Annotated in this window: 108 protein-coding genes (1 of these 108 only partly in view); 53 read left to right on the forward strand and 55 right to left on the reverse strand. The window is 66.3% G+C overall.

Features of this window, described 5'->3' with window-relative positions:
- From VNQ78_RS20590 to VNQ78_RS20600, 3 genes are all read left to right on the forward strand, one after another.
- Positions 1-1,698 (forward strand): heme lyase CcmF/NrfE family subunit (locus VNQ78_RS20590; RefSeq protein ID WP_325693667.1); only part of this gene is annotated, 1,698 nt, incomplete at its 5' end.
- Between the two features lie 5 nt (positions 1,699-1,703).
- Positions 1,704-2,156: a cytochrome c-type biogenesis protein gene (locus VNQ78_RS20595; protein WP_325693670.1), complete on the forward strand. Its 453-nt coding sequence runs from the start codon at positions 1,704-1,706 to the stop codon at positions 2,154-2,156.
- Positions 2,157-2,225: 69 nt separating this feature from the next.
- Complete coding sequence (locus VNQ78_RS20600; protein ID WP_325693673.1) at positions 2,226-2,996, forward strand: enoyl-CoA hydratase-related protein; 771 nt, start codon at positions 2,226-2,228, stop codon at positions 2,994-2,996.
- 3 nt (positions 2,997-2,999) lie between these two features.
- Here VNQ78_RS20600 and VNQ78_RS20605 read toward each other — a convergent pair whose 3' ends face one another.
- The 3 genes from VNQ78_RS20605 to VNQ78_RS20615 form a co-directional block, all read right to left on the reverse strand.
- Positions 3,000-3,695: a DNA mismatch repair protein MutT gene (locus VNQ78_RS20605; RefSeq protein ID WP_325693675.1), complete on the reverse strand. Its 696-nt coding sequence runs from the start codon at positions 3,693-3,695 to the stop codon at positions 3,000-3,002.
- The gene (locus tag VNQ78_RS20610) at positions 3,692-4,126 is read right to left on the reverse strand and encodes a DUF983 domain-containing protein (protein ID WP_325693677.1); all 435 of its coding nucleotides are present in this window, start codon (positions 4,124-4,126) and stop codon (positions 3,692-3,694) included. The genes VNQ78_RS20605 and VNQ78_RS20610 overlap by 4 nt, the downstream gene beginning before the upstream one ends.
- Positions 4,127-4,203: 77 nt before the next feature.
- Positions 4,204-5,613 carry a diguanylate cyclase domain-containing protein gene (locus VNQ78_RS20615; protein ID WP_325693680.1) on the reverse strand — a complete coding sequence of 470 codons (1,410 nt, stop codon included), beginning with the start codon at positions 5,611-5,613 and terminating at the stop codon, positions 4,204-4,206.
- 99 nt (positions 5,614-5,712) lie between these two features.
- On the opposite strand from VNQ78_RS20615, the gene VNQ78_RS20620 reads away from it, so the two are divergent.
- Complete coding sequence (locus VNQ78_RS20620) at positions 5,713-5,982, forward strand: DUF3572 domain-containing protein (protein WP_325693683.1); 270 nt, start codon at positions 5,713-5,715, stop codon at positions 5,980-5,982.
- 15 nt (positions 5,983-5,997) lie between these two features.
- Here the strand turns inward: VNQ78_RS20620 and VNQ78_RS20625 are convergent, their stop codons facing one another.
- A complete protein-coding gene (locus tag VNQ78_RS20625; protein WP_325693686.1) occupies positions 5,998-7,359 on the reverse strand; it encodes an aminotransferase in 1,362 nt (453 codons plus the stop codon).
- 203 nt (positions 7,360-7,562) lie between these two features.
- Between VNQ78_RS20625 and VNQ78_RS20630 the strand changes: the two genes are divergently transcribed.
- Entirely contained in the window at positions 7,563-8,012 is a 450-nt protein-coding gene (locus VNQ78_RS20630) for a DUF2380 domain-containing protein (RefSeq protein ID WP_325693689.1), read from the forward strand.
- Here VNQ78_RS20630 and VNQ78_RS20635 read toward each other — a convergent pair.
- Positions 7,991-8,332 carry a TfoX/Sxy family protein gene (locus VNQ78_RS20635; RefSeq protein ID WP_325693692.1) on the reverse strand — a complete coding sequence of 114 codons (342 nt, stop codon included), beginning with the start codon at positions 8,330-8,332 and terminating at the stop codon, positions 7,991-7,993. The genes VNQ78_RS20630 and VNQ78_RS20635 overlap by 22 nt on opposite strands.
- A 67-nt stretch (positions 8,333-8,399) precedes the next feature.
- On the opposite strand from VNQ78_RS20635, the gene miaB reads away from it, so the two are divergent.
- The 4 genes from miaB to VNQ78_RS20655 all read left to right on the forward strand — a co-directional run bounded on the left by miaB (position 8,400) and on the right by VNQ78_RS20655 (position 11,256).
- The gene (gene miaB / locus VNQ78_RS20640; RefSeq protein WP_325693695.1) at positions 8,400-9,737 is read left to right on the forward strand and encodes a tRNA (N6-isopentenyl adenosine(37)-C2)-methylthiotransferase MiaB; all 1,338 of its coding nucleotides are present in this window, start codon (positions 8,400-8,402) and stop codon (positions 9,735-9,737) included.
- Positions 9,738-9,931: 194 nt separating this feature from the next.
- The gene (rplU, locus tag VNQ78_RS20645; protein ID WP_325693700.1) at positions 9,932-10,312 is read left to right on the forward strand and encodes a 50S ribosomal protein L21; all 381 of its coding nucleotides are present in this window, start codon (positions 9,932-9,934) and stop codon (positions 10,310-10,312) included.
- Between the two features lie 12 nt (positions 10,313-10,324).
- A complete protein-coding gene (gene rpmA, locus VNQ78_RS20650; RefSeq protein ID WP_325693702.1) occupies positions 10,325-10,597 on the forward strand; it encodes a 50S ribosomal protein L27 in 273 nt (90 codons plus the stop codon).
- A gap of 110 nt (positions 10,598-10,707) precedes the next feature.
- Positions 10,708-11,256, forward strand: a complete 549-nt coding sequence (locus VNQ78_RS20655; protein WP_325693705.1) for a GNAT family N-acetyltransferase — start codon at positions 10,708-10,710, stop codon at positions 11,254-11,256.
- Between the two features lie 57 nt (positions 11,257-11,313).
- Here the strand turns inward: VNQ78_RS20655 and VNQ78_RS20660 are convergent, their stop codons facing one another.
- Positions 11,314-11,832, reverse strand: coding sequence for a hypothetical protein (locus VNQ78_RS20660; protein ID WP_325693707.1), 519 nt, complete (start codon positions 11,830-11,832; stop codon positions 11,314-11,316).
- A gap of 134 nt (positions 11,833-11,966) precedes the next feature.
- Between VNQ78_RS20660 and VNQ78_RS20665 the strand changes: the two genes are divergently transcribed.
- On the forward strand, positions 11,967-12,374 hold the full coding sequence (locus VNQ78_RS20665) for a SufE family protein (RefSeq protein ID WP_325693984.1): 408 nt from the start codon (positions 11,967-11,969) through the stop codon (positions 12,372-12,374).
- 3 nt (positions 12,375-12,377) lie between these two features.
- On the opposite strand, the gene mnmA is transcribed toward VNQ78_RS20665, so the two are convergent.
- Entirely contained in the window at positions 12,378-13,547 is a 1,170-nt protein-coding gene (gene mnmA, locus VNQ78_RS20670) for a tRNA 2-thiouridine(34) synthase MnmA (protein ID WP_414694123.1), read from the reverse strand.
- A 169-nt stretch (positions 13,548-13,716) separates the two neighbouring features.
- On the opposite strand from mnmA, the gene VNQ78_RS20675 reads away from it, so the two are divergent.
- The 4 genes from VNQ78_RS20675 (at position 13,717) to recG (ending at position 19,400) form a co-directional block, all read left to right on the forward strand.
- Positions 13,717-13,992: a DUF1153 domain-containing protein gene (locus VNQ78_RS20675; protein WP_325693711.1), complete on the forward strand. Its 276-nt coding sequence runs from the start codon at positions 13,717-13,719 to the stop codon at positions 13,990-13,992.
- Positions 13,993-14,083: 91 nt separating this feature from the next.
- Positions 14,084-14,791, forward strand: a complete 708-nt coding sequence (gene ctrA / locus VNQ78_RS20680) for a response regulator transcription factor CtrA (RefSeq protein WP_325693713.1) — start codon at positions 14,084-14,086, stop codon at positions 14,789-14,791.
- 95 nt (positions 14,792-14,886) lie between these two features.
- The gene (gene ligA, locus VNQ78_RS20685; RefSeq protein ID WP_325693716.1) at positions 14,887-17,313 is read left to right on the forward strand and encodes an NAD-dependent DNA ligase LigA; all 2,427 of its coding nucleotides are present in this window, start codon (positions 14,887-14,889) and stop codon (positions 17,311-17,313) included.
- Entirely contained in the window at positions 17,289-19,400 is a 2,112-nt protein-coding gene (gene recG, locus VNQ78_RS20690) for an ATP-dependent DNA helicase RecG (RefSeq protein ID WP_325693718.1), read from the forward strand. The genes ligA and recG overlap by 25 nt, the downstream gene beginning before the upstream one ends.
- A gap of 328 nt (positions 19,401-19,728) precedes the next feature.
- On the opposite strand, the gene VNQ78_RS20695 is transcribed toward recG, so the two are convergent.
- A complete protein-coding gene (locus VNQ78_RS20695) occupies positions 19,729-20,187 on the reverse strand; it encodes an iron-sulfur cluster assembly scaffold protein (protein ID WP_325693721.1) in 459 nt (152 codons plus the stop codon).
- Between the two features lie 69 nt (positions 20,188-20,256).
- On the opposite strand from VNQ78_RS20695, the gene hisI reads away from it, so the two are divergent.
- Positions 20,257-20,622, forward strand: a complete 366-nt coding sequence (hisI, locus tag VNQ78_RS20700) for a phosphoribosyl-AMP cyclohydrolase (protein ID WP_325693724.1) — start codon at positions 20,257-20,259, stop codon at positions 20,620-20,622.
- Here hisI and gluQRS read toward each other — a convergent pair.
- The 3 genes from gluQRS to VNQ78_RS20715 form a co-directional block, all read right to left on the reverse strand.
- Positions 20,604-21,449: a tRNA glutamyl-Q(34) synthetase GluQRS gene (gene gluQRS / locus VNQ78_RS20705; protein WP_325693726.1), complete on the reverse strand. Its 846-nt coding sequence runs from the start codon at positions 21,447-21,449 to the stop codon at positions 20,604-20,606. The genes hisI and gluQRS overlap by 19 nt on opposite strands.
- Positions 21,446-22,786 (reverse strand): methylenetetrahydrofolate--tRNA-(uracil(54)-C(5))-methyltransferase (FADH(2)-oxidizing) TrmFO, encoded by a 1,341-nt coding sequence (trmFO, locus tag VNQ78_RS20710; protein ID WP_325693729.1) that lies wholly within the window; start codon positions 22,784-22,786, stop codon positions 21,446-21,448. Before trmFO ends, gluQRS begins: the two co-directional genes overlap by 4 nt.
- A 111-nt stretch (positions 22,787-22,897) precedes the next feature.
- On the reverse strand, positions 22,898-23,521 hold the full coding sequence (locus tag VNQ78_RS20715; protein WP_325693990.1) for a 50S ribosomal protein L25/general stress protein Ctc: 624 nt from the start codon (positions 23,519-23,521) through the stop codon (positions 22,898-22,900).
- A gap of 178 nt (positions 23,522-23,699) precedes the next feature.
- On the opposite strand from VNQ78_RS20715, the gene VNQ78_RS20720 reads away from it, so the two are divergent.
- Positions 23,700-24,728 (forward strand): acyltransferase family protein, encoded by a 1,029-nt coding sequence (locus VNQ78_RS20720; RefSeq protein ID WP_325693731.1) that lies wholly within the window; start codon positions 23,700-23,702, stop codon positions 24,726-24,728.
- On the opposite strand, the gene VNQ78_RS20725 is transcribed toward VNQ78_RS20720, so the two are convergent.
- Both VNQ78_RS20725 and VNQ78_RS20730 read right to left on the reverse strand, forming a co-directional pair.
- Complete coding sequence (locus VNQ78_RS20725; protein ID WP_325693734.1) at positions 24,719-25,882, reverse strand: alpha-hydroxy acid oxidase; 1,164 nt, start codon at positions 25,880-25,882, stop codon at positions 24,719-24,721. The genes VNQ78_RS20720 and VNQ78_RS20725 overlap by 10 nt on opposite strands.
- Positions 25,883-25,902: 20 nt before the next feature.
- On the reverse strand, positions 25,903-26,268 hold the full coding sequence (locus VNQ78_RS20730) for a hypothetical protein (RefSeq protein ID WP_325693737.1): 366 nt from the start codon (positions 26,266-26,268) through the stop codon (positions 25,903-25,905).
- Between the two features lie 98 nt (positions 26,269-26,366).
- Here VNQ78_RS20730 and VNQ78_RS20735 point away from each other — a divergent pair, with 98 nt between their 5' ends.
- The 10 genes from VNQ78_RS20735 to VNQ78_RS20780 all read left to right on the forward strand — a co-directional run bounded on the left by VNQ78_RS20735 (position 26,367) and on the right by VNQ78_RS20780 (position 37,024).
- Entirely contained in the window at positions 26,367-26,951 is a 585-nt protein-coding gene (locus tag VNQ78_RS20735; protein ID WP_325693740.1) for a TetR/AcrR family transcriptional regulator, read from the forward strand.
- 42 nt (positions 26,952-26,993) lie between these two features.
- Positions 26,994-28,928 (forward strand): DNA primase, encoded by a 1,935-nt coding sequence (gene dnaG / locus VNQ78_RS20740; RefSeq protein WP_325693742.1) that lies wholly within the window; start codon positions 26,994-26,996, stop codon positions 28,926-28,928.
- 163 nt (positions 28,929-29,091) lie between these two features.
- On the forward strand, positions 29,092-31,080 hold the full coding sequence (rpoD, locus tag VNQ78_RS20745) for an RNA polymerase sigma factor RpoD (RefSeq protein ID WP_325693744.1): 1,989 nt from the start codon (positions 29,092-29,094) through the stop codon (positions 31,078-31,080).
- Between the two features lie 2 nt (positions 31,081-31,082).
- Positions 31,083-31,499, forward strand: coding sequence for a BLUF domain-containing protein (locus VNQ78_RS20750; protein WP_325693747.1), 417 nt, complete (start codon positions 31,083-31,085; stop codon positions 31,497-31,499).
- 184 nt (positions 31,500-31,683) lie between these two features.
- Positions 31,684-33,132: a DNA recombination protein RmuC gene (gene rmuC / locus VNQ78_RS20755; protein ID WP_325693749.1), complete on the forward strand. Its 1,449-nt coding sequence runs from the start codon at positions 31,684-31,686 to the stop codon at positions 33,130-33,132.
- Positions 33,129-33,554, forward strand: coding sequence for a secondary thiamine-phosphate synthase enzyme YjbQ (locus VNQ78_RS20760; RefSeq protein ID WP_325693751.1), 426 nt, complete (start codon positions 33,129-33,131; stop codon positions 33,552-33,554). The genes rmuC and VNQ78_RS20760 overlap by 4 nt, the downstream gene beginning before the upstream one ends.
- Before the next feature lie 99 nt (positions 33,555-33,653).
- Positions 33,654-34,523: an ABC transporter permease gene (locus VNQ78_RS20765; protein ID WP_325693754.1), complete on the forward strand. Its 870-nt coding sequence runs from the start codon at positions 33,654-33,656 to the stop codon at positions 34,521-34,523.
- Positions 34,520-35,326 carry an ABC transporter permease gene (locus tag VNQ78_RS20770; protein WP_325693756.1) on the forward strand — a complete coding sequence of 269 codons (807 nt, stop codon included), beginning with the start codon at positions 34,520-34,522 and terminating at the stop codon, positions 35,324-35,326. The genes VNQ78_RS20765 and VNQ78_RS20770 overlap by 4 nt, the downstream gene beginning before the upstream one ends.
- A 56-nt stretch (positions 35,327-35,382) precedes the next feature.
- On the forward strand, positions 35,383-36,480 hold the full coding sequence (locus VNQ78_RS20775) for an ABC transporter ATP-binding protein (protein WP_325693993.1): 1,098 nt from the start codon (positions 35,383-35,385) through the stop codon (positions 36,478-36,480).
- A gap of 97 nt (positions 36,481-36,577) precedes the next feature.
- Complete coding sequence (locus tag VNQ78_RS20780; RefSeq protein ID WP_325693759.1) at positions 36,578-37,024, forward strand: pore-forming ESAT-6 family protein; 447 nt, start codon at positions 36,578-36,580, stop codon at positions 37,022-37,024.
- Positions 37,025-37,114: 90 nt separating this feature from the next.
- Here VNQ78_RS20780 and VNQ78_RS20785 read toward each other — a convergent pair whose 3' ends face one another.
- Positions 37,115-37,456 (reverse strand): MmcQ/YjbR family DNA-binding protein, encoded by a 342-nt coding sequence (locus tag VNQ78_RS20785; protein WP_325693763.1) that lies wholly within the window; start codon positions 37,454-37,456, stop codon positions 37,115-37,117.
- 182 nt (positions 37,457-37,638) lie between these two features.
- Between VNQ78_RS20785 and cysS the strand changes: the two genes are divergently transcribed.
- Genes cysS through VNQ78_RS20800 form a run of 3 tightly spaced genes read left to right on the forward strand, consistent with a single transcriptional unit; the run spans position 37,639 to position 41,440 of the window.
- Positions 37,639-39,063, forward strand: coding sequence for a cysteine--tRNA ligase (cysS, locus tag VNQ78_RS20790; RefSeq protein WP_325693765.1), 1,425 nt, complete (start codon positions 37,639-37,641; stop codon positions 39,061-39,063).
- A complete protein-coding gene (gene cimA, locus VNQ78_RS20795; RefSeq protein ID WP_325693768.1) occupies positions 39,060-40,679 on the forward strand; it encodes a citramalate synthase in 1,620 nt (539 codons plus the stop codon). The genes cysS and cimA overlap by 4 nt, the downstream gene beginning before the upstream one ends.
- On the forward strand, positions 40,676-41,440 hold the full coding sequence (locus tag VNQ78_RS20800; protein ID WP_325693771.1) for a squalene/phytoene synthase family protein: 765 nt from the start codon (positions 40,676-40,678) through the stop codon (positions 41,438-41,440). The genes cimA and VNQ78_RS20800 overlap by 4 nt, the downstream gene beginning before the upstream one ends.
- A gap of 48 nt (positions 41,441-41,488) precedes the next feature.
- Here VNQ78_RS20800 and eno read toward each other — a convergent pair whose 3' ends face one another.
- From eno to VNQ78_RS20820, 4 genes are all read right to left on the reverse strand, one after another.
- Positions 41,489-42,766 (reverse strand): phosphopyruvate hydratase, encoded by a 1,278-nt coding sequence (gene eno, locus VNQ78_RS20805; RefSeq protein WP_325693774.1) that lies wholly within the window; start codon positions 42,764-42,766, stop codon positions 41,489-41,491.
- Positions 42,767-42,829: 63 nt separating this feature from the next.
- Positions 42,830-43,588, reverse strand: coding sequence for an endonuclease/exonuclease/phosphatase family protein (locus VNQ78_RS20810; RefSeq protein WP_325693777.1), 759 nt, complete (start codon positions 43,586-43,588; stop codon positions 42,830-42,832).
- Between the two features lie 15 nt (positions 43,589-43,603).
- A complete protein-coding gene (locus tag VNQ78_RS20815) occupies positions 43,604-45,025 on the reverse strand; it encodes a protein adenylyltransferase SelO (RefSeq protein ID WP_325693780.1) in 1,422 nt (473 codons plus the stop codon).
- Between the two features lie 69 nt (positions 45,026-45,094).
- Positions 45,095-45,427 (reverse strand): SMR family transporter, encoded by a 333-nt coding sequence (locus VNQ78_RS20820; RefSeq protein ID WP_414694126.1) that lies wholly within the window; start codon positions 45,425-45,427, stop codon positions 45,095-45,097.
- Positions 45,428-45,577: 150 nt separating this feature from the next.
- Between VNQ78_RS20820 and obgE the strand changes: the two genes are divergently transcribed.
- On the forward strand, positions 45,578-46,609 hold the full coding sequence (gene obgE / locus VNQ78_RS20825; protein ID WP_325693786.1) for a GTPase ObgE: 1,032 nt from the start codon (positions 45,578-45,580) through the stop codon (positions 46,607-46,609).
- Positions 46,606-47,709, forward strand: a complete 1,104-nt coding sequence (proB, locus tag VNQ78_RS20830) for a glutamate 5-kinase (RefSeq protein WP_414694127.1) — start codon at positions 46,606-46,608, stop codon at positions 47,707-47,709. Before obgE ends, proB begins: the two co-directional genes overlap by 4 nt.
- A 131-nt stretch (positions 47,710-47,840) precedes the next feature.
- Here proB and VNQ78_RS20835 read toward each other — a convergent pair whose 3' ends face one another.
- Both VNQ78_RS20835 and pepN read right to left on the reverse strand, forming a co-directional pair.
- Positions 47,841-48,746, reverse strand: a complete 906-nt coding sequence (locus VNQ78_RS20835; protein ID WP_325693996.1) for a 1-acyl-sn-glycerol-3-phosphate acyltransferase — start codon at positions 48,744-48,746, stop codon at positions 47,841-47,843.
- Positions 48,747-48,798: 52 nt separating this feature from the next.
- Entirely contained in the window at positions 48,799-51,348 is a 2,550-nt protein-coding gene (gene pepN, locus VNQ78_RS20840) for an aminopeptidase N (protein ID WP_325693792.1), read from the reverse strand.
- Positions 51,349-51,506: 158 nt separating this feature from the next.
- On the opposite strand from pepN, the gene VNQ78_RS20845 reads away from it, so the two are divergent.
- The 4 genes from VNQ78_RS20845 to VNQ78_RS20860 all read left to right on the forward strand — a co-directional run bounded on the left by VNQ78_RS20845 (position 51,507) and on the right by VNQ78_RS20860 (position 57,699).
- Positions 51,507-52,151, forward strand: coding sequence for a hypothetical protein (locus VNQ78_RS20845; RefSeq protein ID WP_325693795.1), 645 nt, complete (start codon positions 51,507-51,509; stop codon positions 52,149-52,151).
- Positions 52,152-52,323: 172 nt separating this feature from the next.
- On the forward strand, positions 52,324-54,462 hold the full coding sequence (locus VNQ78_RS20850; protein WP_325693798.1) for a malate synthase G: 2,139 nt from the start codon (positions 52,324-52,326) through the stop codon (positions 54,460-54,462).
- A 212-nt stretch (positions 54,463-54,674) separates the two neighbouring features.
- Positions 54,675-56,249, forward strand: coding sequence for a Re/Si-specific NAD(P)(+) transhydrogenase subunit alpha (locus VNQ78_RS20855; RefSeq protein WP_325693800.1), 1,575 nt, complete (start codon positions 54,675-54,677; stop codon positions 56,247-56,249).
- Between the two features lie 10 nt (positions 56,250-56,259).
- Positions 56,260-57,699: an NAD(P)(+) transhydrogenase (Re/Si-specific) subunit beta gene (locus VNQ78_RS20860; RefSeq protein ID WP_325693803.1), complete on the forward strand. Its 1,440-nt coding sequence runs from the start codon at positions 56,260-56,262 to the stop codon at positions 57,697-57,699.
- Between the two features lie 477 nt (positions 57,700-58,176).
- Here the strand turns inward: VNQ78_RS20860 and VNQ78_RS20865 are convergent, their stop codons facing one another.
- Positions 58,177-58,686 carry a L,D-transpeptidase family protein gene (locus VNQ78_RS20865; RefSeq protein ID WP_325693806.1) on the reverse strand — a complete coding sequence of 170 codons (510 nt, stop codon included), beginning with the start codon at positions 58,684-58,686 and terminating at the stop codon, positions 58,177-58,179.
- Between the two features lie 153 nt (positions 58,687-58,839).
- On the opposite strand from VNQ78_RS20865, the gene VNQ78_RS20870 reads away from it, so the two are divergent.
- From VNQ78_RS20870 to VNQ78_RS20880, 3 genes are all read left to right on the forward strand, one after another.
- Positions 58,840-60,132 carry a DUF3422 domain-containing protein gene (locus tag VNQ78_RS20870; protein ID WP_325693808.1) on the forward strand — a complete coding sequence of 431 codons (1,293 nt, stop codon included), beginning with the start codon at positions 58,840-58,842 and terminating at the stop codon, positions 60,130-60,132.
- Between the two features lie 135 nt (positions 60,133-60,267).
- A complete protein-coding gene (locus tag VNQ78_RS20875; protein WP_325693811.1) occupies positions 60,268-60,612 on the forward strand; it encodes an arsenate reductase family protein in 345 nt (114 codons plus the stop codon).
- A gap of 142 nt (positions 60,613-60,754) precedes the next feature.
- Complete coding sequence (locus VNQ78_RS20880) at positions 60,755-61,597, forward strand: c-type cytochrome (protein WP_325693813.1); 843 nt, start codon at positions 60,755-60,757, stop codon at positions 61,595-61,597.
- 77 nt (positions 61,598-61,674) lie between these two features.
- On the opposite strand, the gene VNQ78_RS20885 is transcribed toward VNQ78_RS20880, so the two are convergent.
- The 6 genes from VNQ78_RS20885 to VNQ78_RS20910 all read right to left on the reverse strand — a co-directional run bounded on the left by VNQ78_RS20885 (position 61,675) and on the right by VNQ78_RS20910 (position 67,956).
- Complete coding sequence (locus tag VNQ78_RS20885; protein WP_325693815.1) at positions 61,675-62,661, reverse strand: ABC transporter substrate-binding protein; 987 nt, start codon at positions 62,659-62,661, stop codon at positions 61,675-61,677.
- 34 nt (positions 62,662-62,695) lie between these two features.
- Entirely contained in the window at positions 62,696-63,532 is an 837-nt protein-coding gene (locus VNQ78_RS20890) for an ABC transporter permease (RefSeq protein ID WP_325693817.1), read from the reverse strand.
- Complete coding sequence (locus tag VNQ78_RS20895) at positions 63,529-64,392, reverse strand: ABC transporter permease (protein ID WP_325693820.1); 864 nt, start codon at positions 64,390-64,392, stop codon at positions 63,529-63,531. The genes VNQ78_RS20890 and VNQ78_RS20895 overlap by 4 nt, the downstream gene beginning before the upstream one ends.
- Before the next feature lie 30 nt (positions 64,393-64,422).
- Entirely contained in the window at positions 64,423-65,196 is a 774-nt protein-coding gene (locus VNQ78_RS20900; RefSeq protein WP_325693823.1) for an ABC transporter ATP-binding protein, read from the reverse strand.
- A gap of 1 nt (position 65,197) precedes the next feature.
- The gene (hydA, locus tag VNQ78_RS20905) at positions 65,198-66,649 is read right to left on the reverse strand and encodes a dihydropyrimidinase (RefSeq protein ID WP_325693826.1); all 1,452 of its coding nucleotides are present in this window, start codon (positions 66,647-66,649) and stop codon (positions 65,198-65,200) included.
- 62 nt (positions 66,650-66,711) lie between these two features.
- Positions 66,712-67,956 (reverse strand): Zn-dependent hydrolase, encoded by a 1,245-nt coding sequence (locus VNQ78_RS20910; protein WP_414694128.1) that lies wholly within the window; start codon positions 67,954-67,956, stop codon positions 66,712-66,714.
- A 228-nt stretch (positions 67,957-68,184) separates the two neighbouring features.
- Between VNQ78_RS20910 and VNQ78_RS20915 the strand changes: the two genes are divergently transcribed.
- Positions 68,185-68,799, forward strand: coding sequence for a TetR family transcriptional regulator C-terminal domain-containing protein (locus tag VNQ78_RS20915; RefSeq protein WP_325693832.1), 615 nt, complete (start codon positions 68,185-68,187; stop codon positions 68,797-68,799).
- Between the two features lie 59 nt (positions 68,800-68,858).
- Here the strand turns inward: VNQ78_RS20915 and VNQ78_RS20920 are convergent, their stop codons facing one another.
- The 9 genes from VNQ78_RS20920 to purD form a co-directional block, all read right to left on the reverse strand.
- Positions 68,859-70,280, reverse strand: a complete 1,422-nt coding sequence (locus tag VNQ78_RS20920) for a mannose-1-phosphate guanylyltransferase/mannose-6-phosphate isomerase (RefSeq protein ID WP_325693834.1) — start codon at positions 70,278-70,280, stop codon at positions 68,859-68,861.
- Between the two features lie 83 nt (positions 70,281-70,363).
- A complete protein-coding gene (locus tag VNQ78_RS20925; protein ID WP_325693837.1) occupies positions 70,364-71,284 on the reverse strand; it encodes a glyoxylate/hydroxypyruvate reductase A in 921 nt (306 codons plus the stop codon).
- Positions 71,284-72,423 (reverse strand): rod shape-determining protein RodA, encoded by a 1,140-nt coding sequence (gene rodA / locus VNQ78_RS20930; protein WP_325693840.1) that lies wholly within the window; start codon positions 72,421-72,423, stop codon positions 71,284-71,286. The genes VNQ78_RS20925 and rodA overlap by 1 nt, the downstream gene beginning before the upstream one ends.
- Position 72,424: 1 nt before the next feature.
- On the reverse strand, positions 72,425-74,368 hold the full coding sequence (gene mrdA / locus VNQ78_RS20935) for a penicillin-binding protein 2 (protein WP_325693842.1): 1,944 nt from the start codon (positions 74,366-74,368) through the stop codon (positions 72,425-72,427).
- 4 nt (positions 74,369-74,372) lie between these two features.
- Positions 74,373-74,903: a rod shape-determining protein MreD gene (locus VNQ78_RS20940; RefSeq protein WP_325693845.1), complete on the reverse strand. Its 531-nt coding sequence runs from the start codon at positions 74,901-74,903 to the stop codon at positions 74,373-74,375.
- Positions 74,896-75,828, reverse strand: a complete 933-nt coding sequence (gene mreC / locus VNQ78_RS20945; RefSeq protein ID WP_325693847.1) for a rod shape-determining protein MreC — start codon at positions 75,826-75,828, stop codon at positions 74,896-74,898. The genes VNQ78_RS20940 and mreC overlap by 8 nt, the downstream gene beginning before the upstream one ends.
- Positions 75,829-75,841: 13 nt before the next feature.
- Positions 75,842-76,876, reverse strand: coding sequence for a rod shape-determining protein (locus tag VNQ78_RS20950; protein WP_325693848.1), 1,035 nt, complete (start codon positions 76,874-76,876; stop codon positions 75,842-75,844).
- Positions 76,877-77,155: 279 nt separating this feature from the next.
- Positions 77,156-78,718 carry a 2-isopropylmalate synthase gene (locus tag VNQ78_RS20955; RefSeq protein WP_325693850.1) on the reverse strand — a complete coding sequence of 521 codons (1,563 nt, stop codon included), beginning with the start codon at positions 78,716-78,718 and terminating at the stop codon, positions 77,156-77,158.
- A gap of 338 nt (positions 78,719-79,056) precedes the next feature.
- Complete coding sequence (gene purD / locus VNQ78_RS20960) at positions 79,057-80,319, reverse strand: phosphoribosylamine--glycine ligase (RefSeq protein ID WP_325693853.1); 1,263 nt, start codon at positions 80,317-80,319, stop codon at positions 79,057-79,059.
- Positions 80,320-80,425: 106 nt separating this feature from the next.
- Here purD and xseA point away from each other — a divergent pair, with 106 nt between their 5' ends.
- Positions 80,426-81,994, forward strand: a complete 1,569-nt coding sequence (gene xseA, locus VNQ78_RS20965) for an exodeoxyribonuclease VII large subunit (RefSeq protein ID WP_325693999.1) — start codon at positions 80,426-80,428, stop codon at positions 81,992-81,994.
- Positions 81,995-82,049: 55 nt separating this feature from the next.
- Here xseA and eda read toward each other — a convergent pair whose 3' ends face one another.
- From eda to VNQ78_RS20980, 3 genes are all read right to left on the reverse strand, one after another.
- Positions 82,050-82,691 carry a bifunctional 4-hydroxy-2-oxoglutarate aldolase/2-dehydro-3-deoxy-phosphogluconate aldolase gene (gene eda / locus VNQ78_RS20970; protein WP_325693856.1) on the reverse strand — a complete coding sequence of 214 codons (642 nt, stop codon included), beginning with the start codon at positions 82,689-82,691 and terminating at the stop codon, positions 82,050-82,052.
- 91 nt (positions 82,692-82,782) lie between these two features.
- Positions 82,783-83,379 carry a DUF1190 domain-containing protein gene (locus tag VNQ78_RS20975; protein ID WP_325693859.1) on the reverse strand — a complete coding sequence of 199 codons (597 nt, stop codon included), beginning with the start codon at positions 83,377-83,379 and terminating at the stop codon, positions 82,783-82,785.
- A 3-nt stretch (positions 83,380-83,382) separates the two neighbouring features.
- Positions 83,383-84,606, reverse strand: coding sequence for a glutathionylspermidine synthase family protein (locus tag VNQ78_RS20980; protein WP_325693862.1), 1,224 nt, complete (start codon positions 84,604-84,606; stop codon positions 83,383-83,385).
- Positions 84,607-84,789: 183 nt separating this feature from the next.
- Between VNQ78_RS20980 and VNQ78_RS20985 the strand changes: the two genes are divergently transcribed.
- From VNQ78_RS20985 to VNQ78_RS21005, 5 genes are read left to right on the forward strand one after another with little or no spacing between them, the layout of a single operon-like run.
- Positions 84,790-86,379: an ABC transporter substrate-binding protein gene (locus VNQ78_RS20985; RefSeq protein WP_325693865.1), complete on the forward strand. Its 1,590-nt coding sequence runs from the start codon at positions 84,790-84,792 to the stop codon at positions 86,377-86,379.
- A gap of 3 nt (positions 86,380-86,382) precedes the next feature.
- Positions 86,383-87,483: an ABC transporter permease gene (locus tag VNQ78_RS20990; protein ID WP_325693868.1), complete on the forward strand. Its 1,101-nt coding sequence runs from the start codon at positions 86,383-86,385 to the stop codon at positions 87,481-87,483.
- Positions 87,480-88,388, forward strand: coding sequence for a nickel transporter permease (nikC, locus tag VNQ78_RS20995; protein ID WP_325693870.1), 909 nt, complete (start codon positions 87,480-87,482; stop codon positions 88,386-88,388). The genes VNQ78_RS20990 and nikC overlap by 4 nt, the downstream gene beginning before the upstream one ends.
- Complete coding sequence (locus VNQ78_RS21000; protein WP_325693873.1) at positions 88,385-89,254, forward strand: ABC transporter ATP-binding protein; 870 nt, start codon at positions 88,385-88,387, stop codon at positions 89,252-89,254. The genes nikC and VNQ78_RS21000 overlap by 4 nt, the downstream gene beginning before the upstream one ends.
- Positions 89,255-89,302: 48 nt before the next feature.
- Entirely contained in the window at positions 89,303-90,061 is a 759-nt protein-coding gene (locus VNQ78_RS21005; protein WP_325693876.1) for an ABC transporter ATP-binding protein, read from the forward strand.
- Here the strand turns inward: VNQ78_RS21005 and VNQ78_RS21010 are convergent.
- The 5 genes from VNQ78_RS21010 to VNQ78_RS21030 all read right to left on the reverse strand — a co-directional run bounded on the left by VNQ78_RS21010 (position 90,058) and on the right by VNQ78_RS21030 (position 94,295).
- Positions 90,058-90,789: a VIT family protein gene (locus VNQ78_RS21010; protein ID WP_325693878.1), complete on the reverse strand. Its 732-nt coding sequence runs from the start codon at positions 90,787-90,789 to the stop codon at positions 90,058-90,060. The two genes, VNQ78_RS21005 and VNQ78_RS21010, sit on opposite strands and share 4 nt — an antisense overlap.
- 81 nt (positions 90,790-90,870) lie before the next feature.
- Entirely contained in the window at positions 90,871-91,698 is an 828-nt protein-coding gene (locus tag VNQ78_RS21015) for a metal ABC transporter permease (RefSeq protein WP_325693881.1), read from the reverse strand.
- The gene (locus tag VNQ78_RS21020; protein ID WP_325693884.1) at positions 91,698-92,561 is read right to left on the reverse strand and encodes a metal ABC transporter permease; all 864 of its coding nucleotides are present in this window, start codon (positions 92,559-92,561) and stop codon (positions 91,698-91,700) included. The genes VNQ78_RS21015 and VNQ78_RS21020 overlap by 1 nt, the downstream gene beginning before the upstream one ends.
- Entirely contained in the window at positions 92,558-93,415 is an 858-nt protein-coding gene (locus tag VNQ78_RS21025; protein ID WP_325693891.1) for a manganese/iron ABC transporter ATP-binding protein, read from the reverse strand. Before VNQ78_RS21025 ends, VNQ78_RS21020 begins: the two co-directional genes overlap by 4 nt.
- On the reverse strand, positions 93,408-94,295 hold the full coding sequence (locus tag VNQ78_RS21030; protein WP_325693894.1) for a metal ABC transporter substrate-binding protein: 888 nt from the start codon (positions 94,293-94,295) through the stop codon (positions 93,408-93,410). Before VNQ78_RS21030 ends, VNQ78_RS21025 begins: the two co-directional genes overlap by 8 nt.
- 87 nt (positions 94,296-94,382) lie before the next feature.
- Here VNQ78_RS21030 and VNQ78_RS21035 point away from each other — a divergent pair, with 87 nt between their 5' ends.
- Together VNQ78_RS21035 and VNQ78_RS21040 are read left to right on the forward strand one after the other, a co-directional pair.
- The gene (locus tag VNQ78_RS21035) at positions 94,383-94,805 is read left to right on the forward strand and encodes a Fur family transcriptional regulator (protein WP_325693898.1); all 423 of its coding nucleotides are present in this window, start codon (positions 94,383-94,385) and stop codon (positions 94,803-94,805) included.
- A complete protein-coding gene (locus tag VNQ78_RS21040; RefSeq protein ID WP_325693901.1) occupies positions 94,802-95,161 on the forward strand; it encodes a YigZ family protein in 360 nt (119 codons plus the stop codon). Before VNQ78_RS21035 ends, VNQ78_RS21040 begins: the two co-directional genes overlap by 4 nt.
- Here the strand turns inward: VNQ78_RS21040 and VNQ78_RS21045 are convergent.
- Positions 95,158-95,526, reverse strand: coding sequence for a DUF2237 domain-containing protein (locus tag VNQ78_RS21045; protein WP_325693904.1), 369 nt, complete (start codon positions 95,524-95,526; stop codon positions 95,158-95,160). The two genes, VNQ78_RS21040 and VNQ78_RS21045, sit on opposite strands and share 4 nt — an antisense overlap.
- Before the next feature lie 23 nt (positions 95,527-95,549).
- Complete coding sequence (pth, locus tag VNQ78_RS21050) at positions 95,550-96,248, reverse strand: aminoacyl-tRNA hydrolase (protein ID WP_325693910.1); 699 nt, start codon at positions 96,246-96,248, stop codon at positions 95,550-95,552.
- A 197-nt stretch (positions 96,249-96,445) separates the two neighbouring features.
- Here pth and VNQ78_RS21055 point away from each other — a divergent pair, with 197 nt between their 5' ends.
- From VNQ78_RS21055 to VNQ78_RS21075, 5 genes are all read left to right on the forward strand, one after another.
- The gene (locus VNQ78_RS21055; RefSeq protein WP_325693913.1) at positions 96,446-97,075 is read left to right on the forward strand and encodes an ATP-dependent Clp protease proteolytic subunit; all 630 of its coding nucleotides are present in this window, start codon (positions 96,446-96,448) and stop codon (positions 97,073-97,075) included.
- Between the two features lie 161 nt (positions 97,076-97,236).
- On the forward strand, positions 97,237-98,502 hold the full coding sequence (gene clpX / locus VNQ78_RS21060) for an ATP-dependent Clp protease ATP-binding subunit ClpX (protein WP_325693916.1): 1,266 nt from the start codon (positions 97,237-97,239) through the stop codon (positions 98,500-98,502).
- 199 nt (positions 98,503-98,701) lie between these two features.
- Complete coding sequence (locus tag VNQ78_RS21065) at positions 98,702-99,076, forward strand: NADH:ubiquinone oxidoreductase subunit NDUFA12 (protein ID WP_325693919.1); 375 nt, start codon at positions 98,702-98,704, stop codon at positions 99,074-99,076.
- 3 nt (positions 99,077-99,079) lie between these two features.
- A complete protein-coding gene (gene mlaD / locus VNQ78_RS21070; protein ID WP_325693921.1) occupies positions 99,080-99,556 on the forward strand; it encodes an outer membrane lipid asymmetry maintenance protein MlaD in 477 nt (158 codons plus the stop codon).
- Positions 99,553-100,059 (forward strand): DUF2155 domain-containing protein, encoded by a 507-nt coding sequence (locus VNQ78_RS21075; protein ID WP_325693924.1) that lies wholly within the window; start codon positions 99,553-99,555, stop codon positions 100,057-100,059. The genes mlaD and VNQ78_RS21075 overlap by 4 nt, the downstream gene beginning before the upstream one ends.
- On the opposite strand, the gene aat is transcribed toward VNQ78_RS21075, so the two are convergent.
- The 6 genes from aat to tkt all read right to left on the reverse strand — a co-directional run bounded on the left by aat (position 100,023) and on the right by tkt (position 106,612).
- On the reverse strand, positions 100,023-100,658 hold the full coding sequence (gene aat, locus VNQ78_RS21080) for a leucyl/phenylalanyl-tRNA--protein transferase (RefSeq protein ID WP_325693927.1): 636 nt from the start codon (positions 100,656-100,658) through the stop codon (positions 100,023-100,025). The genes VNQ78_RS21075 and aat overlap by 37 nt on opposite strands.
- A gap of 6 nt (positions 100,659-100,664) precedes the next feature.
- On the reverse strand, positions 100,665-102,020 hold the full coding sequence (gene accC, locus VNQ78_RS21085; RefSeq protein WP_325693930.1) for an acetyl-CoA carboxylase biotin carboxylase subunit: 1,356 nt from the start codon (positions 102,018-102,020) through the stop codon (positions 100,665-100,667).
- A gap of 7 nt (positions 102,021-102,027) precedes the next feature.
- Positions 102,028-102,549 (reverse strand): acetyl-CoA carboxylase biotin carboxyl carrier protein, encoded by a 522-nt coding sequence (gene accB, locus VNQ78_RS21090; protein ID WP_325693932.1) that lies wholly within the window; start codon positions 102,547-102,549, stop codon positions 102,028-102,030.
- 98 nt (positions 102,550-102,647) lie between these two features.
- On the reverse strand, positions 102,648-103,541 hold the full coding sequence (locus VNQ78_RS21095; protein ID WP_325693934.1) for a lysophospholipid acyltransferase family protein: 894 nt from the start codon (positions 103,539-103,541) through the stop codon (positions 102,648-102,650).
- A gap of 10 nt (positions 103,542-103,551) precedes the next feature.
- Positions 103,552-104,478 (reverse strand): DMT family transporter, encoded by a 927-nt coding sequence (locus tag VNQ78_RS21100; RefSeq protein ID WP_325693937.1) that lies wholly within the window; start codon positions 104,476-104,478, stop codon positions 103,552-103,554.
- Positions 104,479-104,593: 115 nt separating this feature from the next.
- Complete coding sequence (gene tkt / locus VNQ78_RS21105; protein ID WP_325693940.1) at positions 104,594-106,612, reverse strand: transketolase; 2,019 nt, start codon at positions 106,610-106,612, stop codon at positions 104,594-104,596.
- 337 nt (positions 106,613-106,949) lie between these two features.
- On the opposite strand from tkt, the gene VNQ78_RS21110 reads away from it, so the two are divergent.
- Positions 106,950-108,443, forward strand: coding sequence for a nucleobase:cation symporter-2 family protein (locus VNQ78_RS21110; protein ID WP_325693944.1), 1,494 nt, complete (start codon positions 106,950-106,952; stop codon positions 108,441-108,443).
- Here VNQ78_RS21110 and VNQ78_RS21115 read toward each other — a convergent pair.
- The 3 genes from VNQ78_RS21115 to VNQ78_RS21125 form a co-directional block, all read right to left on the reverse strand.
- Positions 108,437-109,753 carry an HlyC/CorC family transporter gene (locus VNQ78_RS21115; protein WP_325694002.1) on the reverse strand — a complete coding sequence of 439 codons (1,317 nt, stop codon included), beginning with the start codon at positions 109,751-109,753 and terminating at the stop codon, positions 108,437-108,439. The two genes, VNQ78_RS21110 and VNQ78_RS21115, sit on opposite strands and share 7 nt — an antisense overlap.
- A gap of 74 nt (positions 109,754-109,827) precedes the next feature.
- Positions 109,828-110,838, reverse strand: coding sequence for a tyrosine recombinase (locus VNQ78_RS21120; protein ID WP_325694004.1), 1,011 nt, complete (start codon positions 110,836-110,838; stop codon positions 109,828-109,830).
- A 7-nt stretch (positions 110,839-110,845) separates the two neighbouring features.
- Positions 110,846-111,060, reverse strand: the end of a protein-coding gene (locus tag VNQ78_RS21125; RefSeq protein WP_325693947.1) for a hypothetical protein. Its footprint extends 1,423 nt past the window's final position; the window shows 215 of its 1,638 coding nt (coding positions 1,424-1,638); its start codon lies beyond the right edge, outside the window; it ends in the stop codon at positions 110,846-110,848.

Genomic DNA, 111,060 nt, shown 5'->3' on the forward strand with positions numbered 1-111,060 from the left:
TGGGGCAATCACGAGGGGTCGATGCTGCTCTGGGTGCTGATCCTCGCGCTCTTCGGGGCGGCGGCGGCGGTGTTCGACGCCAATCTGCCGCCACGGCTTCGGGCGCGGGTTCTTGCAGTGCAGGGCGCGATCGGGGTCGCGTTCCTGGCCTTCATCCTTTTCACCTCGAACCCGTTCCTGCGACTTGAGAGCGCGCCCTTTGACGGGCGCGACCTGAACCCCTTGCTGCAGGATCCGGGCCTCGCCTTCCATCCGCCCTTCCTCTATCTCGGCTATGTCGGTCTCTCGATGGCCTTCAGCTTTGCCGTGGCGGCGCTGATCGAGGGCAGGGTCGATGCCGCCTGGGCGCGCTGGGTGCGGCCCTGGACGCTGGCGGCATGGGTCTTTCTGACCATCGGCATCGCGCTCGGTTCCTGGTGGGCCTATTACGAACTCGGCTGGGGCGGCTTCTGGTTCTGGGACCCGGTCGAGAACGCAAGCTTCATGCCCTGGCTGCTGGCGGGCGCGCTTCTGCATTCGGCGATCGTGGTCGAAAAACGCGAGGTGCTGAAAAGCTGGACCATCCTGCTTGCGATCATGTCCTTCGGCTTCTCGCTGATCGGGACGTTCATCGTCCGCTCGGGCATCATCACCTCGGTCCACAGCTTTGCCAACGACCCCGAGCGTGGGGTCTTTATCCTTGCCATCCTCGCGTTTTTCGTGGGCGGCGCGCTGACCCTCTATGCGGCGCGGGCGGGCGCGATGCAGGCCAAGGGCGCCTTCGCTCCGATCTCGCGCGAGGGGGCGCTGGTTCTCAACAACATCCTGCTGGCTGTCTCGGCCCTCGTCGTCTTTGTCGGCACCGTCTGGCCGCTGGTGGCCGAGATGCTTTGGGACCGCAAGCTGTCGGTCGGCCCGCCCTTCTTCGAAAAGGCCTTCACCCCCTTCATGATCGCGCTGGCCATCGTGCTGCCGCTGGGGGCGATGCTGCCGTGGAAACGGGGCAGGCTGGAAAAGATCCTGCCGTCGCTGCGCGGACCGCTGGTCTTTGCGCTGGCCGTGGCCACGCTGGTCTTTGCAGTCTCGACCGGGCATTCGGCGCTTGCCGTGATCGGGGCCGGGCTTGGCTCCTGGCTGGTCGGGGGCGCGATTGCCGACCTGTGGCTGCGGACCGGCAATTCGGGAATTTCGCGCCTCTGGCGCCTGCCGCGGGCGGATTGGGGCAAGGCGATTTCCCATGGCGGGCTTGGCGTCACGTTCATCGGGGTCAGCCTGCTGATGGCCTGGCAGGTCGAGGATATCCGCGTGGCCCAGGTCGGCCAAAGCTTCGACGTCGCGGGCTACCGGATCACGCTGGAGGCGGTCGAGGAGCGTCCCGGCGCCAATTATGACGCCACCGTCGCGACGATGCGCGTCGTGAAGGGCGGGCGCGAGGTCGCCGTGATGCATCCCGAAAAGCGGCTTTACCCGGTTCAGGGCACCCCGACCACCGAGGCCGCGATCCAGAACGGCCTGTTCCGCGACCTCTATCTGGTGATCGGCGATCCGCAGGCGGGTGGCGGCTGGGCGGTGCGCAGCTATGTGAAGCCCTTCGCAAGCTGGATCTGGCTGGGCGCGGCGCTGATGGCGCTTGGCGGGCTGGTCAGCCTCTCCGACCGCAGATACCGGGTCGCGGCGGGGGCCCGCAGTCCCGCGCCGATGGTCCGGCCGGCCGAGTGACGGGTATGCGCTATCTTCTCCTTTGCCTGATGCTGCTTGTCGCCGGTCCCGCTTTCGCGGTGCAGCCCGACGAGATCCTCTCTGACCCGGCGCTGGAGGCGAGGGCGCGCGAGATCTCGAAAGTGCTGCGCTGCCCGGTCTGCCAGGGTGAGACGATCGACGAATCGAACGCCCCGATCAGCCGCGACCTGCGGCTTTACCTGCGCGAACGGCTGGTCTCCGGGGATACCGACGACGCGGCGCTGGAGGCGGTGGTGGACAGGTTCGGCGAATATGTCCTGTTTGAGCCGCCGGCGCGGGGCATCAACTGGGTTCTCTACCTCGCCGGCCCGGTCATGGCGCTCATCGCGCTGCTGATCGGCTGGCGCTTCATCCGCGCGCGCGAGGGCGCGGAGACCGAGGCTGATGCCCTTGATCCCGAGGAGCTGGCGCGGCTCGACCGGTTGATGCGCGACTGACGCGAGGTCAGTGCTTTCTCCCCGCGCGGGCTAAGGTCAGGATGGCCGGCGAATGCCGAGGGAGGATCCATGGACCATCAGACCATCACCGTTTCGCATCACGAGAACATCACCCGGATCGTGCTGAACCGGCCGCAGGTGATGAACGCGCTGAACAGCACCATGCGCGCCGAGATCACCGCCGCGCTGAGGGATCTGCCCACCGACACGCGTTGCGCCGTGCTGACCGGGAACGGCAAGGCCTTCTGTTCGGGGCAGGATCTTTCGGATGCGACTGCGGGGCTGGATGTCGCCCGCATCCTGCGCGAGGAATATGAGCCGATGTTGCGGGCGATCACCGAGGCTCCGGTTCCGGTGATCGCGGCGGTGAACGGGATCGCCGCGGGGGCGGGGGCCAATCTGGCGCTTGCCGCGGATGTGGTGATCGCGGCCGAGAGCGCCAGTTTTGTGCAGGCCTTCAGCCGGATCGGCCTGATCCCCGATGCCGGGGGCAGCTTCATCATTCCGCGCAGCACCGGCACCGCGCGCGCCAAGGGGATGATGCTTTTCGCCGAGCCTGTCAGCGCGCGTCAGGCGGCGGATTGGGGCATGATCTGGGAGGCGGTCGAGGATGCCGGCTTCGAGGCGCAGGTGACCGCGCGCGCGACCGCTCTGGCCCAGGGTCCGACGCAATCCTACCTCGCGATCCGCGAGGCATTGGCGGAAACGGCGGTCAATGACATGGCCGCCCAGCTTGAGGTCGAGGCCCGGTTGCAGGCCCGCATGGCCGCGACCGAGGATTTTGCCGAAGGGGTCGCGGCCTTTCTGCAAAAGCGCCGGCCGGTGTTTCGGGGCCGCTGACGCTCAGGCGATGCGGGTGAAACGCGGCTCGCTGTCGCGATTGTCGAAGAAGGGGACGGCGGGGGGCGGTGCAAGCGGCCCTTTGCCGCGGGCGAGGGTTGCCACCTCTGCCAGCGCCACTTCGGTGATGAAGGGCAGGTCCAGCGCCCGCGCCTCGGTGATCGGAACCCAATGCAGATGCGAAAGCTCGTCGCAGGCCGCGCTGAAATCGCAGCGATCGCCATGGAGGCGGCTTGCGTCGAGCAGCAGGAAGCGCGCGTCAAAGCGCCGGGTCCGTCCGGGCGGCGTGATCGCGCGGAAGAAATAGATGAGCGCGCTGGGATCGGGGCTGAGCCCCGCGCCCGCATAATGCCCCCAACCCTCGGGCGCGGGGCCGGGCGTGCCGGTCAGGAGGCCGGTTTCCTCGGCCAGTTCGCGCAGGGCGGCGGCGGCGACGGCCTCTGGCGAGGCGGCGGGGGCATCCATCCGCGGTTCGGCCGCGAGGCGGCGCTGCTCTTGCGGGCCAAGTCCGGCCGCGAAGCGCACCGACGCATCGGCGGGATCGACGGCCCCGCCCGGAAAGACGTATTTCGAGGGCATGAAAGCGGCGGAGGAGCCGCGCTGCCCCATCAGGACCGATGGTCCGCCACGGCTTTCGCGATCAAGGACGATGATCGTCGCGGCATCGCGGATCGGCGGGGCGTCGGCCGTCGGCGTCATGCCTGCGGAAGCTCTGCGCGGGGCTTCGCCTCGGGCCGGCCGGGCGCACCCCCGAAGCCATGCATCCGCCGCGCCCATTGGAGGCCGACGAACCCGCCCTTGATGACCGGCAGCAGTGCCAGTGAGGCGACGATCGCGCCCAGTCCGAAGCCGATCAGCAACGCCATGGGCGAGGGCCGATAGGCCATGTAGACCGCCAGCAGCAATGGCGCGCCAAGATGCGAAACCAGCAGGATCGTCAGATAGGCCGGCCCGTCATCGGTGCGCTGATGCGACAGATCCTCGCTGCAATGGTCGCAATGGTCGCGCACGGTCAGGTAGCCGTCGAAAAGGGCCCCCTCGCCGCAAGCAGGGCAGCGGCGCATCGCGCCGCGCAGCATTGCGGGTTTCAGCGGCCGCTCGGCCGGGGTGGTTCTGGAAAGTCCGGACATTCACGCAATCCTCTCCCGATCCATCCTATCTAGGATGTGCGAGGCAGGATTAAAAGCGGTCGAAAGGTCGCACCACTTCATGCGGCGATGGCGGCGGGGGCGACGATGATCCGGTTCCGCCCGGTCGACTTGGCGGTCAGGAGGGCGCGGTCCGCCCGTGCGAGGAGCTGGCTCATCTCCGTTCCGGCCTGCCGCAGCCGCGCATCACAGCCGGCAATGCCGGCCGAGATCGTGACCGAGACCGCGCCGGTCATGCATTCCGGCGGCAGGTCGATCGCAGGGGCGGCGATGGCCCGTCGGATCCCCTCGGCATGGTTGCGGGCCGCATCGAGCGTGCAATCGGGCAGGGCGATCAGGAACTCCTCGCCGCCGATCCGGGCGACCAGTGCGCCGGGCGGCAGGCTCGCCGCCATCCGCCGCGCGACGGTGCGCAGCACCGCGTCGCCCGCGGCATGGCCATGCAGGTCGTTCACCTGCTTGAAGCGGTCGAGATCAAGCAGGATGACCGCGAGGTTCCCGCCGCTCCGGCCAGCCTCGGCCAGAAGCTCACTCAGGCGGGGCAGGGCATGGCGGCGGTTCGAGAGCCCAGTCAGCGGATCGGTCATCGCCCAGCGAAGGTTGAGCCGCGCCTCCTCGCGCTTGCGGTCGTCGGCCAGCTTGCGGTCAAGCTGGGCGCTGAGCCGCATCGCCGCCTCGATTGCGGCGGAGGGCTGGCCCAGATCCGCCGTCAGCACGTCGCCCGCGCCAAGGTCCAGCGCCATCGCGGTCAGATCCGCCCGCTCGGGTCGCAGGGCGACGACGAAGCCCGCATCGCGCGACATCGGACGCGAGCGCAGCTCCGACAGCAACCGCAGCCCGTCGCCGGATTGCTGGATGTCACCCGCGATCAGGTAGAGGTCCGGCACCCGCCCCCTTGCCGCATCCGAGAGTGCGCGATCGGGGTCGCTGACCGAAACCGCCATGTCCAGCCAGTCCTTCAGCGCATGGCGCCAGCCCAGTGCCGCGCCCGGCTGCTCGGCCACGAAGACGGCGCGCGGCCTGCCGGGACAGCGATATTCGGCCCCCGGCTCGGCAAAGCCGGGCGCGGCTTCGCGGCCCGGATCGCCACGTGAAAGCTGCCCCTCGCTGCGCATCAATCCGCGGATCCGGGCAAATAGCGTCAGATCGTCGTCGAACCCGTCGATCAGGGCCGAGGCCCCGGCCCGGAGGGCGGGGATGCGCTGCGCGTCCGTGACCTGCATCAGCACCGGAAGGTCGGCACCGCTGCGCTGGTTGCGCAGGGCGGCACAAAGCTCGGCCCCGTCCATGTCGAGAAGGCTTGCCCCGATCAGGACGATCTGCGGCTGGACAGTCGCGGCGATCCGCAGCGCCTCCCGCCCCGAGCCGGTTGCCGTCACCTCGTAGCACGCGGAGTTCAGCCGCGCTTTCATCCCGATCCGCGTCGCCGGCGCACCATCCGCGACAAGAATGCGTCCCGCTACGTTCATCTGGCTGCTTTACACCCCATTCCCTTCCGCGCATCTTGCCGCCGCAATGATTAAAAAACCGTTTCCATTCCTGATCGGAACGACAGAGGCGAGGGCAAGATGACCAGATCCGAAGCGCGCGACATCGCCGATGCCGGTTTCAGCCATATCGCGGCGGATGCGGAGCTGGTGGCAGCCTTCCTGGGGCAGGCCGGAACGGATGCGGCCGGGCTGCGCGCCATGGCCGCGCGGCCGGAATTCGCGCAATTCGTGCTGGATTTCCTGCTGGAACAGGATCAGCGCGTGCTGGATTTCGCCGCCTCGGCCGGTCTTCAGCCGCAGCGGGTGGTGATGGCGCGCGCGGTCCTTGGCGGGGGCGATCCCTGGTAGGATCGCCCGACCGGGTCAGGCGACCTCGGCAAAGACTTTGTCGAGGGCCTTTTCCAGCTTTTCGAACATCTCGTCCATCTGCCCCTCGGTCAGGATGAAGGGCGGGCAGAGGACAACGGACTGACCCAGCGGCCGGCAGATCAGCCCCAGATCGGTGCAGGTATTGGCGATCCGCTCGCTGACCGAAAGCGTGCTGTCGAAGGGCGTCTTGGTCGGCTTGTCCTTTACCGCCTCAAGCGCCCACATGAAGCCGATGCCGCGATATTCGCCGATATTGGGCTTCAGGGCGAGGCGTTGCAGCCCTTCCTCGAACCGGGGGGCGAGGTGGCGGACATTCTCGGCCAGCCCCTCGTTCATCACGACGTCGATCGCCTTCAGCGCGATCGCGCAACCGACGGGATGGCCCGAGGCGGTGAAGCCATGCGGAAACTCCTCGATCCGTTCGATCGCGTCCTGCATCCGGTCGGCGAGCGGTCCCGAGAGGATCACCGCGCCCATCGGGAAGAAACCCGCCGTCAGGTTCTTGGACGAGATGATGGCATCGGGCATGAAGTTGTAGGTCTCGCAGCCCCAGGTGTTCCCGGTGCGCCCGAAGCCGCAGATCACCTCGTCCGAAATCATCGGGATGTCGTGCTTTTTCAGGATCGGCAGGATCGCCTGGAAATACCCTTGGGCCGGAGGGATGACGCCGCCCGCGCCCATCACCGGCTCGGCGAAGAAACCGGCGATGGTGTCGGCCCCTTCGCGCGCGATCGTCTCCTCAAGCTCGCGGGCGAGGCGCTGGACGAATTGCTCCTCGCTCTCGCCTTCCTCGCCGAAACGCCAGTAATGCGGGCAGGTCAGGTGGATGAAACCCGGCAACGGCAGCCCGAAGACCGAGTTATAGGGCTTGCCGGTCATCGAGGCGGAAACGGCGGTCACGCCATGATAGGCGTTCCAGCGCGTCAGGATCTTGCGGCGTTCGGGCTTGCCCTCGGCGGCATGCAGGAACCACAGCATCTTGACCATGGTGTCATTCGCTTCGGAGCCCGAATTGGTATAGAACACCCGGCCCCGGTCGAAGGGCGAGACCTCGACCAGCTTTTCCGACAGCATGACCGTCTGGTCGGACATGCGCCCGAAGAAGGCGTGATAGCCGGGGAAGCGCTCGTATTGGGTCTTTGCTGCCTCGATCAGACCCTTGTGATCGAAGCCCGCGACCATGTTCCAGAGGCCCGAATTGGCGTCGAGATAGCGGCGGCCGTTCACGTCGATGATATAAGGCCCCTCGCCGCGGGTGATGACCACCGTTCCGCGCTGGTGGACCGATGGCATGTCCGTGAAACCGTAGAGCGAATATTCCTCGGCGCGGGCTTCCCAGCTTTGCAGTTGGTTCATGGCATCAGCCTCCGTATGCATGTCCGGGCAAGGCTAGCCGGGCGCCGTGAGGCATTCAATGGGGCAGGCCGCGCCTTCGGGCGGAGTGACGGGAGGAAAGCGGGGCGGCGTCGATCTGCCCGCGCTCTCCGACGTTTTTCCGAATTGTGCGGTCCCTGCGCCCGGCGCAGACTGGCCCTTGTCGCCATTGCGGGCCATCAGACATGCGATTGCTGATCCTTGTCCTTTGCCTCTGGCTGCCAGTCTCCACGCTGGCGGACCCGCTGATGATTCTGCCGGTCAAGCTGCTCGACACCTCGCATGAGGCCGAGGATCAGGCCGGCGACCATGCCCGCCGCCTCGACCTGCTGTCCGATGTGCTGAGCGAGGAACTCCCGGGCGTCACGCTCTCACGCGAGGAGGTCGCGGCGGCCTGCCCGCGCGAGACGACCGACTGCCTTCTCGGCCTCCTGAAGGAACGCGGGGCGGATCGGGGGCTTTTCATCGTCGTGCAAAAGGCCAGCACGCTGATCCTTCAGATCTTCGCCAGCGTCGTCAATGTCGACGAGGGGCGGATGGTGGTCCACAAGGAGCTGAACTTTCGCGGCGACAATGACGAGGCATGGCGCCGCGCTGGCCGCTTCCTTGCCCGTCAGCTGCGCCCGGCCGGCTGAGGCGAGATCAGCCCGATCTCGCGCAGCTCCGCCTCGATCCCCGAGAGCGCTGGCCCGCGCGTCTCGGCGACCAGCCCGTCGAATGTCTTGCGCAGGGCCGCCTTTTCCTCACCCCGGCAATCGTTCCATGGACGGCCCTGCAAGGCCATGTGCAGGACGTAATAGCCGATGAAATGCGGCCGCTCGCCATTCGCGATCAGGGCGCGATAGGCTTCATGCGCGCCGATCCGGCGCAGAGCGGCGGCCTCGGGGATGCCTGCCGCGATCAGCGCGCGGGCGGTGGCGGGGCCGATATTCGGGATCCCGGTCAGGTCGGTCATGCGCTGCCAGACTTTCCAAAGCTCATGCTTTCCTGTATCAGCGCGCGAACTCCAAGGACAGCACGGCATGACCGACCAAGCCAGCACCAACGCTCAGGCGGCGAAAAAGCTCTTCATCAAGACCTATGGCTGTCAGATGAACGTCTATGACAGCCAGCGCATGGCCGAGGCCATGGGTGCCGAGGGCTATGTCCTGACCGAAGACCAGTCGGAAGCCGACATGGTGCTGCTGAACACCTGCCATATCCGCGAGAAGGCGGCCGAGAAGCTTTACTCCGATCTTGGCCGGCTGAAGCCGCTGAAGGCCGAGCGGCCCGATCTGAAGATCGGCGTCGCGGGCTGTGTTGCGCAGGCCGAGGGCGAGGAGATCCAGCGCCGGATGCCGATCGTCGATCTGGTCGTCGGCCCGCAAGCCTATCACCGCCTGCCCGCCATGGCCCGCGCGGGCAGGGGCGTCGACACCGAATTCCCGGCCGAGGACAAGTTCGAGCATCTGCCGAAGCCCGCCGCGACCCGCCGCGCGCCCGCGGCCTTCCTGACGGTGCAGGAGGGCTGTGACAAGTTCTGCGCCTTCTGCGTCGTGCCCTATACCCGCGGGTCCGAGGTCAGCCGTCCCGTCGACCGCATCCTGCGCGAGGCGCGCGATCTGGTATCGCGCGGCGTGCGCGAGATCACGCTCTTGGGCCAGAACGTCAACGGCTGGCATGGGATGGGCGAAGGGGGCCGCGAATGGGGCTTTGGCCGCCTGATCCGCGCCATGGCCGAGATCGACGGGCTGGACCGCATCCGCTATACCACCAGCCACCCGAACGACATGGCCGATGACCTGATCGAGGCGCACCGGGCCGAGCCGAAGCTGATGCCCTATCTGCATCTGCCGGTGCAATCGGGGTCGAACCGCATCCTGAAGGCGATGAACCGCAAGCATACGGTCGACCAGTATCTGCGCCTGATCGACCGCATCCGCGATGCGCGGCCCGACATCATGCTGACCAGCGACTTCATCGTCGGCTTCCCCGGCGAGACGGATCAGGACCATGCCGATACGCTGGACCTTGTCCGGCGGGTGAATTTCGGCACTGCCTTCAGCTTCAAGTATTCCCCTCGCCCCGGCACCCCGGCTTATGACCGGCCCGAGATCGAGAGCGAGGTCGCCGATGCGCGGTTGCAGGAGCTTCAGGCGCTGCTTTCGGCCCAGCAGAAGGCCGCGCAGGAGGGCATGATCGGGCGCGAGCTTGGGGTTCTCTTCGAAAAGCCCGGCCGGCTCGAGGGCCAGATGGTTGGCAAGTCAGACTATCTTCACGCGGTCTTTGTCGAGGCGCCCGACGCCCGTGTCGGCGACCTCGTCCGGGTTCGGATCACGCGTAGCGCGCCGAATTCACTTGCGGGTGAGCTTCTGGCCTGACCGGCCTGCATTCCGATTGACTTTCCGCGGCGAATCCGCCATATGACCGCGACCGGCCGGGTATTTGCCCGTTGCCGGTGCGTTATTTTAATCTCACCCACAACCAAAGGGTGCGCTGTCCGAAGGCGGATCCCGGATCCCCAACACCTGCCTCGCAGGGGCCGCAGGACGCGGTAGAAGCAAGGAAAGACGGAATGTTCGCAGTTCTCAAGACGGGCGGCAAGCAGTACCGGGTTCAGGCCGGTGACGTGCTGCGCGTTGAAAAGCTGAACGCCGAAGCTGGCGACAAGATCCAGTTCAACGAAGTGCTGATGATCGGCTCGACCATCGGTGCGCCGCTGGTTGCTGGCGCTGCCGTGCAGGCCGAAGTCATCGACAACATCAAGGCTGACAAGGTCATCACCTATGTCAAGCGCCGCCGCAAGCACTCGTCCCAGCGCACCCGTGGCCACCGTCAGCAACTGACGCTGGTTCGCGTCACCGAGCTGCTGGAAAAAGGCGCGGACAAGTCCGACGTCAAAGTTGCTGTCGGTGCGCGTCTTGCACGCCGCCACGACGCCGAAACCGCCAACTGAGGAGACTGACCCATGGCACATAAGAAAGCAGGCGGTTCGTCCCGCAACGGTCGCGATTCGGCCGGTCGCCGTCTTGGCGTGAAACTCTATGGCGGTCAGCAAGCTGTGGCCGGCAACATCATCGTGCGTCAGCGCGGCACCACCTGGTGGGCCGGCGCCAATGTCGGCATGGGCCGTGACCACACGCTGTTCGCCCTGACCGACGGCCAGGTAACGTTCCGCAAGGGCCTCAAGGGCCGCACCTTCATTTCCGTGCTTCCGGCCAATCTCGAGGCTGCCGAATAAGCCGATTTTAACACTACGGTGCTAAAAAAGGGGATCGGCGAAAGCCGGTCCCCTTCGGTTTTCCATGGACCATGCACATATGTTTTCTGAGGACGAGGGAGGAAACTTTGATGAATGACCAGTTCGCGCCGGACCTGCACATGCAGGCCCAGATCGCGACCGAACGGTTTTTGTTGCGGCCGCTGAGGCGGTCGGATGCCGGGTTGATCGCGCATTACACCCAGGACCGCAGGGTCGCCGTGGGCACGCGCTCGATTCCCCATCCGCTGCCGCCGGGCGCATCCGAGGCCTATGTCAAGCGCGCCATGTCGCCCGAGCGGGACGAGGATGTCTGGGCCATCGACGGGTCCGAGAACAAGCTTGCCGAGCTTCTGGGCGTGGTCTCGCTGACCCGGATCGAGCCGGACCAGTCCGAACTGGGCTTCTGGATCGGGGCGGGCTTCTGGAATACCGGATTCGCGACCGAGGCCGTCGCGGCCCTTGTCGCCGCCAATCCCCACGGCTCGCGCACCCTGTTCGCCGAGGCGTTTCAGGACAATCCCGGCTCGGCCCGCGTGCTGACGAATTGCGGTTTCGAATATCTCGGCGATGCCGAGAGCTGGTCGGTCGCGCGCGATGCGCGGGTGCCGACCTGGACCTATCTTCGCAAGATGGCCTGACCGGGCCACGGAAAACGAAAGGGCACCTTCGGGTGCCCTTTTTCATTTCGTGAGGGGTTATTTGCGCAGCGTCACGCTGTTTCCGCCGCCGGTGATGATCACCTCATCAACCCCGGCAAGCGCCTCGTTCGAGATGGTCATGGCGGTGGTGATCGTGTCGCTTGTCGGATTGGCCGGGCTGCTTGCGGCGGCGGTGCCCTTGGCGGGCGGGTTTCCGACCAGACGCAGGCGCAGGGTTCCGGTCGCATCGGCCCGGACGCGGCCGCGCGGCATCGGCACCTCGGTCACGAGGGCGACGTTCCACCAGCCTTTCGTCGCCGGGATCGCGTCCACGACCAGCAGGCGGCCCTCATAGAGCGGCTCCCAGCGGGCCGCGGTGATATGGGCCAGACCCAGCCGCCCGTCGGTGGTGGTGGTCGGATAGCCGCCCTCCGGCTCGAGCGTGGTGGGCTGATTCGAGCCGCCGCCGAACCATCGGAACGGATTCCAGCTGCTGTCGCTGTCCCCGCCGAACCGTCCGCATCCCGCAAGCACCAGCATTGCGCAGCCGATATGTCCCAAGGTCCTGATCCGCATGTCGGCCGCCCCCGTTCTTGTCGTTTCCGTGGTGTGATAGGACAAAGCGCGAAGGCGCGAAAGCCTCTTTGACCTCTGCGCGCCATCGCGCTATGCCAAGGCCGCCCCGGGAGAACCGGATGGAAAGGACTGCCATGGCCACGCCCGCCTTTGAAGACATCGCCGAGACCTTCGATTTTCTCGATGACTGGGAGGAGCGCTATCGCCATGTCATCGAACTGGGCAAGGCGATGCCGCCGATGGACCCGGCGCTGCAAGTTCCCGCAACCAAGGTCGAGGGCTGTGCGAGCCAGGTCTGGATCATGCCCCGGATCGACGGCGGCAGGTTCGATTTCGATGGCGACAGCGATGCGCTGATCGTGCGCGGCCTGATCGCCATTCTGCACGCGCTTTATTCCGGCGTGCCCATGGGCGAAGTCACGGCCATCGACGCGCCGGCCGAATTGCGCCGCCTCGGGCTTGAGGAGCATCTTTCGGCGCAGCGGTCGAATGGTCTGCGCGCCATGGTTGAGCGTATCCGCCTGCTGGCCGCCGCTGGCTGAGGATCAGCCGCCGCGGCGGTGCGAGATCCAGCCGCCGCCCAGAACACGCGTGCCCTCGGTCGCATAAAAGACGCAGGCCTGACCGGGGCTGACGCCTTCCTCGGCATCGAGCAATTCGACTTCGGCCCGGTTCGGTCCGGTCGGGCGCAGGATCGCCGGGCGGGGCGGTCGGGTCGACCGGATGCGCGCGGTGATCGCGATTTCGCCCTCGAAGGGTTCGTCACCCAGCCAGTTCACCTCGGTCACCGGAACCACCTTGGTGGCGAGCGCCTGCTTCGGCCCGACGATGACGCGCCGCGCGTCGGGGTCTAGGCGCACGACGTAAAGCGGATCACCCAGCCCGCCGATGCCGAGGCCACGGCGCTGGCCGATGGTGTAATGGATCACGCCGCGATGGGTGCCCAGCACATTCCCGTCCATGTCCACGATCTCACCCGGATCGGCCGAGCCGGGGCGCAGCTTCTCGATCACGCTGGCATAATTGCCGTTCGGAACGAAGCAGATGTCCTGGCTGTCCGGCTTGTCGGCGACCGCGAGGCCGTATTCCGCGGCCAGCGCGCGGGTCTCGGCCTTGCTTTGCAGCCCGCCCAGCGGAAAGCGCAGGAAGTCGAGCTGTTCCTGCGTGGTCGAGAACAGGAAATAGCTTTGATCGCGGTTCGGGTCGGCCGCCATGTGCAGCTCCGGCCCCTTCGGACCATCGAAGCGGCGGATGTAATGCCCGGTCGCCATGCAATCGGCGTCCAGTTCGCGCGCAGTTTGCAGCAGGTCGCGGAACTTCACCCGCTCGTTGCAGCGGATGCAGGGTACCGGCGTCGCGCCGGCAAGATAGGCGTCGGCAAATTCCTCGATCACGGATTCGCGGAACTTGTTCTCGTAATCGAGGACGTAATGGGGAAAGCCCACGCGCTCGGCAACGCGCCGGGCGTCATGGATATCCTGACCCGCGCAGCAGGCGCCCTTCTTTGCCAGCGCCGCGCCATGGTCGTAAAGCTGCAGCGTCACGCCGATGACGTCATAGCCCTCGGCCGCGAGTTTCGCGGCGACGACCGAGCTGTCGACGCCCCCTGACATTGCGACGACCACGCGCGTCTCGGCCGGAGGTTTCGCAAAACCCAGCGAGTTCAATGGCATATCTGGCGCATCTGCGCGAAGGGCTTGGCTGCGGCTTGTCATGGATCATCCTTTGGCGCGTATTCGAAGGTGGGTCCGCGCCGGTATCGCAGGACATTTAGTGAAAATTGCCGCAATTCTCAAGGCCGGGAGGGGCGGAACCCGGCGCTGTTTCACGGTGATTTAAGGTTTTCCTGCGAGGACGGTGCTGCTCTGGACAGGAGTTTTGCAGATGTTCGTGAAGAAAACGCCCGGCCGGCGCACCGCCACCCTGCCGGATGGCAGCATCCTGACCCTCGCCGACCTGCCGCCCAGCAGGACGCGATGGGTTGCGCGGCGCAAGGCGGTGGTGGTGGCGGCAGTCCAGCACGGGCTGCTCAGCCGCGACGCTGCGCTCCGCCGTTATGACCTGACCGAGGAAGAGTTCGATTCCTGGCAGCAGGCGGTGTCGCGCCACGGGCACGATGCGTTGAAAATCACGCGGTTACAGAAATTTAAACAACTATAGGTTGTTTTATGGGGGAGACTTCCCTTGGTAACATGCTATTAACGTTTTCGTGAAAAAACCGCTCCAAACCGGATCGACCAGAGGCATTGAAATGCGCATTCTTCTTGTGGAAGACGACCAGCCCGTTGCTCGCAGCATCGAGTTGATGCTGACGCAGGCGAGCTACAACGTCTATCGCACCGACATGGGCGAAGAGGGTATCGATCTCGCCAAGCTCTACGACTACGATCTGATCCTGCTCGACCTCGACCTTCCCGACATGAACGGGATGGAGGTCTTGCGCCAGATCCGCATGTCGCGCGTCGATACGCCGATCCTAATCCTGACCGGTTCCGACGATACCGAGGTCAAGCTGCGCGGCTTCGGCTTCGGCGCCGACGATTACATGACGAAGCCGTTCATCCGGGACGAGCTGGTTGCACGCATCCAGGCCATCATCCGCCGCTCCAAGGGCCACAGCCAGTCGGTGATCCGCACCGGCGGGATGGTCGTGAACCTCGACGCCCGCTCGGTCGAGGTCGATGGCCGCCCGGTCAACCTGACCGGCAAGGAATACCAGATCCTCGAACTGCTCAGCCTGAGGAAGGGGACCACCCTCACCAAGGAGATGTTCCTGAACCACCTTTACGGCGGCCTTGACGAGCCGGAGTTGAAGATCATCGACGTTTTCGTCTGCAAGCTGCGCAAGAAGCTGGCCGCGGCGCTGAACGGCGAGAACCATATCGAGACCGTATGGGGGCGCGGCTATGTCCTGCGCGATCCCATCCGTGAGCGGCAGGAGGCGCTGCGCACGGCCTGAGACGGGCCGAGGCGCTGGACAAGAAGTCCGGCAAGAAGCTATCACTCTGGGCCTGAAGAAAAGCCCCTGTCGGGCTGGCGAAGGCGGAGGCGGCGATGGCCCGGGAAACGAAGGATCAGGCTGCGGACGAGACCCCGCCGGAGGTCGCAGCCGGGGTCGAAGGCCTTGATGAGACGACGGCGCGGGCCGAGGCCGCATCGCTGGCCGAAACCCTCCAGCGCGCGAACGAGGCCTATCACGCCGAGGACGCCCCCTTTATCAGCGACGCGGAATATGACGCGAAGAAGCGCCGTCTGGCCGCGATCGAGGAGCGTTTCCCGGCGCTCCGCACGCAGGACAGTCCGACGCGGCAGGTGGGGGCGGCGCCCGACCTGCGCTTTGCCAAGGCGGCCCATCGCCTGCCGATGCTGTCGCTGGAGAATGCCTTTGACGAGGCGGATGCGACGGCCTTCGTACAGCGTGTGCGGTCCTTCCTCAGCCTGCCCGCGAATGTGCCGCTGGAGGTCACTGCCGAGCCGAAGATCGACGGGCTTTCGCTGTCGCTGCGCTATGAGAACGGCGAACTCGTGCAGGCGGCGACGCGCGGCGATGGCGCGGTGGGCGAGAATGTGACCGCCAATGCCCGCACCATCTCGGACATACCGCATCGGCTGGCCGGGGCCGCTATTCCCGCCATCGTCGAGATTCGCGGCGAATGCTACATGTCGCATGACGATTTCGAGAAGCTGAACCAATCCGACAGCGGCCGGGTCTTTGCCAATCCGCGGAATGCTGCCGCCGGATCACTGCGCCAGCTTGACCCCTCGATCACCGCGGCACGGCCCCTGCGCTTCTTCGCCTATGCCTGGGGCGAGCTTTCCGAGCCGCTTGCCCAGACCCAGATGGGCGCGGTCGCGCGGATGGAGGGCTTCGGCTTTCGCACCAACCCGCATATGCGCCTTTGCCATTCCGTCGCCGAGATGATCGAGACTTGGGCCGGGATCGAGCAGATGCGCGCGACGCTGGGCTATGACATCGACGGCGTGGTCTACAAGGTGAACGACCTTGGCTATCAGGCGCGGCTCGGGATGCGTTCGACCACGCCTCGCTGGGCGATCGCGCATAAATTCCCGGCCGAACGCGCCTGGACCCGGCTGGAGGCCATCGACATTCAGGTTGGGCGGACCGGGGCGCTGAGCCCGGTCGCGCGGCTGCATCCGGTGACGGTCGGGGGCGTCGTCGTCTCGAACGCGACGCTGCACAATGAGGATTACATCGCCGGCCGCGGTGCCGACGGGCGCGAGATCCGGGGCGGCAAGGACATCCGCATTGGCGACTGGGTCGAGGTCTATCGCGCCGGTGACGTCATCCCGAAGGTCGCCGATGTCGATCTGGCCAAGCGCGAGCCGGGCGCCGTGCCCTATGCCTTCCCCGAGATCTGCCCGGAATGCGGCTCTCCAGCCGCGCGGGAGGAGGGCGATTCGGTCCGGCGCTGCACCGGCGGCCTGATCTGCCCCGCGCAGGCGGTCGAGAAGCTGCGCCATTTCGTCTCGCGCGCCGCCTTCGATATCGAGGGGCTGGGCGCCAAGCAGGTCGAGCTGTTCCACCGCCTGAACTGGATCGCTGAACCCTCCGACATCTTCACCCTCAGGGACCGCGACGCCTCCGGCCGCAAGATGCTGGCCGAGCGGGCAGAGGATTTCCTGCGCGACAAGGATCCCGAGGAAAGCCGCGAATTGCTGATTTCTCTCGGGGTCGATTCCATGAGCCTCGCGACGAATGGCGAGAGCCGGGCGTTCGAGAAGCTCTCGGCGACGCCCCTTGCCGAGGTGAAGGGCTGGGGCGCGACCAGCGCCAGCAATCTTTTCCAGGCGATCGAGGCCAAGCGGCGGATCGAGTTGCACCGGCTGATCTTCGCCCTCGGGATCCGCCACGCGGGCGAGGTGGCGGCCAATGACCTCGCCCGCCATTTCGGCAGTTGGGAGGCGCTGGCCGGGGCGCTGGACCGGTTGCGCCCCGCCGCATTGGCGCATCGCGCCGCCGATCTTGCCGCCGAGGACGAGCGCAAGGCCGCGAGCGCCGAGGGCCGCCGCGCCCGCATCAGCGAGGCGCGTGCCGCAGCGACCGCAGGGCTTGAGGTTCCGCCCGAGGCCGAGGCGGCATGGTCGCATCTGACCTCGGCCAATGGCATCGGCCCGGCGCTGGCCATTTCGCTTTCCGACGCCTTCGCCAATCCGCGCGAGCGCGGCGCAATCGACCGTTTGATCACCGCCCTCACCGACATTATCCCCCCCGAGGCACGGGCGACGGATAGCGAGATCACCGGCAAGACGCTGGTTTTCACCGGCACCCTTGAGAAGATGACCCGGGCCGAAGCCAAGGCGCGGGCCGAGGCGCTTGGCGCCCATGTCGCGGGCTCGGTCTCGGCCAAGACGGACCTGCTGATCGCGGGGCCGGGCGCGGGCTCCAAGGCGAAGAAGGCGGCGGATCTGGGCATCAAGGTCATCGACGAGGACGAATGGCTGCTGATCGCCAAGGGATAGGGGGGCGGCCCCCGGCGCTCTTCCCGCTTTTCGCCTCGCTCGAGACGCTGCCGGGCGTCGGCCCCCGCGCGGCCGAGGCTTTCGCGCAGTTGGGCGTGACGCGCCCGCGTGACCTGATCCTGACTTTGCCCCATTCCGGCATCCGCCGCCGCGCGATCGCGCATCTGGCCGAGGCGCATCCGCCCGAGATCGTGACGGTGACTGTCCGTGTCGAGCGACACCATCCGCCGGCGACAAAGGGGCGGCCGTGGCGGGTGCAATGCTCGGACGGGACTTCCGAGTTGCAACTCGTCTTCTTTCATCCGCGCCGCGACTGGATCGAGGGGCAGCTTCCAGTGGGCGCGCGCCGCCTCGTCTCGGGCAAGATCGAGCTTTTCGACGGCATGGCGCAGATGGTCCATCCCGACCTGATTGCACCCGAGGGGTCACCGCCGCCGCCGGATTTCGAGCCGGTCTATCCCCTCTCCGGCCGGCTGACGCAGGGCGTGGTGCAAAAGGCGGTGCGCGCCGCAATGACGCGCCTGCCCGAGGTGGCCGAGTGGATCGACCCGGCGCTGGTCGCGCGCGAGGGCTGGCCCGCCTGGGCCGAGGCGCTGGCGCGGGCCCATGCCCCCGCCGGGCCGGGTCAGCTTGCGCCCACCGATCCCGCGCGGGCGCGCCTCGCCTATGACGAACTTTTCGCGCATCAGATGACGCTTGCGCTGCTGCGCCGGGACCGGCGGCGGCTCGCGGGCCTTGTCACCCGTGCCGACGGGCATCTGCGCGACAAGGTTCTGGTCGGGCTGCCATGGCCGCCGACCGGGGCGCAGCGCCGCGCGGTCGAGGAGATTGCCGCCGACATGGCCGCGCCGCGCCGCATGAACCGGTTGCTTCAGGGCGATGTCGGGGCGGGCAAGACGCTGGTTGCGTTCCTGTCGCTGCTGGTCGCGGTCGAGGCGGGCGGGCAGGGCGTGCTGATGGCCCCGACCGAGATCCTCGCCCGCCAGCATTTCCGCGCGCTGGAGCCGCTGGCACGTCTCGCCGGCATCCGCCTCGAGGTTCTGACCGGGCGCGACAAGGGTGATGCCCGCAGCAATATCCTGACCGACCTCAGCGAGGGGCGGATCGACGTCCTGATCGGCACCCATGCGGTGATCCAGAAGACGGTCGAGTTCCGCGACCTCCGACTTGCCATCATCGACGAGCAGCACCGTTTTGGCGTCAACCAGCGGATGGAGCTTGTCGCGAAGGGCGGGCACCTGCCGCCCGACATGCTGGTGATGACCGCGACGCCGATCCCGCGCTCGCTGGCGCTGGCGCAGTTCGGCGACATGGACCTGTCGATCCTTGACGAAAAGCCCGCCGGGCGGCAGCCGATCCGCACCACGGTCATGGCCGATACGCGCCTGCCCGAAGTGCTGGACCACCTCTCCCGCGCGCTGGAGGGTGGGGCGCGCGCCTATTGGGTCTGCCCGCTGGTCGAGGAGAGCGAGGCCGTCGACCTGACCGCGGCCGAGGCGCGGTTCAAGGAATTGCGCGCCCGTTTCGGAGATCAGGTCCGTCTGGTCCACGGCCAGATGCCGCCCGAGGAGCGTGACGCGGCGATGGCGGATTTCGCCACCGGGCGCGCCGGTATCCTTGTCGCAACCACGGTGATCGAGGTCGGCGTGGACGTTCCCGAAGCGACGATCATGGTGATCGAACGCGCGGAAAGCTTTGGCCTCGCGCAGCTTCACCAGCTGAGGGGCCGGGTCGGGCGCGGCAGCAAGGCGTCGAGCTGCCTGCTGATCTATCACGAGCCGCTGTCGGAGACCGGGCGGCGGCGGCTCGGCATCCTGCGCGAGACCGAGGACGGTTTCCGCATCGCCGAGGAGGATCTGGTCATGCGCGGCGCGGGCGACGTGATCGGCACCGCGCAATCCGGGTTGCCGCGCTTTCGCATCGCCGATCTGGAACGTCAGGCCGGCCTGATGGCGCTGGCGCGGAAGGATGCGCAGGCTTTCCTTGAGCGCGACCCGGCGATGGAGAGCGAACGCGGGCGGGCGGTTCGGCTGCTGCTCTGGCTGATGGAGCAGGACCGCGCGATCCGCCTGATTGCGGCAGGCTGACCTCAGCCCGCCTCATGTTCCATTAATGTTCCTAAAAAGTTCTTTACTTTGTTCCGATTCGGTGAGAACAAATGTGAAACACACCGTGGAGAACTGACAATGACCCGCGAAACTCTCTCTGATCTTGTTGGTGTCGTCGCAATTTCGGTGACGGCCGTTCTGCTGTTTTCCCTGCCGGCGATCGTTCCGCCGGTCATGGTCGCCTGACCCTTCTGATTTTGTCCTGCCCCGCGCTGGCGGCACCTTCGCCTGGTCCTGCCGTGACCTGTCCCCGGTCTCTTATGCGCGCAACTGCCGGCCCCTTGTGGGTCGGCATTTTATTCGCCGGTCAGGCCGGCTGGTTTGTCGCGGATTCCGCCGAGGAATCCATCGCATCCAGCACGGCCTGCCAGGCGAGCAGGATGGAGGCGTGGCGGTTCGGGAATTCACGCGCCGGAAGCAGCGCCTCTAGCCCGTCGAACGGAGCGGTTGGGGGCGGGCCATCCGATTTCAGCATGGCGGTCAGCTCTGCGGTGGCCTTCGCGATTTCGTCGCGGCTGCGCCCGAGGACGGTGGCCCCCAGCACCGAGGCCGAGGCCTGACCCAGCGCGCAGGCCCGCACTTCTTGCGAAAAATCGGCGACCTTCCCGTCGCGCACGACCACATGCGCCGTCACCGACGATCCGCATTGCGGCGAGCGGCGATGTGCGCTGCCGGTCGGTTCGGCAAGCTTGCCGAGATGGGGGATATCCGACGCCAAGGCCAGGATTCGGCGCGAATAGAGCTGCATCAGATCGGTATCGGCCATGTCTCGCCTGGGCTTTCGCTTGGGTCGCGCCATGTCTAGATAGGTGCGACGCCGCCGAAAGGAAAGCCGATGTTCGACCCCGCCAGCCTGAAATATGACGCAAACGGGCTGATCCCCGCCATCGCGCAGGATTACCAGAGCGGCGAGGTGCTGATGATGGCCTGGATGAACGCCGAATCCGTCGCCCGCACGCTGGAGAGCGGCAAGGTCACCTACTGGTCGCGCTCGCGCCAGTCGTTCTGGGTCAAGGGCGAAAGCTCGGGCCATGTCCAGAAGCTGGCCGAGCTGCGCGTCGATTGCGACCGCGACTGCCTCCTCGTGCTGGTCGAGCAGACCGGCCCCGCCTGTCACACCAACCGGCGAAGCTGCTTTTACACTGCGCTGAGGGGCGGCGAGGAAGTGGTGATCATGGAGCCTCAGAACCCCAGCGACTGACGCAGTTCGGCGGCAGTCATGCCTTCCTCGCGATAGAGGCGCAGGGCGCGGGCGTCGTCGCGCTTGGCAAGGCGCTTGCCCGCCTCGTCGCGGATCAGGCGGTGATGGTGATAGCGCGGAGTGGGCAGGCCCAGCAGGCGCTGCAACAGGATGTGGATATGGGTCGAATCCAGCAGATCCTTGCCGCGCGTGACCAGCGTGATCCCCTGCGCCGCATCGTCCACCACCACCGAGAGGTGATAGGACGTGCCCATGCCGCGCCGCGCCAGCACCACGTCGCCGATCCCCGCGATGAAATCCTGCGCCGCGAGGCGATGGGGAGTGCCGGGCGTGATATTCTCGTCCCCGAAGGACGTTTCCGCCAGCCCGAGCCATTCGAAGGCGCGCGCCACGTTCAGGCGGATCGCGTCGCCCGGCGCGGCCTCGGCCATGCTCCGATGGCGACAGGTGCCGGGATAGACCGGCCCATCGGGACCGATCGGCACCTCGGCCCCCTCCTGCGGGGCGGAAAGCGCGGCGCGGATATCGGCCCGACCGCAGCGGCAGGGATAGATCAGCCCCAGCGCCGCAAGCCGGTCGAGCGCCTGCCGATAGGCGGGCAGGCGGTCGGACTGGCGCATGACCGGGTGCGGCCAGTCGAGGCCCAGCCAGTGCAGATCCTCGAAGATCAGGGCCTCATATTCGGGACGGCAGCGGCTCTGGTCGATATCCTCGATCCGCAGCAGGAACTGGCCGGGATCGGCCAGCCTGGCTGCGGTCAGGGCCGCGAAGGCATGGCCCAGATGCAGCGGGCCGGTGGGCGAGGGGGCGAACCGCGTGCGGTTCACGCCTGACCCGCGAGCCAGCCGCGAAAGTCCTCCTTGGCGCGGTCGGTATAGGCCGGATAGCGGTCCTTGCGGCCCTTTCGCCCGCCGCGCATTTCCTCGAGCGGGGGATAGAGGCCGAAATTCACGTTCATCGGCTGGAAGGTCTTGGCATCCGCCCCGCCGGTGATGTGGTTGACCAGCGCGCCCATCGAGGTGGTGACGGGCGGCGGCGGCAGGTCGCGACCCAGAGCCTCGGCCGCGGCAATGCGACCGGCGAGAAGGCCCATCGCGGCGCTTTCCACATAGCCCTCGACCCCCGTGACCTGCCCGGCAAAGCGCAGGTTCGGACGCGAGCGCAAGCGCAGCCGGTCGTCGATCAGGCGCGGCGAGTTCAGGAAGGTGTTCCGGTGGATGCCGCCCAGCCGCGCGAAGCTGGCGTTTTGCAGGCCGGGGATACGGCGGAAAACCTCGGTCTGGGCGCCGTATTTCATCTTGGTCTGGAAACCCACGATATTATAAAGCGTGCCCAGGGCGTTATCGCGGCGAAGCTGGACAACCGCATAGGGTTTCTCGGTCGGGTTATGGGCATTGGTCAGGCCCACCGGCTTCATCGGGCCATGGCGCAGCGTCTCGCGCCCGCGCTCGGCCATGACCTCGATCGGCAGGCAGCCGTCGAAATAGCCCGCCGTCTCGCCCTCGTGGAACTCGGTCTTGTCGGCGGCCAGAAGCGCGTCGATGAAGCCCTCGTAATCCTCGCGGGTCATCGGGCAGTTGATATAGGCGGTGCGCTCTTCCTCGGTCTCGCCCTTGTCGTAGCGGCTTTGCAGCCAGCAGACCGACATGTCGATGGTTTCGGCATGGACGATCGGGGCGATGGCATCGAAGAAGGCGAGCGCGCCTTCGCCGGTCGCGCCAAGGATCGACTGCCCCAGCGCGGCCGAGGTCAGCGGCCCGGTCGCGACGATCCAGCGGCCCGAGGTGGGAAGCTCGGTGATCTCGCCCGGCTCGAAGCTGACCAGCGGCTCGTCCCGCAGCGCCTGCGTCACCGCGGCCGAGAAGGCGTCGCGATCCACCGCCAGCGCGCCGCCCGCGGGCAGCCGGTGGCGGTCGGCCATGGCCATGATCAGGCCGCCGGCCGCGCGCATCTCCCAATGCAATTGCCCGACCGCGTTCATCTGGTCGTCATCGGAACGGAAGCTGTTCGAGCAGACCATCTCGGCGCAGTCGCCGGTGCGATGGGCGAAGGTTTCGACCGCCGGGCGCATCTCGTGCAGGATGGCGGGCACGCCGGCGCGCGCGATCTGCCATGCCGCTTCCGAGCCCGCGAGGCCCGCGCCGATGATGTGGACAGGTTCCATCTTTTACCCCTTCGCGTCAGGCGGGCGTCATAGCATTCCCGCCGGACAAGCAAAAGGGCGGCACCCGCTGGGGATGCCGCCCGATCTGTCGAACCCTTGGCCGGAAGGAAATCAGGCCTCGGTGGTTTCTTCTGCCGCGGCTTCCGCATTGTCTTCCGAACGCAGGCCCGAGGGCGCGGCGATGTTCGCGATGACGAAGTTGCGGTCGATCGTCGGCTTGACGCCTTTCGGCAGGACGATGTCGTTGATGTGGATGGTGTCACCGATCTGCTTGCCCGTCAGGTCGACGGTGATGTGATCGGGGATGTCCGCAGCGGTCACGACCAGCTCGACCTCGGGACGGACGACGACCAGGGTGCCGCCGCGCTTCAGGCCCGGAGCAGCTTCGTGGTTCTCGAAGGTCACGTGGATGAACAGGTTCACGCGGGTATTGCGGTGCAGGCGCATGAAGTCGATATGCGTCGGCAGGTCTTTCACCACGTCGCGCTGGACGCCGCGGCAGACGACGCGGACGTCATCCTGGCCTTCGACCTTCAGGTTCCACAGCGTGGACATGAAGCGACCTGCGCGCAGTTTGGTCAGCAGCGAGTTGAACTCGAGCTGGATCGGCGTCGGCTCTTTGCCGTCGCCATAAACGATGCCGGGCACCTTGCCTTCGCGGCGAGCTTGGCGGGCGGCCCCCTTGCCTGTCCCCGCGCGTGCCTCGGCCACCAGATCAGGGATCTCTTTGGCCATATTGGTATTCCTTACATATGAGTGTTCGCGGCCATCCTCCAAGGGTGCATGGCCGAAGCCGCGCCTATAGTTCAATCGTCTGGATTTTGGAAGCGAAAAAAGATAGCCGATCGGCGGGAAAACGCTTGTCCGCAATACCGCATAGGGAGCAGTCTTTTCCTGTTGTCCGGGGTTATTGATGTCGCAGCGTTCCATTTCAATAGATTATCTGAAATGCCTCCTCGCGATCGGAGTCGTGGTCGCCCATTCGCTGTTGATTCACATGGATTTGCGGGAATGGAGCTATCTGCTGGGGATGAGCGTGCTGCGCAGTCTGGTCCCCGCATTCTCGGTCGTTTCCGGTTTTTGCTTCTTCTTCACCCGCTCGCGCGGGAAGTCGCGGAAATGGCTGTCGGGGCTGGTGCTGGTCTATGCCTTCTGGACGCTGTTCTATGTGCCGATCTGGCTCAAGCCCTATTCGACCCTGCATGAGGTGCTGATTGCGGTGGTCTTTGGCACGATGCATCTGTGGTATATCGCCGGGCTGATCGTCGCGGCGGTGCTGATCATGGGCTTCCTGCGGCTAGGCGAGATCACGCGCAGCGGGCTTTGGCCGATGCTGCTGGCCGCGCTTGTCCTTTACCTGCTGGGGCAGGCCATGTCCTTCTGGGCCTTCTTCGCGCAATCCGACATGCCGCTGGAGTATCAGCGAAACGGGCTGACGGTCATCTTTCCCTTTGCCGCGATCGGCTATGCCCTCGCGGTCTGGGTGGCGCGGAACGGGCGTGACCGCCTGCCGCGGCTCGGGTTGCTCTGGCTTGCGGTGGCGGTTCTGTTCGGGGCGCGGCTGGTCGAGGCGATGATCGTCCTGCGCCTGCACGGCCTCAGCCTCAGCGTCCTGCCCGAGATGCCGCTCCTCGCCATTCTGGCGCCGGTCCTGCTGTTTCTGGCCTTCCTGCGGGCCGATCTGCCGGAGGTGAACGTCAACCTCAGCAATTGGTCCTCCAGCATCTATTTCCTGCATATCTTCGTCATCCTGTTCCTGCGTCATTTCTTCGGCATCGACGACGTGGTGATCTATGTGGCGGCCGGGGTCAGCCTGCCGGTCATCGCGCTGATGTGCTGGGATCGGATGAAGCCGGTCCTGTTCCGGCGGCTCGGCAGGCATGACCGCCCCGCGGCGGGGGGAGGGCCTGCGCGGCAGACCCTCCGGCCGGATCAGATATAGGGCTCGAGAAAGCCCTTCGGGATCATCAGGTTGTGGCGGCCCAGGTTCTTCACGTCGCGTTCGCCGCAAAGCGCCATCGTGATGTCGAGTTCCTTCTGGATGATCTCCAGCGCCTTGGTGACGCCCGCCTCGCCCATTGCGCCCAGCCCGTAGATGAAGGCGCGGCCGATATAGGTGCCATGCGCCCCCATGGCGAGGGCCTTCAGCACGTCCTGACCCGAGCGGATGCCGCTGTCGAGATGCACCTCGATCTTGTCGCCGACGGCTTCGAGGATGTCGGGCAGCATCCTTATCGAGCTTGCGGCCCCGTCAAGCTGGCGCCCGCCATGGTTGCTGACGATGATCGCATCCGCGCCGAAATCGGCGGCGATGCGGGCGTCGTCGGGATCATTGATGCCCTTCAGGATCAGCTTGCCGCCCCAGAGGTCGCGGATGCGCGCGATCTTCGTCCAGTCGAGCTGGGGGTCGAACTGCTCGGCCGTCCAGCTCATCAGCGAGGAGGTGTCGCCGACGCCCTTGGCATGGCCGACGATATTGCCGAAATACCGCCGCTTGGTCCTGAGCATCTCAAGCCCCCAGCCCAGCTTCATCGCGAGGTTCAGCATGACCGGCAGCGTCAGCTTGGGCGGGGCGGAAAGGCCGTTCTTCAGATCCTTGTGCCGCTGGCCGAGGATCTGGAGGTCGAGCGTCAGCACCAGCGCCGAACAATTGGCGCGCTTCGCCCGCTCGATGATCGCCTCGAGGAATTCCTGGTCGCGCATGACGTAAAGCTGGAACCAGAACGGATGCTGCGTCGCCTCGGCCACGTCCTCGATCGAGCAGATCGACATGGTCGAGAGGGTGAAGGGCACGCCGAATTTCTTGGCGGCCCGCGCGGCCTTGATCTCGCCATCGGCGCATTGCATCCCGGTCATGCCCACCGGGGCGAGGCCCACGGGCATCGCGACCTTCTGGCCGATCATGGTGCTTTCGGTGGTCCGGCCGGTCATGTCGACGGCGACCTTCTGCCTCAGCTTGATCTTGGCGAAATCCGTGCTGTTCTCGCGGAAGGTGCTTTCCGTATAGCTGCCGCTCTCGGCATAGTCATAGAACATCCGGGGCACCCGTCGACGGTAAATCGCCTTCAGATCGTCGATGCAGGTGATAACGGGCATTTGGCCTTCCTTCCTTGGTTTCAGTTGCCGGCAGGGGCGGGTGCCGGGGCGGGTTCATCGCAGGACGCGGCCCCATCCGGGCAGGCGTCGAGCGATTTGTTCGAGAGCGTGGCTGCCCGGCTGCGCAGCGCATCGGCCCGCGCGGCCAGGTCCGCGCCGGTCCCGGTGGGCGCAGGCGGGCCGGATCGAAGGCCGGCCGCCCGGCCCTCAAGGCCGTGGGCGACCGAATCGGGGCTTGCCGCCACCTCGGCCGCGTGCTGGGGCAGGCGCGGCTCGGCCAGAAGCTGGTCGGTGGGCAGCAGGGCGGGGTAATCCCCCATGCGGTCGTCGCAACCCGCCAGCGCCAGCAATGCCGCCAGCGCCAAACCGTTCCGTGTCACCGTCATCCAATCCCCCGTCCGAACGCGCGTCAGCATAGGCGCGAGGTGAAGTCCGGCACAAGATCCGCTCTTTCCGCCGTCTGCCGCCCGGCCTAGAAGTAGGCATGGCTCGCACGCATGGATCAAAGGCAGAAATTACCGGACCGCTGATCCGTGAGGCTGCGCGCAACCTGTTCGCGCGTCACGGCTATAGCGCCGTCTCGATGCGCCAGATCGCGGCCGAGGTCGGCGTGCAGGTCGGCACGATCTATGCCTATACCCCTGATAAGCAGGCGCTGCTGGCCGATCTTCTGCGCGGCCATATGGAGGATCTGCTGGCCGAATGGCAGGACGATCCGGCGCGACCGGCGCTGGAGCGGCTGAACGCCTTTCTGCGCTTCCACGTCGAGACCAGCATTGCCCGGCCCGAGGCGGTGTTCCTCTCCTATATGGAGCTGCGCAGCCTCAGCCCCGAAAATCGCCGCCAGATCGCCCTACTGCGCCGCCGCTACGAACAGGCGCTGGAGGCGATTCTTGCCGCGGGCGAGGCCGAGGGCGTGATGCATGTCCCTGACCTGCGGCTGACCACCATGGCGCTGATCGCCATGCTGACCGGCGTGACCAACTGGTATCGCGAAGGCGGCCGGCTTGATCAGGAGCGGGTGGTCGCCATCTATTGGGATCTGGTCCGTGGCGCGGTCGGCGCCTGATTTTCCTTTCCATCCGGTCCGCGCAATCAGATATAAGGCAGCATGAGTCTTCCGCCCCAATTCCTTGATGAGATCCGCGCCCGCGTGCCTTTGTCGCGCGTGATCGGCCGCAAGGTGGTGTGGGATCTGCGCCGCTCGAACCAGGCCAAGGGCGACTGGTGGGCGCCCTGTCCCTTCCACGGCGAAAAGACCGCATCCTTCCATGTCGATGATCAGAAGGGCTTCTATTACTGCTTCGGCTGCCACGCCAAGGGCGACGCGCTGACCTTCCTGCGCGAGGCCGAGGGGCTGGGCTTCATCGAGGCGGTCGAGATCCTCGCCTCCGAGGCCGGGCTCCAGATGCCCGAGCGCGACCCGAGGAGCGTCGAGCGCGCCGACCGGCGCACCGAACTGGTCGAGCTCATGGAACAGGCCGTGCGCTGGTTCCGGCTGCAACTCGGCTCCGGCCTTGCCGCGGATGCGCGGGACTATCTGGCGCGGCGCGGTCTGGACGGCGCGGCCTGCGAGCAGTTCGGCATCGGCTTCGCGCCGGATCAGCGGCAGGGGCTTTTCAATGCCCTGCGCTCGAAGGGGATCGCCGAGGCGCTCATCGTCGAGGCCGGGCTGGTCGCAAAGCCCGATGACGGCGGCGCGCCCTTTGACCGGTTCCGGGGGCGGATCATGTTCCCGATCCGCGACGGGCGCGGGCGCTGCATCGCCTTTGGCGGGCGGGCCATGGATCCGAATGCGCGGGCGAAATACCTCAACAGCCCCGAGACCGCGCTGTTTGACAAGGGGCGCAACCTCTACAATGTCGGCCCGGCGCGGGCGGCTGTCGCCAAGGGCAAGCCGCTGGTCGTGGCCGAGGGCTATATGGATGTCATCGCGCTGGTCCGCGCCGGTTTCGAGGGCGCCGTGGCCCCCTTGGGGACCGCGATCACCGAGGACCAGCTTCGCCTGATGTGGCGCATCTCGCCCGAGCCGGTGATCGCGCTGGATGGCGACAGCGCGGGGTTGCGCGCGGCCATGCGGCTGATCGACCTGGCCTTGCCGATGACCGCGCCGGGGCAGGCGCTGCGCTTTGCCTTCCTGCCGCAGGGGCAGGATCCCGACGACCTGATCCGGGGCAGGGGCGCGGCGGCGATGTCGGCGGTGCTGGACGAATCCCGGCCGCTGGTCGACCTGCTCTGGCGGCGCGAGACCGAGGGCAAGGTCTTTGACAGCCCCGAGCGCAAGGCCGCGCTGGACAAGGCCTTGGGCGATGCGGTGGCGCGGGTTCCCGACAAGGACACGCGCGAGCATTATTTCGCGGCGCTGAAACAGCTTAAATGGGAGCTTTTCGGCAATCGTCGCCGCGAACCCGCGACCCAGCCCATGGCTCCGCGCGCAGCCTGGCAGCCGAAGGGGATGCGCGGCGCGTTTCCGGGGCCGGTGGCGCCGGTCGCCTCGACCCGCGCCTCGCGGCTTTCGGCGCCCGATCTTGACGAACATGCGGCCGAGGGGATGATCGAGGCCATGGTCCTTGCCATCTGCGCGACCCATCCCGAGCTGATCGCCGCGGTCGAGCCGCGGCTCGAACGGCTTGAGCCGGCGGATGCGGACCGGGCGGCGCTGATCCATGATCTTCTTGCCGGCAGCCAGTCCCAGGCGGGCCAGCGCGCCCTTGAAAGCGTCATGGCCGAACCCCATGTCAGGGCCGCTCCGGCGATCCTGCGACCGCAGGAGGGTGATGCCGCGGGCGGGATTCTCGCGAACGCGCTCGACCGGATTGAGGCGCGGCGCTCTGCACGCGAAGAGATTGCCCGCGCCGAGGCCGAGATCGAGGGGATGGCCGATGAGGGCCTGACCTGGCGCGTCGCGCAATCGGCGCGTGCGCGGCAATTGGCCGATCACCCCTCGCTCGCCGATCTTTCGGATCTGGGCGAGGATCGCGAAGCGATGGCGGCGCAATTGCGTGCCGCGCTCGAGAATGAAATCTGGCGCAAACCGCGCCGCTGAGCCGATCCTTTCCTGCCGACCCCTCCGGGTCCGAATCAGGGTCGGCGAATCACTGATCCCGGTTCGGGCGGCAGGCTTTGATTCCTGCCCGGACTTCGATAGAACCGGCCGATAGCCGATCCCGATTCGCCGATTCGCGAATCACCGCTTCAAGGGAGCCAGCATGGCAGCTAACGACGACGACCAGAAGCCCGACACCAAGGACGACGATCACTCGCTGGACATGAGCCAGGCTGCGGTGAAGCGGATGATCGCCGAGGGGCGCGAACGCGGCTTCATCACCTATGACCAGCTCAACGCCGTCCTGCCGCCGGAACAAGTCAGTTCCGACCAGATCGAGGACGTGATGTCGATGCTGTCCGAAATGGACATCCGCGTCGTCGAGAACGATGAGGAATCCGACGACGGCGAGTCGGCGGGCGAGGTCGCGACGACCTCTTCCGGCTCGCGCGAGATCGCGGTCGCGACGACCGAGACCGAGAAGCTGGATCGGACCGACGACCCCGTGCGGATGTATCTGCGCGAGATGGGTTCGGTCGAGCTGCTGTCGCGCGAGGGCGAGATCGCCATCGCCAAGCGGATCGAGGCCGGGCGCAACACCATGATCGCGGGCCTTTGCGAAAGCCCACTGACCTTCAAGGCCATTACCATGTGGCGGCAGGAACTTCTGGACGAAGACATCCTGCTGCGCGACGTGATCGACCTCGAAACCACCTTCGGCCGCTCGATGGACGAGGAGGGCGAGGAAGAGGACGTGCTGGCCGAAGAGGCGCCGCGCGCCGAGGCCGGTAATGCGAACGGTCGCGATGATCAGGAACTCGACGCCGATGGCAACCCGATGCGGCGGTCCGAGGACGAGGAAGAGGACGAGGACGGCCAGAACCTGTCGCTCTCGGCCATGGAAGCCTCGCTGAAGCCCAGGGTGCTCGAGACGCTGGAGCTGATCGCCCAGGGTTACGAAGAACTGGCGCACATGCAGGACAACCGCATGTCGGCCACGCTGAACGAGGACGGCACCTTCTCGGCCGCCGATGAGATCGCCTATCAGCGCCTGCGCTCGCGCATCGTCGGGCTGGTGAACGAGCTTCACCTGCACAACAACCGGATCGAGGCGCTGGTCGACCAGATCTATGGCATCAACCGCCGTATCGTGACCATCGACTCGGGCATGGTGAAGCTGGCCGACGCGGCGCGCATCAACCGGCGCGAGTTCATCGACGCCTATCGCGGCTGCGAGCTTGACCCGACCTGGGTTGACCGGATGATGACCAACAAGGGGCGCGGCTGGCAGCACCTTTTCGAGAAATCGCGCAGCCAGGTCGAGAACCTGCGCAGCGACATGGCCATGGTCGGCCAGCATGTCGGCGTCGATATCGAAGAGTTCCGCCGCATCGTGAACCAGGTCCAGCGCGGCGAGAAAGAGGCGCGTCAGGCCAAGAAGGAAATGGTCGAGGCGAACCTGCGCCTCGTCATCTCGATTGCTAAAAAATACACGAACCGTGGCCTTCAATTCCTTGATCTTATTCAGGAAGGCAATATCGGCCTGATGAAGGCCGTGGACAAGTTCGAGTATCGGCGCGGCTACAAGTTCTCGACCTATGCGACCTGGTGGATCCGTCAGGCGATCACGCGCTCGATCGCTGATCAGGCCCGCACCATCCGTATCCCGGTCCACATGATCGAGACGATCAACAAGCTGGTGCGGACCGGGCGGCAGATGCTGCATGAGATCGGTCGCGAGCCGACGCCCGAGGAACTGGCCGAGAAACTCCAGATGCCGCTGGAGAAGGTCCGCAAGGTGATGAAGATCGCCAAGGAGCCGATCTCCCTCGAAACCCCGATCGGGGACGAGGAAGACAGCCAGCTTGGCGATTTCATCGAGGACAAGAACGCCGTCCTGCCGCTAGACAGCGCCATTCAGGAAAACCTGAAGGAGACGACGACCCGGGTTCTGGCCAGCCTTACCCCGCGCGAGGAGCGGGTTCTGCGGATGCGCTTCGGCATCGGCATGAACACCGATCACACGCTGGAAGAGGTCGGCCAGCAGTTCAGCGTCACGCGTGAACGGATCCGGCAGATCGAGGCGAAGGCGCTGCGCAAGCTCAAGCACCCGAGCCGGTCGCGGAAACTTCGGTCGTTCCTGGATCAGTAGGATTGGAGACGTCCTTTTTTCTCTATCGCAGCCGGACGGAGTTGACTGCGCGGTCTTCGGGCTGCGCGGACATTCTGGCTGCGTCCCGGTCCCGCAATCAGGCATTCGGGCTGACGGGCTATCTCCATCTCGAGGACGGCTGTTTCTATCAGTGGCTGGAGGGTCCGCCGAATGCGCTGGCCGAGGTTGGCCAGATGATCACCGGCGACCGCCGCCATTGGGATGTCGATTTCATCTGGCAGGGCACGCAGCCCGACCGCAGGTTCCGCGGCTGGGAGATGGGCTTTGGAACCTCGAATGCCGGCACCCTCTTCGACTGGGTGGCCGAGCAGGGGATCCAGGTCAGCGACCAGACCTCGTTCTCGCGCGGGTTGCTGGATTTCATGCTGTCTGAGCTGCGCGGCCTGCGATCGGCCTGATCCGGCGAAAATGAAAATGCCGCGTCCCATGGGCGCGGCATTTGTCATTCGTGATGCAATCTAGGTATTGGGGCGCGGGCGACCTCTGATCACCAATGCTTGCTTGCATTTTCGGGGCAAAAGGTGAACAGTCACAGCTGGATCAAGGAAAGGGTCGCGACGGCGGCCCAAGATGGTGGGCAGCGTGAGCGGGAAGATCGAAGCATGGCTTGGGGAGAGTGCGAACCTGCAGGTTCTCCTTGTGCTTGCGCTTGGCGTGGCCCTGATCCTTTGTATCGCGCTGGCCAGGACACGGCGCGCGGCGGCGGCGGCGGCGCTTGCCTCCCGCATTGCCGAGGATGGATTGCGCGACCGGCTGGAGCAGGAAAGCCGGGCGCTGCGCGACCAGCTTCTTGCCGCGAGCCGGCTTGAGACGCGGGGCGAGGCGCTGAACCAGCGCATGCGGGAACTGGTCGAGGAGCGGGACGGGCTGACCGACGCTCTCCACCGCGAGCGCGGGTTGCTCTCATCGCTGCAGCGCGAATTGGCCGAAACCCGGCTTGCAGCCGAGAAGGACCGCGAGGCGGCCGAGCGTGACATCCAGACCCTGCGCGAACTGCGCGAGGAAATGACCGGCCATTTCCGGTTGATGGCGAACGAAACCCTGCGCGTGCAGGGGGCCGAGATGCAGAAGACGCATGGCGACCAGCTGAACGCGCTGCTGAACCCGTTCAAGGAGCAGGTGAACCGCTTCCAGACCGAGCTTCAGACCCGGAACAAAGCCACCGACGAGGAGCGGGCGCGGCTGAAGGAGCAGATCGAATACCTGCACAAACGCTCCGAACAGATCTCGCAGGAGGCCGTCGCGCTGACCCGCGCGCTGAAGGGCGACAGCCAGAAGCGCGGCGCCTGGGGCGAGATGATCCTTGAGCGGATCCTTGAGGATTCCGGCCTTCTGGAAGGCACCCATTACCACAGCCAGACCAGCCACCGCGACGCCGAGGGCAAGCTGTGGCGCCCCGATGTCATCGTCAGGATGCCGCAGCGCAAGCTGCTGGTCATCGACAGCAAGGTCTCGCTCAACGCCTATGAGGAAGCGGTGAATGCCGAGGATCCGCTGCTGCGCGAGGCGGCCTTGCGCCGCCACGTCGCCTCGGTCCGCGGCCATGTCGCGCAGCTTGCCGCCAAGGGCTATCAGGCGCTGGACGACGGCTCGGTCGACTACGTGCTGATGTTCATTCCGGTCGAGGGCGCGTTTTCCGAGGCGCTGCGGGTCGATCCCGATCTTGCCCGATATGCGATGGAAAACCGCGTCGGCCTTGCGACGCCGACCACGCTGATGCTGACCTTGCGCACCGTCGATCACATCTGGACCGTCGAGCGGCGCGAGTCGAACGCGATGCAGATCGCGGCGCGGGCGGGCCAGCTTTACGACAAGCTGCATGGCTTCGTCTCGGCGATCGAGGATGTGGGTGTCGCCCTCGACAAGGCGCAGAAAAGCCACGCCACGGCGATGGACCGGCTGTCGCGCGGCTCGGGCAATGTCATCCGTCAGGCCGAGATGCTGCGGGAACTGGGCGCGCGCACGCAAAAGCGCCTCGGCCTCGACCATGACGGCGGCACGCTTCCCCTGCCCGAGGAAGCGGCGGAGTGAGCCTGACCCGCCTCCATGTCGAGACAAGGGGGCCGGCGCTTCACGAGATCACCCGCAGGCTCAGTGAATGGCTCGCCTCGATCGGTGCCGGGGACGGTGTCCTGACGTTGCTCGTCCGGCACACGTCCTGCTCGCTGCTGATTCAGGAGAATGCCGATCCCGATGTGCAGCGTGACCTGCTGGCCTGGCTGGATCGCGTCGCGCCCTCTGCCGATCAGCCGTCGATGGGCTGGATCACCCACCGGGACGAAGGCCCGGACGACATGCCGGCGCATCTGAAGGCCGCGATCCTTCCGACCAGTCTGCAGGTCCCGGTCGAGCGTGGGCGGATGCTGCTTGGCACATGGCAGGGCGTCTACCTTGTCGAACACCGCCTTGCCCCGCATCGGCGCGAGGTGCTGGCCGCGTTTCAGGCAGGTTGAACAAGCTCGGCCCCCGGCGCTAAATTTCCTTTCACTTGTCGTCATGTTGTGAAAAATTTGAGCAACAAAAGGCGCATGGCCAAGGTGCAAGGACAGGGAATGGCGGCAGGCAACCGATCGCAGGCGGCGCAGGGTCTTACCCTGATCGCGCCACCACTCGCATATGCCGTTCTGGTCATGGCGGCGCCGCTGGTGACCATCCTTGCCTATTCCTTCCTGAAGGATGGCTATCTGACGGTCATCCGCGAATTCACACTGGAGAATTACCGCGCGGTCTGGTCGGACCCGATCTTCCACACCATCCTGCGCCGTTCGCTGGGCGTCGCGGCGATGGTGACGCTGGTAACGGTCGCGCTGGCCTTCCCGGTCGCCTATTTCCTCAGCTTCGTCGTCGCGGCCGAGCGCAAGGGCCTGTGGCTTTTCCTGATCACCATCCCGTTCTGGACCAGCTACCTGATCCGGGTTTTCCTGTGGAAGGTGATCCTCGGCTATAACGGCGTCATCAATTCCGGGCTGAAATCGCTTGGCATCATCGAGCAGCCGCTGAGCTTCCTGCTCTACAACATCAACTCGATGGTGATGACGCTGGCCCATGCCTATGCGCCCTTCGCGATCCTGCCGATCTTCATCGCGCTGGAAAAGATCGACCGCTCGCTGCTGGAGGCCGGGCGCGACCTTGGCGAGAGCCGGGCGATGACCTTCTGGCGGGTGACGCTGCCGCTTGCCATGCCGGGCGTGGTCGCGGCCTCGCTGATCGTCTTCATCCCGACCATCGGCGACTATGTGACGCCGGCGCTGATCGGCGGTGGCAAGATCCCGATGATCGCCAACATGATCCAGTCGCAGATGCTGGATCAGGACAACCGGCCGATGGGTTCGGCGCTGGCCGTCTCCTCGATGCTGGTGGTTGCGATCCTCAGCCTGCTCTTCGTCCTCGTGAACCGCCGCTTCCTGAAGGTGCGGCAATGAAGGGCGGCGGTCTCAGGGTCTATGCGGTCGCCTATCTGCTCTTTCTCTATGCGCCGATTTTCCTTCTGCCGGTCTTTGCCTTCAACTCGGGCACCGTCATTTCCTTTCCGCTGAAGGGCTTCACGACCGAATGGTTCGTGCAGATGTTCGGCAATGCCTCGCTCAGGAAGGCATTGTTCAATTCGCTGACCATCGCGGTCTCGGCCTCGGTCTTTGCGACCTGCCTGGGCATCTTCGCCGCCCGCGCCTCGACCCGGTTCGAGTTTCCGGGCAAGACGCCGATCATGGCGATGATCATGCTGCCGCTGGTCCTGCCCGAGATCATCGTCTCGATCTCGCTCCTCGTCGTGCTGCTTTCGATCGGGGTGCAGCTCAGCATCCTGACGGTGATCCTTGGCCATACGCTGATCTGCATGCCCTATGCGACGGTGATCCTCTCGACCGCGTTCAACTCGCTCGACCGGTCGCTGGAGGAGGCGGCCTATGACCTTGGGGAAACGAAATGGAGCGCGTTCCGGCTGGTCATCCTGCCGCTGGTCATGCCGGGGATCATCTCCTCGCTGCTGATGAGCTTCACGATCAGTCTGGACGAATTCATCATCGCCTTCTTCCTTGCCGGGAACGAGCCGACGCTGCCGACCTATATCTTCAGCCAGCTGCGTTTCCCGAAACAGACTCCGATGATCATGGCGCTGGGGACGGTGCTGGTCGTGATGTCGATCCTTCTTCTGACCATCGCCGAATATTTCCGCCGTCGCGGCCTTGCCAAGACCGGCGCCAAGGATACCGGAGGCTTCCTGTGACGACCCCAAGCAGCAGCACTGCCGCGCATCGCGCCCGCACGGCGGCCGCCCGTCCGATGATCGAATGCCGGGACGTGCAGAAATACTATTCCGATTACCACGCGCTGCGGGGCATCGACCTGACGATCCGCGAGGGGGAGTTCTTTTCGCTCCTCGGCCCTTCGGGCTGCGGCAAGACCACGCTTCTGCGCACCATCGCGGGGTTCGAGGATATTTCCTCGGGTGCCGTGCTGATCGACGGGCAGAACATGGAGGGGGTGCCGGCGAACCGCCGCCCAACCAATATGGTCTTCCAGTCCTACGCGATCTTTCCCCACCTGACCGTGGCCGAGAATGTGGGCTTCGGCCTGCGCCGCGACCCGCGCTCCAAGGCCGAGAAGGCCGCCGCGGTCGAGGAGGCGCTGGAGATGGTCGGCCTCAAGGGCTATGGCAAACGCGCCAGCCACGCGCTTTCCGGCGGCCAGCGGCAGCGCGTGGCGCTGGCGCGCGCGCTGATCCTGAAGCCCAAGGTGCTGCTGCTGGACGAACCGCTATCCGCCTTGGACCGCAAGATGCGCGAGCAGATGCAGGTCGAACTGATCAAGTTGCAGCGTCAGGTCGGCATCACCTTCGTCCTCGTCACCCATGATCAGGAGGAGGCGCTGGTCATGTCCGACCGCATCGCCGTCATGTTCGAGGGGCAGATCGCCCAGCTTGACGGGCCGGAGGCGCTTTATGCCCGCCCGACCAGCCGCCGCGTCGCGAATTTCATCGGCGTGATGAACTTCCTGCCCGCCCATGTCCTTGGCGAAACGCCGAACGGCGTCGAGGTCGAGGTGCCCGGTCTGGGCCGGGTCGAGATCCCGGCCGGCAATGTCAGCCGCAGGGATCCGGGCGACGAGGGGCCTTCGGTCGGCTTCCGGCCCGAGGCCGTCTCGCTGCTTTCGGCCAGCCAGTCGGGGACCGGGCGCGTCACCGGGGGGGTGATCGACGAGGTCGTCTATTACGGCGACATGACCTATTACGACGTGCGGCTCGACGGCTCGGCCAGTTTCGACGGCAAGGCGCGCCCGGTCAGGATCGCCATGCGCAACGTCTTTGGCCGCGAGGTGCAGGATGTCGGAACACGCGCGAATGTGAGTTGGTCTCCCGGCTCGCTGGTGCTTTTCCGCTGATTTCCACGCCTTCCGGCAAGATATTGCCATGCCGGATTTGCGGCCCGGGCCGAGGCGTGCCACGTTCGTCAGGCAATGCAACAGACGGAGATCCAAGATGATCGCACGTTCCGCCATTCTTCCCGCACTCGCTTTGGCCGCTTCGGCGCTGACCGCAGGCATCGCCTCGGCTCAGGAGGCCGCGCCCGCGGCGCCCGCCGCTCCGGCCACGACCGAGGCCCCTGCGGCCGCGCCGGTGCAGGACAATGGCGCTGCATATGAAAGCGCGCGCAACCAGTTGGGCGTGCTGAACTATTGCCAGGAAAAGGGCTTCATCGACGGCAAGGCGGTCGAGACCCAGACCAAGCTGCTCGCCATGATCCCGGCCGGTGACACCGCCAAGGGTGACGCGGCCGAGGCCAAGGGCAAGGAAGGCACCGTCTCGGCCATGGGCGTCGAGCGCACGCTTGCCGATGCCGCCACCGAGCAGAAGACGACCGAGGATGCGCTCTGCAAGCAGATGGACACGCTCCTCCAGCAACTCGCCGCGCAAGTGCCGAGTTGACGGACTGACAATTGATGGCATTTCCGGTCAGGGTCGCTCCGGCCGGGAATGCCGGGGCCGGCCCTTCGCGATGGGGGCCGGCCCCTTTGCTTAAAGGGGCGGCAATCCCGCCTGCACCTTCTTCGGCAGCGCATGGCGCACCAGCCGATAGCTGTGGCGGATGCGATGGGCCAGTTCATCGGGCGCGGAATCGAGGGGCAGGGCGACCCAGCTTCGATGCAGATAGGCCGCGCGCTCGGCCACTCCGGTTTCGATCAGGAAGGCGGCAAGCTCGGCGCCATCGGTCTTGACCGCGACATGGGTTCCGGCCGTGCCGGTCACGGCGAATGTCTTGCCACCGATCTTCCAGCAATCATGCCCTCCACCCCAGGGATCGGACCATTCCGCCCCCGGTTGCCCGGCGCAGATCTCATTGACAAGTTCGCGGCTCATGCTTGCGAGTTTTGCAGCCTCTCTTGGCAGAGACAAGGCGATGGTTTATGGCAACGGCATGAAGTTTTGCGCCGCCACCATCCGCTGCATCATTACCGGCTGAAAATTCAGGCGGGCGTTACCTTCGTGACCAATGACGCCCGCGCCGGGACAGGTTCGGGATGCCCAATTCGAGGGAAGTCATGGTCGAGATCAGACTGACGAATACCAAGACCCGCGGGAAAGAGGTCTTTCGGCCGATCGACCCTGCCAATGTGCGGCTCTATCTGTGCGGCCCGACGGTCTATGACCGGGCGCATCTGGGGAATGCCCGCCCGGTGGTGGTGATCGACGTGCTGGTGCGGCTGCTGCGCCATGTCTATGGCGCGGATCATGTGACCTATGTGCGCAATTTCACCGACGTGGATGACAAGATCAACGCCGCGGCAGTGCAGCGCAAGGAACTGGGCGCCTCCGGCACGCTCGAGGAACTGATCCGCGAACGGACCGAGGAGACGATCAGCTGGTATCACGCCGACATGGACGCGCTGGGGGCCGAGCGTCCCGACCATGAGCCGCGCGCGACCGACTATATCGGCCAGATGATCGCGATGATCGAAATCCTGATCGCGCAGGGCCATGCCTATGCGGCAGAGGGGCATGTCCTCTTCGACGTGCGCTCCTTCCCCGAATATGGTCGGCTTTCGGGCCGTTCGGTCGATGACATGATCGCGGGTGCGCGCGTCGAGGTTGCGCCCTTCAAGCGCGACCCGATGGATTTCGTGCTGTGGAAGCCTTCGGATGCGGAGCTGCCGGGCTGGGACAGCCCCTGGGGCCGGGGCCGTCCGGGCTGGCATATCGAATGCTCGGCCATGGCCTATGAACTTTTGGGCGAAAGCTTCGACATCCATGCAGGCGGCATCGACCTGCAATTTCCCCACCATGAGAACGAGATCGCGCAAAGCTGCTGCGCCCATCCGCATGGCGATTTCGCCCATGTCTGGCTGCATAACGAGATGCTGCAGGTCGAGGGCAAGAAGATGTCGAAGTCGCTCGGCAATTTCTTCACCGTCCGCGACCTGCTGGAAAAGCGCGTGCCGGGCGAGGCGATCCGCTTTGTCCTGCTTTCGACCCATTACCGCAAGCCCATGGACTGGACCGCCGAGAAGGCACAGGCGGCCGAGGATACGCTGTGGGACTGGCGCGTACTGACCAAGGATGTCGAGCCGGCGGCGGCGCCCGATCCGCGCGTGATCGAGGCGCTGGCCGATGACCTGAACACCGCGGGCGCGATTTCTGTCCTGCACGGGCTGCGCGATGATCCGCCCCTGCTGCTGGCTTCGGCCCGGTTCCTCGGCTTGCTCCAGCCCGAGATGGGCGACTGGATGCGCCATGATCTTGCCAGCATCGCGAACGTCAATTTCTCGGTCAAGGACGCGATCGAGGAGCTGACGCAGAAGCTGGTGGCTTTGCGGGCCGATGCGATGCAGAGCAAGGATTTCTCGGCCGTCGACGCGCTCAAGACCGCGCTGACCGAAGCCGGGGTCGAGGTGCGCATGTCCAAGGCGGGGGTCGAGCTTCTGGCCGGTCCGCGCCTTGATGTGGCGGCTCTGGGGGCCTTGCTGTGACGGATCGCCTTTATCTTTACGACACCACCTTGCGCGACGGGCAGCAAACGCAGGGCGTGCAATTCTCGGCCGCCGAAAAGACCGAGATCGCGCTGATGCTCGATCAGCTTGGCGTCGATTATATCGAGGGCGGCTGGCCGGGGGCGAACCCGACCGACAGCGACTTCTTCGCGGCGGCGCCCAAGACGCGCGCCACCATGACCGCATTCGGCATGACCAAGCGCGCCGGGCGTTCGGCCGCGAATGACGACGTGCTTGCGGCGGTGATGAATGCCGGCACGGGTTCGGTCTGCCTTGTCGGCAAGACCCATCCCTTCCATGTCCGCGAGGCGCTGGGGATCTCGCTGGACGAGAATGTCGAGAATATCCGCGCTTCGGTCGCGCATCTGGTCGCCGAGGGGCGCGAGGCGCTGTTCGATGCCGAGCATTTCTTCGACGGCTATCAGGACGACCCGGACTATGCGCTCTCCTGTCTGCGGGCCGCGCTGGAGGCGGGGGCGCGCTGGATCGTGCTTTGCGACACGAATGGCGGCACCCTGCCGGGCCGGGTGGCCGAGATCACCCGCGCGGTGATCGCGGGCGGCATTCCGGGCGACCGCCTTGGCATCCATTGCCATGACGATACCGGCAATGCGGTGGCCTGCACGCTTGCGGCGGTCGAGGCGGGCGCGCGCCAGATTCAGGGCACGCTGAACGGTCTGGGCGAGCGCTGCGGCAATGCCAGCCTGACCACGCTGATCCCGACCCTGATGCTGAAGGAGCCGTTCTGCTCGTCGCTGGAAATCGGCGTCTCGGCCGAGGGGCTGGCGGGGCTGACCCGCCTCTCGCGCCGGTTGGACGAGATCCTGAACCGCGCCCCCTCGCGCGCCGCGCCTTATGTCGGGACATCGGCCTTTGCCCATAAGGCGGGCCTTCATGCCAGCGCGATCCTGAAAAATCCCGCGACCTATGAACATGTCGGGCCGGGCATCATCGGCAATGAGCGCATCATCCCGATGTCCAATCAGGCCGGGCAGTCGAACCTGCGCGCCCGGCTGGCGGATGCCGGCATCGAGGTCGGCCGCGACGATCCGGCGCTGGGTCGCATCCTCGATCTGGTGAAGACCCGCGAGGACGAGGGCTATGCCTATGACGGCGCGCAGGCCAGCTTCGAGCTGCTGGCCTTGTCCGAGCTTGGCCGGCTTGAGCAGTTCTTCGGGGTCGAGCGTTACCGCGTCACGGTCGAGCGGCGCAAGAACGCGCTGGGTCGCCGCATCACCGTCTCGGAGGCGGTGGTCGTCGTGCGCATCGGCGAGGAGCGCATGCTCTCTGTCAGCGAAAGCATGGACGAGGAGGGGCAGGATCGCGGCCCGGTCAATGCGCTTTCCCGCGCGCTGGCCAAGGATCTGGGGCCCTACCAGTCGCATATCGAGGATATGCAGCTTGTCGATTTCCGGGTCCGCATCACCGCGGGCGGCACGGATGCGGTCACGCGCGTCATCATCGACAGCGCCGACGGGCAGGGGCGCCGCTGGTCCACGGTCGGTGTCTCGCACAATATCGTCGATGCGAGCTTCGAGGCGCTGGTCGATGCGATCCGCTGGAAGCTGATCCGCGACGGCGTGGCCCCGGCATGAGCTTTGAGCATTGCGCCGAAGAGCTTCGCGAGCATGACCCGGACCGCTTCGGCATCTGTCTGCTGGCCCCGGCGGCGGCGCGGCCGCGATTGCTGACCCTCTACGCGCTGAACCTTGAGCTTGCGCGCGCCCCGCTCGCCTCGAACGAGCCGCTGATCGCCGAGATGCGGGTGCAATGGTGGATCGAGCGGCTTGAGGATATCGGCGAGGGGAATGTCGCATCCCATGAGCTTCTGGGCCCACTGGCCGAGGCATGGGGCGAACGCGCCGCAGCCTTTGCCGTGCTGGCCGAGGGTCGCCGCAGGGATTGCGCGCGTGAGCCGCATGACGGGCCGGACGCGGTCGCGGCCTATGTGCGGGCGACGGCGGTGCCGTTGGCCGGATTCGCGGCCGAGGCCCTCGATGGGCCGCAGGCCGCGATGCCCGCGATCGCCGCGCAGGCCGAGGGTCTGGGGCTTGCGACCTGGCTTGCCGCGCTGCCTGCCCTGCAAGGGCTGGGGCTCGGGCTCTGGGACCCCTCGCCCGAGGCGCTTGGCCGCATCGCGGCCATGGCGCGGCAGAGACTGGCCGAGGCGCGCGGCCTGCGCCGCGACGTGCCGCGCAGCTTGGCCCCGGTTCTGTTCGGAGGGGCAGGGGTGAAGCCCGTCCTCGACGCCGCGCCACTGGGGGTCGAGGCGCTGGCCGCCAGGCCCCACCCATCCGAGTTCCGAAGGCGGCTTGCGCTTGGGGCCTTCGCCCTGACCCATCGCTGGTGGATGTGAAAAAGGGCGGCCCATGGGCCGCCCTTCGTCATTCCGGTCCCGCGAAGATCAGCCGCGCAGGATACTACGCCCTGCATATTCGGCGGAAGCGCCCAGCATTTCCTCGATGCGGATCAGCTGGTTGTATTTCGCCAGCCGGTCGGACCGCGCCAGCGAGCCGGTCTTGATCTGGCCGCAGTTGGTCGCGACGGCGAGGTCGGCGATGGTCGCGTCCTCGGTTTCGCCCGAACGGTGCGACATGACCGATGTATAGCGCGCGCGGTCGGCCATGCGGACCGCATCCAGCGTCTCGGTCAGGGTGCCGATCTGGTTCACCTTGACCAGAAGCGAGTTGCCGCAGCCCCGCGCGATCCCCTCGGCCAGACGCGCCGGGTTGGTCACGAAAAGGTCGTCGCCGACCAGCTGCACGCGGTTCCCCAGCGTGTCGGTCAGGAGTTTCCAGCCGTCCCAGTCGTCTTCCGAGCAGCCGTCCTCGATCGACAGGATCGGGTAGTCGTTGCAGAGTGCTTCCAGATAGGCGACGTTTTCCGCCGGGGTCAGGGATTTCCCCTCGCCCTTCATCTCGTATTTGCCGCCCTTGAAATACTCGGTCGAGGCGCAGTCGAGCGCCAGCATGATGTCGTCGCCCGGCGCATAGCCGGCCTTCTCGATCGCCTTCAGGATGAAATCGAGCGCGTCGCGCGCGCTGGAGAGGTTCGGGGCAAAGCCGCCCTCGTCGCCGATCCCGGTCGAGAGGCCGGCCGAGGACAGTTCTTTCTTCAGCGTGTGGAAGACTTCGGAGCCCATGCGCACGGCTTCGCGGATGTTCTCCGCCGCGACCGGCATGATCATGAATTCCTGAATGTCGATCGGGTTGTCGGCATGCTCGCCGCCATTGATGATGTTCATCATCGGGACCGGCAGGATGCGGGCGCCGGTGCCGCCGACATAGCGGTAAAGCGGCTGGGCGCTGGTCTCGGCGGCGGCTTTCGCGGCGGCCAGCGAGACGCCGAGGATGGCATTCGCGCCAAGGCGGCCCTTGTTCGCGGTGCCGTCGAGTTCGATCATCAGCCGGTCGATGCCGATCTGGTCGGTCACGTCCTCGCCGATCAGGTTCTCGGCGATCTCGCCATTCACGGCGGCCACGGCTTCGAGGACGCCCTTGCCCATGTAGCGCGACTTGTCGCCGTCGCGCTTCTCGACGGCCTCATGCGCGCCGGTCGAGGCGCCCGAGGGCACCGCGGCGCGGCCCATGGTGCCGTCCTCCAGCGTGACATCGACCTCGACGGTCGGGTTGCCGCGGCTGTCCAGGATCTCGCGCGCGAAAATGTCGATGATGGCGGTCATGTCCGTCCCTCTCGTGACAAAGTTTAGGCGATGTGTAGCGGCCTTCGCAGATGCAGAAAAGCATCATTCCGCGGGGTTATCGCTCACACGGCCGGAAATCCCGGGTTCAGGTGCGGCCGAGCGCGGCTCAAGCGCGATATCCGCCCAGATCGGCAGGTGGTCCGAGGCCTGCCGCGCGACCTCGTTGTCCCAGACGCCGGAATCGAGGACTTCGATCCCGCGCGAGACGGCGAAGCGGTCATAGCGCAGCCGCGGGAAGGGCGCGGGCCAGCTTGGACCGGGGGCGAGGACATGCATCGGCTCCAGCGCCTCCAGCCCGCGATTGTCGCGCCATTCGTTGAAATCGCCGGTCAGGACCAGCCGGTCATGGCCAAAGCGCCCGGCCTGCGCGATGATCCGGCGCAGTTGCGCACGGCGCGAGGACCGCGCCAGCCCCAGATGCATGGCGATGATGGTCAGGCCCGGCAGCCGCAGCGCAAGCGCACCGCGCGGCTCGAATCCCGGCAGCGGCAGGCGGCGGATCCGCGCCTGTTCCAGAAGTTCGGGGCGCAGCAGGATCGTCTGCCCGTGCCAGCCCAGCGAATTTTCGCCGGTCGGGTTGAACACCGCCGGGACAAGGCCGGTCGCGGCTTCGATCAGCGCGCGCGGCAGCGCCTCCGGCCGCCGGCCGAGGCGGAAATCAACCTCCTGCAACGCGATTACATCGGCATTGATATCCGCAATCACCTTCAGATTGCGTTCCGGTGCGTGCGGCCCGGTCATGCCGCGGCATTTGTGCAGGTTGTAGCTTGCCAGTCTCAATCGATCCGAATGCGAGGACATGGGGCCTTTCTTCGCTCAGGTGCCGCAGAATGTACGCTGGACGATCTCATCCGGTTCCGGTGGCAAGGACAAGTCCTGCCATTCCGGCCGGTCGGCGAAGGGCTCGCGCAGGGCGGCATCCAGCCGATGGAAAAGGGTATAGTCCCCCTCGTCCCGCGCCGCGGCGATCGCCTGTTCGATGCGGTGGTTGCGCGGGATGCGGCGCGGATTGGCCCGCGCCATGACCTCGGCCGCGTCGTCGAGCCCGGCGATGCGCGCGCGCCAATCCGCCGCCCAGGCGTCGAAACCCGCGCGATCGAGGAAATGGTCGCGCGCCCCGTCACCCTCGCTCAGCGCGGCGAAGGTCGTCGTGAAATCCGATCCCTCGGCCGCCATCAGGTCGAGGAGCCGCTCGACCAGCTTCCGATCCTCGTCCCGGGGCTGTGAAATGCCCAGCTTGGCCGCGAAGCGGGCCAGCCATTCGCGCTGATAGATGGTGGGGAAGCTGTGCACGATCCGCGTCGCCTCGGCCACCGCCGCATCGTCATTCCCCATCAGCGGGACGAGGCAGCTTGCAAGCTGGGCGAGGTTCCAGACCGCGATCCTCGGCTGTTCGTTCCAGGCATAGCGCCCCTGCGTGTCGATCGAGGAAAAGACCTTGTCGGGCCGGTATTCGTCCATGAAGGCGCAGGGGCCATAGTCGATCGTCTCGCCCGAAACGGACATGTTGTCGGTGTTCATCACGCCGTGGATGAAGCCCAGCCCCATCCAGCAGGAAATCGTGTGGGCCTGCGCCTCGACCACGCGTTGCAGCAGGTCGGCGGGGCCGGAAGCGTCCGGGTAATGGCGCGCGATGACATGCTCGGCCAGCAGGCGCAGCCGCTCGCGGTCGCCCCGCGCGGCATAGAACTCGAAGGTGCCGACCCGGATATGGCTGGCCGCGATGCGGGTCAGGACGGCGCCCGGCAGCACGGTCTCGCGGATCACCGTCTCTCCGGTCGAGACGGCGGCCAGCGCCCGCGTCGTCGGCACGCCAAAGGCCGCCATGAACTCGCTGACCAGATATTCGCGCATGACCGGACCCAGCCACGCCCGACCGTCGCCCCGGCGCGAGAAGGGGGTGGGGCCGGAGCCCTTCAACTGGATGTCGAAGCGCAGGCCGTCGGGAGCCACCACCTCGCCCAGCAGGATCGCGCGCCCGTCGCCAAGCTGGGGCGAGAAGCCGCCGAACTGATGCCCGGCATAGGCCTGCGCGATCGGCTCCGCGCCCTCGGGCACGGCGTTCCCGGCCAGCATCTGCAGGCCTTCCGGGCCGGAAAGCCAGTCGGGATCAAGCCCCAGCCGCAGCGCCAGCGGCCGGTTCAGCGCAATGAGCTTCGGGTCGCGAACCGGGGTCGGCGCGGTCCGGGTAAAGAAGCCCTCGGGCAGGCGGGCATAGCTGTTGTCGAAGTGGATCATCGTGACCCTCCTTTCGACCTTATCTAGCCTTCAATGCGCAAATGTTAAGGGCGCGGGACCGGTCGCGCCTCAATGCGTGATGCTCTTTGAAAACAGATTGACCACGATCACCCCGGCCACGATCAACCCCAGTCCGATCACCGCCGGCAGGTCCAGCCTTTGGCCAAAGACCACGAGGCCGATCGCAGAGACCAGCACGATGCCAAGCCCGCTCCAGATCGCATAGGCGATCCCCAGGGGCATGGCCCGCAGGGTCAGCGACAGGAAATAGAAGGACGCGGCATAGCAGAGCCCCATCAGCAGCGTGGGCACGAGGCGGGTGAACTGCTCGCTGCGCTGCAGGAAGGTGGTGCCGACGACCTCCAGCGAAATCGCGACGATCAGCGTGGCATAGGTCAGCAGGGGCATCTCGACTCCGTGGCGGCTTTCGCCGCAGATCTAGCCCGACCAAGGCGGGATTGTCACGCCGCCCTTGAAGCGCCACCCTTGAATCGGCAGGGGCAAGCGCGTATCCCACGCTCTGCCCCAACCCTCATCCGCAAGGAAAATCCCGTGAAGTTCCTCGATCTCGCCAAGGTCTATGTCCGGTCCGGCGGCGGAGGCGCGGGATGCGTGTCCTTCCGCCGCGAGAAATTCATCGAATACGGCGGCCCCGATGGCGGCGATGGCGGTCGCGGCGGCGATGTCTGGGCCGAGGCGGTCGAGGGGCTGAACACGCTGATCGACTTCCGCTTCCAGCAGCATTTCTTCGCCAGCTCCGGCCAGCACGGCATGGGGTCGCAGCGGACCGGCGCCAGCGGCGATGACGCGATCCTGCGCGTCCCGGTCGGGACCGAGATCCTCGACGAGGATCAGGAAACGGTGATCGTCGACCTGACCGAGCCGGGCCAGCGCGTGCTGCTGGCCAAGGGCGGCAATGGCGGTTTCGGCAACCTGCATTTCAAAAGCTCGACCAACCGTGCGCCGCGCAATGCCAATCCGGGCCTGCCGGGGGTCGAGCGCACGCTGTGGCTGCGCCTGAAGCTGATCGCCGATGCGGGCCTTGTCGGGCTGCCGAATGCCGGGAAGTCGACCTTCCTCTCGGCCGTCTCGAACGCGCGGCCGAAGATCGCGGATTATCCCTTCACGACGCTGCATCCCAATCTGGGCGTGGTCGGCATCGACGGGCATGAATTCGTCATGGCCGACATCCCGGGCCTGATCGAGGGCGCGTCCGAGGGCAGGGGCCTCGGCGACCAGTTCCTCGGCCATGTCGAACGCTCGCGCGTGCTGCTCCACCTGATCGACGGCACGGCCGAGGACGTGGCGGGCGATGCGCGGACCATCCTGACCGAGCTTGAGGCCTATTCCCCGGCGCTCGCGGAAAAGCCGCGCATCACCGCGCTGAACAAGATCGACGCGCTCGACCCCGAGACGCTGGCCGAGCGCCGCGCCGAACTCGAGGCCGAGATCGGCGGCCCGGTCCACCTGATGTCCGGCGTCTCGCGCGAGGGGGTGCAGGACGTGCTGCGCGCCCTCTGGACCGAGATCGCTCCCTCGCGCAAACCGGTCAGCGAGCAGGACGACAGGCCGTGGCAACCGTGACCCCGGCGCTGGTCAAGGCGCGGCGGCTGGTCGTCAAGATCGGCTCGGCGCTGCTCGTCAATGGCGATGGTCTGCGCGGCGAATGGCTGCGGGCGCTTTGCGACGATGTCGCGGCGGCCCGCGCGCGCGGCACCGATGTCGTCCTCGTCTCCTCCGGTGCGATCGCGCTTGGCCGGCAGGTGCTCGGCCTGCCGCCGGGCCCGCTCAGGGTCGAGCAATCGCAGGCCGCCGCAGCCGTCGGCCAGATCCGCCTCGCCCGCGCCTATGAGGAGGCGCTGGTTCCGCATGGCGTGACCACGGCGCAGCTTCTGGTCACGCTCGACGACACCACGGACCGCCGCCGCTATCTGAACAGCCGCGCCACCATGCAGACGCTTCTGGGCCTCGGCGTGGTGCCGATCGTGAACGAGAACGACACCGTCGCAACGGACGAGATCCGCTTCGGCGACAATGACCGCCTCGCGGCCCAGATCGCGGTGACATGCGGGGCGGACCAGCTCCTCCTCCTCTCGGACGTGGACGGGCTCTATACCGCCAACCCCAAGACCGATCCCGATGCCCGCCACCTGCCGGTCGTCGAACAGATCACGCCCGAGATCGAGGCGATGGGCGGCGATCCGATCTCCGGTCTCAGCAAGGGCGGGATGAAGACCAAGCTGATGGCTGCCCGCACCGCCGTCGCCGGCGGCTGCGCTATGGCTATCGCCGAGGGCTCGGTCCTGAACCCGCTGCGCGCCGTGGCCGATGGCGCGCGGGTAACCTGGTTCCTGCCCGACACCGATCCGCAGGCGGCCCGCAAGCGCTGGATCGCGGCAATGAAGCCCAAGGGAGAGATCATCGTCGATCCCGGCGCGGCGATCGCGCTCAGGAACGGAAAATCCCTCCTCCCCGCCGGGATCAGCGCGGTCAGCGGCCGCTTCGGCCGCGGCGACCCGGTCACGGTCCTCGACACGCAGGGCGCACGGCTCGCCTGCGGGCTCGTGCGCTATTCGGCAAGCGAGGCCCGCGCCATTGCCGGCCATCGCAGCGACGAGATCGAGGCGATCCTCGGCTATCCCGGCCGCGCCGCCCTGATCCATCGCGACGATATGGTGGTCTGAGGCCTATCCGGTAGGCTTTGCACCAGGCTTCACCCTTGGCATGGGTATTTAAGAAACGGTGAAGATGAGGCGCTGCGCCAGATCTTCACCGTTTCTTAAATACCCATGCGAGGTTGCGGCTCGCGGTGTGGCTAGTCGATAGGGCTCGGCTTTGCGACCGCCCGGTGCTGCTGCCCAAGCCGGCGGATCTGCGAGAATTGTGCAGCATTCGCAGCGGGCTCCGGCAATGAGAGCGCGGCCTCACGCAGCATCTGGATGCCGTCTTCGCTGCGAGCGGGCAGGGTGCTGGCGGGGATCGGGGTTCCGATCGTCACTCGGTAGGGTTGCGAGGCCTTGTTCAGCACCTCGTTGAACAGCGTAACGTCGCGCAGGGTCGGGTGCAGGATGTCGAGCAGATAGAACAGCGTCGAGTTCCGGGCCCGGATATGCAGCGGAATGACCGGCACGTCGAATTTCTTGGCGATCATCGCGGCGCTGGCCATCCAGGGGCGCTCATGCAGGCTCAGCCCGCGGCGCTTTGCCAGCCGGCCCGAAGGAAAGATCAACCCGATCCGGCCCCGTCCCAGCGCCTCGCGCGTATAATCCATCGTCGCCCGCGTTTTGGCATGGCTGCGCTTTTCCACCCGCCATTCGACCGGAGCGATCAGGCTGCCGCATTGCGGAAGGACCCGCATGATGTCGTGATTGGCATAGATGAAAAGATCGTCCCTGATTGCCGAGACAACGGCATTCAGGACGATCCCGTCCGCGATCCCGGTCGGGTGGTTCGAGACGATGAGCGCGGGTCCGGTCGCGGGGATCTGTTCCAGTCCCTCGACCTTCAGGTCGCGCAGGATCAGCTGCGCCATGCGGCGCATGATCTCATCCGTGGGCAGGTCGCGGAACTCTGCGCCAAGTTCTACCGTCCGGTCATAGCGCAGCAGCCACATCAGCGCGCGACGGGCGATATCGTGATGCCGGTGCTGGGAAAAAAGCCAGGGCGCCCGCTCGTGAATCAGCGGATCAAGGCGGCGTTTCATGTCCTCGCGGGCATCCATGCTGGCAGTATCGCCGTGGCTTTGGGCGCCCGCAAGGGTCGTTCGTGCCACTTCAGGCTGCACCGGCAAGGATACGCGTAACCATTTCAGAGGTGTTGCGCGAAAGCCCCGGCATCTTCGCGATGCGTTCCAGCGCCGCGCGGGCCTTGGCCTGCCGCCCTTGGTCATAGCGCGAGATCGTCTCGAAGGCCGAGCACATGCGCGCCGTCGTCTGCGGGTTCACCGGGTCGAGGCGCATCAGCCATTCTGCCAGGAAATCATAGCCCGACCCGTCCGCGGCATGGAAACCGGCATGGTTCGAGGTCAGGCCCGCGATCAGCGCGCGGAAGCGGTTCGGGTTCTTCCAGTCGAAATCCGCACGCTCGGAAAGGGCGCGGGCGCGGGCGACGGCCTCGCGCGGTTTGGCGCGCAAGGGCTGGACCATGAACCATTTGTCCATGACGAGGCGATTGTCGCGAAACTCCTCGGCAAAGGTGGCAAGCGCCGCTTCGTCCCGCCCGGCGGCGATCAACTGTTCGAGCGCGCCCTGACGCTCGGTCATGTTTCCGGCCCCTGCGAACAGCGCCTCGGCGTGCGTACCGGTGTCGATGCGGGTCAGATAGGCGAGGCAGGCGAGGCGCAGGCTGCGCCGCCCCGCCCCCTCGGCATCGGGGCGGTAGGGGCCGCGCGGGGCCATCGCGTCGTAAAGCGCGGCGAGTTCCGCCTCATATGCGCTCGCAATGTCACCCATCAGCGCGCCCCGCGCCGCATGGATCGCATCGGGGTTCGGCACGGTTCCCGCCGCCGCCATGGTGGTCGCGATCTCCTCCTCGCCCGGCAAGGCAAGGCAGAGCGCCGCGAAGGCCGGGTCGGCCTCGGCATCGGCCAGAACGCCCGAAAGCGCGCGGATGAATTCGGCCCCGCCCGCCTCGCCCTTCGCGCGTCTGATCAGCCCGTCGAGCGCGAGATCATGGCCGGCCTGCCAGCGCGCATAGGGGTCGCTGTCATGGGCCAGCAGCAATGCCTGTTCCTCGGCTGTGATCTGGCGCTGGACGGTCACCGGGGCCGAGAAACCGCGCAGCAGCGAGACCACGGGCCGCGCGCCAAGGCCGTCGAAGCTGAAGCTCTGCTCGGCCTCGGTCATCTCCAGCACGGTGGTTGGCAGCACCTCGTCGCCATTCGGGCCGATCAGGCCAAGGGCGATCGGAATGACCCGCGCGGGCTTCTGGTCCTGGCCCGGCGTCGGCGCGGTCTCCTGCCGGAAGGTCAGGGTCAGCCTGCCATCCGCCCATTCCTCGCGGAGCGACAGGCGGGGCGTTCCGGCATCGGTATACCAGCGCTTGAACTGCGTAAGGTCGCGCCCGGTCGCGTCCTCGAAGACCTTGATCCAGTCCTCGATGGTGCAGGCCTGTCCGTCATGGCGGTCGAAATAGAGGTCGAGCGATTTCCGGTAGCCCTCGTCGCCCACCAGCCGCTTCAGCATCCCGATGACCTCGGCGCCCTTCTCATAGACCGTCGCGGTGTAGAAGTTATTGATCTCCTGATAATGATCAGGCCGCGGCGGATGCGAGAGGGGGCCGGCATCCTCGCGGAACTGGCGGGCGCGCAGGGTCTGGACGTCATGGATGCGCTTCACCGCGGCCGAGCGCATGTCGGAGGTGAATTGCTGGTCGCGGAAGACCGTCAGCCCTTCCTTGAGGCAAAGCTGGAACCAGTCGCGGCAGGTGATGCGGTTGCCGGTCCAGTTGTGGAAGTATTCGTGCCCGATCACGCCCTCGATACGCTCGTAATCGCCATCGGTCGCGGTCTCGGCGGTGGCGAGGACCAGCTTCGAGTTGAAGATGTTCAGGCCCTTATTCTCCATCGCGCCCATGTTGAAATCATCGACGGCCACGATGTTGAAGACCTCGAGGTCATATTCGCGGCCATAGACCTCCTCGTCCCATTTCATCGAGCGGATGAGCGATTCCATGGCATAACCGGCACGGCCCTCGTCTCCGGGGCGGACCCAGACGTTCAGCGCGACATCCTTGCCCGACATGGTGGTGAAGCGGTCGGGAACCCCGCGCAGATCGCCCGCGACCAGCGCGAAAAGATAGGCGGGCTTCCTCCACGGATCGTGCCAGACCGCCTTGCCCGGCTCGGCGCTGACCGGGTTCCCGTTCGACAGCAGCACCGGCTGGTCGGAATGGATGGTGACATGGAAGGGGGCCATCACATCGGGGCGGTCGGGATACCAAGTGATGTGGCGAAAGCCCTCGGCCTCGCATTGCGTGCAGAAGATGCCGCCGGAAAGATAGAGCCCTTCCAATGCGGTATTCGCCTCTGGGTCGATCTCGACCTCGGCGGCGAAGGTGAAGCTCTCGGGCAGGTCCGCCGCCGGGATGACCAGCTTCTCCTCCTGCGGGCGGATCAGCGCAGGGTCGACGGGCTGGCCGTTAATCGTCATCGAAAGGGTCTTGAGGCCCACGCCGTCAAGGACGAGGTCGCCGGGTCCGGTCCTGCGGAAAACTATGCTGGAACTCACGCGCGCGGCTTTGGGCGCGAGCCGGAAGACCAGCCGCGTTTCAGCAATCTCGAACGGGTAGGGGCGCCAGTCGGCGAGAAGATGCGTAGCGGTCATGACCGAACCCTTCAAAAAATCTTCGCAAAGCGCGGAACTCTCATGGAAACCCGATTGTTAATCGTGGGATAGGCGGGTCGCAAGCCAAGCCGGTGGTGTTGTGTCGCACAACCCCCGCCTGTGCGATCCATCGGAAACCTGTGCTGAGGAGAGCCTAGATGGCAAATTACGACCCCAACGACCCGAACCGGACCGATCCCGTCGATCCGGAGCGTCCCGGTCAGGTCAACCAGACCTATGTCGAGCCGGTCGAGCGTCGCGCCTCGCCCTTGCCGCTGATCATCGGCATCCTGTTGGCCCTGGCGATCGCCTATTTCGTCGTCCAGTATTTCATGGCCGGAAATGACGTGACGACTGGCGAGGAGCCTGCCGCGACCACCACCACCGCGCCGGCCGAAACCTCGACCGCGCCCGCGACCACGACCGAGCCTGCGGCGACGGCTCCGGCGGCGGATGCGGCTGCCGATGCCGCCAATAACGCGGCCGATGCGGCGGGCAATGCCGCTGACGCTGCCGCTGATGCCGCCAATGACGCGGCGACCGCTGCCGGCAATGCCGCAGATGCCGCAGGTGCCGCGATGAAAGAAGCCGCAGATGATGCCGCCACTGCCGCAGGCGATGCGGCGACTGCGGCCGAAAAGGCTGCCGGCGACGCCGTCGACGCTGCCGGACAGGCGATGGACAATGCCGAGAAAGCCGTGGAGGACGCGATCACGGTCGAGCCGACCACCCCGGCCCCTGCGACCCCGGCCCCGACCACGCCTCCGGCTGGAACCACGACGACGACCCCTCCCGCCAACTGACGGGAAGGCCGAAATTTGCGCCGCCGTCCGGGTTGTCCGGGCGGCGGTTTTCGCTTTTTCCGAAAAGCTTTTTCAATTCCCGCTATAAGAGCGGTCAGGTTGAATGCCGGAGATGTTTGGCATACCACCGTGTACAAAATAGCTCCCGGTTACAAAGAAGGAAGGATCAGCGATGGCGCGCGTTGAAAAGGCAGGCCTGCGGGTCGACGAAACCCTGGCCAATTTCCTCAACGAGCGCGCCTTGCCCGGCAGCGGCGTCGAGCCGCGCCGCTTCTGGGAGGGGCTGTCGAACCTGCTCCATGATTTCGGGCCGAGGAACCGCGCGCTGCTCGAGCGTCGGGACGAGCTGCAATTGGCGATCGACGCGTGGCACATTGGCCGTCGTGGCCAGCCTTTCGACGTCGGTGCCTATCGCGATTTTCTGGCCGAGATCGGCTATCTCCAGCCCGAGGGCGAGGATTTCGCCATCGACACGCCTGACACGGATCCTGAATTCGCCTCGGTCGCGGGGCCGCAGCTTGTGGTGCCGATCACCAATGCCCGCTATGCGCTGAACGCGGCCAATGCGCGCTGGGGCAGCCTCTATGACGCGCTTTATGGCACCGATGCGATGGGCGACCTGCCGCAGGGCAAGGGCTATGACGCGGAACGCGGCGCGCGCGTGATCGCCTGGGGGCGCGGCTTCCTCGATGAGGCGGTGCCGTTGGCTGAAGGGTCGTGGTCCGATGTCGCGGCGCTTTCGGTCGCGGGCGGCGTGCTGTCGCCCGCGCTGCGCAATCCGTCCCAGCTTGCCGGGCATATCGGCGATGCCGCGCGGCCCTCGGACGTGTTCCTGAAGAATAACGGCCTTCTGATCCGTGTCGTCATCGACCCCTCGACCCCGGTGGGCGGTCAGGACCGCGCCGGCATCTCGGATATCGTGCTGGAATCGGCCCTTTCCGCGATCATGGATTGCGAGGATTCCGTTGCCTGCGTCGATGGCGAGGACAAGGCGCTGGCCTATGCCAACTGGCTGGGCCTGATGGATTGGAGCCTCGAGGAGCAGGTCGAGAAGGGCGGCAAGACCTTCACCCGCAAGCTCAACCCCGATGTCAGCTTCACCGCGCCGGACGGCTCGACCGTGACGCATAAGGGCCGGGCGATGATGCTGGTGCGCAATGTCGGTCACCTGATGACCACGCCCGCCGTCCTCGACCGTGAGGGGAACGAGGTGTTTGAGGGGTTGCTCGACGCCATGGTGACGGCGCTTTGCGCCAAGCGCGACCTTGACCGCGAGGGGCCGAAGAACTCGGTCACCGGGTCGATCTATGTCGTGAAGCCCAAGATGCACGGCCCCGAGGAAGTTGCCTTTTCCTGCGAGGTCTTCGATTTCGTCGAGGAGGTGCTGGGCCTGCCGAAAAACACCGTCAAGCTGGGCATCATGGACGAGGAGCGGCGCACCAGCGTCAACCTCAAGGAATGTATCCGCGCCGCCCGGAGCCGCGTCGCCTTCATCAATACCGGCTTCCTCGACCGCACCGGGGACGAGCTGCATACCTCCATGGAGGCGGGCACGATGTTCGCCAAGGGCGAGATGAAGTCGCAGCCCTGGATCTCGGCCTATGAGGACCGCAACGTCGATATCGGCCTTGCCTGCGGGCTGGCCGGCAAGGCGCAGATCGGCAAGGGCATGTGGGCGATGCCCGACCGCATGGCCGACATGCTGGAGCAGAAGATCGCGCATCCCCGCGCCGGCGCGAACACGGCATGGGTGCCCAGCCCGACGGCGGCGACGCTTCACGCGACCCATTACCACAAGGTCGATGTCCATGCCCGCCAGGCCGAGATCGCGGCGCTGAAGCGCCCGGCGCGGCTTGACGATCTGCTGACCATCCCGCTCGCCCTTGGCCGCAACTATAGCGACGAGGAGATCGCCCGCGAACTCGACAACAACTGCCAGGGCATCCTTGGCTATGTCGTGCGCTGGATCGATCAGGGCATCGGCTGCTCGAAAGTGCCCGACATCAACGATATCGGGTTGATGGAGGACCGGGCGACGCTGCGCATCTCGGCCCAGTCGCTGGCGAACTGGCTGCATCAAGGCGTCATCACCCAGCAGCAGGTGATGGATGCGATGCGCAAGATGGCGCAGGTCGTCGATCGGCAGAACGCCGCCGACCCGCTTTATCGGGCGATGGCGCCGGGCTTTGACGGGGTGGCCTTCCAGGCGGCCTGCGATCTGGTCTTCCTCGGTCGCGTCCAGCCCTCGGGCTATACCGAGCCGGTATTGCACGCCCGCCGCCTGCAGGCCAAGGCCGATCAGGCCGCCTGACATCCCTGCATACCTGACGATTCCCTGATCCCGGCCCGCCCTTCGCGCGGTGCCGGGATCATTGCTTTTCGGCCATCGGCAATGAGGGGCCGGAGGTATAGTCCGTGAAACGTCGCGTCACTTTTCGGGATTGCTTCTCCCCTCGCGGTCTTGTGAAAGATTATTTCGATGCTATGCAGACCGCGTTGCGATGCCAACAGGGGAGTGTTCTGGTGAAGATCGGCGCTTTGAAGGAAAGTTTTGAGGGGGAGGCCCGGGTCGCGATCACGCCGTCTTCGGCCGCTCATCTCAGGAAGTTGGGACATGAGGTCTTTGTCGAGGCCGGGGCGGGTACGCGGGCGGGCTTTACCGACGCGGCCTATCAGGCAGCAGGGATCACGGTCGAGCCGACGGCGGGCGCGCTGATCAACGACGTGGACGTGGTCGTCAAGGTGCGTCCGCCGAGTGATGCCGAGATCAAGGCGATGCGACGCGGCCAGACGCTGATCTCGCATTTCTACCCGGCGCAGAACGCCGAACTGCTGGAGGCTGCGCGCGAGCAGGGCATCACCGCCATCGCCATGGACATGGTGCCCCGGATCAGCCGGGCGCAGAAGATGGACGCGCTGAGCTCGATGGCGAATATCGCGGGCTACCGCGCCGTGATCGAGGCCGCGAACAATTTCGGCCGCTTCTTCACCGGGCAGGTGACGGCGGCGGGCAAGGTGCCGCCGGCCAAGGTGCTGGTGGTGGGCGCGGGCGTCGCGGGGCTTGCCGCGATCGGCGCCGCGACCAGCCTTGGCGCGCAGGTCTATGCCTTCGACGTGCGCCCCGAAGTGGCCGAGCAGATCGAATCGATGGGGGCGCAGTTCGTCTATCTCGACTTTGCCGAGACCCAGACCGACGGCGCCGCGACCGGCGGCTATGCCGCGCCCTCAAGCCCGGAATTCCGCGAAAAGCAGCTGGAGAAGTTCCGCGAGCTTGCGCCCGAGATGGACATCGTCATCACCACGGCGCTGATCCCCGGCCGCGATGCGCCCAAGCTCTGGACCAAGGACATGGTCGCGGCGATGAAGCCCGGCAGCGTCATCGTGGACCTTGCGGCCGAGCGCGGCGGCAATTGCGAACTGACCGTTCCTGACGAGCGTTTCGTGACCGAAAACGGCGTCATCATCATCGGCTATACCGATTTCCCGTCGAGGATGGCGACGCAAGCCTCTGAACTTTACGGAAACAACGTCCGTCACATGTTGGCTGACCTGACCCCTGGCAAGGACGGGGTTCTGGTCCAGAACATGGAGGATGACGTCATCCGCGGCGCCACCGTCACCAATGACGGCGACGTGACCTGGCCGCCGCCGCCGCCCAAGGTCGCGGCGATCGCGGCGCAGAAGCCCAAGGAAAAGCCCAAGGAACTGACGCCCGAGGAGCGCCGCGCGCAAGAAGTCGCCGCCTTCAAGGCGCAGACCCGGTCGCAGGTCACGCTGCTGGTCGCAGGCGCGGTCCTGATGCTGCTGGTCGGCAGCTTTGCCCCCGCCAGCTTCCTGTCGCATTTCATCGTCTTCGTGCTCAGCTGCTTCGTCGGCTTCCAGGTGATCTGGAATGTCAGCCACTCGCTGCACACGCCACTGATGGCGATCACCAACGCGATCTCCTCGATCATCATTGTTGGCGCGCTTTTGCAGATCGGCTCGGGCTCCTGGCTGGTGGTCCTGCTCGGCGCGGCCTCGGTCCTGATGGCGGGCGTCAACATCTTCGGCGGCTTCCTGGTCACGCGCCGGATGCTTGCCATGTTCCAGAAGTCGTAAGGAGAGGGTGATGGAGTACGGAATCACCACCGCCGCCTATGTGGTCGCGGCCGTCCTGTTCATCCTGTCGCTGGGCGGGCTTTCGGGACAGGAAAGCGCCAAGCGCGCGGTCTGGTACGGGATCAGCGCCATGGCGCTGGCCGTGGTCGCGACGCTGTTCGGCCCCGGCGCGGGCAACTGGCTGTTGTCGCTGGTCATGCTGGCCATCGGCGGCGGTATCGGCTGGGTCGTCGCCAAGCGCGTCCAGATGACCGAGATGCCGCAGCTTGTCGCCGCGATGCACAGCCTTGTTGGCCTTGCCGCCGTGCTGATCGGCTTCAACGCCCAGTTCGAGCTGGGCCGCGTGATCCGCGCCCGTGCCGCTGACGCCGCGGCCGAGTTCCACGGCTTTGCCGCCGTGCTGGCGCACAAGACCCCCGCCGAAATCGCCATGCTGAAGGTCGAGGTGGCGCTGGGAATCTTCATCGGCGCGGTGACCTTCACCGGCTCGATCGTGGCTTTCGGCAAGCTTGCCGGCAAGATCGACGGCAAGCCGAAGAAGCTGCCGGGCGGGCATCTGCTGAACGCGGGTGCGGCGGCTCTGTCGCTGCTGGCGGTCATCCTTTACTGCTCGGTCGGGGCTCCGGTGCTGTGGCTGCTGGTCATTACCGCTGCCGCCTTCTTCATCGGCTATCACCTGATCATGGGCATCGGCGGGGCGGACATGCCGGTCGTGGTCTCGATGCTGAACAGCTATTCCGGCTGGGCGGCGGCGGCGATCGGCTTCACGCTGGGCAATGACCTGCTGATCGTGGTCGGCGCGCTGGTCGGCTCCTCGGGTGCGATCCTGAGCTATATCATGTGCAAGGCGATGAACCGCAACTTCGTCAGCGTGATCCTCGGCGGCTTCGGCGGCGAGACCGGCCCGGCGATGGAGATCGAGGGCGAGCAGATCGCCATCGACGCCGAAGGGGTCGCCGCGGCGCTGAATGATGCCGACGAGGTCATCATCGTTCCGGGCTATGGCATGGCGGTGGCGCAGGCGCAGCAATCGGTTTCCGAACTGACCCGCAAGCTGCGCGCGCGCGGCAAGAACGTCCGCTTCGCCATCCACCCGGTCGCGGGCCGTCTGCCGGGGCACATGAACGTGCTCCTGGCCGAGGCGAAGGTGCCTTACGACATCGTCATGGAGATGGACGAGATCAACGATGATTTCCCCTCGACCGACGTGGCCATCGTCATCGGCTCGAACGACATCGTGAACCCGGCCGCGCAGGAAGATCCGAACAGCCCGATCGCCGGGATGCCGGTCCTCGAGGTCTGGAAGGCGAAACAGGTCTTCGTGTCGAAGCGCGGGCAGGGCACCGGCTATTCCGGGATCGAGAACCCGCTGTTCTACAAGGAGAACACGCGCATGTTCTACGGCGACGCCAAGAAGTCGATCGACGCGCTTCTGCCGATGATCGAGTAATCTTGGGGCCAATCGGCCGAATGATTAAGGCGGGCCCCGGTGGGGCCCGCCTTTTTCTTCCGCCAAGTTGGTGGTGATCAAAGAGCCTGGAGCATGGATTTGATGACATCGGCAGGAAGCGCAGGATGCAGCGCCAGCTTGCGCGTGCGTTTCCCCCTGCGGGGGATGAGCAGGGCGCAGCGCGTAGCCACGGCCTGCGAGCGTTCGATCGAACTTTCCACGATGGCGCCGGCACGCCACCGAGATTGAGGACCGAAGCGCATCACGGACTCGATCAGGCCGGGAACATATCCCCGGGTCTCATCGGAATCGATCAGGGCGTCATGGATGACAGGCGGTAGATGCATGACTCTTGGTACGTACTCTTGAACTTGAATGACTTGTTAACTCTTTGACCAGATGAATCCTATCTGACCTTTTGAACAGGTCTTCCATACAGGCGGAAGACCGGGGCTGGCGCTGGCGCAGGGCGATGCCTCAGGGCGTAATCAGGATGGGCGTGCCGTCCCTGACCATGGCATAGACATCCTCGACCTCTTCGTCGCGGACGGCGATACAGCCCGCGGTCCAGTCGCGCCGGTATTGCGAGAGGGCGCGCCCCTCGGGGCCCTGTCCGTGGATGAAGATGTCGCCGCCCGGCCGCATCCCCACGCTCGCCGCATAGGCGGTGTCGAGCGGGTTCGGATAGGAGACGCCGATCGACAGGTGATATTGGCTGTTCGGGTTGCGGCGGTCGATGAAATAGACGCCCTCCGGGGTCTTGCCATCGCCCTCGAACTGCTTGTGGCCGATCGGCTCATTCCCCAGCCCGATGTCATAGACCTTGAGGGCGCGGTTCCCGTTCAGCAGATACATCTTGCGCTCGCCCTTCTGGACCAGAACCTCGGTCACGGGCGGACCGTTATAGCGCTTGAACTTGCTGGGCGCACAGGCGGCCAGTCCGGCAATCACGCCGATCAGGATCAATCTGGATAGCCAGCGTTGCATCTCTGCCCCTCGCAGCATGGTTTTGCACTATTTTGCCTGTCTCGCGCGTGGGTCGCAATGCGGGTGCAATCACGAAATCCTGAGCCGAGGCGGTTATCACACGTCCAGGGCTTTCCGCTTGCGGGTTGAATTGCGCCGGCTAATCATGCGGGCATGAAGGATGATGCCGAGCACCCGCTGCGCTATGCGCTTGTCAACGAACTGCATGCCCGGCCCTCGCCGCGGCTGGAGGCGCCCTGCACGGCGGTCTTCATCGCGATCAAGGAGCCGCGTGACGCAGCCAATCGCGACCGGGCGAGCGATGTCGCCCATCTGGCCGAGCTTTGCCTGCGCCACGGCGCCCCCAGCCCCGACCCGGAGGCGGGGCATTACGCCGCGCATCTTGGCCGGCACAAGCTGCGCTGGGAAAGCCATACCGAGTTCGTGACCTATACCGCCTTCGCGCGCGGGCTGCCGACGCGGCCCTTCGATCCCTCGGTGGGCGAGATCTTTCCCGGCGAATGGCAGCGGCGCGCGCCGGGCAAGCGGGTCGCGGCGGTGATGATCCATGTCGATGTGCTGCCCGACGATCCGGTCGAGATCCAGCCGAGGCTGGAGCGGTGGTTCGCGGCGGACAGCCTCGCCTCGGCCTGGGTGCTGGACGAATCCGCGGTCGTCGCGGGCGATTTCCGCCTCGATCCGGCGGGCTGGATGCGCTTTGCCGTCTTTGTCCGTCCCGGCACCGGCAGCGGGCGGATCGGGCGCATCGTCCAGCGCCTCCTGGACCTCGAGACCTATCGCTCGATGTCGATGCTGGGCCTCAACCGCGCGCGGGAGTTGAGCGAGCAGCTGAACGCGCTCGACCCGCAGATCAGCGACATCGTCGAGAGCATGGCCGACGATTCGCGCCCGGCCGAGGCGCTGCTGCACGATCTCCTCTCGGTTTCGACCCGGCTGGAAAGCGCGGCGGCGCGGCACAGCTTCCGCTTTGGCGCCACCGCCGCTTATGAGGCGATCGTGATGGACCGCGTCGCGGCCCTGCGCGAGACGCGCTTTCGCGGCGGGCAGATGCTGACCGAATTCATGGCGCGCCGCTATGCGCCCGCGATGCGGACCGTGCGGTCGGCCGAGCGGCGGCTTTCCACGCTGCTCGACCGGACCGAGCGCGCGGGCGAGCTGTTGCGCACCCGCGTTGATGTCTGGCGCGGCGCCCAGAACCAGGAGATCATGGAGCGCATGGACCGCCGCGCCGACCTGCAACTGCGGCTGCAGCACACGGTCGAGGGGCTGTCGGTCGTGGCGATCAGCTATTACGCGGTCGGGCTGCTGGGCTATGCGCTTTATCCGCTGGCCCATGCGCTTGATCTGGACAAGGCGGTGCTGATCGCCGGGCTGACGCCGCTTGCGGTGCTGGCGGTCTGGTTCGGGATGCGGCGGATCCGCGCAAGGCTGCATGCGGATCACTGAACCGGCTTTACCGCGCGGCCCGGCAAGGCGATAACCCCGGCGCAATTCTCAGGAGATTTCCTTGCGACTCGTGCTTTGCATCCTGGCCGTGGCCGCGCTTTCCGCCTGCAATATCCCCCTCATCCCGGTGATCTGATGACACGAACCCTGACCATGTATGGCCTTGGCCATTGCTCGACCTGCCAGAAGGCCATTCGCGAACTGGAGGAGGCCGGCTGGACGGTCGCTTTTCGCGACGTGAAGGACGCGCCGCTTTCCGACGAGGAATGGCAGCGGATGATCGCGGATTTCGGCGAGAAGCTGGTCAACCGCGCCAGCCTGACCTGGCGCGGCATGTCGGCCGGCGAGCGTGAGGGCACGCCCCTTGCCATGCTGGGCGCGAAGCCGTCGCTGATGAAGCGCCCGGCCATCGTCGAGGGCGAGAAGCGCCTGCTGGGCTGGACCGCCAATGTGAAGCGCGCGCTGGGAGTCGCCGCCTGAGGCGCGTTCCTGCCTCGCAGGGGGCTGGCCGCCGGAAAACCTGACCCAAGGGACAGGGAAACCGTGACGCGTGGACTGTCTGAGGGCAATCGTCGGCATGATAGAATGCCGGCGCGATGTCCCAGTCAGGTTAACCAGTATCATGCGTCACCCGATCCTTGCCCTTGCCTTCGGCTTCATCGTGGCGGGCGCGCCCGCTTGGGCCGCGCCCAGCCTCGAGCGCGGGGAATATCTTGTCCAGGGACCGGCAGGCTGCGGCAATTGCCACACGCCGATGGGACCGCAGGGCTTCGACATGGCGAAGGACCTGTCGGGACGCCTCGTCGACAAGAACCCGGCCTTCACCGCCATCGCGCCGAACATCACCCCCGCTGGCCGCATCGCGGGCTGGAGCGATGCCGAGCTTGCCCGCGCGATCCGCGAGGGCATCCGGCCCGATGGCAGCCTGATCGGCCCGCCCATGCCCTTCACCATGTATCGCGGGCTGGGGGACGAGGACCTCGCTTCGATCGTGATGTATCTGCGGGGCGTTCCGGCTGTCACGGGTGATCCGGGGAAATCGGAATATGCGATCCCGCTGCCCCCGGCATATGGTCCCCCCATTGCCGCCGTCACGCCACCGCCACGCGGGGTCACGGTCGAATATGGCGCCTATCTGGCCGGCCCGATCTCGCATTGCATGGAGTGCCACACGCCCATGGGCCCAGAGGGTCCGCTGGTCGGGACGCGGCTTGGGGCAGGCGGGTTCGAGTTCGCCGGACCCTGGGGCGTCTCGGTCGCGGCGAACCTGACGAACGGGCCGGACGGGTTGGCGGACTATGCCGACAACCAGATCAAGGCGATGATCACCGAAGGCAAGCGGCCGGATGGCAGCGCCATGCATCCGCCGATGCCCTATCCCTATCTTGCGAAGATGACCCCCGAGGATCTGGATGCGATCATCCTTTACCTGCGGAGCCTGCCCGCCTTGCCCGATGACGAGTGAGGAAAGAAGGGGGGCCTTCTGCCCCCCATCTCCTGCGGAGATTCCCCCCGAGGGTATTTTGAAACGGTGAAGGGATCCTAGTTCAGCGCCTTGTCGGTGATCGCATGGGTCCATGCCCCTTCGGGCGCCTTCGAGATCACCGGGTCCGAGCCGCCCGAGAGCAGCGTGTCGACAGTGCGCTTGAAGTCGGCCTCCTCCAGCGCGCCGTTGGAGCCTGCGGTCAGTTTTGCGACCTCCGCAGCCATGCGGGCCTGATGCTCGATGGTCTGGGCGCCGGTCTCGTCATTTTCGAGCACGATCTCGGCCGCTTCGTCGGGATGTTCTTCGGCATATTTCCAGCCCTTCATGCTGGCGCGGACGAAGCGGGCGAGCTTGTCCTCCATCGCCGGGTCGGCCAGCGCGGTTTCAAGGACGTAGAGCCCGTCCTCGAGCGTGGCGACGCCCTGATCCTCGTATTTGAAGGTTACGAGATCCTCGGGCTTCAGGCCTGCGTCGATCACCTGCCAATATTCGTTATAGGTCATGGTGCTGATGCAGGCAGCCTGTTTCTGCAGCAGGGGATCGACGTTGAAGCCCTGTTTCAGCACGGTCACCCCATCGGGCCCGCCATCGGTCTTGAGGCCGAGGTGGTTCATCCAGCTGAGGAACGGATATTCGTTGCCCGAGAACCAGACCCCGAGCGTCTTGCCCTTGAAGTCGGTCTTGGGATCGACGATGCCCGATTCCTTGAGGCAGGTCAGCATCATCCCCGAGCTCTTGAAAGGTTGGGCGATATTGACGATCGGCAGGCCTTTTTCGCGGGCGGCAAGGGCGGCGGGCATCCATTCGACGGTCACATCCGCGCCGCCGCCGGCCAGAACCTGCACCGGGGCGATGTCGGGGCCGCCCGGCTTGATGGTGACATTCAGCCCTTCCTCCTCGTAGAAGCCCTTGTCCTTGGCGACGTAATAGCCGCCGAATTGCGCCTGGGTGACCCATTTCAGTTGCAGCGTCAGGTCATCCGCCGCCGAGGCCGCGCCCGCCATCAGCGAGATGAGCCCGGCCGAGATCAGCAATGCTTTCATTCCACTCTCCACTGTTGTGGGGCTGGGCCCCGGCTTATTGGCGCTGCGAGGGATGCCAGAACGTCACCCGTTTCTCGACCAGCGCGACAATTCCATAGAAGGCGGTTCCGGCGAGCGCCGCCACCAGAATCTCGGCCCAGACCAGCGCCATATTGAGCTGTCCCACCGCGGTCGAGATGCGAAAGCCCATGCCGCGGGTCGGGCTGCCGAAGAATTCGGCGACGATCGCCCCGATCAGCGCCAGCGTGGTGGTGATCTTCAGCCCGTTGAAGAGGAAGGGCATGGCAGCGGGCAGGCGCAGCTTGAACAGCGCCTGCGGGTAGCTTGTCCCCCAGGTCGCGATCTGGTCGCGCGCCAGTGCATCGGTCGCGGCAAGCCCCGCGACCATGTTCACGAGGATCGGGAAGAACACCATGACCACGACCACCCCCGCCTTGGATTGCCAGTCGAAGCCGAACCACATGACAAGGATCGGCGCGATGCCGACGATCGGCAGGGCCGCGACGAAATTTCCGATCGGCAGCAGGCCCCGCTGCAGAAAGGGCGAGCGGTCGATGGCAATGGCGGTCAGGACCGCAAGGGCCGCCCCGATCAGCCAGCCCGTCAGTGCACCCTTCAGGATGGTCTGGACGAAATCGCCCCAGAGGAGCGGCAGGTTTCCGATGAACGCGGTCCAGATCTGGCTGGGGGCGGGCAGGATGACGGCGGGGATGGCGAAGCTACGGCAGGCCATTTCCCACAAGACCAGCAGCGTTGCGCCGAAGATCAACGGGACCAGCAGGACCGGAAGGCGTCCCGGTTGGCGGGCCAGCCAGCCGTTGAGGCCAAGGGCGGCCAGCCAGACGGCGATCAGGGGCAATGCGGCCGTCATCGCGCGAGGCCCATGCGGCGCAGGGTGGCACGCTCGATCCCCGCGATGATCGCGACCAACCCTGCCGCCAGCGCGGCGGCGGCGAAAAGCGCGGCCCAGATCTGGATGGTCTGGCCGTAATAACTGCCCGAGAGCAGCCTTGCCCCCAGCCCCGCGGTCGCGCCAGCCGGCAATTCGCCGACGATCGTGCCGACCAGCGCCGCCGCCACCGCGACCTTGAGGCTCGCGAACAGGTAGGGCATGGCCGAGGGCAGGCGCAGCCGCCAGAAGACCTGCGCGCGCGATGCGTTCCAGGATCGCATCAGGTCCATCTGCATGGCGTCGGGCATGCGCAGCCCCTTGACCATGCCGACCAGCACCGGGAAGAACGACAGCCAGGCCGAGATCATCGCCTTGGGCAGCAGCCCGGTAACGCCGGCGCTGGCAAAGACCACGATCACCATCGGCGCGATGGCAAGGATCGGCACGGTCTGGCTGGCGACCGCCCAGGGCATCACGGACAGATCGACGACCCGGCTGTGGACGATGCCCACCGCCAGCAGGATCCCGGCCAGCGAGCCGATGGCGAATCCCGCCAGCGTCGCCGAAAGCGTGATCCAGCCATGCCAGACGAGGCTGCGCTTCGACGTGATCTTCTGTCCGGTGATCCCGTCCCAGAGCCCCTTCGCGACCTGATGCGGGGCGGGAAGGACGGGGCGTTCCTGCGTCATGGTCCGCTCGACCAACTGGCGCGGGCTCAGCGCCTCGCCGGCGCGGGCCGCCTGATCCCTTGCCCAGGGGGCATTCAGCCCGATCGCCGCGCCATACCAGACCAGGACGATCACCGAGAGGACGGTCAGGACGGGCAGGGCGCGGCTCATGTCGCGACCCCGCCGGCGCGGATTCCGCCCTCAGTCATAGCTCTGCCCCTCACGCAGGCCCTCGCGCACCTCATGGGCGACACGGATGAATTCGGGCGTGTCGCGGATCTCCAGGGGCCGTTCACGCGGCAAGGTGCTTTCGATGATGCGGCTGATCCGGCCGGGACGCGGCGACATCACCACGATCCGGGTCGAGAGATAGACGGCCTCCGGTATGGAATGTGTTACGAAACCAATGGTTTTCCTGGTCTTCCTCCATAACTCCAGCAAGGCTTCGTTCAGCCGGTCGCGCACGATCTCGTCCAGCGCGCCGAAGGGCTCGTCCATCAGCAGGATATCGGCATCGAAAGCCAGCGCCCGGGCGATGCTGGCCCGCTGCTGCATGCCCCCGGATAATTGCCAGGGATATTTGCCGCCAAAACCGGAAAGCTCGACCAGATCCAGCACCCTCGCAATGCGCTCACGTCGTTCTGCCTTGGAAAATCCCATGATTTCAAGCGGCAGCGAGATATTCCCCGAAATCGTCCGCCATGGATAAAGTCCCGGCGCCTGAAAGACATAGCCGTAAGCCCGCGCCCGCCGCGCCTCGTCCGCCCCCATCCCGTTCACGCGGATCTGGCCCGCGGTCGGCGTCTCCAGCGCGGCGATGGTGCGCAGGAAGGTGGTCTTGCCGCAGCCGGAAGGCCCGATGAAGCTGACGAAATCGCCCTTGCCGATGGTCAGGCTGACATCCTTCAGCGCATGGACCGGACCATCCGCGGTCTGGAAGGTCAGGCTGACGCCGCGTGCCTTGATCTCGCCCAAGTCAGACCCCGCTTGCGGGGATGCCCGATCGTTCGACGGGACGGGGCGCGGTCAGCTCCTTCCAGGCCGAGAGGGCGCGGTTGACGGCGGGCCGCGCCTCGCGGGCGACGAACTCGCCATGGCCCTCGCGGCTCTCGACCTTGCCCTCGGTCACGGCGACCACGCCGCGGGTCAGGGTAAAGCGCGGCAGGCCGGTGACCTTGATCCCCTCGAAGACATTGTAGTCGATCGAGGATTGCTGCGTGCCCGCGCTGATTGTCTTTTCGGCCTTCGGATCCCAGATCACCAGATCCGCATCCGATCCCACCAGCACCGCGCCCTTTTTCGGATACATGTTCAGGATCTTCGCGATATTGGTCGAGGTCACGGCGACGAACTCATTCGGCGTCAAACGTCCGGTCGCGACGCCCTGCGTCCAGAGGACCGGCATCCGGTCCTCAAGCCCGCCTGTCCCGTTTGGGATCTTGGTGAAATCGCCGATCCCGGTCCGCTTCTGCTCGGTGGTGAAGGCGCAATGATCGGTCGCGACGCAACTCAGGCTGCCCGATTGCAGCCCGGCCCACAGGCTGTCCTGATGCAGCTTGTTGCGGAAAGGCGGCGACATCACCCGCCGCGCGGCATGGTCCCAGTCGGGGTTGAAATACTCGCTCTCGTCCAGCACCAGATGCTGGATCAGCGGCTCGCCCCAGACGCGCTTCCCCTGTGCCCGCGCCCGCCGGATCGCCTCATGGCTGTCCTCGCAGGAGGTGTGGACGACGTAAAGCGGCACGCCCGCCATGTCGGCGATCATGATGGCGCGGTTCGTGGCCTCGCCCTCGACCTGGGGCGGGCGGGAATAGGCATGGCCCTCCGGCCCGACATTCCCCTCGGCCAGCAGCCGCGCCGACAACTCCGCCACCACATCGCCATTCTCGGCATGGACCAAAGCCACCCCGCCCAGATCGCCGACCCGGCGGAAGGACGAGAACATCTCGTCGTCATTCACCATCAGCGAGCCCTTATAGGCCATGAAATGCTTGAAGCTGGTGATGCCGCGCCCGACTACCTCCTCCATCTCGTCAAAGACCTGCTCACCCCACCAGGTGACGGCCATATGATAGGAATAATCGCAATGCGCGCGCCCGGACTTGTTGTCCCACATCTTTAGCGCATCTATCAAACTCTGCCCGGGCGAGGGCAGGGCGAAATCGACGACCATCGTGGTCCCGCCGGCCAGCGCGGCGCGGGTTCCGCTCTCGAAATCATCGGCCGAATAGGTGCCCATGAAGGGCATCTCCAGATGCGTATGCGGGTCGATTCCGCCCGGCATGACATAGCAGCCCGAGGCGTCCAGAACCTCGTCCCCCATCAGCCCCTCGCCGATCGCGGCGATGCGGCCGCCCTCGACCAGCACATCCGCCTTGTAACTCAGATCCGCCGTGACGATGGTGCCGCCCCTGATGACCGTGCTCATCCCTCATCCCTTCTTCGTTCCAAAAATACTCCGGGGGTGCGGGGGCAGCGCCCCCGCTTGCGTCAGGCGACGATCTCGGCGGTCTCCAGCACCGCATGCAGCAGCACATCCGCGCCGGCGGCGGCCCATTCCGGGCTGATCTCCTCGGCCTCGTTATGGCTCAGCCCGTCGACACAGGGGCACATGATCATCACCGTGGGCGCGACCTTGTTCACCCAGCAGGCGTCATGCCCCGCGCCCGAGACGATATCCATGCGGCTATAGCCCAGCCGGTCCGCGGCCGCGCGAACCCGCGCGACAAGCGCCTCGTCAAAGGCGGGCGGATCGAACTGGCCCGAGATCTCGGCTGAAAACTCGCAGCCCAGCTCCGCGCAGATCGCGGGTGCCCGCGACAGGAACTCATCCGCCATGCCCAGCAGGACCGGCAGCAGATGGCTGCGGAAATCGACGGTAAAGACGACCTTCTCGGGAATGACGTTCCGACTGTTCGGATAGACGTCGATATGGCCGATCGCGCCCACTGCATCGGGCTGATGCTTCATCGCGATCTCATGGACCAACTCGGTCAGTTGCGCCAATCCGCGCCCGGCATTCCTGCGCATCCGCATGGGGGTCGAGCCGGTATGCTGCCCCTTGCCGGTCACGGTGCATTCGATCCAGCGCAGACCCTGGCCATGGGTGACGACGCCGATCTGGGTCGCCTCGGCCTCGAGGATCGGGCCCTGCTCGATGTGATATTCGAACATGGCGTGGATCTTGCGCGCGCCGGGCTTCTCCTCGCCTTTCCAGCCGATCCGCTCCAGTTCTTCGCCAAAGCTCCTGCCCTTGGCATCCTTCCGGGCATAGGCGTAATCCTGATCGATCACGCCCGCGAACACGCCCGAGGCCAGCATCGCAGGGGCAAAGCGCGTCCCTTCCTCGTTCGTCCAGTTCGTCACGACGATCGGGCGTCGTGTCCTGATCCCAAGGTCGCGGATCGAGCGGATGACCTCCAGCCCCGCCAGTACGCCCAGCACGCCGTCATATTTCCCCCCCGTGGGCTGGGTGTCGAGATGGCTTCCGATATAGACCGGGTCCAGCCCCGGCTCGGTGCCCTCATGGCGGAAGAACATGTTCCCCATCTGGTCGACCGACATCTCCATGCCAGCCTCCTCGCACCAGCCCTGGAACAGCCGGCGACCCTCGCCATCCTCATCGGTCAGGGCCTGGCGATTGTTGCCGCCGGCAATGCCGGGGCCGATCTTCGCCATATCCATCAGGCTCGTCCACAGCCGGTCGCCATCGACCTTCATATTGGCTGCGGGCATGGCGTCGGTATCCGTGCCGCCGGGGGCAGTCGTCATCCTGTCTTCCTTCCTGTCTGGCCGCCGTCTTCTTCGGTCCGGTCGGCGGGATTGGTCGCACGGGCTGCCTGCACGAGCCGTTCCGCAAAATATTGACCATTTGGTCAGGATCACGCTAGCACGGGGCTAGGGTCAGTCAAGCGCCTCGATACCGGCACCCGCGACTATTGCCCCCAGCCCTGACGGAGAACCATGGACGACAGGCCACGCCGGCAAAGCCGCATCCAGCAAAAGAACCGCGAGGCCATCCTTTCCGCGGCGCTGCAAGAATTTTCGGCACGCGGATTCGCGGGAACCACCATCGACCAGATCGCCGAGGCGGCGGGGCTCTCGAAGCCGAACGTCCTTTATTATTTCCCGTCCAAGGAGGCGATTCACAGCGCATTGCTGCAAGGCCTGCTCGAGATGTGGCTAAGCCCACTGCGCGAATTGCGGGCAGAGGGCGATCCGGCCGACCAGATCCTTGCCTATGCGCGCCGCAAGCTGGAAATGTCGCGCGATTACCCGCAGGAAAGCCGGCTTTTCGCCAATGAGGTGCTGCAGGGGGCCGGGCACCTCGCCCCGATCCTCGGCGGCGAGCTGCGCGACCTCGTCGAGGAAAAATCCACCCTGATCTCGGGCTGGATCGCCGAGGGGCGGATCGCCCAGGTCGATCCGCATCATCTGCTCTTCTCGATCTGGGCGCTGACCCAGCATTACGCCGATTTCGAGGTGCAGGTCCGCGCCGTCCTCGGCCCCGACCATGACCCCTATGCAGAGGCGCAGGTCTTCCTCGACCAGCTCTATCGCCGCCTGCTGACGCGCTGAGACTTCACCGTTTCCGAAATACCCCGGGGGTCCGGGGGCAGCGCCCCCGGCTTCGCCCGTCAGCTCCGGGAATAGACGTCCTCGTAGCGCACGATGTCATCCTCGCCCAGATAGGCGCCGGTCTGGACCTCGATCAGGACCATCGGCACCTTGCCGGGATTCTCCATCCGGTGGACCGCGCCCAGGGGGACATAGATCGACTGGTTTTCTGTCACCAGCGTGACCTTGTCATCGACCGTCACCTTGGCGGTGCCGCTGACCACGATCCAATGCTCGGAGCGGTGGAAATGCGATTGCAGCGACAGGGCCGCGCCCGGATTGACGACGATGCGCTTGACCTGAAAGCGGTCGGCCAGCGCCAGCGTCTCGAACCAGCCCCAGGGCCGGTGGTCGCGCAGGAAACTCTCCGCCTGCCGCGCGCCCTTGGCTTTCAGTGCCGAGACGGCCTTCCTCACCTCCTGTGCGCGGTCCATGCCGGCGACCAGCACAGCATCATTCGTCGCCACGACCATGACGTCTTTCAGGCCGATGCCCACGACCTCGATCCCCTCGTCCTGCGAGCGCAGCAGCACATTGTCGCAATCTATCGCGGTCGAGCGGGCGTCCGTCACCGCCCCGCGTTCCGCCGGGCTGTCGCCCTGCGCCTCGCGCCAGACGGCATCCCAGCCGCCAAGATCCGACCAATGACCCGAAAAGCGCACGACCGAGAGGTTGTCGGCCTTTTCCAGCACCGCATAGTCGATCGAAAGATCCGGCAGCCCGTCCCATGGCTCGGCGGCAAGGCGCAGGAAGCCCAGATCGGTGCGTGCCTCGCCGAGCGCCTGCTCGACCGGCCCGATGAACTGAGGGGCGTGTTCGCGAAAGGCTTCGATCATCGCCCAGGCCGAGAAGAGGAATATCCCCGCATTCCACAGATAATTGCCATCGGCGATCATCGCCTCGGCGGTCGCGAGGTCGGGTTTCTCGACAAAGCGGCGAAGCTCGACCGGGCCTTCGCCCGAGCCCGCGGCTTCCATATAGCCATAGCCGGTCTCGGGCCGGGTCGGCGTGATCCCGAAGGTGACGATCTGGCCCTGTTCGGCGGCGGGTATGCCCAGCTCGACCGCGCGGCAGAAGGCCTCGACATCCGGGACGACATGATCCGAGGGCGCGACCAGCAGCAGCCCGTCGGGATCGGTCCGGGCGACGGTCAGCGCCGCGGCCAGGATGGCTGGTGCGGTATTCCGCCCCGAAGGCTCGATCAGGATCGCGGCGGGGGCAATGCCGATCTGGTCAAGCTGCTCGGCGACGATGAAGCGGAAATCGGCATTGGTCATCACCAGCGGCGCGCCGAAGCGGGTGCCGGACAGGCGGCGGGCCGAGGCCTGAAACAGCGATTCCTCCCCGATCAGCGGCGCGAACTGCTTGGGAAAGCTCTTGCGCGAGACCGGCCAGAGCCGCGTCCCCGATCCGCCGGCCAGAAGAACTGGGGTCATCACCATGCGTCACTCCCTCGGCGCGCGGCCGTTCAACTTGCAACCGCAGTTATCCATGGGGATTTCGCGCCGCGCAAGCCGGGTCTGCCTCAATAGCCGCGCTGACGATCGACGAGGTGCAGCAGGGCCTCGCCCCGCATCGCCCGGCGCAGGTTCTCGGCCGCGACCGGGGCTGCGGTCTCTGGCCGGGTCGCCGCCGCGACATGCGGGGTGACGGTGACGCCCGGATGCGCCCAGAACGGATGGTCCGGGGGCAGGGGCTCGGTGCGGAAGACATCGAGGACGGCATGGCCCAGATGCCCGCTGTCAAGGGCGGCAAGCAGCGCCGCCTCGTCGATCAGGGTGCCGCGCCCGGCATTGATGATCCGCGCGCCCCGCGGCAACAGGGCCAGTCTTTCCGCGTCCAGAAGGTCGCGGGTCTCGGGCGTGTCGGGCAGCAGGCAGACGAGGATCTCGGCCCGCGCAAGCGCCCGGGGCAGGTCGGGTCCGGCGAGAGTTTCGATGCCCGGCACCGGTCGCCCCGAATGCGACCAGCCGGTCACGCGAAAGCCGAGCCCGGCCAGAGCCGCCGCCGTCGCACGCCCCATCTCTCCCATCCCCAGCACCGTGACGCTGCGCTGCGTCGCAAGCGGGGGGAACCGACCGCCGCGCCAGATACCGTCTTGATGCTGGCCGTCCATCCCCAGATGCAGGCGCATGGCCCAGCCCGCGCAATATTCGGCCATGCCGTGCGCCAGCCCCGGATCGACCATCCGGCAGAGCGGCTGGGTCAGGGTCGGGTTCGACACGATCCGCTCGACCCCGGCCCAGAGGCTTTGCACCACCCGCGCATTGGTGAAGGGCGAAAAGTCCAGCGTAGTCCCGTCCTCCGGGTAGCCGGGCGCATAGATCAGCGCGTCGAAGCTCGCCGGATCACCCTCGCGCAGCAACTCCATCTCGGGGCAGGCGGCGGCAAGGGCGGGGGACCATTCGGCCCAGTTCCGGTCGGGGGCCGCGAACAGCACCCGCATCAGCGCGGCCTGTGGACATGGGCGGATTGCAGGATGCCGAAGCCCATCAGCAGAATCATCAGCGAAGTCCCTCCGTAACTGACCAGCGGCAGGGGCGAGCCCTTGGCCGGAAGCATTCCCATGACCGTGGCCATGTTGATCGAGAAGTAAAGGAAGAATGTCCCCGCGATGCCGATCGTCATCAGGCTGGCGAAACGGTCCCGGTTGGTCAGCGCCGAATGGAGGCAGAAGCCGAGGATCAGGATGTAAAGCGCCAGCAGCGAGGCCGCGCCGACAAAGCCGAACTCCTCGGCCAGCGAGGTGAAGATGAAGTCGGTATGCTTCTCGGGCAGGAAGTTCAGCCGCGACTGCGTGCCCTGCATGAAGCCGCGCCCCGACCAGCCGCCCGAGCCAAGCGCGATCTGCGCCTGCATGATGTTGTAGCCCGCCCCCAAGGGGTCCGAGCCGGGGTCGAGGAAGGTGTCGATACGCCGGAACTGGTAGTCATGCAGAAGCTGCCAGTCGGTGCCCCGGCTCTCCATCACGGCGGTGACGAGGCCGACGACGACGGCGATCACCGCGCCGAAATACCACAGGCTGACCCCGGCCGCGAACATCACGATCCCGCCCCCGGCGATCAGCATGACCGAGGTTCCAAGGTCGGGCTGCATCAGCACCAGCGCGGTCGGCGTCAGGATCAGGATGACCGGGATCAGCACCCAGAGCGGGCGCGAGACCTTTTCGACCGGCAGCCAGTCGTAATAGGCGGCCAGCGTCATCACGAAGGCGATCTTGGTCAGTTCCGAGGGCTGGATGCGGATCGGGCCGACGATCAGCCAGCGCTGCGCACCCATGCCGACATGGCCCATGACCTCGACCAGCACCAGCAGCAGCACGCAGATCACATAGGCCCCGACCGAGATCGAGCGCCAGAACCAGATCGGCACGAAGGCCAGCGCGATCATGAGGACCATGCCCGCCGCGAAACGCTCCATCTGCGGCATGGCCCAGCGGTCGATCTCTCCGCCCGAGACCGAGTAGAGCATGAGGAATCCGATGCAACTGACTGCCGTGACAAGGAAAACCAGAGGCCAGTTCAGATAGAGGATCTTGCGCCAGCCGGTCGGGACGCGTTCGACCGTGTAATCGAGATAGCTCATGTCAGGCTTTCGCGCGGGTGGTCTTGGGGGCCGATTGCGGCATCAGGTTCATCTTGGACCAGATCTCCTGAACCTTGGCGCGCTCGCCATCGGGATAGGCGCTGAGCGGCGGCAGCCCGCCCGCCAGCGCGAAGAGCAGGATGTCGCGCGCAATCGGGGCCGCGACCGCCGAGCCGCCGCCGCCATGTTCGACCACGACCGAAACGGCATAACGCGGCGCGTCGAAGGGGGCGTAGCAGACGAACAGCGCGTGGTCGCGACGGTTCCAGGGCAGCTGGTCGTTCGAGATCACGCCGCGGGCGCGCTCGGCCGCGGTGATGTTCCTGACCTGCGAGGTGCCGGTCTTGCCGGCCATGCGCCATTCCTCGGCCGCGATGCGGGCACGGCGCGCGGTGCCGCGCGCGGCATTCATCACCGCATCCATGCCCCCCCGCGCGGTGCGCAGGTGCAGGGGGTTGATGCCGAGTTCGGGGAAATCCGGCACCGGCTGGACCACGCCGTCGATCGCGCGGACAAGGCGCGGCTCGACCGCGCGGCCGGTCGCCACCCGCGCGGTCATCACCGCGAGTTGCAAGGGCGAGGCCAGCACATAGCCCTGGCCGATCGAGGCGTTGATGGAATCGCCGACCTGCCATTCCTGCTGGTAGCGTTCCATCTTCCAGGCGCGGTCGGGGGCGATGCCCTCGGTGATGGCGGACATCGGCAGGTCGTGCCTGACCCCGATCCCCAGCCGCCGGGCCATGGCGGCGATGCGGTCGATCCCGACCTTCTGCGCCAGTTCGTAATAATAGACGTCGCAGGAATGCTCGAGGCTGCGGATCGCGTCGATCGAGCCGTGGCCGCCCCGGCTCCAGCAATGGAAGCGGCGGCCGGCCACCGTGATATATCCGGGGCAGAAGAAGCGCGAGCCGGGATTGATGACCCCGGCCTCCAGCCCGGCGAGCATGGTCACCATCTTGAAGGTCGAGCCGGGTGGATAGGCGCCCTGCACCGTCTTGTCGGCCAGCGGGCGATGATCGTGCTGCATCAACTCGCGGTAATCGGCCGAGCTGATCCCGCGCACGAACTTGTTCGGGTCGAATACCGGCGAGGAACACATGGCGACGATGTCGCCATTGGTCACGTCGATCACCACCGCCGCCGCGCTTTCGCTGCCGAGCCGCTGGGCGGCGAAGTTCTGCAGATGCGCGTCCATCGTGGTCTGGACGGTTGCGCCCTGCTGGCCTTCCTGCCGCGACAGCTCGCGCATTTCGCGCCCGGCGCTGTTCACCTCGACCCGGCGGTTGCCGGCCTTGCCGCGCAGGGAGTCCTCCAGCTTGGCCTCCATCCCGACCTTGCCCAGCTGGAACTCGGGCAGGCGCAGGACCGGGTCGGGATCCTCGATCTTGGAAAGGTCGTAATCCGAGACCGGGCCGACATAGCCAAGCACATGCGAGAAGTCGCCCGCGCGCGGATAGCTGCGGGACAGGCCCGATTCCGGGGTGACGCCGGGCAGGGCGGGCGCGTTCAGCGCGACGGACGAAAACTCCTGCCAGGTCAGGCGGTCCGCCACCATGACCGGCGTGACCGCGCTGCGGCGGCGGATCTCGGCGATCAGCTCCGCCGTCTGTCGGTCGGTCATCGGGATGATCCGGCGCAGCCGCGCCACCACGGTCGAGATGTCGCCCGCATCCTCGCGCGTCAGGGTGACGCGGTAATTTTGCTCGTTCCCGGCGATGATGACGCCGTTCCGGTCGAGGATCAGTCCCCGCGCCGGGGGCAGCAGGCGGATCTTGATCGAATTGCCGTCCGAGAGCATCCGGTATTCATCGGCATGTTCCAGCTGCATCGAGCGCAGCTTCAGCCCCAGCGCGCTGATCACCGCCGCCTGCACGACGCCCAGCATCAGCACCCGACGCGAGATCAGGCGACTGCTTTCGGCGATTTCCTTTTGCGACTTGCGCATGGCTCTAGCGGCGCCTCGTGTCAGATTCGGAAAGGCTGCGCCTGAGGCCAAGCGGCCAGTGCATCAGCCCGACGGTCAGGGGATAGGCCCCGATGGTCGCGATGTATTGCAGGATCACCTGGCCCAGCGGCGGCAGGGGAAGGAAGAACACCGCCAGGACCAGGCGATATCCCAGCAGCATCAGCGCAAGCAGGATCGCCACCCGCAGCCATTCAACCATGAATGGCAGCTCGCGCCAACGCTGCTCGCGCGTCCTTGCGGCTTCGGTCCCGATGACCATGACCGCGGCCCAAAGGCCCAGCGGGCGCAGGAGCAGCACGTCCTCGAGCAGGAAAAGCAGCGCGAGGGTCAGCGCCGGCACCTGCTCGGGGCGGCGCAGCACCCAGGCCAGCGCCAGACAGGCGGCGAGGTCCGGTCCCGGCCAGATCACCCGTCCGGGGTTGAGCGGCATGAGACGCAGGAACAGGATCGCGAGGAACAGCAGGATGAACAGAACCTGACCCGCGAGCCGTCGACGCCGCTGCGGATCAATCATTCCGCGCCTCCTCCGGGCGGGCGGCAGGGTCCATGCCCATTGCCGGCGGCATGGGTGGGCCGATGAACTCGGCCGGGGGCGGCGGGATCAGCAGGCCGGTATCGGCCAGCCGCTCCGAGGGGTGGCTGCGCAGCACGCGCAGAAATTCGAGCCGGCCGTAATCGGCGGCAAGTCGGACCCGCAGCCTGCCATCGCTGGCCTGCGCCACCTGTCCGACCAGCAGGCCGGGCGGAAAGACACCGCCATCGCCCGAGCTGGTGACCCGGTCGCCGGGGCGGATATTCTCGGGGCTTTCGATGAAGTCGAGGGCGGGCAGGGCGGTATTGTCGCCCCCGAGCAGCGCATTCTGCCCCGAGGGCAGGATCGTCACCGGAATCCGGCTCGACGGATCGGTCAGCAGCATCACCCGGCTGGTCGTCTCGCCCACGCCCGAGATGCGGCCGACAAGGCCAAGCCCGTCCATCGTCGCCCAGCCGTCGAGGATGCCGTCCCGCGCGCCCACGTTCAGCAGCACCGACTGGCGGAAGGCGGTGCCGCTGTCGGTCAGCACCACGCCCGAAACCGAGGTCAGGGCAGGGTCGATCCTGACGCTGTTCTGGGCAAGGAGCTTGGCATTCTCCTGCTCAAGCTGGACGGCGGCTTCCTTCCAGGCGGACATCTTCTGCAGCTCGCGCCGCAATTCCTGGTTCTGCTCATAAAGCCGGGCATAGGATTCGAACCCGGCCACCATGCGGCTCAGCCGGGTGACCGGGCTCATGGCCCAGCCAAAGCTTGGCACGAAGCGGTCGATCACCGCCGAGCGGATGCGCTCGGCCCGCGGGCTGTCGATCTGCCAGAACAGAAAGACCGCCAGCAGCACGAGGACCAGCAGCGAGACGAGGATGCGGCGGACCGGAGCCGCGTAATCTGGGCCCTTGCGCGCCATGGGCCGTCACCGATCAGCTGTCGTAGTCGATCACGTGGCGCAGCTGCTTTTCATATTCCAGCGCCTTGCCCGTGCCCAGTGCCACGCAGCTCATCGGCTGGTCGGCAAGGCTGATCGAAAGCCCGGTCTGCTCGCGCAGCGCCAGATCCAGTTCGCCCAGCATCGCGCCGCCGCCGGTCAGCATCACGCCGCGATCGACGATGTCGGCGGCAAGATCCGGGGGCGTCGCCTCCAGCGCGACCATCACGGCCTCGCAGATCTGCTGCACCGGCTCGGCCAGCGCCTCGGCGACCATGGCCTGGGTGATCTCCATTTCCTTGGGGATCCCGTTCAGCAGGTCGCGACCACGCACCATGATCGTCGCGCCCCGCCCGTCATCGGGCATCCGCGCGGTGCCGATCTGGGTCTTCACGCGCTCGGCGGTCGATTCCCCGATCAGCAGGTTGTGGTTGCGGCGGAGGTAGTTGATCAGCGCGTCATCCATGCGGTCGCCGCCGATGCGGACCGAGCGCGCATAGACCACGTCGCCCAGCGACAGGACCGCGACCTCGGTGGTGCCGCCGCCGATATCGACGACCATGCTGCCGGTCGGCTCGGTGATCGGCATGCCCGCGCCGATGGCGGCTGCGATCGGCTCGGCGATCAGGCCGGCCTTGCGGGCGCCTGCGGACAGGACCGACTGGCGGATCGCGCGCTTCTCGACCGGGGTGGCGCCATGCGGGACGCAGATGATGATCTTGGGCTTCGAGAAGGTCGTGCGCTTGAACACCTTCTTGATGAAATGCTTGATCATCTCCTCGGCGCTGTCGAAATCGGCGATGACGCCTTCGCGCATCGGGCGGATGGCCTCGATCGAGCCGGGGGTCCGGCCAAGCATCAGCTTGGCATCCTCGCCGACGGCCAACACCTGTTTCTTGCCGTCCTTGACGTGATAGGCCACGACCGAGGGCTCGTTCAGGATGATGCCCTTGCCCTTGACATAGATCAGCGTGTTCGCCGTGCCGAGGTCGATCGCGATGTCCGTGGAAAACAACCCGCCAAAGGCCATGTGACTATCCCTTCTGCCGTCCCTGCCGCGACGGCGGTTCGCCGTCGTTGGTCGACGGCCATTCTACCTTTGCCCCATTGAGTCGCGCCGCCTGAGACGCGCGACATATAGGACGCCATTTGCGGCGGGAAAACCCGGAATATGCGTCCCGCTTGCGCAGGTGACGCAAAGGCGGGCGGCAGCATTGCTTCCGGGTATGACTCCGGCGCTCGCGGCCGGGGTTTCCGGCGGCGACTTATGGGAAAGAAAAGGGGCGGCCCGATCGCCGCCCCTCCGTTCTCAATGCGAATACATGCTGACCTGCTTCGCGTCGGCGCCCTCGCCGACCGTCTCGCGGCGCACCTTCAGCCGGTTCAGCGCGCCGACATAGGCCTTGACGCTGGCGAGGATGGTGTCGGTATCGGCGGCCTGCCCGGTGGCGATGCGGCCTTCCTCCTCCATCCTGACGCTGACGGTCGCCTGCGCATCCGTGCCCTCGGTCACGGCATGGACCTGATAGAGCTGCAAAATGGCATTATGCGGCCAGATCGCCTTCACGGCATTGAAGCAGGCATCGACCGGACCGTCGCCGGTGGCATGGACGGTCTTCTCCTCGCCGCCGACGATCATGGTCAGGTCGGCGGACTGGCCGTCGCTGCCGCAGATGACGCGCAGATGCTTGACCTGCAGATAGTCGTTCTCGGTATTGGCGGCGCTGTCCTGCATCAGCGCGACCAGGTCGTCGTCATAGACTTCCTTCTTGCGGTCGGCCAGCGCCTTGAAGCGGACGAAGACGTCCTTCAACTGGTTGTCGCCCAGATCGTAACCCAGATCATGCAGCTTCGAGCGCAGCGCGGCGCGGCCCGAATGCTTGCCCATGACGATATTGGCCTCGTTCAGGCCGATATCGGCGGGGCGCATGATCTCGAAGGTCTCGACATTCTTCAGCACGCCGTCCTGATGAATGCCGGATTCGTGCAGGAAGGCGTTCTTGCCGACGATCGCCTTGTTGAACTGGACGGCGAACCCGGAGACGGCCGAAACCCGGCGCGAGATCCCCATGATCTTGGTCGTGTCGATGCCGGTGTCATAGGGCATGATGTCATGGCGCACCTTCAGCGCCATCACGACCTCCTCCAGCGCGGTATTGCCGGCACGCTCGCCCAGACCGTTGATGGTGCATTCGATCTGGCGCGCGCCCGCCTCGACCGCGGCGAGGCTGTTGGCCGTCGCCATGCCCAGATCGTTGTGGCAATGGGTCGCGAAGATGACCTCGTCGGCGCCGGGGACGCGCTCCAGCAGCATTCGGATCAGCGCGGCGGATTCGCGCGGCGCGGTATAGCCGACGGTATCGGGGATGTTGATCGTCGTCGCACCCGCCTTGATCGCGATCTCGACCACGCGGCACAGATAGTCATGCTCGGTCCGGGTCGCGTCCATCGGCGACCATTGCACGTTGTCGCAGAGGTTCCGCGCATGGGTCACGGTCTGGTGGATGCGCTCGGCCATCTGGTCCATGTCCAGGTTCGGAATGGCGCGATGCAGCGGCGAGGTGCCGATGAAGGTGTGGATGCGCGGCCGCGCGGCCAGCTTCACCGCCTCCCAGCAGCGGTCGATATCGGGAACCTGCGCCCGTGCCAGCCCGCAGATCACCGAGTTCCGGCTGCGTTTGGCAATCTCGCTCACCGCGGCGAAATCCCCCTCCGAGGCGATCGGAAAGCCCGCCTCGATGATGTCCACGCCCATCTCATCGAGCATCTGGGCGATTTCCAGCTTCTCGGCATGGGTCATGGTCGCGCCGGGCGACTGCTCGCCGTCACGCAGGGTGGTGTCGAAAATCAATACGCGGTTCTTGTCGGTCATGTCTCTGGAATCCTTCGTTACGCTCTTGCAGGTCCGGGCGCGACCAGACTGAGCGGCGGCCCGGAGACCCGCTCAGCGCAGCGTAAGAAGGAGAAGACCGCGGAGGCTCACGGCGAAACGCGCGCCGATCTGCGCGTTCCGGGTGGTGGCGATATGTCGCATCCGAGTCATGGGGCGGACTATATGTCCCCTGCCATGCGCTTGAAAAGGCAGAAATTGACGTGGCGGCAGAATTTTGACGCAGGCAAAAAGGCAAGGGCGGCGCCATCTTCCAGCACCGCCCCGGTTTCACCGTTTCTGAAATACCCCCCGCCGACCGCGTCACCGGGGGAAACATCTCAAAGCGCGCGCCAGCCGATGTCACGGCGATAGAACCCGCCCGGCCAGTCGATCGCGTCGGCCAGCGCATAGGCGCGCGCATGCGCCTCGGCCAGCGTCTCCCCGCGCCCGGTCGCGGCCAGCACGCGCCCGCCCGTGGCGATCAGCACGCCATCCCGGCGCGCCGTTCCCGCGTGAAAGACCATATGCGAGGAATCCTCGACCAGCGCGTCAAGGCCGCGGATCTCGCTGCCCTTCTCATAGCTGCCGGGATAGCCGCGGGCGGCCAGCACCACGGTCAGGGCATGGTCATCGGCCCAGCTCACGGCGGTCTCGCCCAGCCGTCCTTCCGCGCAGGCCAGGATCAGGTCCAGCGCCTGCGCGCCCAGCCGCATCATCAGCACCTGGCATTCGGGATCGCCGAAGCGGACATTATATTCGACAAGGCGCGCGCGCCCGTCCTCGATCATCAGCCCGGCATAGAGCACCCCCTGAAAGGGCGTTCCGCGCCGCGCCATCTCGGCGACGGTGGGGCGGACGATCTCGGCCATGACCGCATCCTGGATCGCTTGCGTCAGCACCGGGGCGGGGGAATAGGCGCCCATGCCGCCGGTATTCGGCCCGGTATCGCCGTCGCCGACGCGCTTGTGGTCCTGCGCGGTGCCGATCGGCAGGCAGTTCTCGCCGTCGCAGAGGATGAAGAAGCTCGCCTCCTCGCCCGCCATGAACTCCTCGATCACCACCTCGGCCCCGGCCTCGCCAAAGGCGCCGCCAAAGGCATCGTCGATGGCGGCAATGGCCTCGGCCTCGGTCATGGCGACGGTGACGCCCTTGCCTGCGGCGAGCCCGTCCGCCTTGATGACGATCGGCGCGCCCTTCTCGGCGATATAGGCCCGCGCCGGTCCGGCCGCGTCAAAGCGCGCCCATGCTGCGGTCGGCGCACCGCAGGCGTCACAGACCTCCTTGGTGAAGCTCTTCGACGCCTCCAGCATGGCCGCCGCCTTCGAGGGACCGAAGGCCAGGATCCCGGCCGCGCGCAGGTCATCGGCCACACCCGCCGCCAGCGGCGCCTCGGGCCCGATCACCACGAGGTCGATGGCGTTCTCCTCGCAAAAGGCGATGACCGCCGGGCCCGAGAGGATGTCGAGCGCGGCAAGACGCGCCAGCGGCTCCATCCCGGCATTGCCCGGCGCGACGAAAAGCCGGTCGCATTTCGGGTTCTGGCGGATCGCCCAGGCCAGCGCATGTTCGCGCCCTCCGCTGCCGAGGATCAGGATGTTCATGGACAGGCCCCCGTGTCGTTCACAGGCGCCTCATAGGAATTGCCCGGTGCGGGATCAATCCGAAACTTCCCTTGCGCCCGGCCCGGGCTCGGGCCAGAACCCGGTCATGGAGCTTTTCGAAGACACCCCCGGCAGCAACGCCCATGAGTTCACCGTCTCCGAGATCTCGGGCGCGGTCAAACGCGTGCTCGAGGGCGAGTTCGGCCGCGTCCGCGTCAGGGGAGAGATCGGCCGCGTCTCGCGACCTTCCTCCGGGCACATCTATTTCGACCTCAAGGACGACCGCTCGGTCATCGCCGCCGTGACCTGGAAGGGGCAGGCGGCCCGCCTCTCGACCCGCCCCGAGGAGGGGATCGAGGTCATCGCCACCGGCAGGCTCACCACCTTCCCCGGCCAGTCGAAATACCAGCTCATTGTCGATGAGATCGAACCCGCGGGCGCCGGCGCGCTGATGATGATGCTGGAAAAGCGCCGCAAGGCGCTGGCTGCCGAGGGGCTCTTCGACGAGGCGAAAAAGCGCCCGCTCCCGTTCCTGCCGCGGGTGATCGGCGTCGTCACCTCGCCCTCGGGCGCGGTGATCCGGGATATCCTGCACCGGCTCCGCGACCGCTTCCCGACCCGGGTGCTGATCTGGCCGGTGGCGGTGCAGGGCGAGGGGTGCGCCCCGCAGGTCACCGCCGCCATCCAGGGCTTCAACGCGCTCGATCCCGCCGGGCCGGTCCCGCGCCCCGATCTCATCATCGTCGCCCGTGGCGGCGGCAGCCTCGAGGATCTCTGGGGCTTCAACGAGGAATCGGTCGTCCGCGCCGCCGCCGCAAGCGCCATCCCCCTGATCTCGGCCGTGGGGCACGAGACCGACACCACCCTGATCGACTTTGCCTCCGACCGCCGCGCGCCGACGCCCACCGCCGCGGCCGAAATGGCGGTGCCGGTCCGCGCCGACCTCCTCGCGCGGCTCGGCGAATACGGCACGCGGATGATCAGGGCCGGACAGTCCCGCCAGCAGCGCCAGCGCCAGAGGCTGACCGACCTCGCCCGCGCGCTTGGCCGGCCGCAAGCGCTGATCCAGCCCGCCCGCCAGCGCTTCGACCTGGTCGGGGACCGGCTGGAACCCGCGCTCAGGAACTTCGTCATATCCCGTCGGGCAAGGCTCGCGGCGCTGCCGCTCTCGGTCTCGGTCCTGCGCGCGACGGTCCGTCACCGCCGCGACCGGCTCGACGAACTCTCGAAGCTTTTGTCCCTCCGGGCGGCAAGGCTCGCGCCGCGCCATGCCGAAAGAGTGTCCGAACTCGGCGAACGCCTCGCAAGGGCGCGGGCGCGGATGCTCGCCGACGCGGCCAGAAACATCCGACGCGACCGCGACCGGACCGAGGTGCTGAACCGCCGCCTTCTCGCCGCCGCCTCCCGCATCCTGCCCCCACGGCGCGAGCGGCTCGAGCGCACCGACCGCCTGCGCCAGACGCTCGGCTATAACGAAACCCTGCGCCGCGGCTTCGCGATCATCCGCGGCCCCGAAGGCCTGATCACCAGCTCGGCCGAAGCCATGCGCCTGCCGCGATTCGAGATCGAGTTCGCGAACCGCGACAAGATGCAGGCCCGCCCGGACAGCCCCTCAAGGCGCACGGAAAAGGACACGCCGCCCGAGGACTCGGGCAAGCAGAAATCCCTCTTCTGATTTCACTGTTTCGAAAATACCCCGGGGGTCCGGGGGCAGCGCCCCCGGCGCGGATCTAGCCGCGCAGCCCCGCCGCTTCCCGCGCGCGCGCCTCGATCGCCTGCCAGTTCCCCGCCGCGACATCCGCGTCGGGCGAGATCCAGCTGCCGCCGACGCAGATCACGTTCGGAAGCGCCAGATATTCGGGCGCATTGGCAGGCGTCACGCCCCCGGTCGGGCAGAAGCTGACCTGCGGCAACGGACCGGCCAGCGACTTCAGCGATTTCGCGCCGCCGGCGGCTTCGGCGGGAAAGAACTTCAGCATCGAATAGCCATATTCCATCGCCCGCATCACCTCCGAGGCGGTGACCGCGCCGGGCAGCAGGGGCAGGCCGATCTCCTCGCAGGCCCGGACCAGCCGCTCGGTCGCGCCGGGCGAGACGGCAAAGCTTGCCCCCGCATCCTTCGCGCGCTTCGCGTCATCGGGGGTCAGCACGGTGCCCGCGCCGACATGGCCGCCCGGCACTTTCGCCATCTCGCGGATCGCGCTTAGTGCCGCGGGCGTGCGCAGCGTGACCTCGAGGACCGGCAGCCCGCCCGCGACCAGCGCGGTGGCCAGACCTTCGGCGCGTGCGGCATCGCCGACGACGAGGACCGGGATCACCGGCGCGAGTTCGCAGAGCGCGCGGCTTTTCTGGGACTGGATTTCGGGCGTCATGGGCATTCCTCGGCTCGGGTCGGAAATTTCCCCGGCAGGTTGCGCTTTTCCGGGCGCGGGTTCAAGCGCGGGTGTTAGCGTTAGCGGCGCTTCAGCCGCCGAAGGACCGCCCGGCGCCCGCATTGGTCCGCGCCGCGCCGAAACCGCCGCGCTGGCGCACGTCGGCGGCAGTCATCGGCGGCTTGCCCAAGGTGGTCGGCGCGCGCTGGAAGGTCTGGGAGGGCACCTTCCCGGCACCCCGGTTCGTGGCAAAGCTCTGGTCGCCCTTCGGCGTCGCATAGCGGCCATCCGCCGTCCGCACCATCGGCTGCGAGAAGATGCCGCCGCCGCGCGACAGCATCGACCCCATCATATAGCCCATCAGCAGCGGCATGAACGAGAAGCCGCCGCCCGATTGCTGCGCCGTCTGGTCGCCGCCGCAATTCCCCGCGCCATGTTCGGCCTCGCAAAGCTCCTTCGAGGCATAGCGCGGCGCGGTCTCCTCGAACTCCTTCTGGGCGGCGGCGAAGTTCTTGCGGCAATCGTCCTCGGTGAACCACAGGCTCGCATCCTTGCTGGCCGCGATGCAGCTGTCGAGGTCGGGGAAGGATTGCGCATCGACCTGCTCCTCCCTGCAACCGGCCAGAGCAAGCGTCGCAGCCCCGGCAAGGACCAGCGCGACATGGCGGGAGCGTTTGCGTCGGATCATGTGTCAGCCCTCGATGTAATGCGGCTTGAAGCGCGACAGGTTGTGGGTGATGCGCGCGCGGTCTTCGCGCAGGCCGATGCCGCAGCAGGTCTCGCCCACCATCCACGAACCGACGACGGGATGGAAGCCATCGAATTCCGGCAATTTCGCCATCGCCTGCAGGATCAGCGGGTGATGCGAATAGCTCTCGTCACCAGTGGCGGCGGTGGTGTGGCCGCCCTCGAAGAGGGTGACGCCCGCCCCCTCGCGCGAGAAGATGGGTTTGGTCACATAGCCCTGCGCAAGCTGGCCCTGCGCCGCGTCCCATGCACTCGCGATGCGCGCCGCGGGCCTCCCGCCGGTCAGCGCGTCGCCCAGATCGGCAAGGAAGAAGGCCGGCAGCAGGTTCGGATGGCCGGGGAACATCTCCCACAAGAGGGGCAGTATCCCCTTGTTCGACAGGATCGCCTTCCATGGCGGCTCGATGAAGCGGGTGCCAGAGGGTTGCAGATGCGCGGCGAAATCGTCGCGCAGCATGTCTTCCCACGGGTAGAGCTTGAAAAGCGTCCCGATCACCCGCGACTGGTCATCGGCGAATTGCCCCTCATCGGTCAGTCCGATCTGCGCGAGATCGGTGAAATGCGCGCCAAGTCCCGCCTCGCGCGCGGCCCATGCCAGCGCCTCGACCGTGGCGTAATCTTCGGGGTTCTCGGCATCGGCGGCGAAATGGACCTCCTCGCCCGGCGCGCAGATCTCGGCGAAGCGGGTGACGAGCGCCTCGTGGATCGAGTTGAACTGGTCGGTATCCTCGCCCAGCACGCCAAGCGCCTGCTGCTCCTCGAACCAAAGCCACTGGAACGAGGCGCTTTCGTAAAGCGAGGTCGGGGTGTCGGCATTGTATTCCAGCAGCTTCGCCGGACCCTTGCCGTCATAGGCAAGGTCGAAGCGGCCATAAAGCTCCGGCTCGCCCTGCGCCCAGCTTGCGGCGACAAAGTCGCGATGCTCGGGCGGGATGGCCAGCCGGTCCAGCCATTCCTCATCGGTGAGGGCCCGGCCCACGGCCTCGCGGCACATCTGGTGGAGTTCCTGCGAAGGCCCCTCGATATCGGCCTCGATCTGGTGCAGCGTGAAGCGATAGGCGCTGGTTTCGTCCCAATAGGGCTCGCCCCCCATGTCGGCGAAGGTGAAGCCGAGCTTTTCGGCCTCGTCGCGCCAGCCGGGACGCTCGGGCAGGATGCGTTTTTCCATGGTCTCTCCTCGGGACCGACATGGCGGACTGCGCCGCCTTGTTCAACCCCGAATGGCGTCCGGCGCCGGCGAAGGCAGTCCATGACGGGGGGATGACACGACACTTGCCGGAATGCCGGCTTCACGCCAAGGTGGCAGGATCAAGCCCCGCATGGACGGGGTGCGACAACAGGGAAGATAATCATGCACCATTTCTCGCTTCGCGCGATCCTGCTGGCGACGGCCGTGTCGCTGGCCCCCGCAGCCTATGCCGCAACCCCTGCCGATACGTTGGTCGTCGCGGCGCAGATCGACGACATCATCAGCCTCGATCCCGGCCAGAGCTTCGAGTTCTCGGGCAATGATGTGGACAACAACCTCTATGACCGTCTGGTCGATTTCGACCCGCTGGACCTCGAGGCGGGCTTCAAGCCGAGCCTTGCCGAGGCCTGGGAGGTCAGCGAGGATGGTAAGACCATCACCCTGACCATGCGCGAGGGGGTGAAGTTCCATTCCGGCAACCCGGTCCGGGCCGAGGATGCGGCATGGTCGCTGCAGCGCGCCGTCAAGCTGAACAAGTCCCCCGCCTTCATCCTGAACCAGTTCGGCTTCACCCCCGAGAATGTCGAGGAAATGGTCAGCTTCGACGGCAACAAGGTGATCCTGAAGCTTGACCAGCCCTATGCGCAATCCTTCGTGCTGAACTGCCTTGCCTCGAACGTGGCCGGGGTGGTCGACAAGGAAACCGTCATGGGTCATGTCGAGGGCGAGGACTTCGGCAATACCTGGCTCTCGACCAATGAGGCTGGCTCGGGCCCCTATACGCTGCAGGCATGGCGCCCGAATGAAGCGGTGCAATTCGTCGCATTCGACGACTACTGGCAGGGCGCGCCGGTCATGAAGCGCGTGATCGTGCGCCATGTGCAGGAAAGCAGCGCCCAGCGCCTGCTGCTGGAACAGGGCGATATCGACGTGGCGCGGAACCTGACGCCGACCGATGTGGATGGCATTTCGGGCAATGACAAGCTCGCCGTCAACACCGAACCGCGCGGCCGCATCCTCTATATGGGTCTCAGCCAGAAGGATCCGTTGCTGTCGAAGCCCGAAGTGATCGAGGCAATGAAATACCTCGTGGATTACGCCGGGATCGAGGGCAGCTTCCTCAAGGGCCAGTTCAAGACGCACCAGAACTTCCTGCCCGAGGGTTATCTGGGCGCCTCGGACGAGAACCCCTGGACCTATGATGTCGAGAAGGCCAAGAAGATCCTGACCGATGCCGGCATCACCTCGGGGACGGTCAAGACCTTGGTGCGCGACATCCGCGAATATGTGGACATCGCCCAGACGCTGCAGGGATCTATGGCGCAGGCGGGCCTGACGCTCGAGATCCAGCAGATGACCGGGGCGCAGGTGCTCGACGCCTATCGCGCGCGCTCGGTCCCGATCTTCATTGGCGAATGGGGACCGGATTATGCCGACCCGAACACCAACGCCTCGACCTTCGCCTATAACCCGAACAATGCCGATGACGCGAAGCTCTCGCAGCTTGCATGGCGCAACAGCTGGGCCGTGCCGGAGGAGATGAACAAGGCCACCGTCGCCGCCACGCTGGAGGGCGATACCGACAAGCGCGTGCAGATGTATCTGGATATCCAGAAACAGTATCGCGAGATCGCGCCGATCATCCCGCTCTTCCAGAGGATCGAGCAGGCGGGGATGCAGAAGAACATCAAGAACTGGACAGCCGGCGGCTCGGTCGCCTCGGTCTACTACCGTCAGGTCACGAAGGAATAAGGTGTGACCGACACGGACATGGCGAATACGGGGGGGCAGGGCAGCCTGCCCCCGACCAAAGGCGGCTTGCCCAAGGCGGGCCGCAGCCGGCTACGCCGCCGCGCGACCAGCATCGGCGGGCTTGCCCTCTCGCTCGCGCTGACGCTGCTGGGGCTTCTCCTCGTCACCTTCATCATCGGGCGGGTCATGCCGATCGACCCGGTGCTGAAAGTGGTGGGGGAGCGGGCGACACAGGTGCAATATGACGCGGCCTATCAGGCCATGGGCCTTGACCGCCCCCTATGGGACCAGTTCCTGCGCTATATGGGCGAGGTGCTGAGGGGCGATTTTGGCCGCTCGATCTCGACCGGGCACCCGGTCGCCGAGGATCTGCGGCGCGTCTTTCCGGCGACCTTCGAACTCGCGCTGCTCGGCACGCTGATCGGGGTCTGCGTGGGCGTGCCTCTGGGCGTGATCGCGGCCGCGCGCCGGGGCGGATGGATCGACCAGATCGCGCGTGTCGTGGCGCTGGTTGGCTATTCGATGCCGATCTTCTGGCTCGGGCTGATGGGACTGCTGCTGTTCTACGGCATTCTCGGCTGGGTGGGCGGACCGGGGCGTCAGGGCATCATCTTTGACGGCATGGTGCCCACGGTGACGGGGATGATCCTCATCGACAGCCTTCTGGCGGGCGACTGGGGCGCCTTCCGCGACGCCTTCAGCCATATCATCCTGCCGGCGAGCCTGCTTGGCTATTTCAGCCTCGCCTATATCAGCCGCATGACCCGCAGCTTCATGCTGGAGCAGCTTTCGGCGGAATATGTCACCACCGCCCGGGTGAAGGGGCTGAGCGAGCGGCGCGTCGTCTGGGGCCATGCCTTCCGCAATATCATGGTGCCGCTGATCACGGTGATCGCGCTCAGCTTCGGCTCGCTTCTCGAAGGCTCCGTCCTGACCGAGATCGTGTTCAGCTGGCCTGGCATCGGCCAATACATCACCAAGGCGCTGCTGGCCGGAGACATGAACGCGGTTCTGGGCGGGACGGTGCTGATCGGAACCTGCTTCGTCGCGCTGAACCTTCTCTCCGACATCCTCTACCGCGTGCTGGACCCGAGGGCGAAATGACCGAGATGACCACACGCGCCTGGCTTCTGACCGATGCGCCCCAGACTCGCCGGCAGGCGCGGCTCGGGGCAATCTATCAGGGCTGGCTGACCTTCCGGGCGAACCGGCTTGCCATGCTGGGCCTCGCCATTCTTCTCTTTCTGCTGTTCGTCGCGGCCTTCGCGCCATGGCTCGCGCCGCAAAATCCCTTCGCGCAGAACCTGGCCGAGCGGTTGAAGCCGCCCTCGGCCGCGCATTGGCTTGGCACCGATGCGCTGGGCCGGGACATCCTGTCGCGGCTGATCCACGGCTCGCGCGTCACGCTCTTCATCGTCGGCACCGTGGCGCTGATCGCGCCGGTGATCGGGCTATTCGTCGGCACGGTCGCCGGTTTCGCGGGCGGCTGGGTCGATCAGGTACTGATGCGGATCACCGACATCTTCCTTGCCTTCCCGAAGCTCATCCTCGCGCTCGCCTTCGTCGCGGCGCTGGGCCCGGGGATCGGGAACGCCGTCCTCGCCCTCGCCATCACCTCATGGCCACCCTATGCGCGTCTCGCGCGGGCCGAGACGCTGACCATACGCCATGCCGATTACATCGCCGCCGCAAGGCTGCAGGGGGCGGGACCGCTCCGGCTGCTGATCGGCCATGTCTGGCCGCTCTGCATCTCCTCGCTGATCGTCAGGGTGGCGCTCGACATGGCGGGGATCATCCTTTCCGCGGCGGGCCTCGGCTTCCTGGGCCTCGGCGCGCAGCCGCCCATGCCGGAATGGGGCGCGATGATTTCGGACGGGCGGACCTATATCCTCGATTTCTGGTGGGTCGCGGCCATGCCCGGCATGGCGATCTTCATCGTCAGCCTCGCCTTCAACCTGCTCGGCGACGGGCTGCGCGACGTGCTCGACCCGAAGGGGGCCAAGGAATGACCGCGCCGCTTCTCTCCATCCGCGACCTCCGCGTCGCCTTCCCGACCCGACAGGGCGTGTTCGAGGCAGTGCGCGGCGTCAGCTTCGACCTCGGGCGCGAGCGTCTGGGCGTGGTCGGCGAATCCGGCTCCGGCAAGTCGATGACCGGGCGCGCCATCCTCGGCCTCGTCCGCCCGCCGGGCAAGGTCACGGCCGCGCGTATGGAACTCCATGGCGAATCGATCCTGAACCTGCCGGAACGCAGGATGCGGGCGCTGCGCGGCGCGCGGATCAGCATGATCATGCAGGACCCGAAATTCAGCCTCAATCCGGTGATGACGGTCGGCCAGCAGATCATGGAGGCTTATCGCCTCCATTCCGGCCAGGGCGGCCGCATGGCCCGCGACAAAGCGATGGAGATGCTGAACGCGGTCCAGATCCGCGACCCGGAACGGGTCTTCCACGCCTATCCGCATGAGGTCTCGGGCGGCATGGGCCAGCGCATCATGATCGCGATGATGCTGGCCCCCGACCCCGAGATCCTGATCGCGGACGAGCCGACCTCGGCCCTCGATGTCTCGGTCCGAAACGAGGTGCTGCGCATCATGGACCGGCTCGTCGCCGAACGCGGCATGGGGCTCATTTTCATCAGCCATGACCTGAACCTCGTCGCGCAATTCTGCGACCGGGTGCTCATCATGTATGCCGGCCGGGTGGTCGAGGAGATCGCGGCGCGCGACCTCCATCAGGCCCGGCACCCCTATACGCGGGGGTTGCTCGACAGCCTGCCGCGCCTCGATCATCCGGTCTCGCGTCTTTCAGTCCTCGAACGCCAGCCCTCATGGCGCGACGAGGAAATTGCGACCCCCTTCCCGGGAGGGCTATGACATGCGGTTTCACCGTTTTTCAAATACCCGAATGCCAAGCGTGCCGACATGCTGAAGGTCGAAAATCTGGACGTCTGGTTCGGCGATCCCCCTGACCGCGTGCATGCGGTCCAGGGCGCGACCTTCTCGGTCGCCGCCGGGGAAAGCTACGGCCTTGTCGGGGAATCCGGCTCGGGCAAGTCGACGATCCTGCGCGCCATCACCGGCCTTGCCAGCGGCTGGTCCGGCCGGATCGAGGTCGGGGGAGAGGTGGTGTCAGGCGGGCACAGGTCGCGCAATTTCCACCGCAGCGTGCAGATGGTCTTTCAGGATCCCTATGCCAGTCTGCATCCGCGCCATTCGGTCGACCGGGTGTTGTCGGAAACGCTCCGCCTGCAGGGAATGGACGGGATCGACGGGCGGATCACCCGGCTTCTCGAGGCGGTCGGGCTGGGGCAGGGCTTCCGCTTCCGCTATCCGCACCAGCTTTCGGGCGGGCAGCGGCAGCGGGTGGCGATTGCCCGCGCGCTGGCGGCGGAACCGCGCCTTCTCCTCCTCGACGAGCCGACCTCAGCCCTCGATGTCAGCGTCCAGGCCGAGATCCTGAACCTGCTTTCCGATCTCCGCCGCGAACGCGGGCTGACCTATGTGATGGTCAGCCATGACCTCGCCGTGGTCGCGCATATGTGCGACCGCCTCGCGGTGATGCGCTCGGGCCAGATCGTCGAGGAGATGGAGGCCGCCTCCCTGCGCTCCGGCCGGGTCGGCACGCCTTATGCCGGCGAACTTCTTGCGGCGAGCAGTTCCTACCGGCGCGAGGCGGGCTAGACGGAGACCCCGAAGAGCCAGCCCACGCCCGCCGTCGCCGCCATGGCGAGGATGCCGCCCAGCACCACCCGCAGGATGGCGCGGGCGGGCCGCGCGCCGCCGGCCCAGGCGCCCGTCGCGCCAAGCAGCGCCAGCGCAAGGACCGCCGTGGCAAGGACGGCGGCGATCATCGCGTCCTGCGGCGCAAGAACCGCCGCCCCAAGGGGCAAGGCTGCGGCGACGCTGAAGGTCGCCGCCGACGCCAGCGCGGCCTGGATCGGGTTCGGGGCCGAAACCTCGTTCAGGCCCAGCTCGTCGCGGACATGGGCGGCAAGCGCGTCATGTTCGGTCACTTCCCGCGCGGCCTGCAATGCCGTGCCGGGCGCCATGCCGCGGGATTCGTAGATCGCCGCCAGCTCGTGCAGCTCCTGCTCGGGCGTGTCGCGCAGCGCCGCATGCTCGCGCGCGATATCGGCGCGCTCGGTGTCGGATTGCGAACTGACCGAGACATATTCCCCCATCGCCATCGAAAGCGCGCCGGCGACCAGCCCGGCGGTGCCCGCGATCAGCACCGCCTCGCGTTCGGGTGTCGCCGCGGCCACGCCGACGATCAGCGAACCGACCGAGATGATGCCGTCATTCGCCCCGAGGACGGCCGCGCGCAGCCAGCCCATGCGGTTGACGTAATGCGGATCATCGGAGCCATGGCCAAGCGTGGGGCCGGTGGGTGGGCTGGTCGTCAGGCTCATGCGGGCGCTCCCCTGGGCAACGAGGCAGGTCACGGCCAAAGTCTAGCCGCCGCGACCGCGCGTTGACCAGAGCCGCGCGGGTCAATCGGCGGCGATGCGCCTGACCGCCAGTGTCCTGCCGATGAAGGCAAGGACGAAGCCGAGGCTCAGCACCAGAACGATGGTCGCGGCCGGCGCGCTGTCCAGCCAGAAGCTGGCCCAGACCCCGGTGACCGTGCTTGCCCCGGCGATCAGGACCGAAAGCAGCAGCATGGCGGAAAGCCTGCGGGTCAGCAGGAAGGCGATGGCCCCCGGCGCGATCAGCAGCGCCACCGACAGGATGATGCCCACCGAACTCAGCATCGCGACCACCGTGGCCGAGATCATGGCGAGAAGCCCGTAATCCAGCCAGCGCTGCGGCAGGCCCGAGACCCGGGCCTGGATCGGATCGAAGGCGACCAGCGCGAGGTCGCGCCATTTCAGCGCGAGAAATCCCCCCACCACGACCGAGATCATGCCGGTCAGTCGCAGCTGCTCTGGCCCGACGCCCAGCATATTGCCAAACAGGATATGGTCGAGATGCAGGTCCGAGGGGATCGAGGTGTAAAGGACCACACCGAACCCGAACATCCCCGACATCACGACACCCAGCACCGTGTCGCGCTTGACGCGGCTATTCGCCTGCAGCCAGCCCGCCATCAGTGCCGAGCCAAGGCCCGCGACGAAGGCGCCGAGGATCAGCGGCAGCCCCGCGATATAGGCCAGCACGATGCCGGGCAGGATGGCATGGCTGACAGCGTCGCCCATCAGCGACCAGCCACGCAGCACCAGAAAGCAGGAAAGCAGCCCCGCCGGCACCGCCATCATCAGCCCGATCAGCGCCGCGTCGCGCATGAAGGGGAAGGTAAAGGGCATGGTCAGCCAGTCCATCACGCGGCCTCCTCCTTCAGCGCGTCGGCCGAGCGGCGGCGTGCGGCGAGCATCCCGTGCTTGGGCGCAAAGAGGAACGCGGCAAGGAAGATCAGCGTTTGCAGGCAGACGATGACGCCCCCGGTCGCGCCGTCGAGGAAGAACGAGATATAGGCCCCGAGCGCCGAGGTCACCGCTCCGATCGCGACCGAAAGGCAGATCAGCCGCGGAAAGCGGTCGGTCAGCAGATAGGCGGTGGCGCCCGGCGTGACGACCAGCGCCACGACCAGAAACGCCCCCACCGTCTGCATCGCCGCGACCGTGCAGGCCGAGAGCAGCGTGAAGAACAGCACCTTCAGCCGGCGCGGATGCAGGCCGATGGTGCGGGCATGGTTCTCGTCGAAAAAGACCACCATCAGGTCGCGCCATTTCAGCGTCAGGATCAGCAGCGACACGCCTCCGATCAGCGCGAGTTGCAGCGTGTCCTGCGGCGAGATGGCGAGGATATTGCCCATGGTGATGGTCTGGACCGAGACCGCCATCGGGTTCAGCGACACCATGAAGAGGCCGAGGCCGAAGAACCCGGTGAAGATGAGCCCGATGATCGCATCCTCCTTGAGCCCGGTGCGCTGGTTCAGAAACAGCATGGTCAGCGCCGCGAGCCCGCCCGAGAGAAACGCGCCAAGCGCGAAGGGCAGGCCCAGCATATAGGCCCCTGCTACCCCCGGCACGATCGAATGGCTGAGCGCGTCGCCGATCAAGGACCAGCCCTTCAGCATCAGGTAGGAGGACAGGAAGGCGCAGACCGCGCCGACCAGCGCCGAGACCCAGATCGCGTCGGTCATATAGCTGTATTGGAAGGGAATCAGCAGCGTCTCGATCATTTTCCGCTGGCCTCGGGGCTGCGGCGCTCGCCATCATAAAAGACCAGCGGCCGTTCATCATCCGAAAGCAACGTCACGCCGCGCGGATCGTCGTCGTCATGCAGTTGCTGCGGCCCGAGGATGAAATGCCGCAGCACACCGCCAAAAGCGAGGCGGAGATTGTCGGGCGTAAAGACCTCGGCCGTCGGACCGGCGGCGAGGACGGTGCCCTTGACCAGCACCACTCGGTCGCAGAATTCCGGGACCGAGCCGAGGTCATGGGTCGAAACCAGCATCACCCGGCCTTCCTCGCGCATCCGGCCGAGCAGCTCGATGATCGCGGCCTCGGTCTTGACGTCCACCCCGGTGAAGGGCTCGTCGAGCAGGATGACCCGGCTGCCCTGCGCAAGGGCGCGGGCAAGGAAGACGCGCTTTTTCTGCCCGCCCGAAAGCTCGCCGATCTGGCGCTTGCGGTATTCGGTCATGCCGACCCGCTCCAGCGCCTCGTCGACCGCCGCACGATCGGCGGCGCTGGCGCGGCGCAGAAAGCCCATATGGCCATAGCGGCCCATCATCACCACGTCCTCGACCAGCACGGGGAAGGTCCAGTCCACCTCCTCGGATTGCGGGACATAGGCGATCAGGTTCCGCCTCAGCGCTTCGGGGACGGGAAGGCCAAGCACCCTGACCTCGCCCCTCGCTGCTGGAACAAATCCCATCAGTGCCTTGAAAAGGGTGGATTTCCCGGCGCCATTCACCCCGACCAGCGCGGTGATCGAGCCGGGCGGGACGGTGAAGCTTGCATCCCTCAGCGCGGTGAAGCCGTTGCGATAGGTCACGGTCAGGCCCCGGGCCTCGATCCCGATCTCAGCCATCCGAAAGCCCCCTGACGATGGTTTCCGATGTCACCCGCAGCAGGTCCAGATAGGTCGGGACCGCGCCGTCAGGCTCGGACAGGCTGTCGACATAAAGAACGCCGCCATAGCGCGCCCCGGTCTCGGACGCGATCTGCCGCGCGGGGCGGTCCGAGACCGTGCTTTCCGAAAAGACCACCGGGATCGAATGCGCCCTGATCGCATCGACGACCCGGCGCACCTGCTGGGGCGTGCCCTGCGCATCGGCATTGATCGGCCAGAGGTAGAACTCCTCCAGATGGAAGTCGCGGGCGAGATAGGAAAACGCCCCCTCGGAGGTCACGAGCCTGCGCCGATTTTCGGGCAGGGCGCGGGCCTGATCGCGCAGGGGGGCGATGGTGCGGGCGATCCGGGCCTTGTAGGCCTCGGCATTTGCCCGGTATTCCTCGGCCCCCGCGGGATCGAGGCCGGCAAGCGCTGCCGCGATGTTGTCGACATAGATCATCGCCGAATCCAGCGCCATCCAGGCATGGGGATTGGGCTTGCCCTTGTAGCTGCCGCCTGAGATCGGCATCGACTCGATCCCCTCGGTCAGCGTGGCCGAGGGTATATCGCCGAGATTGCGCAGGAACTGCTCGAACCACAGTTCGAGGTTCAGCCCGTTGCGCAGGATCATGTCGGCGCCCCGCGCCCCGATCAGGTCGCTCGGCGTCGGCTCGTAATTGTGGATCTCCGCCCCCGGCTTGGTGATCGAGACGATCTCGACCCGGTCGCCCGCCACGTTGCGGGCCATGTCGGCGAGGATGGTGAAGGTCGTCGCGACCTTGAGCTTGCGCCCCTGCGCAAGGGCCGGTGCGGCGAGGCTTGCCAATGCGGTGCCGAGGAAAGTCCTGCGTAACATCATGCCTCCGGTTTTCCTTCTTATCTGCGAACCATTCTCAACTGTCAAGCCAGTTGTAATTGGTTCGCAACTGGGCGAAACAGGGGCATGGAGAATGAAGCCCGCGCACAATCCTTTGAGCACGCCTTGCGGCGCGCTGGCGTCAGGATCACGCGCCAGCGCGCCGCGCTTTTGCGCGTGCTCGCCTCGGCCGAGGATCACCCGGATGCGAACCAGCTTTTCCAGCGTGCGACCGAGGCCGGGGCAGGGGTGTCGCTTGCAACCGTCTACCGGACGCTTTCCGCGCTCGAGGCGCAGGGCGTCATCCAGAAGCTGGAATTCGAGGGCGAGCCGGCGCGGTTCGAGCCCGCCGATGGCAAGCATCACGACCACATCATTGACATCGAGACCGGCGAAGTGACCGAGTTCGTCAGCGATCGGATCGAGAAACTGCAGGCCGAGATCGCCGCCGAGCTGGGCTATGAGATCGTCCGCCACCGGCTGGAACTTTATGTGCGCAAGCTGAAATGAGCCTGCGGGTTTTCGACAAGATCATCTCCGACCGGGGGTCGCGCTATGCCGTCTCGGGCGGGCCGGCCCGAGACCGCGCCGAGGTCGAGGCGCTGCTGGCCGAGCTGAAGAAGAACAAGCGCTTCGCCAAGGCCACGCATAACACCTGGGCCGCGATCCTGTCGGGAGAGCCGGTCCGCGACGACGATGGCGAAAGCGGGGCGGCCCAGATCATCCTGCAAATGCTGGAACGCGCCGGCCTCACCGATCATCTGGTGGTGCTCACGCGCTGGTATGGCGGCAAGCATCTTGGCGGCGACCGCTTTCGCCACGTGGTCGACGCGGTGCGCCACTATCTTGCGGAAACCGGGCGCTAGGTTTCGACCGCGTGGGCGCGCAGCAGCTCAAGCGGCACGATGTCCAGCGTGCGCTGATGCGTCGCCTCCAGCACCACCTGCGGCGCGGCATATTCCTGCGCCGCCTGCATGAAGCGCGCGGCGCAGAGGCACCAGCGATCCCCCGCCTTCAGCCCCGGAAAGCGATATTCCGGCCGGGGCGTGCTGAGGTCATTACCCAGATATTTAGACATGGCGAGGAACTCGTCGGTCACGATGACGCAGACGGTGTGCAGCCCGCTATCCTCCGGCCCGGTATTGCAGCAGCCATCGCGATAGAAGCCGGTCGGCGGCACCGTCGAGCAGGGGGCGAGCGCGCCGCCCAGCACATTGATCGCAGGATCCATCGTCTTTCCTTTGTATCCGTTCCCTATCTGAACCGCTCGCTGAGCGCGCGGAGCCGGTCGGAGATGCTTTGCGGCGCGGCGGGCGGTTCTGCCGCCTTTTCCGGCGTGGGTCGCGCAGGCGCCTCGGGCGCGGGCCGGGTTCCGCTGTTCCGCGCCGGGGCCGTGCGGGCCGCGACCGCGTTTATGAAGCGCGCGTCATCGCCCGAGGCCAGCGCCTCCGCCCCGTCCGAGATCCCGCGCAGCAGATCGTCGAGCCCGTCCTCCTCGGCCTTCGCGAAATCCGACAGGACATAGCCCGCAACCCGGTCCTTGTGCCCCGGATGCCCGATCCCGAGCCTGAGCCTGCGATAACCGTCGCCGATATGCTCGTGGAGCGAGCGCAGCCCGTTATGCCCGGCATGGCCGCCGCCCAATTTCAGCCGCAGCTTTCCGGGCGCGAGGTCAAGCTCGTCATGGAGCACGATCACATCCGCCGGATCGAGCTTCAGATAGCGCATCGCCTCGCCCACCGACTGGCCGGAGAGGTTCATGAAGGTCGCGGGCTTGAGCAGGCTCACGCGTTCCGTCCCCAGACGCCCCTCGGCAATCTCGCCCTGAAAGCGTGCGCGCCAGGGACCGAAGCCGTGATCGGCCGCGATCCGGTCGACCGCCATGAAGCCGATATTATGGCGGTTATGCTGGTATTTCGCGCCGGGATTGCCCAGTCCGACGATCAGTTTCATGTCATTCTCCGTCACTTGCCCCGAAACTTACCCGCATGGGCCGGAAGGGGCAAATTCTTACGCTCTCTTGTCCTCGGGGGCGGGCGTTACTAAGACTCTCTCAACTCTTCGTCTTTATGAGTTTGCCAAAAGGGGGTCGTCCCGGCCGGCGAATCGTGAAACGGGCAGGGCAGGCAGGGAAATAAGCAGGGAAAGACATGCAAGATCCGGCAGAATTCTACATGAACACGCTCGTTCCCATGGTTGTCGAACAGACCAGCCGTGGCGAAAGGGCCTATGACATCTTCTCGCGGCTGCTGAAGGAGCGGATCATCTTCCTGTCGGGCCCTGTCCATGACGGCGTCGCGACGCTGATCTCGGCGCAGCTCCTGTTCCTCGAGGCGGAGAACCCGAACAAGGACATCAGCATGTATATCAACAGCCCCGGCGGTGTCGTGACCGCGGGCCTGTCGATCTATGACACGATGCAATACATCAAGCCGCGCGTCTCGACCCTCGTGGTCGGGCAGGCGGCCTCGATGGGGTCGCTGCTGCTTTGCGCGGGCCAGCCGGGCCACCGATTCTCGCTGCCGAACAGCCGGATCATGGTTCACCAGCCCTCGGGCGGGTTCCAGGGGCAGGCGACCGACATCCTCATCCACGCGCGCGAGACCGAAAAGCTCAAGCGCCGCTTGAACGAGATCTATGTGGCCCATACCGGCCGCACGCTGGAGGAGGTCGAAGAGGCCCTGGAGCGTGACCGCTTCATGTCGCCGGAAGAGGCGAAGGAATGGGGTCTGATCGACGAAATTCTGGTGGCTCGTGGCAAGGCGGAACCAACGACCTGAGCCGGTGTTCGGGATGAAGGACCGGCTTTTTTTGGGATTGTGACGGGCCGGGGCGGCTCGTAACATGTCCTGTGACGCGCGGCGCGGCGGTTCCCGCGCCCGCAACAGGCGGTCGTCCGGCGATGAGGCCGGGCCTCCGGGGCAATGCGAGGATCGAATTTATGGCCAATCCGACAGGCGGCGACAGCAAGAACACGCTTTATTGCAGCTTCTGCGGCAAGAGCCAGCACGAGGTGCGCAAGCTGATCGCCGGTCCGACCGTGTTCATCTGCGATGAATGCGTCGAACTGTGCATGGACATCATCCGCGAGGAAACCAAGACCTCGGCGCTGAAATCCGGCGACGGCGTGCCCTCCCCGCGCGAGATCTGCAATGTTCTCGACGATTATGTGATCGGGCAGGAACATGCCAAGCGCGTGCTCTCGGTTGCCGTGCACAACCACTACAAACGGCTGAACCACAGCTCGAAGACGGATATCGAGCTGGCGAAGTCGAACATCCTGCTGATCGGCCCGACCGGCTGCGGCAAGACGCTGCTGGCGCAGACGCTGGCGCGCATCCTCGACGTGCCCTTCACCATGGCCGACGCGACGACGCTGACCGAGGCGGGCTATGTCGGCGAGGATGTCGAGAACATCATCCTGAAGCTTCTGCAGGCGTCCGAATACAACGTCGAACGCGCGCAGCGCGGCATCGTCTATATCGACGAGGTCGACAAGATCACCCGCAAGTCCGACAATCCCTCGATTACCCGCGACGTGTCGGGCGAGGGGGTGCAGCAGGCGCTTCTGAAGATCATGGAGGGCACCGTCGCGAGCGTTCCGCCCCAGGGCGGCCGCAAACATCCGCAGCAGGAATTCCTGCAGGTGGACACGACCAATATCCTCTTCATCTGCGGCGGCGCCTTTGCCGGCCTCGACCGGATCATCGCGCAGCGGAACAAGGGCACGGCCATGGGCTTCGGCGCCGCGGTCAAGGAAAACGACGACAAGGGCGTGGGTGAGCTTTTCAAGCAGCTCGAACCCGAGGATCTGCTGAAATTCGGCCTGATCCCCGAATTCGTCGGCCGTCTGCCGGTCATCGCCACGCTGGGCGACCTGGACGAAGGCGCGCTGATCACCATCCTGACCGAGCCGAAGAACGCCCTGGTCAAGCAGTATCAGCGCCTCTTCGACCTCGAGGACGTGAAGCTGACCTTCACCGAGGATGCGCTGGTCGCGATCGCCCGCCGCGCCATCAAGCGCAAGACCGGCGCCCGTGGCCTGCGCTCAATCATGGAGGACATCCTCCTCGACACCATGTTCGAACTGCCGGGCCTCGACAGCGTCGAGGAGGTGGTGGTGAACGAGGAGGCGGTGGACAATCCCAGCGCGACCCCGCTGCTGATCCATGTCGACTCGAAGAAGGAAACCGCGACGGCCGGTTGAGGCTTTTCGCGCGGACAGGACGGCCGGTGGCGGAGACGCTGCCGGCCTTTCTTTTTCTGCGAGCTCCGGCCCGCGCCCTGCATCCGGCCCGTATGGTCGAAAATGGCTTGTCCGCGCGCCGTGGACGATGCGCTCTCTGGACCTTGGCGGCAAGTTGCGCCATATCTCTCACAAATCCGACTGACGAAGGTTCGATACCATGTCCTTTCTGCTGCGCGCCCTGACCTGGTGGAACAGCCAGACGATCAATACCCAAGTCTGGACCCGGCTCTATGGCGAGAAGGTGGGCGAAGACGCCGAGGGCAACATCTATTACCAGTCGGGCGGCGGCAAACGGCGCTGGGTGATCTATAACGGCGAATCCGAGGCCAGCCGGGTATCCCCCGAATGGCATGGCTGGCTGCATCACACCTACAAGCAGCCGCCGACGACCGAGCCGATGCAGCACAAGCCCTGGGAAAAGGAACATGTCCCGAACATGACCGGGACGGAGGGTGCCTATCACCCGGCGGGTTCGCTGCTGCGGGCCGAGCCGGCGCGGCGTCGCGACTACGACGCCTGGCAGCCCGAATAAGCCATGCAGAGCGCCGCCGAACGGATCGAATTATGGGTCGGGGGCGCCGTCCTTGCCGTGGCGGCGGGCTTCCTCGTTTGGTCGACCTCGGGCAGCGGCCTCGCGCGCGGACTGGGCGGCGACGGCTATGAATTGCGCGCGGCCTTTCCCAGCGTCGACGGGATCGAGGTCGGAACCGATGTCCGCGTCGCCGGCGTGAAGGTCGGCAAGGTCACCGGCATCGACCTGAACCCCCAGACCTATCTGGCCGAGGCGCGGTTGCGCATCCCGTCCAAGATCCAGATGCCCAGCGACAGCGCCGCGCTGATCCAGTCGGACGGATTGCTGGGCGGCGCCTATATCGAATTGCAGCCCGGCGGCGCGCCCGACAACCTGAACCCCGGCGACGAGATCGAGGATGTGCAAGGCGCCGTCAGCCTGCTGTCCCTGATGATGAAATTCGTCGATGCACAGGCCAGCGACGGGGAGGAGCCGAAATGAGGGCCCGTTCCCTGCTTGCGCCCGCACTTTGCCTTTTCATGGCGGCAACCTCGGTTGTCGCGCAGGACGAGGGCGAGGCCGAGGCGCTTCCCGACGACAACCTGCTGGTGGACCCGGCCTTCAGCGACGATCCGAACGCGGTTGTCGTCGCCGAGCCCTCGGCCGCCGAACGGCAGGCGGCGGTCGCCGCGGCCCGTGGCCCAGACACGGCGCAGGGCAAGGGCGCGCTGCTGCGCGGCCTCGACAAGGTGACGGGCCAGACCCTCGATTTCGACCTCGCAAGCGGGCAGGCGGTGGCGTTTGGCCGGCTTGAGGTGCGATTGGGCGAATGCCGCTTTCCGGCGAATGACCCTTCCTCGGATGCTTTCGCGGAACTCACGATCACCGACAAGCGGGTCAATCGCGGCGTGTTTTCCGGCTGGATGATCGCCTCGGCCCCGGCGCTTTCGGCGATGGACGACCCGCGCTATGACGTCTGGGTCATCTCCTGCAACAGGGCCTGAAGGTCCGGCAGCGGAGCGGAGGCGAACTGCGCCCGGCGCCGGATCGCGAATCCCAGCTTGCGGTGGTAATCCGCGCGCGAAATCGTCAGCCCTCCCATCGAGGCCAGATGCGGCGTCGGATATTGCGTATCCCAGAGCCGGAACCCGGTGCGCCGCAGTTGCGAGGACATCCAGATCAGCGCGGCCTTGGAGGCATTCGTCCGGCGCGAGAACATGCTCTCGGCAAAGAACGCCGCGCCAAGCGAGATACCGAAGGTGCCGCCGATCAGCGTCGATCCTTCGTAGACCTCCAGCGAATGGGCGCGGCCCATCTGGAAAAGCTGGTCATATAGCTCGATCAGGCCGGCATTGATCCAGGTTTCCTCGCGATCGGCGCAACCCGCCACGACGCCGGCGAAGTCGCGGTCGATGCTGGCGCTCCATCCGCAACCTTGCAGAAAGCGCCGCATCGAGCGTGAGACATGGACGCCGCCGACCGGCAGCACGCCCCGCTCGGGCGGGTCGAACCAGTAAAGCTGCGCGTCATCAGCCGACCGCGCCATCGGAAAGACGCCCTGGGCATAGGCCGCGAGCAGTCTTTCCGCCGTCAGTCCGATCATGCCGGATCAGCTGTTCGGGTCGGCCAGCCGCGCCAGCCAGCGTTCGAGCCAGTGGATCGAATAGTCGCCGTTCTGGATGTCCGGGTTCTCCAGCAATGCCCGAAACAGCGGCACGGTGGTATCGACGCCGTCCACGATCAGCTCGCCAAGGGCGCGATCCAGCCGCGCCAGCGCCTCGTGCCGGTCGCGGCCATGCACGATCAGCTTGCCGATCAGGCTGTCGTAATAGGGCGGGATCCGGTAGCCGTCATAGATCGCGGCATCCATGCGCACGCCGAGGCCGCCGGGCGCATGATACTGGCTGATCCGGCCGGGCGAGGGCGTGAAGTTCGGCAGCTTCTCGGCATTGATCCGAACCTCGATCGCGTGGCCGCGGATCTTCAGGTCTTCCTGCCGGAACTCCATCTCCTCGCCAGCTGCGACGAGGATCTGCTGGCGGACGAGGTCGACGCCGAAGATCGCCTCGGTCACCGGATGCTCGACCTGCAGGCGAGTGTTCATCTCGATGAAGTAGAACTCGCCATCCTCGAACAGGAACTCGATGGTGCCCGCGCCGCGATAGCCGAGCTTGGCCATGGCGCTGGAGCAGATGCCGCCGATTTCGGCGCGCTGCTCGGGCGTGATGACGGGGCCGGGGGCTTCCTCCAGCACCTTCTGGTGGCGGCGCTGCAGCGAGCAGTCGCGCTCGCCCAGATGGACCGCGCGGCCCTTGCCGTCGCCGAAAACCTGGATCTCGATATGGCGCGGCCGCTGGAGGTATTTCTCGATATAGACCTCGTCATTGCCGAAGGCGGCTTTCGCCTCGCTCCGCGCGGTGCGGAAGGCGGTTTCGATGCCGTCCTCGTCCAGCGCGACCTTCATGCCGCGCCCGCCGCCGCCTGCGGTCGCCTTGATGATCACGGGATAGCCGATCTCGCCCGCGACGCGCTTGGCCGCGATGAGGTCGGGAACGCCGCCATCGGAACCCGGAACCACCGGGATGCCCAGCGATTTCGCAGTTTCCTTGGCGGTGATCTTGTCGCCCATGATGCGGATATGCTCGGCCGAGGGGCCGATGAAGGCGATGCCGTGATCCTCGACCATCTGCACGAAGGTCGCGTTTTCAGAGAGGAAGCCATAGCCCGGATGGATCGCCTGCGCGCCGGTGATCTCGCATGCGGCGATGATCGCGGACATCGACAGGTAGCTGTCGACCGAGGGCGGCGGGCCGATGCAGACCGATTCGTCGGCCATCCGCACATGCATGGCGTCGGAATCGGCGGTCGAATGGACCGCGACCGAGGCAATGCCCATCTCGCGGCAGGCGCGAACCACCCGCAGCGCGATCTCGCCGCGGTTGGCGATCAGGATCTTGTCGAACATCCGCGCCTCACTCGACAACCATGAGGGGCGAGCCGAACTCGACCGGGCTGCCGTCATCGACGAGGATGCGCTTGACCGTGCCCGAGCGGGGCGAGGGGATGTGGTTCATGGTCTTCATCGCCTCGACGATCAGCAGCGTCTCGCCTTCCTTGACCTGTGCGCCGACCGTGACAAAGGCCGTGGCGCCCGGTTCGGGGGCCAGATAGGCGGTGCCGACCATGGGCGAGGTGACGATGCCCGGAAGGCTTGCCGGATCCTCGCTTGCCGTGGCGGCCGGGGCCGGGGCCTGCGCGGCGACCGCCGGGGCCGCGGGCAGGGACAATGCGGGGGCCGGGGCATAGGTCTGGACGACTTGCTTGCCCTGCTTCGACAGGCTGACGGTCAGCCGGTCATTCTCGCTATACTCGCGCTTGACGGACAATTCGGTCAAATCGTTGCGGTTGAGCAGTTCGGCCAGGGCCTGGATAAAGGCCACGTCGCCCTTGCTGGTGTCTTCGTCCTGACCTGCGTGATTTTTATCGTCGCTCATGCCGTCCTCTGGATTTTGTCATTGGGGCCGCGTCCCGCGCGGCGGTTGGGCAGCTTATAGCCTGTGATATGACGCGAGGGAAAGGGTTTCCCCCATTGCTACCTGGCGCCGCGGCGTTCTTTCCACCGCCTGTGGACCCAGAACCATTGATCCATATGGCTGCGGATCTGCGCCTCGAGATGGTCGTTCAGCTGCTGCATCATGGTTTCGGGATCGGAATGCGGGATCGGCTCGCCGACCTCGACCCGGAAGCTCAGCCCGTCGGGCTGGCGGATGCCGGCGATGGGCAGGATCAGCGCCTCGTAGCGGATGGCAAGTTCGGCGGGTGTCAGCACGGTCCGGGTCGGCAGGCCGAAGAACTTGAGGATCGTGCCGTGGTCGTCGAACTGGTCGAAACCCAGCGACAGCCAGCCTCCGCCCTTCAGGAAACGCAGCATGGCCGCAAGGCCTGATCGTCCGCGCGGGAACAGCGGCTCGGCGATGGCGCGCATGGCGGGGATGTAATGGCGGTTGAAGGCCTCGTTGTTCATCGGGCGATAGAGCGCGCCGACGGGCCAGCCGCGCCCGGTCAGGGCGGCCCGCATGGCGTCATAATTGCCGAAATGCGCCACGGCGAGGATCACCGGCCGTCCGGCCGCAGCCGCCTGTTCCAGCGCATCAAGGCCGGGGCCGCAAAGCGGATCGGCGGCATGGATGCGGTTGGTGAACTCCTCGCCCGAATAGATCTCGGCCAGCGAGCGGCCGGCATTGTTCGGGACCGCGCGGGTCAGGCGCTCGACCTCGGCCCTGGGCAGGTCGGGCCGCGCCTTGGCCAGAGTGTCGCGGATCCGCTTTCGCCAGCCGGCGGCGGGGCCGAGGACATGGGCGAAGAACCAGCCCATCGACCGGACCCGCTGCGGATAGGGCAGCAGGCGCGCCAGCCCCATGATCGCAAGGAAGGCGCCATTGGCGAGGCGGTCGCGCAGCGGGACGGGTTCTTCGGCTTCGGTCATGCGCTTCTGGTCATCCTGTCCGGTGGGTGGCGCGGGCTTCGCGCATCCAGACATATATGCCGGCGCTGACGACGATCAACGCGCCGATGATCGTCCAGCGGTCCGGGATCGCGCCCCAGAAGATCCAGCCCCAGAGGCCCGCCCAGACAAGGCCGGTATAGCCGAAGGGGGCGATGGCCGCGGCTTCGGCCAGCGCGAAGGCCCGGATCAGCAATGCCTGCGCCACGGTCCCGAGCGCGCCGATCAGCAGGAAGGCCCAGATGTCGCCGCTCTGGATCGGCTGCCAGAAGAAGGGCACCGCGCAGGAGGTGATGACGGTCCCAACCATCGCCGACCACAGGACCGAGGTTGCGGTCGAATCCTCGCGCACGATCCGCGTGAGGATCGCGCCCGTGGCATAGGTGAAGGCCGCGATCAGCGGCAGGATCGAAGCGGGCTGGAAGACGCCCGCGCCGGGGCGGATGATGATCATCGCCCCGCAAAGTGCTGCCGCAATCCCGAGCGCCCGGCGGATACCGATGCGCTCGCCCAGAAAGACCGCCGCGCCCAGCGTGATCAGCACCGGATTGATGTCCATGATCGCCGTCGCTTCGGCCAGCCCGATCCATTGCAGCGAGGTGAAGAACAGCGCGCCCGAGGCAAGCTGGGTGATGCCGCGGAAAAGCTGCACCGTCGGCCGCCGCGTCACCAATGTGCTGCGCAGGCGCGGGGCGAAGATGACGGCGACGATGAGGAAGTTGGTGGCAAAGCGCGCCCAGATGATCTGGCCCGGATGATAACGCTCGGCCAGATGCTTGGCGGTCGCGTCCATCAGCGTGAAGATGAAGATCGACACCAGCAGCAGCACGATGCCGCGCATCTGCGTGGAGCGCGCCGGATCGCCCGCAGGCGCAAGGATCGGCGGCAGGCCCTGTGGGGCGAGGTCAGGCTGGCTCATCTGGGGACTCCCTCGGCTCGCTTATGCCCGTGGCGCCGAAGGCTGTCCATGCCCCGGAATGCCGAACGGCCGCGCGAGAGGCGCGGCCGTCTTGGTCATTGTCTAGCGCTGGCGGTCAGCCCAGCAGGCGGCGCGCTTCCGCGACGGTCGCCTCGGCGGTGATGCCGAACTGCTTGTAGAGCGTCGGCGCCGGGGCCGAGGCGCCAAAGCCGGTCATGCCGATGAAGCCCGAGGTCTCCTCGCGCCCGCGCTCGCCCAGCAGCAGCCAGTCCCAGGGCTGGCGCACGGCGGCCTCGATCGCGACGCGGACCGTGTTCGCCGGCAGGACCGAGGCGCGATAGGCCGGATCCTGTGCGCGGAACAACTCCATCGACGGGACCGAGACGACGCGGGTGGGCACGCCCTGCGCTTCCAGCGCGTCGCGCGCGGCAACGGCGATCTCGACCTCCGAGCCGGTCGCCATCAGCACGACCTTGGCCTCGGTCGAGGCTTCGCGCAGGACATAGGCGCCCTTGGCGGTCAGGTTCTCGCCCGCCGTCTCGCGCAGCGTCGGCAGGTTCTGGCGCGAGAGCGCGAGGACCGAGGGCGTCGTCTCCTCGCTCAGTGCGATTTCCCAGGCCTCGGCGGTCTCGACCAGATCGCAGGGGCGGAAGGTCAGCGTGTTGGGCGTGGCGCGGCAGATCGCCAGATGCTCGACCGGCTGGTGGGTCGGGCCATCCTCGCCCAGACCGATGCTGTCATGGGTCATCACATAGACGACCGGCAGGCCCATCAGCGCCGAGAGGCGCATGGCGCCGCGGGCATAGTCGGTGAAGCACATGAAGGTGCCGCCATAGGGGCGGAAGCCGCCATGCAGCCAGATGCCGTTCATCGCGGCGGCCATGCCGTGTTCGCGGATGCCGTAATGGATGTAGCGGCCCTTGCGGTTCTCGGGCGTGAAGATGCCCAGATCCTTGGTCTTGGTGTTGTTCGACCCGGTCAGGTCGGCCGAGCCGCCCAGCGTCTCGGGCAGTTCCGGGTTCACGACCTCAAGCACCATCTCGCTGGCCTTGCGGGTCGCAACCTTGGGTTTGCTGGCGACGGCCTGATCCTTCAGCGCGGCGATGGTGGGCGCAAGCCGATCATTCACCTCGCCCGAGATGCGGCGGGCGAACTCGTCGCGGTTCTGGGCGGCATCGACGCGGGCATTCCATGCCTCACGCTCGGCCTTGCCGCGAGCGCCGATGGCGCGCCAGTCGCTCAGGATGTCCTCGGGGATGATGAAGGCGGGGGATTCCCAGCCAAAGGCGGCGCGGGCGGCGACGATCTCGTCAGCGCCCAGCGGCGAGCCATGCGCACCGGAGGTGTCCTGCTTCTTCGGCGCGCCATAGCCGATGATGGTCTTGCACGAGACAAAGACCGGGCGGTCGTCAACGCCGCTCGCGGCATCGGTCAGGGCGCGGTCGATATCGGCGGCGTCATGGCCGTCGCAGGCCAGCACGCGCCAGCCCGCGGCCTCGAAGCGCTTCAGCTGATCGGTATTGTCCGAAAGCGAGACGCGGCCGTCGATGGTGATGTCGTTATTGTCCCACAGGACGATCAGGTTCTTCAGCTTCTGGTGACCGGCAAGGCCGATCGCCTCATGGCTGATGCCTTCCATCAGGCAGCCGTCGCCGGCGATCACCCAGGTCTTGTGGCTGCACAGATCGGCACCGAACTGCGCGCGCATCGCCTCTTCGGCGATGGCGAAGCCGACGGCGGTGGCGATGCCCTGACCCAGCGGGCCGGTCGTTGTCTCGACCCCCTCGGCATGGCCGTATTCGGGATGGCCGGCGGTGATCGCGCCCCATTGGCGGAAGTTGCGGATCTGGTCCATCGACATCTGCTCATACCCGGTCAGGTGCAGCAGCGAATAGATCAGCATCGAGCCATGGCCGGCCGACAGCACGAAACGGTCGCGGTCGAACCAGTTCGGGGCCGAGGCATCGAATTTCAGGTGATTGCGGAACAGGACGGTGGCGACGTCCGCCATGCCCATCGGCATGCCCGGATGCCCGGAATTGGCGGCCTCCACGGCGTCCATCGACAGGGCGCGGATGGCGGCGGCAAGGCGCCAGTGATCGGGATTGGCCTTGCGGCGTTCTGCGATGTCCATTGTGGAGGTCCGTGCTGGTGGATGCGCAGCTTCTGATATTCACGCCGGCGCAAGGTTGCAACCCGCGACCCGCGCAGGAAAGCAGTGCCGGTGCGGCATTCGCAACCGCGCCCGAGGCCGCAAGGCATGGCTCAAGTGGCGGGCAGGTGCAAGGCTGGTCCATCCCGAAACCGGAGGCAAGGCCCTTCGGATGGGCATTCGCGGCGGCAGGCGGACCGTTGCCCGCAAAACAGGCCCGCGCCAGAGCGGTCGGGCGGCGGGGCACAAAGTCATTGCCTTGAATCACGGCAGGGCGCTTAATTTTCCTCAAGCAAACAAGCCAGTGACGGAGGTATCCATGGTCGAGACGACGCCCGCTGCCCGGGATCCGGTGGACGAGATCCTGCCGCCCGCCCGCCTGACCACGCTTGGCCTTCAGCATGTGCTTGTCATGTATGCGGGCGCGGTGGCGGTGCCCCTGATCGTGGGGCGGGCGCTGAAGCTCTCGCCCGAGGACGTGGCCTTTCTGATCTCGGCCGACCTTTTCTGCTGCGGGATCGCGACGATCATCCAGTCGCTCGGCATGACGCGATATTTCGGCATCCAGCTTCCGGTGATGATGGGCGTGACCTTCGCCTCGGTCGGGCCGATGGTGGCGATGGCCAATGCCTATCCGGGGCCGGATGGCGCAAGGATGATCTTTGGCGCCATCATCGGGGCGGGCATCGTCGCCATGATCATCGCGCCCTTCATCGGGCGGATGCTCAGGTTTTTCCCGCCGCTGGTCACGGGGACCATCATCCTCGTCATCGGGGTGAGCCTGATGCGAATCGGGATCAACTGGATTTTCGGAAACCCGGTCGGGCCGACCGCGCCCAAGGTGGTGGACCCGGTCGCCCTGGGCTGGCTGAACCAGTTGAAGGAACTGGAGGCGACCGGCGCGGTCCCGGCTCTGCCCCAGAACTTCGCCCCCGCGCCCAGCGTCCAGAACCCGCTTTACGCAAGGCCGGTCAATATCGCGATCTCGGGCGTGGTGCTGGTCGCGATCCTGCTGATCGCGCGTTTCGGCAAGGGTTTCGTCGCCAATATCGCCGTGCTCCTCGGGATGCTGGTCGGCGCGGTGCTGACCGTCGCCTTGGGCCAGATGAATTTCGCCAAGGTCGGGGACGCGGCATGGTTCGGGCTGGTCACGCCCTTCCATTTCGGGATGCCGATCTTTGACCCGGTGCTGATCCTGACCATGGTGCTGGTGATGATCGTGGTCATGATTGAGTCGACCGGTATGTTCCTTGCTCTGGGCGAGATGACCGGCCGCCAGATCACGCAGGAAAGGCTCTCTGCCGGCCTGCGCACCGACGGGCTTGGCACCCTGATCGGCGGGATCTTCAACACCTTCCCCTATACGTCGTTCAGCCAGAACGTCGGTCTTGTCGGCGTCACCGGGATCAAAAGCCGCTATATCTGCGTCGCGGGCGGCGTCATCCTGATCCTATTCGGGCTAGTCCCGAAGATGGGCGCGGCGGTCGAATCCCTGCCCACCTCGGTCCTCGGCGGGGCGGGGCTGGTCATGTTCGGCATGGTCGCCGCGACCGGCATCCGCATCCTTGCGACGGTGGATTTCGCCGGAAACCGCAACAATCTTTTCGTCGTCGCGGTGTCGCTGGGCTTCGGGATGATCCCGCTGGTCGCACCGGAGTTCAAGCAATGGAGGCCGCACGCGATCCATCCGCTGATCGAGTCGGGAATCCTGCTTGCGACAGTCGCCGCCGTGGCGCTGAACGCCTTCTTCAACGGGACGAAGGGCGCCAGCGTCGATGAGGCGCGCCGCGCCGCGAGCCTTGCGGATCACTGATCCGCGGGCGCCTCGCGATCCGTCTCGGCGGGCTCGGCGGGGGGCCTGATCCGCAAACGGGTGATCCGGTTCTCGCGCCGGGCCACCACCTCGAAGCGATAGCTCTGGAAGGAAAAGACCTGACCCGCGACCGGGATCGACCGGGCGACATGGATGACAAGGCCCGCGACGGTATTCGCCTCGTCGTCGGGCAGGTGCCAGTCGAGGGCGCGGTTCAGGTCGCGGATCGTCATTGCGCCATCGACCGTATAGTCGCCCGCCTCGTTCGGAACGAGGGTCTGGGTCATGTCGGTGTCATGCTCGTCCGTGATCTGGCCCACGATCTCTTCGAGGATATCCTCGAGCGTGATCAGGCCGCGCAGGCTGCCATATTCGTCGACGACCAGCGCGAAATGGGTGCGGCGGGACAGAAACTCGCGCATCTGCTCGTCCAGCGGCGTGGTCTCGGGCACGAAATAGGCGGGCATCGCCACGTCGAGGACGTCGAAACTCTCCAGCGCCCCGGCCCCGCTTTCGCGCATGGTGCGGCTGACGCCGCGCAGCAGATCCTTGGCATGGATGACGCCGACCACGTTCTCGCGCTCGCCGCGATAGACCGGCAGGCGGGTATGCGAGCTGGCCAGCACATGGTCGAGGATCTGCTGCGCGGGCAGTTCCGCGTCGATCATCTCGATGCGCGAGCGGTGCAGCATGATCTCCTCGACCGAACGTTCGCCAAGGTCCAGCGCGCCCAGCAGCAGGTCGCGCTCTTCCTTCTGGACGGTGCCGCTGGAATGCCCGATGGCAAGGGCGCCGGCGATTTCCTCCTGCACGGAAAAGAGGTTGCGGTCCTGATCCGACCGCAACCCGAACACCGCGAAGATGGCGCGCACGATCATCCGCACCACCGCGACGACTGGCGCGATCACCACGGTCACGGCCCGGATCGGGCGGGCGACGCGGCTTGCGAAATCCTCGGGCCCGAGGATGGCGCAGGTCTTGGGCAGCACCTCGGCAAAGATCAGCACCATCAGCGTCATTACCAGCGTCGCCAGCGCGACGCCGCTGGAGCCGAAAAGCCGGGTGAAAAGCGCGGTCGCGAGGCTTGCGGCAAGGATATTCACGACATTGTTGCCAAGCAGGATCGCCCCGATCAGCCGCTCGCTGTCCTCGGTCACGTCCAGCGCCGCCTGTGCGCCGGGATCGCCCCGATCGGCGCGGGCGCGCAGCTTGGCGCGGCTGGCGGCGGTCAGCGCCGTCTCGGAACCCGAGAAAAAGGCCGATACGCAGAGCAACAGGATGATCGCGCCGATGGTCAGCCAGAAGGCCATGTCATAGCCCGACGAGCCCGCCGGGGGCACCACCTCCTGGGCAGCGGCTGCGCCAGGTGTGATGCCGAGGACCATCACTCCTCGTCCTCCTTCTGCGGCGGGTGGGCAAGGGGATGGTGGTTCATCACCAGCTCCCGCATCCTGCCATCGACGACATGGGTATAGATCTCGGTCGTGCCCAGATCGGAATGGCCCAGCAGCATCTGGATCGCGCGCAGGTCAGCCCCGCCCTCCAGCAGATGGGTGGCGAAGGCGTGGCGCATGACATGGGGCGAGACGCGGGCCGGATCTATCCCGGCGGCGATGGCAAGCTGGTTCATCAGCCCGTTCATCGCCTGCCGCGCCAGATGACCCTCGCGGCTGGGCGCGGGGAAAAGCCAGCGCGAACCGCGTCCCGCGACCAGCCGGCCCAAAGGCGATTCCGCCGGCGCATTGTCCCGAACCTTCAGCCAAGCGGCGAGGGCGGCGCGCGCCGCCCCGTTCAGCGGCACCATCCGCTCGACCCCGCCCTTGCCGCGGATCAGCAGCGCGGCGGGATTGCCGCGACAGGCGCTGACCGGCAGGGAGACAAGCTCACTGACGCGCATTCCGGTGGCATAGACCATCTCGACCAGGGCGAGGTTGCGCGCCCGCTCGGTCCCGTTCCGCCCAATCCGGGGCAGGGCCTCAAACATCGCCTCCACCTCGGCGCGGTCCAGCGTCTTGGGCAGGCGCTTGGCGCGACCGGGGCCGGCGATGCGGCCGGCGGGATCGTCCTCGCGCCAATCCTCCTCCAGCGCGAAACGGGTCAGTTGCCGGATGGCCGAAAGGCGCCGCGCGCGGGTGGCGCGCGACAGCCCCTCGGCGTCGCAATGGAAAAGGTAATCCTCGATCTCTTCACGGGTGACGGTCTGGATGCGTATTCCCCGCGCCGAGAGCCAGTCGCAGAAGTCGCGCAAGTCGCGACCATAGGCGAGGAGCGTGTTCTGCGCCGCCCCCGCCTCGGCCGCCTTGGCGTCAAGGAAGGCGGCGATCCGGCGGCGGTCCTCGGTCCGGGCCTTGTTCGCCGCGTCATTGCCCTCGATGGATCGGTCATTCTCGGGCATGGCGTGGTCAGGGTCCGGTGCTGCGCAGGCCATGCGATGCGCCGATGACGGGGGCAAGGATCAGTTCGATCGCGGCCTGACGGGCAAATTCGCCCTGTCCAAGCGCACGCAGGACCGCAAGCCCGCGGGCCGCGCGGGCAAGATCGCCATCGACGCCCGCATCGGTATCGGCGATGGCGGTCAAAAGCGCCTCGCCCCGCCGGTTCTCGGCGATCAGCGCCG

It is taken from the genome of Paracoccus sp. (in: a-proteobacteria), from assembly GCF_035556475.1.
In the GTDB taxonomy this organism is placed as follows: Bacteria; Pseudomonadota; Alphaproteobacteria; order Rhodobacterales; family Rhodobacteraceae; genus Paracoccus.

Excerpts from the sequence above, each read along its gene's own strand:
- VNQ78_RS20595 (WP_325693670.1), top strand. The coding sequence starts at position 1,704 with ATGCGCTATCTTCTCCTTTGCCTGATGCTGCTTGTCGCCGGTCCCGCT.
- VNQ78_RS20600 (WP_325693673.1), top strand. The coding sequence starts at position 2,226 with ATGGACCATCAGACCATCACCGTTTCGCATCACGAGAACATCACCCGG.
- VNQ78_RS20605 (WP_325693675.1), bottom strand. The coding sequence starts at position 3,695 with ATGACGCCGACGGCCGACGCCCCGCCGATCCGCGATGCCGCGACGATC.
- VNQ78_RS20610 (WP_325693677.1), bottom strand. The coding sequence starts at position 4,126 with ATGTCCGGACTTTCCAGAACCACCCCGGCCGAGCGGCCGCTGAAACCC.
- VNQ78_RS20615 (WP_325693680.1), bottom strand. The coding sequence starts at position 5,613 with ATGAACGTAGCGGGACGCATTCTTGTCGCGGATGGTGCGCCGGCGACG.
- VNQ78_RS20620 (WP_325693683.1), top strand. The coding sequence starts at position 5,713 with ATGACCAGATCCGAAGCGCGCGACATCGCCGATGCCGGTTTCAGCCAT.
- VNQ78_RS20625 (WP_325693686.1), bottom strand. The coding sequence starts at position 7,359 with ATGAACCAACTGCAAAGCTGGGAAGCCCGCGCCGAGGAATATTCGCTC.
- VNQ78_RS20630 (WP_325693689.1), top strand. The coding sequence starts at position 7,563 with ATGCGATTGCTGATCCTTGTCCTTTGCCTCTGGCTGCCAGTCTCCACG.
- VNQ78_RS20635 (WP_325693692.1), bottom strand. The coding sequence starts at position 8,332 with ATGACCGACCTGACCGGGATCCCGAATATCGGCCCCGCCACCGCCCGC.
- miaB (WP_325693695.1), top strand. The coding sequence starts at position 8,400 with ATGACCGACCAAGCCAGCACCAACGCTCAGGCGGCGAAAAAGCTCTTC.
- rplU (WP_325693700.1), top strand. The coding sequence starts at position 9,932 with ATGTTCGCAGTTCTCAAGACGGGCGGCAAGCAGTACCGGGTTCAGGCC.
- rpmA (WP_325693702.1), top strand. The coding sequence starts at position 10,325 with ATGGCACATAAGAAAGCAGGCGGTTCGTCCCGCAACGGTCGCGATTCG.
- VNQ78_RS20655 (WP_325693705.1), top strand. The coding sequence starts at position 10,708 with ATGAATGACCAGTTCGCGCCGGACCTGCACATGCAGGCCCAGATCGCG.
- VNQ78_RS20660 (WP_325693707.1), bottom strand. The coding sequence starts at position 11,832 with ATGCGGATCAGGACCTTGGGACATATCGGCTGCGCAATGCTGGTGCTT.
- VNQ78_RS20665 (WP_325693984.1), top strand. The coding sequence starts at position 11,967 with ATGGCCACGCCCGCCTTTGAAGACATCGCCGAGACCTTCGATTTTCTC.
- mnmA (WP_414694123.1), bottom strand. The coding sequence starts at position 13,547 with ATGACAAGCCGCAGCCAAGCCCTTCGCGCAGATGCGCCAGATATGCCA.
- VNQ78_RS20675 (WP_325693711.1), top strand. The coding sequence starts at position 13,717 with ATGTTCGTGAAGAAAACGCCCGGCCGGCGCACCGCCACCCTGCCGGAT.
- ctrA (WP_325693713.1), top strand. The coding sequence starts at position 14,084 with ATGCGCATTCTTCTTGTGGAAGACGACCAGCCCGTTGCTCGCAGCATC.
- ligA (WP_325693716.1), top strand. The coding sequence starts at position 14,887 with ATGGCCCGGGAAACGAAGGATCAGGCTGCGGACGAGACCCCGCCGGAG.
- recG (WP_325693718.1), top strand. The coding sequence starts at position 17,289 with ATGGCTGCTGATCGCCAAGGGATAGGGGGGCGGCCCCCGGCGCTCTTC.
- VNQ78_RS20695 (WP_325693721.1), bottom strand. The coding sequence starts at position 20,187 with ATGGCCGATACCGATCTGATGCAGCTCTATTCGCGCCGAATCCTGGCC.
- hisI (WP_325693724.1), top strand. The coding sequence starts at position 20,257 with ATGTTCGACCCCGCCAGCCTGAAATATGACGCAAACGGGCTGATCCCC.
- trmFO (WP_325693729.1), bottom strand. The coding sequence starts at position 22,786 with ATGGAACCTGTCCACATCATCGGCGCGGGCCTCGCGGGCTCGGAAGCG.
- VNQ78_RS20715 (WP_325693990.1), bottom strand. The coding sequence starts at position 23,521 with ATGGCCAAAGAGATCCCTGATCTGGTGGCCGAGGCACGCGCGGGGACA.
- VNQ78_RS20720 (WP_325693731.1), top strand. The coding sequence starts at position 23,700 with ATGTCGCAGCGTTCCATTTCAATAGATTATCTGAAATGCCTCCTCGCG.
- VNQ78_RS20725 (WP_325693734.1), bottom strand. The coding sequence starts at position 25,882 with ATGCCCGTTATCACCTGCATCGACGATCTGAAGGCGATTTACCGTCGA.
- VNQ78_RS20730 (WP_325693737.1), bottom strand. The coding sequence starts at position 26,268 with ATGACGGTGACACGGAACGGTTTGGCGCTGGCGGCATTGCTGGCGCTG.
- VNQ78_RS20735 (WP_325693740.1), top strand. The coding sequence starts at position 26,367 with ATGGCTCGCACGCATGGATCAAAGGCAGAAATTACCGGACCGCTGATC.
- dnaG (WP_325693742.1), top strand. The coding sequence starts at position 26,994 with ATGAGTCTTCCGCCCCAATTCCTTGATGAGATCCGCGCCCGCGTGCCT.
- rpoD (WP_325693744.1), top strand. The coding sequence starts at position 29,092 with ATGGCAGCTAACGACGACGACCAGAAGCCCGACACCAAGGACGACGAT.
- VNQ78_RS20765 (WP_325693754.1), top strand. The coding sequence starts at position 33,654 with ATGGCGGCAGGCAACCGATCGCAGGCGGCGCAGGGTCTTACCCTGATC.
- VNQ78_RS20770 (WP_325693756.1), top strand. The coding sequence starts at position 34,520 with ATGAAGGGCGGCGGTCTCAGGGTCTATGCGGTCGCCTATCTGCTCTTT.
- VNQ78_RS20775 (WP_325693993.1), top strand. The coding sequence starts at position 35,383 with ATGATCGAATGCCGGGACGTGCAGAAATACTATTCCGATTACCACGCG.
- VNQ78_RS20780 (WP_325693759.1), top strand. The coding sequence starts at position 36,578 with ATGATCGCACGTTCCGCCATTCTTCCCGCACTCGCTTTGGCCGCTTCG.
- VNQ78_RS20785 (WP_325693763.1), bottom strand. The coding sequence starts at position 37,456 with ATGAGCCGCGAACTTGTCAATGAGATCTGCGCCGGGCAACCGGGGGCG.
- cysS (WP_325693765.1), top strand. The coding sequence starts at position 37,639 with ATGGTCGAGATCAGACTGACGAATACCAAGACCCGCGGGAAAGAGGTC.
- VNQ78_RS20800 (WP_325693771.1), top strand. The coding sequence starts at position 40,676 with ATGAGCTTTGAGCATTGCGCCGAAGAGCTTCGCGAGCATGACCCGGAC.
- eno (WP_325693774.1), bottom strand. The coding sequence starts at position 42,766 with ATGACCGCCATCATCGACATTTTCGCGCGCGAGATCCTGGACAGCCGC.
- VNQ78_RS20810 (WP_325693777.1), bottom strand. The coding sequence starts at position 43,588 with ATGTCCTCGCATTCGGATCGATTGAGACTGGCAAGCTACAACCTGCAC.
- VNQ78_RS20815 (WP_325693780.1), bottom strand. The coding sequence starts at position 45,025 with ATGATCCACTTCGACAACAGCTATGCCCGCCTGCCCGAGGGCTTCTTT.
- VNQ78_RS20835 (WP_325693996.1), bottom strand. The coding sequence starts at position 48,746 with ATGGATGCCCGCGAGGACATGAAACGCCGCCTTGATCCGCTGATTCAC.
- pepN (WP_325693792.1), bottom strand. The coding sequence starts at position 51,348 with ATGACCGCTACGCATCTTCTCGCCGACTGGCGCCCCTACCCGTTCGAG.
- VNQ78_RS20845 (WP_325693795.1), top strand. The coding sequence starts at position 51,507 with ATGGCAAATTACGACCCCAACGACCCGAACCGGACCGATCCCGTCGAT.
- VNQ78_RS20850 (WP_325693798.1), top strand. The coding sequence starts at position 52,324 with ATGGCGCGCGTTGAAAAGGCAGGCCTGCGGGTCGACGAAACCCTGGCC.
- VNQ78_RS20860 (WP_325693803.1), top strand. The coding sequence starts at position 56,260 with ATGGAGTACGGAATCACCACCGCCGCCTATGTGGTCGCGGCCGTCCTG.
- VNQ78_RS20865 (WP_325693806.1), bottom strand. The coding sequence starts at position 58,686 with ATGCAACGCTGGCTATCCAGATTGATCCTGATCGGCGTGATTGCCGGA.
- VNQ78_RS20870 (WP_325693808.1), top strand. The coding sequence starts at position 58,840 with ATGAAGGATGATGCCGAGCACCCGCTGCGCTATGCGCTTGTCAACGAA.
- VNQ78_RS20875 (WP_325693811.1), top strand. The coding sequence starts at position 60,268 with ATGACACGAACCCTGACCATGTATGGCCTTGGCCATTGCTCGACCTGC.
- VNQ78_RS20880 (WP_325693813.1), top strand. The coding sequence starts at position 60,755 with ATGCGTCACCCGATCCTTGCCCTTGCCTTCGGCTTCATCGTGGCGGGC.
- VNQ78_RS20885 (WP_325693815.1), bottom strand. The coding sequence starts at position 62,661 with ATGAAAGCATTGCTGATCTCGGCCGGGCTCATCTCGCTGATGGCGGGC.
- VNQ78_RS20890 (WP_325693817.1), bottom strand. The coding sequence starts at position 63,532 with ATGACGGCCGCATTGCCCCTGATCGCCGTCTGGCTGGCCGCCCTTGGC.
- VNQ78_RS20895 (WP_325693820.1), bottom strand. The coding sequence starts at position 64,392 with ATGAGCCGCGCCCTGCCCGTCCTGACCGTCCTCTCGGTGATCGTCCTG.
- hydA (WP_325693826.1), bottom strand. The coding sequence starts at position 66,649 with ATGAGCACGGTCATCAGGGGCGGCACCATCGTCACGGCGGATCTGAGT.
- VNQ78_RS20910 (WP_414694128.1), bottom strand. The coding sequence starts at position 67,956 with ATGCCCGCAGCCAATATGAAGGTCGATGGCGACCGGCTGTGGACGAGC.
- VNQ78_RS20915 (WP_325693832.1), top strand. The coding sequence starts at position 68,185 with ATGGACGACAGGCCACGCCGGCAAAGCCGCATCCAGCAAAAGAACCGC.
- VNQ78_RS20920 (WP_325693834.1), bottom strand. The coding sequence starts at position 70,280 with ATGGTGATGACCCCAGTTCTTCTGGCCGGCGGATCGGGGACGCGGCTC.
- VNQ78_RS20925 (WP_325693837.1), bottom strand. The coding sequence starts at position 71,284 with ATGCGGGTGCTGTTCGCGGCCCCCGACCGGAACTGGGCCGAATGGTCC.
- rodA (WP_325693840.1), bottom strand. The coding sequence starts at position 72,423 with ATGAGCTATCTCGATTACACGGTCGAACGCGTCCCGACCGGCTGGCGC.
- mrdA (WP_325693842.1), bottom strand. The coding sequence starts at position 74,368 with ATGCGCAAGTCGCAAAAGGAAATCGCCGAAAGCAGTCGCCTGATCTCG.
- VNQ78_RS20940 (WP_325693845.1), bottom strand. The coding sequence starts at position 74,903 with ATGATTGATCCGCAGCGGCGTCGACGGCTCGCGGGTCAGGTTCTGTTC.
- mreC (WP_325693847.1), bottom strand. The coding sequence starts at position 75,828 with ATGGCGCGCAAGGGCCCAGATTACGCGGCTCCGGTCCGCCGCATCCTC.
- VNQ78_RS20950 (WP_325693848.1), bottom strand. The coding sequence starts at position 76,876 with ATGGCCTTTGGCGGGTTGTTTTCCACGGACATCGCGATCGACCTCGGC.
- VNQ78_RS20955 (WP_325693850.1), bottom strand. The coding sequence starts at position 78,718 with ATGACCGACAAGAACCGCGTATTGATTTTCGACACCACCCTGCGTGAC.
- purD (WP_325693853.1), bottom strand. The coding sequence starts at position 80,319 with ATGAACATCCTGATCCTCGGCAGCGGAGGGCGCGAACATGCGCTGGCC.
- xseA (WP_325693999.1), top strand. The coding sequence starts at position 80,426 with ATGGAGCTTTTCGAAGACACCCCCGGCAGCAACGCCCATGAGTTCACC.
- eda (WP_325693856.1), bottom strand. The coding sequence starts at position 82,691 with ATGACGCCCGAAATCCAGTCCCAGAAAAGCCGCGCGCTCTGCGAACTC.
- VNQ78_RS20975 (WP_325693859.1), bottom strand. The coding sequence starts at position 83,379 with ATGATCCGACGCAAACGCTCCCGCCATGTCGCGCTGGTCCTTGCCGGG.
- VNQ78_RS20980 (WP_325693862.1), bottom strand. The coding sequence starts at position 84,606 with ATGGAAAAACGCATCCTGCCCGAGCGTCCCGGCTGGCGCGACGAGGCC.
- VNQ78_RS20985 (WP_325693865.1), top strand. The coding sequence starts at position 84,790 with ATGCACCATTTCTCGCTTCGCGCGATCCTGCTGGCGACGGCCGTGTCG.
- nikC (WP_325693870.1), top strand. The coding sequence starts at position 87,480 with ATGACCGAGATGACCACACGCGCCTGGCTTCTGACCGATGCGCCCCAG.
- VNQ78_RS21000 (WP_325693873.1), top strand. The coding sequence starts at position 88,385 with ATGACCGCGCCGCTTCTCTCCATCCGCGACCTCCGCGTCGCCTTCCCG.
- VNQ78_RS21005 (WP_325693876.1), top strand. The coding sequence starts at position 89,303 with ATGCTGAAGGTCGAAAATCTGGACGTCTGGTTCGGCGATCCCCCTGAC.
- VNQ78_RS21010 (WP_325693878.1), bottom strand. The coding sequence starts at position 90,789 with ATGAGCCTGACGACCAGCCCACCCACCGGCCCCACGCTTGGCCATGGC.
- VNQ78_RS21015 (WP_325693881.1), bottom strand. The coding sequence starts at position 91,698 with ATGGACTGGCTGACCATGCCCTTTACCTTCCCCTTCATGCGCGACGCG.
- VNQ78_RS21020 (WP_325693884.1), bottom strand. The coding sequence starts at position 92,561 with ATGATCGAGACGCTGCTGATTCCCTTCCAATACAGCTATATGACCGAC.
- VNQ78_RS21025 (WP_325693891.1), bottom strand. The coding sequence starts at position 93,415 with ATGGCTGAGATCGGGATCGAGGCCCGGGGCCTGACCGTGACCTATCGC.
- VNQ78_RS21030 (WP_325693894.1), bottom strand. The coding sequence starts at position 94,295 with ATGTTACGCAGGACTTTCCTCGGCACCGCATTGGCAAGCCTCGCCGCA.
- VNQ78_RS21035 (WP_325693898.1), top strand. The coding sequence starts at position 94,383 with ATGGAGAATGAAGCCCGCGCACAATCCTTTGAGCACGCCTTGCGGCGC.
- VNQ78_RS21040 (WP_325693901.1), top strand. The coding sequence starts at position 94,802 with ATGAGCCTGCGGGTTTTCGACAAGATCATCTCCGACCGGGGGTCGCGC.
- VNQ78_RS21045 (WP_325693904.1), bottom strand. The coding sequence starts at position 95,526 with ATGGATCCTGCGATCAATGTGCTGGGCGGCGCGCTCGCCCCCTGCTCG.
- pth (WP_325693910.1), bottom strand. The coding sequence starts at position 96,248 with ATGAAACTGATCGTCGGACTGGGCAATCCCGGCGCGAAATACCAGCAT.
- VNQ78_RS21055 (WP_325693913.1), top strand. The coding sequence starts at position 96,446 with ATGCAAGATCCGGCAGAATTCTACATGAACACGCTCGTTCCCATGGTT.
- clpX (WP_325693916.1), top strand. The coding sequence starts at position 97,237 with ATGGCCAATCCGACAGGCGGCGACAGCAAGAACACGCTTTATTGCAGC.
- VNQ78_RS21065 (WP_325693919.1), top strand. The coding sequence starts at position 98,702 with ATGTCCTTTCTGCTGCGCGCCCTGACCTGGTGGAACAGCCAGACGATC.
- mlaD (WP_325693921.1), top strand. The coding sequence starts at position 99,080 with ATGCAGAGCGCCGCCGAACGGATCGAATTATGGGTCGGGGGCGCCGTC.
- VNQ78_RS21075 (WP_325693924.1), top strand. The coding sequence starts at position 99,553 with ATGAGGGCCCGTTCCCTGCTTGCGCCCGCACTTTGCCTTTTCATGGCG.
- aat (WP_325693927.1), bottom strand. The coding sequence starts at position 100,658 with ATGATCGGACTGACGGCGGAAAGACTGCTCGCGGCCTATGCCCAGGGC.
- accC (WP_325693930.1), bottom strand. The coding sequence starts at position 102,020 with ATGTTCGACAAGATCCTGATCGCCAACCGCGGCGAGATCGCGCTGCGG.
- accB (WP_325693932.1), bottom strand. The coding sequence starts at position 102,549 with ATGAGCGACGATAAAAATCACGCAGGTCAGGACGAAGACACCAGCAAG.
- VNQ78_RS21095 (WP_325693934.1), bottom strand. The coding sequence starts at position 103,541 with ATGACCGAAGCCGAAGAACCCGTCCCGCTGCGCGACCGCCTCGCCAAT.
- VNQ78_RS21100 (WP_325693937.1), bottom strand. The coding sequence starts at position 104,478 with ATGAGCCAGCCTGACCTCGCCCCACAGGGCCTGCCGCCGATCCTTGCG.
- tkt (WP_325693940.1), bottom strand. The coding sequence starts at position 106,612 with ATGGACATCGCAGAACGCCGCAAGGCCAATCCCGATCACTGGCGCCTT.
- VNQ78_RS21110 (WP_325693944.1), top strand. The coding sequence starts at position 106,950 with ATGGTCGAGACGACGCCCGCTGCCCGGGATCCGGTGGACGAGATCCTG.
- VNQ78_RS21115 (WP_325694002.1), bottom strand. The coding sequence starts at position 109,753 with ATGGCCTTCTGGCTGACCATCGGCGCGATCATCCTGTTGCTCTGCGTA.
- VNQ78_RS21120 (WP_325694004.1), bottom strand. The coding sequence starts at position 110,838 with ATGCCCGAGAATGACCGATCCATCGAGGGCAATGACGCGGCGAACAAG.